This window comes from Geobacillus sp. LEMMY01 (assembly GCF_002042905.1).
GTDB lineage: Bacteria > Bacillota > Bacilli > Bacillales > Anoxybacillaceae > Geobacillus > Geobacillus proteiniphilus.
Map to the genome: position 1 here is coordinate 114,262 of NZ_MVKA01000002.1, position 92,531 is coordinate 206,792.

Here is a 92,531-nt window from a genome sequence, read left to right on the forward strand (position 1 = left end):
GTAGTACGGCGTTTCCGACGTGAATTCGGCTGCGCACGTATCGACCATTTTGTACACCGGCATGATGCCTTGTTGGCGGCGCAGCGCGTAAATGTCGCGCTCCGTTTGCCCCCATAGCGCCGCCACGGCCGCATCCGAGAACCCAAGCGCTTTCGCTTTCTTTAACACGTCAAGGTCGCCCGGGTGGTTTTTCAAGACCGTTTCCATCTCAATAATGTTTTGAATCTTATGCAGGAAAAAGCGGTCGATTTGGCTCCATTCATGCAGCGTCTCCACCGTCACCCCGCGGCGGAGCGCCTCGGCGATGTAAAAGAGCCGCTCATCGCCCGCCTTGCGGATCCGTTTTTCGATCACGTCGTCGGCGGCCGTTTTCGCCTCGTTCAATTCCAGATGATGCACTCCGATCTCGAGCGAACGAACGGCTTTTAACAGCGATTCTTCGAACGTCCGGCCGATCGCCATCACTTCGCCGGTCGCTTTCATTTGCGTGCCCAACCGGCGGTTCGCCGATTCAAATTTGTCAAACGGAAAGCGCGGAATTTTCGTCACCACATAGTCGAGCGCCGGCTCGAAGCAGGCGTACGTTTTCCCGGTGACCGGGTTGATCATTTCGTCAAGCGTCAGCCCGACGGCGATTTTCGCCGCCAGTTTCGCGATCGGATACCCCGTCGCTTTTGACGCCAGCGCCGACGAGCGGCTGACGCGCGGGTTCACTTCAATGACGTAATAGCGGAAGCTGTCCGGGTCGAGCGCCAGCTGGACGTTGCAGCCGCCTTCGATGCCAAGGGCGCGGATGATTTTCAGCGACGCGTTCCGCAACAGCTGGTATTCGCGGTCGCTTAACGTCTGGCTCGGGGCGACGACGATCGAGTCACCCGTATGAATGCCGACCGGGTCGATATTTTCCATGTTGCAGACGACGATGGCGTTGTCGTTGGCGTCGCGCATCACTTCGTATTCAATCTCCTTGTAGCCGGCGATGCTCCGTTCAAGCAGGCATTGGTGCACCGGGCTCATCTTCAAGCCGGTTGACACAATCTCGACGAGCTCTTCTTCGTTCGTGCAAATGCCGCCGCCCGTGCCGCCGAGCGTGAACGCCGGGCGGACGATGACCGGATAGCCGATTTGTTCGACAAAGGCGTATGCCTCTTCCAAGCTGTGAATAATCGCGCTTTCCGGCACCGGCTCGCCAAGCTCGTTCATAAGGGCGCGGAACTGTTCGCGGTCTTCCGCTTTTTCAATCGCCTCAAGCTTCGTGCCGAGAATTTCCACGCCGCACTCCTGAAGCACCCCGGCTTTTGCGAGCTCAACCGCCAAGTTGAGGCCGGTCTGGCCGCCAAGCGTCGGCAAAATCGCATCCGGCCGCTCTTTGCGGATGATGCGGGCGACAAAATCGAGCGTCAGCGGCTCCATATACACTTTATCAGCGATTTCCGTATCGGTCATGATCGTCGCTGGGTTTGAGTTCACCAGAATGACTTTGTATCCTTCTTCTTTTAGGGCTAAGCACGCTTGCGTCCCCGCGTAGTCGAACTCGGCCGCCTGGCCGATGACGATCGGCCCCGAGCCGATGACTAAAATTGTTTCAATGTCGCGGCGTTTAGGCATGGATGACTTCCCCTTTCTTGTTGAACTCGCGGATGAGCGCCAAAAACTCGTCAAACAGCGGATTCGCATCTTCCGGGCCCGGCGAGGCTTCCGGATGGTATTGCACCGTAAACGCCGGAACGTCCAAATGGCGGAGCCCTTCGACCGTGCCGTCATTTAAGGCGATATGCGTCACCTCAAGCCGGGTGCCAGAAAGCGACTCGTGCGTGACGGTATAGCCATGGTTTTGCGACGTGATGGCGACTTTGCCGGTGCGCAAGTCTTTCACCGGATGGTTCGAGCCGCGATGGCCGAATTTCATTTTCTCCGTGTTCGCGCCGCATGCCAACGCGAACAATTGATGGCCGAGGCAGATGCCAAAGAGCGGCACTTTGCCGAGAATCCCGCGAATCATCTCGATCGCTTCCGGCACGTCTTTCGGGTCGCCGGGGCCGTTTGAGAGCATCACCCCGTCCGGATGCCAGCTGAGCACCTCTTCAGCGGTGGCGTTGTACGGCAAGACGATCACATCGCAATTTCGCTTGTTCAGTTCGCGCAAAATGCCGTGTTTCATCCCGAAATCAATCAAGACGATGCGCTCACCGCGCCCCGGGCTCGGGTAGGCGCTTTTCGTTGAGACGCGCCGCACTTGGTCGCGCGGCCACTCCATCGCCCGCAGCTTGGCTGCTGCTTCCACCGGATCGACATCTAGCCCACAGATCATCCCTTTTAACGTTCCGTATTGGCGGATAAGGCGCGTCAGTTTGCGCGTGTCGATGCCGGAAAGGCCAGGGATGCCTTTTTCTTTCAAATACTCGTCCAACGTCAGCTCCCCGCGCCAGTTCGACGGGGTCGGGCACGCTTCTTTGACGATGAACCCGTGTACGTACGGGCGGATCGCTTCAAAGTCGTCGCGGTTGATGCCGTAGTTGCCGATCAATGGATATGTCATCGTCACGATTTGCCCGCAATACGATGGATCGGTCAAAATTTCTTGGTATCCGGTCATGCCGGTGTTAAAGACGACTTCCCCGGTCGTCTCTTTCAAGCTGCCAAACGCTTCGCCGACAAAAAACGAACCATCTTCTAAAATCAGCTGCCGTTTCATATTTACGCCCTTCCTTTCTCCCATACGAGTGTACCGCCGACAAACGTCATCACCGGCCAGCCTTGGCACACCCAGCCGGCAAACGGCGTATTTTTCCCTTTGGACGCAAACGTCTCGGGATCAATCGCTTCTTCTGTTTCCAAATCAATGACCGCAATATCCGCCGGCGCCCCGACGGCAAGCCGCCCGGCCTTGAGGCCGAAACATTGCGCCGGCTTGATCGTCAGCCAATCGACAAGCTGCTTTAATGTAAACACGCCTGTTTTGACGAAATGGGTATATAAGAGCGGAAACGCCGTTTCGAGCCCAACGATGCCAAACGGCGCCGCCTCGATTCCTTTCGCTTTTTCCGCAGCCGTATGCGGCGCGTGGTCCGTGGCGATAAAATCGATCGTGCCGTCGAGCAGCCCTTCCATGAGCGCTTCACGGTCCGCGCGGCTGCGCAGCGGTGGGTTCATTTTGTAGTTCGCATCAAGCCCTGGAATATCCTCATCGCACAAGAGCAGATGGTGCGGCGTCACTTCGGCGGTGACGCGGATGCCGGCCCGCTTGGCGTCGCGGACGACACGCACCGACTCTTTCGTGCTGATATGGCAGACGTGATAATGGCATCCGGCTGCCTCGGCAAGCAAGACGTCGCGGGCGATATGCACCGCCTCGCAGACGGACGGGATGCCGGCGAGCCCGTACCGGCGGGCGAAATCGCCGTCATGCACCGATCCGCCGTTTGTCAGCGTGTCGTCCTCGCAATGGGCGACGATCGCCATATCGAGCGCCGCCGCCTGTTTCATCGCTTCGAACATCATCCCAGCCGACTGGACGCCGACGCCGTCATCGGTAAAGGCGAATGCCCCCGCCGCTTTTAAGGCGGCAAAATCGGTCAGCTCTTCTCCCCTTTGCCCAATGGTAATCGCTGCATAAGGGAGCACATTGACATGCGCGGTTTCGTGGATGCGTCGCACGAGCCATTCCATCTGTTCTTTCCGATCCGGCACCGGGTTCGTGTTCGGCATGGCGGCAACCGTCGTAAATCCGCCTTTTGCCGCGGCGAGCGTGCCCGTTTCAATCGTTTCTTTCGCTTCGCCGCCCGGTTCGCGCAAATGAACGTGCAAGTCGATCAGGCCGGGAACGATGAGACGGCCGCCAACGTCGATAACGTCCTCCTCATTCGCTTCTAGCGGCTGTTCATAGAGGATCGCCGCAATGTTTCCGTGTTCGATTTTGATATGTGTCCGCACCAATTCCCCATCTTTATTGAACGACATGCCATTGCTCAGCCATACGCCCATGCTCCATTCTCCCTTCCATTGCCCGTTTTAAGACAGCCATCCGGACGTAGACGCCGTTTTCCATTTGTTTAAAAATGCGCGATGCCTTTGCTTCCACAAGTTCGCTTGCGATTTCGACTCCGCGGTTGACCGGCGCCGGGTGCAAGATGATGGCACCCACTTTCATCCGCCGCGCCCGCTCAAGCGTCAGCCCATACCGCACATGGTACTCTTCTTTTGTCAGCCCCATCGCCTCTGCATGGCGTTCATGTTGGATGCGCAAAAGCATCACAACATCGGCGCGGGCGATGGCTTCGTCGACTTCGACGTACGTCCCGTACGGATTCGTTTCATCTTTCCACTCTGCCGGTCCGGAAAACAGGACGTTTGCCCCCAACCTTGTCAACACTTCCGCATTGGAGCGGGCGACGCGGCTATGACGGATGTCGCCGATGATTGCCACCGTCAAACCGGTGAAGGAGCCAAACTCTTGGCGGATCGTCAATAAATCCAAGAGCGACTGGGTCGGATGGTGCCCGCAGCCGTCGCCGGCGTTGATGATCGGAATGCCGACCGCATGGCGGAGCGCTTCGAAATACGCATCTTCGTGATGGCGGATGACAACCGCATCGACGCCGATCGCCTCAAGCGTCCGTACGGTATCGTACAGCGTCTCCCCTTTTTGCACGCTCGAGCGTTCCGGGTCAAATGGAATGACATGAAGCCCAAGCTTCCGTTCCGCCATCTCGAAGCTGCATTTCGTGCGCGTGCTCGGTTCGAAAAACAAGTTGGCGACGTACATCGGCGCCGCCGGGCGCCAGATGCGCCCGCTGCGGAACGCTTCCGCTTCATCGAGCAAACGGTGGATTTCATCAAGCGGCAGTTCACTTAATGCGAAAAGATGGGTCATCGGTCTCGCTCCTTTTCGTTTTTTCGCGAAAAAAACACCTTGCCGGCCAGGCAAGGTGTGACGATCGGCGCATGGCAGAGCCGAAGAAGGTGCACTCCGGCCCTGGATGCGCCTGTTTTCACACCTTTTTAAGCCTCGCGGGACTTAATTAAAAGGTGCTTTCTCCTATTAGGCGACATGGTCGCTCTGGTTTTCTTCAAATAGGTTTTCCGCGGCTTGCGGACGCCCCGGCAAAATCAAGTTGAGGAGGACGCCGACAATGGCCGAGAGCGCCATCCCGGTAATTTGGAAGCTGTCGCTGATTTTCAGCACCGCTCCGCCGATGCCGATGACCAAGATGACCGAGGCGATGACTAAATTGCGCGTCTGGCCGAAATCGACGCGGCTGTCGATCAACATGCGCAGTCCGGACGAGGCGATGATGCCAAACAGCAAGATCGACACACCGCCCATGACCGGCGTCGGAATCGAGCTGATCAGCGCCGTGATTTTGCCGACGAAGCCGAAAGCGATCGCGATGACCGCCGCGCCGGCCAGCACGTAGACACTGTAGACGCGGGTGATCGCCAGCACACCGATGTTTTCCCCGTACGTCGTTTTCGGCGGACCGCCAAGCAAGGCGGAGATCATCGTCGCCGTTCCGTCCCCTAAAATCGAGCGGTGCAGCCCCGGTTTTTGAATGAGGTCGCGGCCGACGACTTTGCTTAAGACGAGCTGGTGGCCGATATGCTCGGACAAGGTGACGATCGCCACCGGCACCATGAGCATCACGATCTCCCATGTGACGCGCACCGGATAATCGGCAAACGGGATCAAGAAATCCGGCCATTCGAACCATTTCGCCGCCGCCACTTTCGACAAATCGACGAGCCCGACCGCCAACGCGTAGAGATAGCCGACGACAATGCCGACAAGCACCGGAATCAAGCTCAACATGCCGCGCGCGAGCACGGAGCAGACGATCGTGGCCGCGAGCGTCACGAGCGCCACCGAGAAATGGAGCAAGCTGTATTTGCCGTCCGGGCCGTTCATCGCCATCCCGACCGCCGTCCCGGCCAAGCCGAGGCCGATGACGATGATAACTGGGCCGACCACAACCGGCGGCAACAGTTTCATCACCCAGCGGTAGCCGGCTTTTTTAATGATGAGGGCGACAACCCCGTACACCAATCCGGCGAGGAAGCTGCCGATCATGGCCGCTCCCGGGCCGCCAGCCGTTTTCGCCGCGATGATCGGCGCAATGTAGGCGAACGACGAGCCAAGATACGCCGGCACTTGCCATTTCGTAATGAGCAAAAACGCCAATGTTCCGAGCCCGCTTGTCAGCAAGGCGATCGACGGATCTAAGCCGACTAAGTACGGCACTAAAATCGTCGCCCCGAACATGGCGAATAAATGCTGAAGGCTTAATGTGATCCATTGCCCAACGGTCGGGCGGTCTTGAATGTCCAACACCGGTTTGTTCATCTTTCGTCACTCCTTTGATCAAATGAGCGAGGCTTGCTTTCTAGTGTGCACAAAAAAACCCTCTTTGCCCGCGAAGGCGCAAAGAGGGTGCAGAAACAGCCGAAACGATTCCGCCCCTTTTGCAGCCTCACGGGACTGCGCTTAAAAGGGAGCTTCGCTATTTTTCATGAATGGAGACTTGATCGATGCCGTCCACCTCGGAAAGTTCAACGACAATCATTTCCGCACTGGATGTCGGGATGTTTTTGCCGACGAAATCGGCGCGGATCGGGAGTTCCCTGTGGCCGCGGTCAACAAGCACGGCGAGCTGGATGCGCGCCGGGCGGCCCAAATCCATGACCGCATCCATCGCCGCCCGCACCGTCCGGCCGGTGAAGAGCACGTCATCGACTAAAATGACATTCCGCTCGGTCACCGGAAACGGTACATTCGTTCCTTTCACAAGCGGTTCATGGTCGTCCGTCTTCACGGTCAAATCGTCGCGGTACAAGGTGATGTCAAGCTCGCCGACGGGAACGGACGCCCCTTCAATTTGCTCGATCCGCTCCGCCAAGCGGCGCGCCAAATAAATGCCGCGCGTTTTAATTCCGACAAGCACGCAGCCGTCAATGCCTTTGTTTCGTTCGATGATTTCGTGGGCGATGCGCGTCAAAGCGCGGCGAATCGCCTGTTCGTCCATCACGACCGCCTTTTGCATGCAAGCCACCTCCGTTGGCACAAAAAATCCCCCGCCTGTGAAGCGGGGGATGGCGCGCTTATCGCCAAACAAGATGGGCATACATCGCCCTTCTTTGTCATTCCGACCCCTTTTCAGCCTCACAGGACTGAACTTAAAGGTTCCTGTTCACCTGTTTTCATTGTAAAGGGGGCGTGTTCGTTTGTCAATCGTTTTTTCGCAGCCAGTCAAGCAATTCGGCAAACTCCGGCGGCAACGGCGCTTCGAATTCCAAATGCTCGCCGGTGCGCGGATGACGGAAGCCGAGCACCCCGGCGTGAAGCGCCTGGCCGTCGATTGCGAGCGTTTTTTTCGGCCCGTATTGCGGATCCCCGGCAAGCGGGTAGCCGATGTATTTCATATGGACGCGAATTTGGTGCGTCCGACCCGTTTCCAGCTGGCACTCCACATAAGTATAATGGCGAAACCGCTCGAGCACGCGGAAATGGGTGACGGCTTCCTTGCCGTTTTCCTCGGTGACGGCCATTTTCTTTCGATCGCGCTTGTCGCGGCCGATCGGGGCATCGATCGTGCCATAATCGTGTGGAATGACGCCGTGGACGATCGCCTTGTAGCGGCGCGTCACCGTTTTGTTCACAAGCTGCTCGACGAGCGAGCGGTGGGCGGCGTCGTTTTTCGCTACCATCAATAGTCCTGATGTGTCTTTGTCAATCCGATGGACGATGCCGGGGCGAAGCACGCCGTTGATCCCAGACAGGTCGCGGCAATGGGCGAGAAGCGCGTTGACAAGCGTGCCGCGCATATGCCCGGGCGCCGGATGGACGACCATGCCGCGCGGCTTGTTGACGACAAGGACATCCTCATCCTCATAATAAATGTCCAGCGGAATCGGCTCCGGCTCGACATGAAGCGGCTCCGGCTCCGGCGGTGAGACGGCGACCGAGTCGCCCGCCTCGCATTTGTAGTTCGCCTTCACCGCTTGGCCGTTCACGGTCACAAGCCCGTTTTTGATCCATTGCTGCACTTGCGAACGCGACCATTCCTCATTTAACGCCGCGATCACTTTATCAATTCGTTCGCCGTCATATTCGTCTTCGATGTGAAATGTGATCGTGTCCATCTACTCATTCCCTTTCTCTGGTGTCGCGAAAAAAAACATATGGACAAACAGCAAGATGACGCCGACCGTCAGCGCCGAGTCAGCCACGTTGAACACCGGAAAACTGTACGTGCCGATGTACGCGTGGATGAAATCGACCACTTCCTTGCGAAAGACGCGGTCGAGAAAATTGCCAATCGCCCCGCCGAGCATCAGCCCAAGCCCTACGCCTGCCAGGCGTTCGGAAGGCTTCAGGCGGCGAATGTAGATAACGATTCCGGCCGCGACGATGACCGTAATCAAATAAAAGAGCCAAAACTGCCCTTGCAGCATGCCCCACGCCGCGCCGCGATTGCGGTGCGACGTAATATAGAGCGCATTGTCAATGATCGGAATGCTTTCCCCAAGCCGCATATAGCGGACGACAAGCCATTTCGTCCATTGATCGAGGATGACGACCGCCGCCGCAATCCAATAGTATGCCACCGTGCCAAGTCCCCCTGTCCTTCTCATTCATCCTTTTTGCATTGTAGCATAATTCGCCATGGCAAACAAATGAAGCGGCAAGGCCGCGCCAAGGCAGCCTGCCGCTTTTCGTTATGCGGAATAATGTTCGCCCACAATGTGCGCGCAGCGCGGGCAAAGCGTCGGATGCGACGGATCGGCGCCGACTTCTTTCGTCACCGTCCAGCACCGCTCGCACGTCTCGCCTTCCGCCGGGCGGACGATGACGGCCACGTGGTCGAGCCGCTCGGCTTCGGCCGGCGCGGCGTCATACGGTTCATCCGCAACGGAAAACGCCGAAACGATCAGGAGCTGGCGCAAATCTTCGTCAAGCGACGCCAATAGCTTCCGCGCCTCGTCTTTCGGGTAGACGATGACGCTGGCCGTCAGCGATTTGCCGATCACTTTTTCATTGCGCGCGTTCTCGAGCGCTTTTAAAATGTCATCGCGCACGTCCATAAACGCATCCCATTTCGCCAGCAGCGCTTCTTCGCCGTCGATCGCGATCGGCTCCGGCATATCGGTGAGCTGGACGCTTTCGACGTTTTCTCTTCGATTCGGGATATGCTCCCACACTTCATCGGCGGTATGCGGCAAAATCGGCGCGATGAGCTTCGCCAACGCGACGACCGTTTCATACAGCACCGTCTGCACGGCGCGGCGGGCGCGGGAGTCAGCCGCTTCGATGTACAAAATGTCTTTCGCCATATCCAAGTAAAACGCGCTCAGCTCGACGGTGCAGAAATGGTTCATCTCATGGTAAACCGCGGCGAAATCATAGCTGTCGTACGCTTTTTTCACCTTGATGACAAGCTTGTTCAATTTCGCCAACATATAGCGGTCGACTTCGCCAAGCTCCCCAATCGGCACGGCGTTTTTGTTCGGGTCAAAATCGAACAAGTTGCCGAGCATAAACCGGAACGTGTTGCGGATTTTCCGGTACACTTCCGACACTTGTTTTAAAATATGGTCGGAGATGCGCACGTCCGCTTGATAGTCGACCGAAGCGACCCAAAGGCGCAAAATGTCGGCGCCGAACTGTTCCATCACTTTCGCCGGCACGACGACGTTGCCGAGCGACTTGCTCATTTTCCGCCCTTCGCCGTCCAAGACAAAGCCGTGGCTCAACACGCCTTTATACGGCGCTTTGCCGGTGACGGCAACGGCGGTGGACAGCGATGAGTTGAACCAGCCGCGATATTGGTCGGACCCTTCCAAGTACAAATCAGCCGGACGCACGAGATCGTCGCGTTCGACCAACACGGCTTGGTGCGACGAACCGGAGTCAAACCAAACGTCCATAATGTCCGTTTCTTTCGTAAAGATGCCGTTCGGGCTCGACGGATGGGTGAATCCTTCCGGCAGCAAGTCTTTCGCCTCGCGCTCAAACCAGACGTTCGACCCGTATTGGCGGAACAAGTTTGACACATGCTCGATCGTCTCATCGGTGATGATCGGTTCGCCGTTTTCGCCGTAAAAGACCGGAATCGGCACGCCCCAGGCGCGCTGTCGGGAAATGCACCAGTCGCCGCGGTCGCGCACCATGTTATGGATGCGGATTTCCCCCCACTCCGGAATCCATTTCGTTTCTTTGATGGCATCAAGCAACTGGCCGCGGATTTTATCGATCGACGCAAACCATTGCGTCGTCGCCCGGAAAATCGTCGGCTGCTTTGTCCGCCAGTCGTGCGGATACGAGTGGGTGATAAATCCGAGTTTCAACAAGGCGCCCACTTCCTCAAGCTTCTGTGTAATCGCCTTGTTGGCGTCTTCGTAAAACATCCCCTCAAATCCAGGCGCTTCGCTTGTCATATAGCCGCGTTCATCAACTGGGCAAAGGACCGGAAGCCCGTATTTTTGCCCGACGAGAAAGTCGTCTTCCCCGTGGCCCGGCGCCGTATGGACGCAGCCGGTGCCGGCATCGGTCGTGACGTGTTCGCCGCAGACGACAAGCGAGTCGCGCTCATAAAACGGATGTTTCGCCACCACATACTCGAGCGCTGTTCCTTTGATCGTTTTCACAATCGACCATGCGTCCCAGCCGACTTCGTTCGCCACCGACTCGACAAGGGCAGCGGCGACGACGTATTTTTGCCCGTTTGTTTCCACGACATGGTAGTCCAACTCCGGATGGACGGCGATCGCCAAATTCGCCGGAATCGTCCACGGCGTCGTCGTCCAAATGACGATTCGCTCATCGCCCTCAAGCACGCCTTTGCCGTCTTTCACCGGGAAGGCGACATAAATCGACGGCGAACGCTTGTCTTTATATTCGATTTCCGCTTCGGCGAGCGCCGATTCGCTTGACGGCGACCAATAGACCGGCTTCAACCCTTTGTAGATGAGCCCTTTTTTCGCCATTTCGCCAAACACTTTAATTTGCTGGGCTTCGTACTCCGGTTTGAGCGTAATGTACGGGTTGTCCCAGTCGCCGCGCACGCCGAGCCGCTTGAACTGCCGGCGTTGGTTGTCGATTTGTTCATACGCGTATTGCTCGCACAGCTTGCGGAACTCGGCGACGCTCATCGATTTGCGGTCGACGCCTTGCTTGGCAAGGGCCGTTTCGATCGGCAGGCCGTGCGTATCCCAGCCCGGCACGTACGGCGCGCAATAGCCGCTCATTGATTTGTAGCGGACGATGATATCTTTTAAAATTTTGTTCAGCGCATGCCCCATATGAATGTCGCCGTTGGCATACGGCGGGCCGTCATGCAGAACAAACAGCGGCCGTCCTTTCGTCCGCTCCTGCACTTTCCGGTAAATGTCCATTTCCTCCCATTTTTTTTGCATTTCCGGCTCCCGCTTCGGCAAATTGCCGCGCATCGGAAACTCGGTCTTCGGCATGAGCAGCGTTTCTTTGTAATCCATCTTTGCTCCCTCCTCTTCAAATAAAAAACCGTTCTCCCCCGGCAAGGGACGAGAACGGTCTCGCGGTACCACCCTTCTTGGCCATGCAAACGACGCACAGCCCACTTTTCATTCGTAACGGGAATGACGCGCCATGGCCTACTTGATGTTCGGCATGGAACTCCAGGGTGATGTTCACTCTTGCGCCGATGCCAGGCTTCCACCGCCCCTGGCTCGCTGCGACCGGTCGTACAAGAGCTACTGTCCCTTTCATCGTCGATGGCTATTTCGCTATTCATCCTGAAAAAAGCCAACCGCCTCCCACGGCGGCTGGTGCGGCGATTTTTGCCAATTATTATAACCGAAACGGCTTCGGTTCGTCAAGGCTGAGACAGCGGTTCTTTCGCCCCTTCTTCCAAATCCGGCGTCTCATACTCCATCAACTCGTCCCAATCGCGGCTGTTGATCATATCAAGCTGCGCCTCGACAAGCATGCGGAAACGGGCGCGGAACACTTTCGACTGCCGCTTCAGCTCCTCGATCTCGAGGGCGATTTTCCGCGATTTCGCCAATGCATCGCTGATGATGCGCTCGGCGTTTTTTTCCGCCTCTTTAATGATCAGCTTCGCCTCTTTTTGCGCATTCCGCTTCACTTCTTCCGCTGCTTCTTGAGCAACAAGAATCGACTTATTGAGCGTCTCTTCAATGTTCGCAAAGTAGTTCAGCTTTTCCGTCAGTTCCGCCACTTTTTCTTCCAGTTGCTTTTTTTCACGGATGAGCATTTCATAGTCTTTAATGACTTGATCGAGAAACTCGTTTACTTCGTCTTCATCATACCCGCGAAAGCCGCGGCTGAATTCCTTATTGTGAATATCTAATGGCGTCAACGGCACAACGGCCACCTCCGTCTCCATCATTCCTTTGCTTCACTTCATTCGACACGGTTTGCCGATTTCCTGCCGTCATTTGCTTATTTTTGTCGGCCGATCCGGACGAGCCAGCGCTCTTTTTTCGTCGGCCCTTCCACCGAAAACAGCTTGCAGCGGCCAAAGCCCCGCGCCGACAGCACATCACCCGGTCCACAGAGAAAATCAGGCTTGTCCACCACCTTCCAGTTGACTTTGACAAGCCCGCTTTCAACAAGCGCACGCGCTTTCTCGCGCGCAAGGCGAAACGCCTGAGCGAGCACAGCATCGAGCCTTAGAGAAGAAACCGTGACCGTTCCTTCCTCCCACGTTTCGGCAAGCGGCATGGCAGCCGACAACGGAAGCGGCTCAAGCGCAACCGGAGCTTTGCCGATCATTTCGACATGCAGGCGGACGTAGTCGGCGACTTCAGCGGCGGCGAAAAATTGAATCTCTTCATCTTGAACGAGAATATCGCCAAACTTGCCGCGCCGCAAGCCAAGCGACATCAGCGCCCCCAACACGTCGCGATGTTCAAGGGAAACGAATTTCGCCGGATAGCGGACGGCAAACAGTACAATGCCATAATCCTCTTCCTCAGGGTCGATATACGGCGGGGCGAGAAACACCCGCTTCCGCTCGACAAACGGGGCGCCGCCGAAAAAGAACGCGCGCACATCTTCCGCGCCGCCGACGATGCTTTGCACGATTTGCTGCTCACGCGGATCAAGAAAATCGGTCAGCTTCGGAGCGTACTGACGGCTCACCATCTCCTTCCACTCGAGCACTTGATCAATGAACGGATGTTCCTCTTTGCGAAAATGCTGATACAGCTCCACTTGACGTCACCTTGCTTTCATGGAAGAAAGGAACCCACAACGGATTCCTCCCTGCGAGTTCCGCCCATTGGCTTCTTGCCGTCCGACCATAGCGAACGCCGCCGGCGCACAAAACGGCAGCTAAAACTGCGACGCAAGAATGTCAAACAGGGCGTGAAGCCCTCTTGTCGCAAATTCAAGAACGATAAAAGCGACGATCGGGGAGACGTCAATGACGCCAAGCGGCGGAATGACGCGCCGAAACGGCTCCAAATACGGCTCGCAAATGGCGGCAAGCATTTGTCCGAACCGCGTTTCACGCGCATTGGGAAACCACGACATTAAAATATAAATGATCAGCGCATACGAGTACACTTGAATCAATGTCGTCAAAAACGTGAGTACATAATCCAACGGCTACCACCTCTTCATCGGTCTGTCATCCTCGCCGTCGAGCGAAATCGAGCCGCTGACGTCGACGTTTTCCGGGGTGCATAAAAAAATTTTCGTGCCGACTTGCTGAATGTCGCCGCCAATGGCGTACACCGTGCCGCTTAAAAAGTCGACGATCCGCTTCGCCTGCTCATGCTGGATGCGCTGCAAGTTGACGATGACCGCGCGCCGGCTTTTCAAATGGTCGGCGATCTCCTGCGCCTCCGCATACACCCGCGGCTCAGCAAGCACGACTTTCGCCGATTTTTGCACGCTTTGCAAGCTGACGACGTTCGCCTTGCCTGCCGTCTTCGGCGGCGCCTCCTCTTCCGGCTGCGGCGCTTCATATTCTTCTTCATAGTCTTCGTAATCTTCTTCTAAAAAATAATCGCGAAATTTTTTCATCAACCCCATCCGGTTTCACCTCCTACAATGATCCGACAAGCGCGCTGCCGATGCGCACAAACGTCGCTCCTTCCTCGATGGCGATCGTGTAGTCGTTTGACATGCCCATTGACAGTTCGGTGCATGGCGCATGGGCCATTCCCAACGCCTGAACGCGTTCCTTCAGCATCCGCAATTGGCGAAAGCAAGCGCGCAATATCGCTTCGTCGTCGGTGTGCGGCGCCATCGTCATCAATCCGACGACTTCGATGCGCGAAAAGGCGCGAAGTTGTTCAATAAACGGAATCGTTTCTTCGGGGGCGAGCCCGTGTTTGGTCGCCTCTCCTGAGACGTTCACCTGCACAAAACATTTCGCCGGCCTCGCCGCCCGCTTTTCAATTTCTTTCGCGAGCGACAAGCGGTCGAGCGAATGAATGTAATCGACTTTATCAATAATGTCTTTGACTTTGCGCGACTGAAGCGTCCCAATGAAATGCCACGTCGCTTGATTTCCGATCCGTTCATGCTTTTCAATCAATTGGTCAGAGCGGTTTTCGCCGAGATCGGCAATGCCGGCGTCAAGCACCTCGAGCGCCCGCTTTGCATCCACATATTTGGTGACCGCCACGATGCGCACGCCGGCCGGATCGCGGCCGACGCGAGCGCAGGCCGCCTCGATTTCTCGGCGAATGGCCGCCAAGTTGTCGCGCACCGTCATGTCGTTTCCTCCCTTCGGCCAATGAACGCCAACATCCTTCCGGTCGTTCCGCGGTCGCGGCGGTGGGAAAAAAACAACGCTTCCTCACAGCTTGTACAGCGTTCCGACACATAAATATGGCTGTTCGGAACGCCAGCCGCGAGCAACTGAAGCCGGTTGGCTTCCTTTAAGTCGAGCGCATATTGCCCTGGGCTCGTTTCCCGCCATGGCAACGGGCTTTCCGGAGGAAGCGTCGGGCGCAAACTGTCCACGACCCGGTCGTCAACCGTATAACAGCACGGACCGATGGCAGGTCCGATGGCAACATAGATGTCGCTCGGCGCGATGTGTTCGCGCGTTTGCCAAAGCCGCACCATGTGACCAGCGATGCCGCCGGCCGTTCCCCGCCATCCGGCATGAGCAAGGCCGACTAACCCAGCAGATGGCGCCACAAAATAAATGGGCACACAATCGGCAAAACAAAGCGCGAGCAACACCTCCGCTTCGTCTGTATACAACCCGTCGACTCCCGGAACCGCTGTGGCGAAGTCTTGCGCTCCATTCCCCCGTTCGTTTTTGGTCACTTTCCGAATGTCGGCACCGTGCACTTGCTCGCAACCCACCCATCGCTCAAGCGGGAATGCAAGCCATTCCGCCAAGCGCCGGCGGTTGTTGACGACATCCGTGCGATCATCGCCGACATGCAGTCCCATATTCAGCGAGGCGAACGGCCCTTTGCTCTCCCCGCCATGTTTCGTCGTCAATCCAGCGACGGCTCCAGCAAACGGAGGCGCCCCGCAGCGGAGCCAGCCGCGGGCTTCTTGTTGAAAAATGTCCGGCATTCGCGTCAACCTCACGCTGCTTTTTGTAGTTTTTTATCACTTTTTTTCCTATTTTATCATAGTTTGTTTGTCCATGATAACCTTTATTTGCGATTTTGTCGAAACATTGCTGTCAACCCTAGGCCATCCTCTGGATTCAATCCGTATCATGAAGGCGGACTAAAATAACATCGGCTCCGATTTTGACGATGTTCTGCCATGGAATGACGACCGCCTCTTCGCGGCCGAACAGCCCGAGCATCTTTCCGGCGCCTAAAATAATGAGCGAGCGGATTTTTCCAGTATCTAAATCAATATCAATGTCCCCAATATTGCCAAGCTTTTTCCCATTGGCTACATTGACGACATCTTTCGTCTGAAATTCGGAAATTCTCATCACGATTTCTTCCCCCGCCTTTCCTCTCCCTCTTTTTCATCTATATGACGCCGAATGGGCAGTTATGTGCCAAAGAAAAAGGCTGCAACCTGCAGCCTGTCACACTTGGATGTTTTTATTCATTTGCCGGATCGCCGCTTTTTCGAGCCTAGACACTTGCGCTTGGGAAATGCCGATTTCCTCGGCCACTTCCATTTGCGTCTTTCCTTGGAAAAAACGTTTGCGGATGATCATTTTTTCCCGCTCATTCAACCGCCGAAGCCCTTCCTTCAGGGCGATTTCTTCGATCCATTGGCTGTCGCGGTTGCGCTCATCACTCAGCTGGTCCATCACGTAAATCGGGTCGCCGCCGTCGTTGTAAATCGGCTCAAACAACGAAACAGGATCTTGAATGGCATCGAGGGCAAAAACCACTTCCTCATGGGCGACGCCGAGTTCTTTGGCAATTTCCTCGGTTGACGGTTCTTTCGCCGTCTCGCTCATGAGCCGCTCTCGCACTTGCAACGCTTTGTAGGCGATGTCGCGCAGCGAGCGCGAAACGCGGATCGGGTTGTTGTCGCGCAAATAGCGGCGGATTTCGCCGATGATCATCGGCACGGCGTAAGTGGAAAACTTCACGTTTTGATTGAGGTCAAAATTATCAATCGATTTCATAAGTCCGATGCAGCCGACTTGAAACAAATCATCGACAAATTCGCCTCGGTTGTTGAAGCGCTGAATGACACTCAACACGAGGCGCAAGTTGCCGTTTACTAATTTCTCTCTCGCCTCCAAATCCCCCTCATGCATCCGTCGAAACAGTTCACGCATTTCCTCATTTTTGAGGACGGGAAGCTTCGAAGTGTCTACGCCGCAAATCTCAACTTTGTTCCTCGTCAAGTTGTTCCCTCCCATCAGGAGATGCTAAGTCGTCAGTTTTCAGTATCTCCTTGGAAGGGAAAAATATGCACAGCCTGTCCGACGCGGAAAAAGCGGCGGAATTTCGCTCCCGCCGCCCGCTACATCATTTTATTGAATTCTTTGCGCAACCGTTTAATGATCCGCTTCTCGAGCCGCGATATGTACGATTGCGAAATGCCGAGCAAATCAGCGACGTCTTTTTGCGTCTTTTCTTCGCCGCCGGAAAGACCAAAACGCAATTCCATAATTTGCTTCTCGCGGTCACTCAGCTGGCGCAAGGCGTTTAAGAGCAAGCGCCGGTCGACATCCGCTTCCAAATCTTTCGTAATCACGTCGTCTTCCGTGCCCAACACGTCGGAAAGCAACAGCTCGTTGCCATCCCAGTCGATATTGAGCGGTTCATCAAACGACACTTCCGCCCGCACTTTGTTGTTGCGGCGCAAATACATTAAAATTTCGTTTTCAATGCAGCGCGACGCGTATGTCGCCAGCTTGATCTTCTTCTCCGGGTTGAACGTGTTGACCGCCTTAATGAGGCCGATCGTTCCAATGCTGATCAAATCTTCAATGTGAATGCCGGTGTTTTCAAACTTGCGCGCAATGTAGACGACAAGACGCAAATTGCGTTCGATCAAAAGCGATCTCGCCGTGTCATCGCCGGCGGCGAGCCTGGCGATCAGCTGCTCCTCTTCTTCTTTTGTCAGCGGCGGCGGGAGCGCTTCGCTGCCTCCGATATAATAAATTTCATCCGCCTTCAAGCCGAGCTTGGCCAAAAGCTTATACAGCCAGTACATGAAGCGAAGTTTCCACTTTTTCATGAAAATCCCCCTTCTAAACGGATCAAAAGCGAGTATGATATACTAAACAAAACCTACGAAGCGGTCAGCTTTCTTCCCGCCTGCACCATTTTCGGATGGACGATGCAGTCGTACTCCCCATCCGTCGACAGCGGATCAGCGCTTAGCGCCACAAGCCCTTGCGCTACTTCCAACCATTCGTTTTCATACCGAAGCATAATGCGGTCTGGCTTGACCGCCGCCATCATTTGCGGACCGCTGCCGACCGCGCGGTACGGAATGAGACGGAGGAGATGGACCCACCGCTCCGGCGGGGAAGCAAGCATCATGTGAGCGCTGAGGCAACCCAATAGCTCTTCAGGAAGCACGGCCTTCGCTTTTTCCTGTTCGACTACCATCACCGGCGTTTTTGTCAACGGATCGACGAGCTGGTTGCCGCTGTCAATCAAGCCGCGCAGCATAAGCGGCCGCCCGTCCCATACGATCTTGACCTCAATGATATGTTCAAACCGCAGTTTTTTTTCGCGAATCGCCTCCACCCTTCGGCGGGAAAAAAACCATAAAACCGGAAACCCGATGACAACAAACATCCAGCTGACCGGATCGCCCGCCCCGGGATGATGCATGAGAAGCATGCCTTGGCGTACGGACAGTTGGTGCGCGAAAAAATAATGAACCGCCAGCATGCCGCCGCCGACGGCGAACGTGGCAAAGTAAAACGCCAGCATATTCTCAAGCAAATAGCGCGGGCGCTTAAAGCCGAAGGCGGCCCACACGATCAACACTGAAACGGCTACTTTTATCAACGGGTGCTGGGCGATGGCGGAAAATGGGGTAAACAGCAATATGACAAGCAACGAACCGATCAACGCCCCGGCCAACAGGCGCCACCAGACGATCGGCCGCTTGAGCATGAGCGCCGTCAGCCAAAGAAGCAACGCGTCAAAACAGACGTTCAACAGCCAAATGACATCGAGATAGACGACCAACCGTCAAGCCCCTCCCCCGCCCACATCGGCTTTGTCTGAAACAAGTATATAGCATCTCTTCGCGGAAAGTCTGTCAATCGGTGGCGGTGAAAAAGGGGATGTTTTGTCAAAACAGGGGGAACCACGGCGGATCAAATCGGCCGGCACGAAAGCCTAGCCTGCCTTCTCTTTTTCGCCCTTGCGCTGCGAGAGAGCGGGAGGCCAACGCGAGAGATTTTTTGGTCCTAATATGAAAAGCGGGCATGAACGTTTTGTTCATGCCCGTTTCGCCATCTAGCGGCGGCGGTTGCGGTTGCGCAAGAAAGCGGGAATGTCAAGCGGGTCTTCTGCTTGCCCCGAGCGGAGCGCTGCATAGTCTTGTATCGGCTCTTCGCGCTTTTCCCGCTTTGGAGCCGGCGCCGCTTTCGGCACAGTGCCGATGCCAATGCGCGGCGGCCGCGGCTGCGAAGCGACGTTTTCGTTGAATCCGGTCGCAATGACCGTCACAATGATCTCGTCCTTTAAGTTCTCATTAATAACGGAGCCGAAGATCATGTTCACTTCTTGGTCGGCCGCCGAAGCGACGATGTCGGCAGCCTCCTGCACTTCGTACAAACTTAAGTTCATGCCGCCGGTGATGTTCATCAGCACCCCTTGAGCGCCGTCAATGGATGTTTCCAACAGCGGGCTGGAAATGGCTTTTTTTGCTGCCTCAGCCGCTCGGTTTTCGCCGCTGGCGATGCCAATACCCATCAATGCCGAACCTTTATTCGACATGATCGTCTTCACATCAGCGAAGTCAAGGTTGATCAACCCCGGCACGGCGATCAAATCGGAAATGCCTTGCACCCCTTGGCGCAGCACATTGTCCGCTTCACGGAACGCCTCAAGCATCGGCGTATTTTTGTCGACAATCTCAAGCAACCGGTCGTTCGGAATGACAATGAGCGTATCGACCGCCTCTTTCATGGCGGCGATACCGCTTGCGGCCTGCGTCGCCCGCTTCCGCCCCTCAAACGTAAACGGGCGCGTAACAACGCCGACCGTAAGCGCCCCTAATTCGCGCGCAATTTGGGCGATGACCGGCGCAGCGCCAGTTCCCGTGCCACCGCCCATGCCAGCGGTGACAAACACCATATCGGCGCCGCGAAGCGCTTCTTCAATTTGCTCTTTGCTCTCCTCAGCTGCTTTTTTTCCAACTTCCGGGTTTGCCCCCGCGCCCAAGCCGCGGGTCAGCTTCGCCCCGATTTGCAGCTTGATCGGCGCCTTCGACAAGTTGAGCGCCTGTGCATCCGTATTGACCGCAATAAACTCCACACCTTGCACCCCATACTCAATCATCCGATTGACAGCGTTGTTGCCGCCGCCCCCGACTCCAATCACCTTGATCGTTGCCAACTGATCGACTGTTGTCTCAAACTCCAACATGGCCAAATCCTCCTAAAATTTCAATCTCTATTCAAAGAAAGAACCGAAAAATTTCTTGACTTTCTTCCCAAAATGGTCTTCTTTCTTTTTAGGTTTCGGCTGCTGTTTTTGCGAGGGGCGCTCGACCGGCTCCACCGCAGCGGCAGCCGGGACCGTTTTCCCTTGCAGCTGCGCCTGCCGGTAGGCGAACTTGAGCAAGCCAACGCCGATCGTATACTGCGGGTCACGCACTCCGATATAATCCGGCATGGCAATGCGGACGCTCGTCCCTAAAACGACGTGGGCCAGCTCAAGCAACCCTGGCATATTGGCGACGCCGCCGGTCAGCACATAGCCGCCGGGAAGATCGCGAAACCCGAGACGGCGCACTTCCTGCTGAACCATTTGCAAAATTTCTTCCAGCCTCGCCTCAATAATATCGGCGATCTCCAGCTGGCTGAACTGCTGGTGTTGATCGGTGCCCATAATCGGCACGCTGAACACTTCTTCCTCCGAAGCGTAGTCGTAAAACGCATGTCCGTGCTTCAGTTTGATTTTTTCGGCATCGTCCGTTGTCGTCCGCAATCCAATGGCCAAGTCTTTCGTAATGTGCTCCCCGCCGACCGGCAGCGAAGAGACAGCTTGCAACGCCCCTTGCTCGAAGACAGCGATCGTTGTCGAGCCGCCTCCTAGGTCAACGAGCGCCGCCCCTAGATGCCGCTCGTCATCGGACAGCACGAGCGAACCGGCCGCCAGCGGCTGAAGACAAATGTCGCTGATTTCCAAGCCTGCCCGCTCCACACAGCGAAGGAGATTATGTAATACCGTCTTCGCACCGGTCACCATAGTGCCTTCCATTTCCAAGCGGACGCCAAGCATGCCGCGCGGATCATGAATGCCGTCCAATCCGTCGACGATGAACTGGCGCGGAACGACGCCGATGATTTCCCGATCGGGAGGAATGGAGACGACTTGCGCGGCATCGATGACGCGGGCGACATCTTCATCGCTGATTTCCCGGTTTTCGCTCGCGACGGCGACGATGCCGTGGCAGTCATGGAGCTGAATATGGCTGCCGGCCACCCCGACGATCACGCGGCGGATCGATAAGCCGACCATCCGCTCCGCTTGCTCGACGGCCCGTCTGATCGACTGCACCGTTTTATCTATATCAACAATCGCCCCTTTTTTGAGCCCTTCCGCTTTGACATTGCCCACCCCGATAATGTTGATGGAGCTGCCTAGCATTTCCCCGATGATGACTTTCACGCTCGATGTTCCGACATCCAGGCTAACGACGATCTCATTGCTGCTCATTTTTTGGCATCTGCCTACTAAAAACGCGCCGGTGCCGGCCGGCGTTTCAGTAAGCAGCGACACCTCCTTTTTTGGCTGAAATTTCCCATCTCTTTGTCTATTTGGTCTATGTCTAGTTTGCGAGTTTCGCAACAACACTATATTTTGTTTTACCCCATATAATTCAACACGCGAAAAGACTTTCCCTGTCTTTCGCCTAACTTTTTTCGCGATTTTGCCGCCGCTTGGCCCACTCGGCAAGCCAAAGGCGGCGGATGATGGCGATGTTTTGAAACAAGCGGACGCCGAAGGCGAACACAGCCGCTAAATACAAGTCTACACCAAGATGCACCCCAAGAAAAGTTAAAGTTGCGGCCAGAACAATGTTGAAAAAAAACCCGGTTATAAATACGGTTTCGTCGTACGTCCGCTGCAGGTGGGCGCGCCATCCTCCTATTAATGTATCAAAGGCGGCTAAAATGGCAATCGACAAATAATTGGAATATTCATCGGGAACTTCCCAGCCGGCGAGAACGCCGATGGCAAACCCAAGAAGCAATCCAAAAAGCGGGAGCCACATGCTATTTCTCCTCCTTGCCGCCGTTCGCTGTCTCCATGTATTTCACATCAGGGCGGCTAGCCGCGGGCGGAATGACAACGAGCGGTTGAGGCTTGGATATTGACAGCTCCAAGTTTTCCACGGCGAAATCATCGCGAATCGGCGAAACGGCGAGCCCACTGTATAGCTTGTCCGCATCATCGGCGATTGCTCTCACTTCGACTGGCAACCTCATTGAGCGGCTCCCGACTTTCGTTGCACCATTGACCTCGCGAATGGCCGTCCGATTCGTCAGCCGCTCACCGTCGATGGCGATTTCTTCCGCCCCGTATTTGTTCAACTCATTCACTAACCGTTGCAATAGCTCAGGCGATACGGTAGCAACGGCCGGACCGACGTAGCCGGCCGACGAAAGCGGAGCGATCGTCAACACGAGACCGCTTCCTCTCACTTCTGTCAGCCCGGCTTCTTCCCTCAGCTCCGCGACCGTCGCCTCAAGCTCCGTGGCGCCGCCCGCCTCGTATTCCTGCCGGTAGCGGCGCAATATTTCCTCGTAACTCTCTAGCTCCTCAAGCAGCCGCTGTTCAAGCTTCTGCTCTTTCGTCAAATCGGCGCGCAGCTCCCAAATGTCGCGCGTGTCGCGCCCTTCCGGGGATAGCGTCGTCCGCAGTCCGACGGCCAGCATCACGCCGAATATGGCAGCTACGCCGGCAAAATAGAATTGACTTCTCCGTTCCAATGCGCTTCACCGCCCTTTCCCGCCCGTTTTACGGCTGGGGCGCAAACACCGGATCCAACACGATAGCTCCTTGCTTTTCCACTTTTACGTCGATATGGTCTTCGACAAGTTCGTCGACGATGCCGCCGGGAAGCTCTAGAGCGGACATGAGCACGTCCGGATTGCCAATGGCCGAAATGACAAACGGGGCGGCATGCTGCGTCCCATCGACCTCAATGACTGGGCCGTTGCAGACGATATATGAACGGTGGGAAATGCGCTGTCCATTAATGGCGACCGCTTCGGCGCCGGAAATGAGCAGCTCGTGAACAACTTTCCATACGTGCTGTTCATGAACGATATAATCGGTAGCGCTCGCTTCAGAGGGGATATAAGAGGAATCGGAAAGGGTGACTGCTACACCTTTCCCTTTCACCCTCGCTTTTCCAACATGCATGCGCAGCTGTTCCGCTTCTTTTGCCAATCCGGCCTCGTTCGCCTGCTCCTCAGCCAGCTTCTTCTCCCATGCGGCCAGCTCCTCCTGCTTTTTGACAAGCTGCTGCTTGAGCGACCGGTTTTCTTTTTGCAAAGCAAGAAGCGCCGAGCGATATTCGTACTCTTTTTTCCACTCGCTGTCGCTCCATTCGCGGCGAGATGCTTCGTTTTTCGCATGTTGGTACGAAAACCCGAGCATGGCGCCGAAGATCAAGCAGATCAACGTCAGCAGGAGGCGGCTACGGGCTTGTCGTTTCATCGCCATCCTCCTTTTTCGGGGGGTTGTAAGGAACAAAATAGTTGCCGACTTCCAAATGAATGACTCCTTTGACGTTTCGGTCAAGCGCGGCGGCAATCGCCGGATAATGCGACAGCTTGTCCGCAAATTGCCGGATTGTCGCGCTTACTTCATAACCGTCATTCATGTAGACGATGACGCGGTCTTCATATTCCCTAGTCGGCTTGTAGTGAATTTCCGACATGGCGCCCAGCACCGCCGCTGGCAGTTCGGCGAGCTGCCCCGTCATTTCAGCAATGGCGTCGCCGTCTTTCCAGCCGACTAACACTGGCGCATCGCTCGGAGCCGTCTTCGTCCCTTCCTGCTTTAACAGCCGCCCATTTTCTAGCAGCGGAAAAAACGTTTGCCGGTCATACACATAAGCGATTCGCCGCCATTCGCGGACGTGGATGGCGATCGTGTTCGGCAGCTGTTTTTCCACTGTGGCCTCCTTAATTTCTGGATGGCGAGTGAGCTTTGCTTCCACGTTTTGTTCATTCACTTTCCAAAAGCTTGTCCGCTTTGTAATGCCGCTTAAACTGATGATGCGCTCCGCTGAGAGATGGCGGTTGCCGCTCACTTCCACATGCCTTACCGCACTGAGCGGCGATTGAAAGTAAAGGACGCACAAGATAAACAGAAAAAAGAAGAACAAGTACGCAATGAGCCGGCGGTTCGCTTTCTGGCGTCGCCGCTCCTTCAGTTTCGGCACGCGGTCCTCCAGGACGACGACTTTTCCTTTTTCCATCGCATTCCCCGCTTTCTTCTTCAACGCCCGCGCTGAAACGATCGGTATAAAAACAAACGGCATCCACTGCCGTTTCTTTGTTTTTTGCACTTGTTTTCATTATATCACAAATAGAATGCAAGAGAGAGCCTGTTTTTATCGCATTTGCCGGCACCGTTCGACGATGGGCTGCGTTCGAGAGACGCCAAGAAAAAATGGCGGACATCCGCCGCTTGCCTAATAGCGGGCATGCCTGCTGATGTTAAGCAGCACGCCGATGGCCATAAGCATCAATGTCAGCGACGATCCGCCGTAGCTTAAAAACGGGAGGGTGATGCCGGTGACGGGCATCAATCCCGTCACAACGCCGATATTGATCATCACTTGAATGGCGATCATCGAAATAATGCCAAGCGCCAAAAAGCTTCCGTACAAGTCAGGGGCGCCAAGGGCGATGCGCACGCCGCGCCAAAGAAGAAGGGCAAAGAGCAGGAGGACGAGCGAACCGCCGATAAAGCCGAGCTCCTCAGCTAAAATGGCGAAAATAAAGTCGGTTTGCGGCTCCGGCAAGTAAAAAAACTTTTGTCGGCTCTGCCCGAGCCCAAGGCCGAACAAGCCGCCCGGCCCAATGGCGTACAGCGACTGGATGATTTGAAATCCGCTTCCGAGCGGATCTTCCCACGGGTTTAAAAACGATGTAATCCGCTTGATTCGATATGGAGCCGACAGGATCAGGGCGGCAAGCCCAGCGAGCCCCAATACGCCAAGCCCGGCAAAATGGCTGAGACGGGCGCCGGCGACGAAAATCATCGTCACGCACGTACCGACCATGACGGTGCCCGTCCCTAAGTCCGGCTGCAGCATAATCATGCCGAACGCAGCAAACACAAGCGCCAGCGCCGGCAACAACCCTTGTTTAAACGACGTAATTTTTTTTTGGTTTTCCGATAAATATTTGGCCAAAAAAGCGATCATGGCCAGCTTCATAAACTCGGACGGCTGGATCGAAAACGCCCCGACGCCGATCCAGCTGCGTGACCCGTTGCGAACCATGCCGATGCCGGGGATGAGCACAAGAACGAGCAACACAAAACAGACGCCAAGCAGCACTTTCGACCAGTCGCGCCACACCCAATAATCGATATTCATGACAAAAAACATAGCGATAATGCCGACACCCGCAAACAATAGTTGGCGCTTGGCGAAGAAAAACGAATCATTGAATTTGTATTCCGCCCAAATGGCGCTCGCGCTGTACACCATAATGAGTCCGATGGCCAAGAGCGAAAACGTCAAAATAATGAGCAAAAAATCCGGCGCAGACTTTTTCCGCGGCAATGCCCAACACCTCTATTTTCGTAAACTAGAGGGAAAGGGCTGTCCCTTTCCCTCTATTTCAACTTATGCACGGCGTTGATAAAAATGTCCCCTCTCTCCTCGAAAGTTTTGTATTGATCCCAGCTGGCGCATGCTGGAGAGAGCAAAATGACGTCGCCCGGCTCGGAAAGCTCGAAAGCAACCGGGACGGCTTTTTCCACATTATCGACATATCGGATCGTTTCTATTCCCGCTTTTTGGGCGATGCGGCCGATTTTGTCCGCCGTCTGGCCGAACAGCACGACCGCCTTCACCTGTTGCAAATACGGGAGGAGATCATCAAACTCATTGCCGCGGTCAAGCCCGCCGGCCAACAAAATGACCGGCTCGCCGGCAAACGCCGAAAGCGCCTTTTGCGTCGCTAAGATGTTCGTCGCCTTCGAATCGTTGTAAAACCGCCGGCCGTCAATTTCCGCCACATACTGAAGCCGATGTTTCACGCCGGAAAACGTCGCCAGCACTTGGCGGATCGCCTCATCACTGGCGCCGGCCAGCTTGGCGGCCGCCACCGCCGCTAAAATGTTTTCCAAATTGTGCTGGCCAGGAAGAACGATGTCAGCGATTCTCATAACTAGATCACCGCTCCAATAGATGGCGCCGTCTTGAACGTACGCCCCTTCGCCGAGAGGCTTCGTCGCCGAAAACAGCACTTTTTGCGATCGAACCGATGAGGCAATGTCCATCACGAGCGGATCGTCGGCATTGACGACGGCATAATCGCGCTCCGTTTGGTTGCGGAAAATGTTCGCCTTTGCCGCTGCATACGCCTCTTTCGTTCCGTGGTAGTCCAAGTGGGCGTCGAAAATATTGAGCAAAACAGCAATGGCCGGGCGAAACTTGTCAATGCCGGCAAGCTGGAACGAAGACAGTTCCGTGACAAGCCATTGCCCCATCTTCGCTTCCCTCGCCACCTCGCAGGCGACAAGGCCGATGTTGCCGGCAAGCAGCGGATCTTGGCCGTCCGCTTTTAACATTTCATAAATGAGCGTCGTCGTCGTCGTTTTTCCGTTGGACCCGGTGATGCCGATAAACGGCCCTTCGGAAATGTGATAAGCAAGCTCCACTTCGGTCACGACCGGAAGCCCCTTCTCAAGCGCCTTTTTCACCATCGGGTTCGTGTACGGAATGCCCGGGTTTTTCACGACAAGGTCAAACGGCTCATCAAGCAGTTCAAGCGGATGGCCGCCGCAAACGACGCGAATGCCGAGCGGTTCAAGCTGCTTGGCCTCCATGTTTTCCGAAAGCGGCTTTTGATCATTGACGACGACCCTAGCGCCTAACTCCGCAAGAAGCCGAGCTGCCGCCGCTCCGCTTTTCGCCAATCCAATGACAAGCACACGACGATGTTGGTAAAAACGAGTCGGTTTCAATTACATCCACACCTCGATATAAATTCCTAGCATCGCAAATAAAAGGCCGACGGCCCAAAACGTCACAACGATCCGCCATTCCGACCAGCCGACAAGCTCATAATGATGATGAAGCGGACTCATGCGGAACACGCGCCGTCCTGTCGTTTTGAACGAAGCCACTTGAATGATGACCGACAGCGTCTCGATGACAAACACACCGCCGATGATGACAAGCAACAGCTCAAGCTTCGTCAGGACAGCGACAGCGGCGATCGCCCCGCCAAGCGCGAGCGAGCCGGTGTCGCCCATAAACACTTTCGCCGGGTGGGCGTTAAACACTAAAAAGCCAAGCACGGCGCCAACAACGGCGACGCAAAATACGGCGACATCGTACTGGCCTTGATTCCAAGCCAAGACGGCATAAGCGCCAAAGGCGATCGCTGCCGTTCCAGCAAGCAGCCCGTCAAGACCGTCGGTCAAGTTGACGGCGTTCGAGCCGCCGACAAGCATGAACAACAAGAGCACGCCGTACGCCCAACCGAGGTCGACCGACCAATCGGCGCCGGGAATATGTAACGCCGTCGAAAAGCCGCTTTGGCGGTAGACGGCAAAAAAGATGGCTGCGATAAGGAGCTGGCCGATAAATTTTTGCCGGCTTGTCAAGCCGAGATTTCGCTTCATCACGACTTTGATCATATCGTCGAGGAAGCCGAGCACCCCATAGCCGACGGTGACCAACAGCAGCAAATACGTCCTCGTCGACAAGTCGGCGATTTTCGGCGTGATCCATAAGGTCGTCGCCACAATCGCCAACAAAATCATGATGCCGCCCATCGTCGGCGTGCCTGATTTTTTTTGATGCGACTTCGGTCCTTCCTCGCGGATGCTTTGTCCGAATTTCAGCCGCCGCAAAAACGGGATGAACAGCGGGGACAACATGACGGTGATCAAAAAGGAAACCACCATCGCAATCACGATCACTCGTTCTGGCATGCATCATCACATCCTTTGGCCGGCCGGGCATCCATCCACCGATTCTTCAATTCGATGAGCCGGCGGCGCACGGCCGCATCAGCAAGGGAGCTGCCTTCGGGGAGCGCGAAGAAAAACTGCGCGTCCCCCTCGCCGCCTTGCTCTAAATACCGCTCAAGCAATGCCGCTGCCGCCTCGAGCGGCGACGGAACGAAAAAGATCGGAAATTGATTTGGAATGTAGCGCGGCAACGGCTCGCCCAGACGCCAAAATGAAGCGATCGCTCCGTGTTCAATCGCCGTTTTCAATGTTTCCGCCCCGTTTTCGAGCGGAACGAACAACCCTTTTTTCACTTGTTTGGCTGGGTTGACGAACACGGCGTGAAAGCGGATCGTTTCATCAACAATGCCGCGCACCTCCACCGCAATCGATTGCACCATCCTGTATGCGATCATCGTCATCCTCTCTCCTTCACCGCTCTCCGGGCGACGGCGCGATCATCAAAGTCGATCACGTCATCGCCGATGATTTGATACGTTTCATGCCCTTTGCCGGCAATCAACACAACATCGCCTTCCTGCGCCTGGCCAATGGCGTAGCGGATCGCCTCTTCACGGTCAGGAATCGTCACATGCATCCCTATCTCAGTTCTTACTCCCGCTTCCATGTCGCACAAAATTTGCTTCGGATCTTCCGAACGCGGATTGTCGGAGGTAAAAACGGCGACATCCGCATACCGCACCGCCACCTGCGCCATGAGCGGCCGTTTCGACCGGTCGCGGTCGCCGCCGCAGCCGATGACGACATACACGTTTCGCTTCGCCAATTGGCGCACCGTTTTTAAGGCGTTTTCTAAACTGTCCGGCGTGTGGGCGTAATCGACGATGATCGTAAAGTTTTGCCCTTCATCGACCGTTTCAAACCGCCCCGGCACCGGCTCGACATCCGCAAGCGCCGCGGCGATCATTTCAAGCGAAAAGCCAGAGGCAAGACAGGCCGCGACAGCAGCGAGAATGTTATAGACATTGAACGAGCCGACAAGTTTCGTTTCGACCGCCGCCGACCCGTGCGGCGTGCAAAGCCGAAACGCCATGCCGCCTGCGGTCATGCGGATCTGTTCCGCCATCACATCGCTTTTTTCCTTCATGCCGTATGTGACGATCGGCGCGGCCGTCATATGTTTATAATATTGCGAAACCGGATCGTCATGATTGAGAACGGCGAATTTCGGCCGCCGTTTGTCGTAGCGGTTGCCGAGCTGGGCAAACAAAAGCCCTTTGGCGTTCCGGTATTCTTCCATTGTCCCGTGATAATCCAAATGGTCTTGCGTTAAGTTCGTAAAGACGGCCACATCGTAATCGCAGCCATGCACCCGACCTTGGTGCAGCGCATGCGACGACACTTCCATGGCGACAAACTCCACTCCTTCATCGACCATCTGTTTAAACGTGCGCTGCAAAATGAGCGACTCCGGCGTCGTATTGGCCGCCGGATAGGAGCGGTCGCCGACCTTGATGTGAACCGTGCCAATGAGCCCTGTTTTCTTGCCGGCTTTTCTCGCGATTTGTTCAATGATCGACGTTGTCGTCGTCTTGCCGTTTGTGCCCGTTACTCCGATTAAATGAAGGCGGTGGGTCGGTTGCCCGTAAAACGCGTCCGCTAAAATCGCCATCGCCCGCCGGCTGTCCGGCACGAGAACGACTGGAACATCGACGGAAAGCGGACGCTCGGCCACGACTGCCGCCGCTCCGCGCGCCACCGCTTCCTCGGCAAAGTCGTGTCCGTCTACTGTAAACCCTTTAAGGCAAAAAAAGAGAGAACCGGGGGCAACGCGGCGCGAGTCCATTTCGAGCGCCACGATATCGGGATTGCCTCCATCGTGCACCCAAAAACCGGGCAAGTGTGACAGCAGCGTCAGCAGTTTCATGTTCGTTCATCCCTTTCGCTTCGAAATCGTCCGCTCCGTTAGGCAGACAGCGGAAAAAGGGGCACAACCAACCCGATGTGTCATCGCATCGGTCGCCCCTTGCACGTTCGTCTTACCGTTCTTCCGCCGCTTCGCGTTTCGCCAAATAAATGCGGACCGTTGAGCCTTCTTTCACTTTCGCCCCTGGCTTCGGGGATTGTTCAACAACGACATCTCCCTCGCCACTAACATCTAATTTTAAGTCAAAAAGCTGCTCTTGCAAATCATTTTTTGTCAATCCGATCAAGTTCGGCACCTCAATCACTTTCGGCTCATTCCAGTCACGCTCTTTCGCAAGCTGGTCTTGGCGCGGTTTCACGCCCATAATCCGCAAGCTGTCTTCCATAATTTTCCCAACGATCGGCGCAGCGACCGTGCCGCCGAACTGAACCGTTCCTTTCGGGTTGTCGACGGCGACGTACACGACAAGCTTCGGATCATCCGCCGGAGCGAAGCCGATGAACGAAACGATATGGTTGTTTTGCAAATAGCGGCCGCCTTGCGCCTTTTGCGCCGTTCCCGTTTTTCCGCCGACACGGTACCCTTCGACATACGCCTTTTTCCCTGTTCCTTGAGCGACGACGCTCTCAAGTGCGTAGCGGACTTGTTTCGATGTTTCCTCGGAAATGACGCGCCGTTTCGCCTTTGGCGTGTTGCGGCGGACGATCTCTCCTGTTTCCGGGTCGACCCACTGCTTGGCAATGTACGGAGTATACAAAATGCCGCCATTGATTGCCGCCGACACGGCAGCGACTTGCTGGATCGGCGTCACCGACACCCCTTGGCCAAACGCCGTCGTTGCCAGTTCCACCGGCCCGACCCGTTTCAAATCAAACAAAATGCCTGTTCCTTCGCCTTGCAAGTCGATGCCCGTTTTCTCACCAAAACCGAATTGCTTAATGTAACGAAACAACGTCTCCTTTCCAAGCCGCTCGCCAAGTTCGACAAACCCCGGGTTGCACGAGTTTTGCACGACTTCCAAAAACGTCTGATCGCCGTGGCCGCCTTTTTTCCAGCAGCGAAGCGTAGCGCCGGCTACTTTGGCGTAGCCCGGGTCAAAGAAATGGTCTTTCAGCAAATTCACCTTATGTTCCTCAAGCGCCGCGGCCAGCGTAATGATTTTAAACGTCGATCCCGGTTCGTACGTGCTCCAAATCGGCAAGTTGCGGTTGTAAATTTCCGGAGGAACGCTCCGGTAATCCGCTGGATTGAACGTCGGCCGGCTCGCCATCGCCAAAATTTCACCCGTGTTCGGGTCCATGGCGATAGCGATGATGCCGTCCGGATTGTATTTCGCCTCTGCGATGTCAAGTTCGCGCTCAATGATCGTCTGAATGCGCGAATCGATCGTCAACACCAAATTCAAGCCGTCAGTCGGCGGCGTATAGTCATCAGCTATATCGGGCATGCGCCGCCCTTTCGCATCGGAATAAAACTGCACGGAGCCGCGCTCGCCCCTCAGTTCCTTGTCATAATACAGCTCCAACCCGGTGAGCCCTTGGTTGTCAATGCCGGTGAAGCCGAGCACGTGCGACAAATAGCTGCCAAACGGATAGTAGCGCTTCGTATCTTCAGCGATATACACCCCATCCAAGTTGAGGGCGCGCACATTCACCGCTTTTTCATCGGAAATTTTCCGCCCTTCTTTCAGGCGGACGATCGACGTTTTTTGCGTGATTTGTTTATAGATGGATTCGACCGAACCGCCCAACACCCCGGCCAGCTTTTTCGCCGCCTCTGCCGGGTTTTTGACTTGCCGCGGAATGACATACACCGTCGGCGCGCTCATGTTCGTCGCCAGCGGGACGCCGTTGCGGTCCAAAATTTCGCCTCGCTTCGGCTCAAACGGAATGTTCCGGCCCCATAGCCCTTTCGCCCGTTCCGCTAACATATCGCCGAGCCAAAATTGGACGTAGCCGAGACGGAGATCGATAATGGCAAAGATCAAAATCCCGATCAAAAACACGATCGTCAACCGCTTGCGCACGGTAACGTACGATACGCGCATATGGCGGAACCTCCTTCATGGTGGGCTCGTTCCACTATATGCTTGTACGCCCCGTTATAGAACGGCAAAAATCATTCGTGCGGCTCGGCTTCTTTCCGCTCGGCCGCCTCTTTCTTCTTCTCCGCCGCCGCTTTCTCCCATTGGCGCGGCGGAGCCAATTCAACGATTAAATAATCGCCTTTGCGCACCTCCGCTCCCGGACGAATGTTTTGGCTGACGACATAGCCGCTCCCTTTCGTGCTCGGCCGCAAGCCGAGAACGTTGGCCACTTTCATAGCGTCGCGCAGCGAGAAGCCGCGCAAATCTGGCATCGTTGCCGCCCCGTCCGTTTTCAACACGACCCGTTCGCCCAAAAGAACGTGATCGCCGCCTTGCGGAAGCTGCTGCTCAACATACTTGCCGCGGCCGATCACGACCGGCACATATCCTTTTTCCTTCAGCTGCTCTGCTGCCGAAGCCGCCGGCTGGCCGATCCATGAATCAAGCGCCTGCGGTTCCGCAGTCTTTGCTTTCATTCGTTTTTCCCCGTTCGGTTCAATATGCAAATATTGCAAACTGCTTTTCATCACCGTCGTAAAAATTTGCGACACCGGCGCCGCTCCGGTTTCGGTCACATCGAGGTGCGGCTGTTGGACAGCGACATACATGAGAAGCTTCGGATCATCCGTCGGCGCCATGCCTAAAAACGAAAAAATGTAGTTTTCCCGTCCGGTCAAATAGCCCCCGGAAGCCGACGGAATTTGCGCCGTCCCCGTTTTGCCGGCGACGCGGTAGCCGTTGATTTGGTACGGACGGCCGGTGCCGTGCTCGGACGTGACGACCGTCTCTAAAATGGCGCGCACTTTGCGCGCGGTTTCCGCCGTAATCGGCTCGCCGACCACGGTCGGCTCATGATCGAGCACGACTTTGCCGCTGTCTGGGTCGACGACTTTCTCGATGACATACGGCTTCATCATTTTCCCATCGTTGGCGATCGCCGTCGCCGCTTGGATTTGCTGGATCGGCGTCACCGATGTCCCTTGGCCGAATCCGGTCGTAATCCGTTCAATCGGATAACGGTAGCGGATTTGCCCGACCGCTTCGTTCGGCAAATCGATGTCCGTTTTCCGGTCGAAATGGAAACGGTGCAAATATTGCAAAAACCGATCTTCGCCAAGCTTTTCTTTCACTAAAATCGAAAAGGCGACGTTTGAGGAGCGTTGCACCCCTTCATTAAACGTGATCGTCCCCCAGCCGACATCGTTATGGTCGCGAATCGTATTCGGCCCCACTTTGTAGGAACCAGAGCGATACGTTTCGTTGCCGTTATACACCCCTTCATTGATGGCCGCCGCGAGCGTGAACACTTTCATCGTCGATCCCGGCTCATACGGATAGGAAATAGCGTCATTTAAAAAGTTCGTAATATCGCGCTTGTTTGGGTCGAAGCTCGGACGCGTCGCCATCGCCAAAATCTTCCCTGTTTTTGGATCGGCGACGATGGCGATCATTTTTTTCGGCTTGTATTGCTTCTCGACACTGTTCATCGCATCTTCCAAAAATGATTGAATCTTTCCGTCAATCGTCAGATAGACGTTTGCCCCATTGTCCGGCTTAACAATGCGCTCCTTTCCCCCCGGAAGGCGGAAGCCGTTTATGTCGCCGGCAAACGACACATAGCCGTCTTCTTCGCGCAAATACCGGTCAAGCTCTTTTTCCACTCCCATTTTGCCGACCGTTTCGTTGGCTGCATCTTTTTGCGCATAGCCGATGACGTGCGACGCAAACATGCCGTTCGGATAAAACCGGCTCGTGTCGCGGATGAAGGCGATGCCTGGCAAATGGAGCGCTTCGATTTTTCGCTTCAGCTCAAAACTGATGTTGCGGCCGTAGGAACCGAACTCGACTTGCTTCGCTTTTTTGGTCAAAATGCGTTCCATCGCCTCGACGTCCATGCCAAGCAACGGGGCGAGTTGTTCCGCTGTTTTTTTCGGATCGACCACATGGCGCGGATGATCCGGATCGGTTGTCATCTTCGGATCCAAAATGGCCACAACCGTATAGGATGGCACATCTTCAGCCAAAATGGAGCCGTTGCGGTCGAAAATCGTTCCGCGCTTCGCCTCGATCGTTCGCGTTTGTTGATGCTGCCGCTCCGCGATCACAGCCAGTGTTTGGCCGTCCGCTTTGCCGGTCCATCCAAGCTGCACAAAGCGGACGAACAACAGAGAAAAGAGGAAGCCGAACAGGCAAAACAGGATGAACGCTCCCTGATGGGTGTTGCGATGCTTTCTTGCCTCCATCGCCGATCATTCCTGCACAACTTTCACATGGTTTTCGTTGAGCGACAAACCAAGCTCTTTCGCCTTTTGCAAAATGCGCTCGTACGCGCTCAGCCGTTGCACCTCGACATATAAGTCATTGTTCTCCTTTTTCTGCTCGTCAATCGACGCCTCGAGCTTTTGCACCCCTTTGTTCAGTTCGTAAATGCGCACTTGGTTCGAGACGATGTGAACCGCCGCATAGAAGACAAACAGGAAAAACAACATAAACAGCAGCTTTTCAGCCAGCGACGGGCGAAAGCGCTGCTTCCGCCGCGGCTTCGGGCTTGGCGGTGCCGCCGGATGTCGTTGTTCACGCGCGGCTTTGACTGCTGCATCATTCACAGCTTTCCCCTCCTGTTTCTCCATTCATTCGTTTTTCGCCGCAATGGGCGGCTCCTGCATGAAAATCGGTTGTGTTTCTCCGCTGTTTTTGTCGTTACTACAGCTTTTCAGCAATGCGGAGTTTGGCCGAACGGGCGCGATGGTTTCGTTCGAGCTCTTCCTCGGAAGGAACGATCGGTTTTTTTGTAATGATTTTCAGCACGGGGCGGTAGTCGTCGGGGAGAACCGGAAGCCCCGGAGGCCATGGCGGGCTTTCGCTCGCCTTTTTAAACATTTCTTTGCAAATGCGGTCTTCAAGCGAATGAAACGTAATGACGCTCACCCGTCCACCGGGTGCAAGCAGTTCGATCGCCTGCTCGAGCGCCTCGCGAAACGCCTCGAGCTCATCGTTGACCGCGATGCGGAGCGCCTGAAAAATGCGTTTGGCCGGGTGTCCGCCGCTGCGGCGCGCCGGTGCCGGGATCGCCTCTTTAATCACCTCAACGAGCTCCCCCGTCGTTTTAATCGACCTCGTGCGGCGCACTTCCTCGATTTTGCGCGCCACTTGCTTCGAAAACTTCTCTTCGCCGTAACGGAAAAAGATGCGGACGAGCTCCTCGTATGGCCAGCGGTTGACAATCTCCGCCGCCGTCAGCCGCTGCTTGCGGTCCATCCGCATATCAAGCGGCGCATCGTGCTGATAGCTGAAGCCGCGCTCGGGTTCGTCGAGCTGCGGCGAAGAAACACCCAAATCAAACAAGACGCCGTCGACGGACTTGACGCCAAGCGCTGAAAGCTCCTCTTGCAAAAACCGGAAGTTCCGGTGCACAAACTGCACTTGCCGGCCGTAGCGGGCGAGCCGTTCGCGCGCATGCATGATGGCGGCTTCGTCTTGGTCAAAGGCAAACAGCTTCCCATGTTCCGACAAACGGGAGAGCAAATATTCGCTATGGCCGCCGCCGCCCAGCGTACAATCGACGTAAATGCCGTCCGGGCGGATGTTCAGCCCATCGACTGCCTCTTTCAGCAACACTGTTGTATGTTGAAACACATGTCCACCACCTTCGTTGCGTAAAGCCACACTCACATCGGCCAGTGGCCGCCTCCTTATTATATCGCAAAGATGGACAAAATTTTAGCTTTTTTTGTAAAAAAACGTCCTTTTTTGTTTCTTTTTGTCGGACGGGCCAATCACGGCCATCCTGGCGGCTTCACCCCTTTACTTTTATTTCCATTTAATGAATGTTGTTTTTTACAATTCATTTCACAAAAAAGAAAATCCTGCTCAAAGCAGGATGTTTCTTTTCGACTTTTTCTTTGAAAAAGCCTCACATATATACAATTTTATGCATTCCATTGCCAGGACTAGGAATCGCCAAAAGTTTTTCTACAAAATCAAATCCGTAGCGGTTGATGTAATAAAACACGTTCCAAACCCGCTCCTGGAGCGCGCCGTTCGGCCGAAGCGACGTCTCTATGCGCCAAAATTTCCGCCACTCCGTCTCATGTTTGCGCAACAGCGCCCGCTCGAGCGCGTGCTGAAGAAACTCGATTTGCTCCTGAATGATGGCGGCATTTTTCGCCACCAATCCCTCCAATCCGCGGTCAATCGCCACTCCAAGCTCACGGAGCGGCCGGTGCGCCGCGTCAATGTCCGCCTTCGCTTGGGCAAACACCGAAGCAAGCGGCGCTTGAGCGGTCGCCTCCCGCCACTCCCGCTTTGCTTCATCGAGCCGCCCGGACAATACATCAGCCACCTCAAGGCCGATATCGGACAGGTCGGTTTGCAGCGAACGGCTGACGATCGTCGCCTGCAGACGCGGCACGACCGGAGGCATTTCTAGGTCGAAAAGCGGAAACGCCTCTTTCAATTCCGCCCAATAAGCGATCTCCCCCGGTCCGGCAACGAAAGCGAGCGTCGGCAGCAAATACTCTTGCATGAGCGGACGGGTGACGACATTGTTGCTTAAACGGGCCGGATTCGTTTCGGCCAGCTCAAGCAGCTCTTCTCTTGTCCAAACGAGAGTTCCCGCTTTATTGCGAAACAGGCCGCTCTCCTCGTCATACTGCAAAAGCGAACGTTCACGGCCGTCGTAATAAAACAAGTTGGCCGCGTCACGACCGATTTCAATCAGCGGCGCATATCCGAGCGCGCGCAGCGCCTCTTGCTGAGCAAGCACCGCGGCCGTCACGTCGCGATGGCGTTCAATGAGCGCAGCGAAAAAGCGGCGCTCAAGCGGCCGCACCGCCGCATCGCCAGCGTTAAAGACCACTAAGCCGTGATCAGCGAACAACCGGAGCACAATAACGGCAAAAAAGTCGACAAACGTGCGCGCCTCATCGAGACACGATGACAAAAAGGAGAGCAGCTCATTCGTCACGTCCGTTTCCCCATACGTTTTGACGACGCGCTCGACCCACTCTTTCGCAGCCATCCGGTCCAGCAGCACATCGGCAGCCATCCGCTTTTCGTTCGTTTTGTGCGGGTACGCCGCTTTTTTTACTTCTCCTTCTTCAACAACATAGACATGATCGATTTCCGCGATGTCATGGTCTTCGCCGGCGATCCAAAACAGCGGCACGACCGGCACGCCCAGTTTTCGTTCCTGCTCTTTGGCAAGCTGGATGATGGTGATGATCTTATAAATCGTATACAGCGGCCCAGTCAACAGCCCGGCTTGCTGCCCGCTGACAATGACGACGCTTCGCTCGTCGCGCAGTTTCTCAATTTTTGCCATCGTGGCCGCGCTCGCCGAGAAGCGCCGGTGATAAGCACGCAAATAGTCGGCAAGCCCTTCTCGGTCATAGGTTCTTCCTTGCAAATAGGCCAACCGCCGACAAAACGCTTCATCGTCCGCCTGGGCATAAGCGAAGCCGCTCTCTGCTGGAAACGCGCCGGTTATGTAATCAGCCGCCAATTTCGTCGCCGCTGGCAGCGGAATTTCGCGAACTTCCATGGCTAAAAACTCCCTTTCTTATGTATTCTTTCATGAGTATAGCACGTTTATTGCCAAGAGAAAAAAGGCTTGCTCGGCCGAGCTAAAGGCTCATAGCAACGCGCATGGCCATGCCGTATACAAGCAGCCCGGCGTAAAGGGAGGCAAAAATGAGAAAACTCGCCCGCCAAAAGACGCGGAACACCGTCCGCAAACGAAAGTCCGCCTTTTTCCGCCAATAGCCAAGCGCAATCACCGCGTGCAGACCAACCAAAAAGAGAAGCAGAGGAACGAAGTACGATTTCCCAAACAGCACTGCTAGCAAAAAATAGACAGCGGCGATGAAAAAAGCAGTCGCGGCGTTGACCGCGGCGTAAAACGCTGCCCGCTTCCGCCTGCCGACCAAGCGTGCTCCGAAGTAGACGAGCAAAAACAGCAGAAGCGGCGCGGTCACAAACGTCGCCAGCGTCGAAGCGAGCCAATCATCCATCCGCCTCTCCCCCTTCCTTCCCTTTCACCGCGCAAAAGATAAAGCGAACGACCGGCAGCGCAACGCCGCGCGCCTCCCCTTGTTTCAACACATAGCCCAAAATTGCGTCAATCTCCGTCCGACGCCCGGTCGCCAAGTCCATATACATCGACGAATAGTTGTCCGCCGTTTTTCGGCATATGCGGACGACGCGCTCCCATGCCCGATTGGCATCATCAAGCGGCAGCACTTTCTGCACCTCATCAAACAGCTGCCTCATCATATCGCGGTACGGAGCCGTTTCTAGCAGCGCCCCGTTTTTCACTTGCAATAGAGCGGTGAGCGGATTGATGACTGCGTTGACGACAAGCTTGTCCACAAGAATGCGCTCCCAATCGTCCGCCCATTCGATCGGAAAGCCGCACTCCCCTTCCCGAAGCTCCCGGGCGTCGCCAAGTGAACCGTAGCGGGAAGCGAGCGTCAGCTTTCCGGCGCCCGTATGCGCCACCGTCCGGTCATCTAGCTTCATTGCGCCATGCTCCACGACACCGACGAGAACATTTTTGTCGGCAAACATAGCCAATTGCTCGAGATGCCCCATGCCGTTTTGCAAAAAAACGAGCGTGCGAACGCGGCGAAACGCGTCGATTTGCGCACAGACGGAAGCGAGATCGTACTGTTTGACGGTCACAAACACGAGCGGCTCGTCCAGCTCCACCCCGGCAAACGGCTGCGCGCGCACCGCCACGACCGATGTCTCGCCATCTTTTTTCAGCGCCACACCATGCTCGGCAAGCTGCCTTGCTTGGGACGGACGCCTCGTATAGACCGTCACCCCATGGCGCCGCCCAAGGTAAGCGGCGAGCAGCAATCCGACTGCTCCGCCGCCGACAATCCCGATGTTCAACCCTTCTCCCCCGCTTTCTTGCAACATGGCGTTAGCCTTATTTTAGCAGAGATCTTCTTTTTCCGTTAAGAAAAAAGCCGGCGAAAAGCCAGCCTTTACCCTTCGCCGACGCCCTCAGCCGCTGCATTCGGCGCCGGTTTCCCGCTGTCTGCTACCATTTTGCGCGCCCGCTCCATAATGGAAAGTAGCGTTTTATACTCCTCCTGGATAGCGGCCAGTTGTTTTTGCAGCGCTTCTTTTTCCATTTGCAACTTCGTCACCATTTGCTGCAGCTGCTCCATATCGTTTTTGAGCGCGCGGTTTTCATCGGCCGTCCGTCGGGCGTCGCGCGCCTTTTGCTCCTCAGCTTGCAAAAAGGCCAGCACTTCCGCCCATGACAAATGGCTTTTGACTGCCGTTTCCACCTTCGCCTGCCCCTCGCTTTCCTTTGCCGATGCGGTTTCTTTTTTTCGCATCTTCCGTTCTTGCTTGGCTTGCTCGATCTCCTCCTTGTACTGCTTGCGAACGCACGAATTCCAGCGAAATCCGCACGCCGCGGCTGTCCGCGACAAGCGCCGCCCGACTTCGGCAAACGCCTCAAGCTGGGTGCCGCCTTCGCGAATATACTGAAGCACAACATTCGCTAACAGCTCATCCTCTTCTTTCGTCCATGCATCTTGGCGTACCCCCGTCATCCCCTTCCCCCCTTATCGCCGCTTTGTCATTATATGTATGCGGCTAGTAGAAACGGTAGAAGGAAAAAATTAATTCTTGCGCAAAAAAGGACGCAATGCCTGTTCATGTTCGTCCGACCCCCACAGCTCGGCGCAACGGGCGATCTCGGCGAAAAACTGCTCGCGAAACCAAGTTGTTCGCCATTTTTCGCCGGCGGCGGCTTTATACGCCTGCAAGACGGAAAGCGACCGCGCCGCATAAGGCGCCAGCCGTTCGCGCCATTGTTCATGCCAACGTTCGGCTGATAGGATGGCGTCAATCCAACCGCACGCTTCCATCGCCTCGGCCGTCATCGGCTCGGCGCGCAGCAGTAAGTCAAGCGCCCGCCCGTACGGAAGTTTGGCAAACAGCATCGACGCTCCTCCCCAGCCGGTCGTAATGCCAAGTCGACCTTGCACAAATCCGATCCGGCTTCCTTCTTTGGCAAAGCGAAAATCGCAAGCGGTCGCCAGCTCGCAGCCGCCCCCCATCGCTGTTCCGTTGACAAGGGCGACCGTCGGCTTCGGAAACGTCAGCAGCCTGTACAGCAGCTCTCCCATGCGCATGAGCATCTGTCTTGCCTCCGTGCCGCGCAAATGCCCAAACTCGCTCAAATCGCCGCCGGAACAAAACGCCTCGCTGCCGGCTCCAGTAATGGCGAACACTTTCACTTGCCTATCGGCCGCCGCCTGTTCCATCGCCTCCTCAAGCGCCTCCATCACGGCGAAATTGATCGCATTCCGTTTCTCTGGACGACAAATCGTAAACAGCGCAATACCGTCATGATGCTCCAACATTGCTTCCATCAGCGCGTCTCTCCTTTCTTCATCAATGAATTGGGCGCGTCCTCTTCGATTTCCTGCTTCCCGACGAAAAAAACCGCCGCCTGGACAAACGGCGTCGATTTTTTGCAGACAATCAAAAAGGCTGTCCTGTTTTCGGACAGCCTGTCGTTCGATGTCGGCCATTATTTGTTGACGACATCTCTTCCTTTGTATGTTCCGCATGCTTTGCAGACGCGGTGCGCCAATTTCCATTCGCCGCAGTTCGGGCATTGCACCATACCTGGCACTTGCAGTTTAAAGTGCGTGCGGCGCAGCCGTTTTCTCGTTTTCGATGTTCTTCTAAAAGGTACTGCCATCGTTCCCACCTCCTTGTCGGCGCATTGAGCATATCCATGCCGGCGGATCAGTCAGCCCCGAGGCCGCCGTTCGCCGGCACACAAGGCGGCTGCCGGACGGTGCGCAATATTCGGCGCCATCGGCCGGCAACGCCGACTCACGATCAGTCCTCTCGTGTTTCCTCGAAAAACTTGGCCAGTCCTGCAAGGCGAGGATCTACTTTCTTTTCCCGCTCTTGCATCGCTTTCTCCCATTCTTCTTCCGACAGAACGTCCCATCCTTCCCCGTGTTGCGGTGCTCCGTCAGCAACCGGTCCTTCGGCAATAAGCTGCAACGGGATTTCAAGCAAAATCAGCTCGCGGATGATGGGGTTCAAATCAATCGTGTCCCCCGCCACCATATGGGTGTCCTCATCGGTCTCCACGATGCCGCTGCCATCCGCAAAAAACGTCTCCGTCGTCTGAATGGAAAACGGATACGTCACATCGACAAGCGTCCGCGAACAAGGCAACACCATCGTCCCGGACAACGTCAAATGAAACGTGAATTTTGTCGACCCGACATCCGCTTTTCCTCGGACGTGCACCGGCGAAATATCGCGGATCAACGTGTCAATTTGTTTTAAATCGGACACATCGACCGTCTCATCAATCGCCATTTCCTTATGTTGAAAACGGCGAAGCTGTTGGACCGTCCATTTCATATCATCACCTCAAGGCAACGAATAAAATTATACGTTTCGTTTCTAGTTTTGTCAATGTTTTTTCTTTACAACTGCTCATTCCTTGGGAAAAGAACGGCATACTCCCATCATTTCCAAATGCCGCTCCGAACATGCACGGTCGGCGCGCGGACAGCGGAAAACGGACGGCCGCTTCGTTTCTTTTGATGTTCTCACCGCATGTCGCCGTTGATCTTCGCCGTCGTATATTCCATACTAAGTTCAGATAGAATAGACAGCCATTTCTTTGCGGCCAAGCCGCGCGAATCGCCATGAAAGGAGCGAAAAAAGGTGAAAGCCGTCGGCGTGATCGTGGAATACAACCCGTTTCACAACGGTCATTTCCACCATTTGAACGAAACGAGGCAAAAGACAGGAGCGGACTGTTTGATCGCCGTCATGAGCGGAAACTTCTTGCAGCGCGGTGAGCCGGCCATCGTCTCCAAATGGGCGCGGGCGAAAATGGCGCTAGCCGCCGGCGTAGATGTGGTCATCGAGCTGCCGTACGCCTTCGCTGTGCAAGCGGCTGAACAGTTCGCGCATGGGGCGGTGCAGCTGCTTGCGGCGATCGGCTGTCAAGAGCTTTGCTTTGGCAGCGAATCGGGGGAAATTTCCGCTTTTTTATCCGCGGCGGAAACATGGCTCGAACAGAAGGAAACGTTCGATTCCCTCATCCGCACCGGGCTGGCGCGCGGACAAAGCTTTCCGAAAGCCGCCGCTGAAGCGTGGCAAAAGCTCGGCGCCGCTCCGCTTGATTTGTCGCAGCCAAATAACGTGCTTGGTTTTGCGTATGTGAAAGCCATTCGGCAAAACAGGCTGGCGATTGCCCCGCACACGATTCCGCGGCTGGCCGCCGGCTATCATGACGAATCATTTTCCCACCCGTCGATCGCGAGCGCCACCAGCCTGCGGAAAGCATTGCGACAAACCGGGCAGCTCGAGTCGATCGCGGCGTACGTTCCGCCCGCTGCGCTCGAACAACTCCGCCAATACCGGGAGACATACGGGCGCTTTCACGATTGGGAATTGTATTTTCCGCTCCTAAAATACCGGCTGTTGACCGCCACAGAGGCCGACTTGCGCCGCATCGCCGGCGTGGAGGAAGGGATCGAACACCGGCTGAAGCAACACATCGCCCACGCCGAAACGTTCGCTGCCTTCATCGCCGCCGTCAAAACGAAGCGATACACCTGGACAAGACTGCAACGCCTATGCGCGCATGTGTTGACGAATTTCACAAAGGAAGAGCAAGCCAAAGCGGCCAACCCGACCTATATCCGGCTGCTCGGCATGAGTGAAACCGGCCGCCGCTATTTAAAGCAGGCGAAAAAAAGCGCCGCGCTCCCGCTCGTCGCCAAAGCGGCCAAACTCAACGGCGACCCTCTTTATGAGCAAGAAAAAAGAGCGGCAGCTGTGTACGCCGCCGCTTTTCCGGAGCCGCTCTACAGCGCCGCGCTGAAAGAAGAATACGCCACGGCGCCGATTTACGTTTCCGGCATAGAGCGCAAATAACGGACCGCCTCGTCGAACGTATCGACCGGGACGATTTTCATATGCGTCCCGATTTTTTTCGCCGTCCGCACCGCCTCGCGATAGTTCGACGTCGGCGCACCATGTTCGTTCGGCGCGAAAAACACCTCGGCTCCTTCGCGGTCAGCGGCCACGACTTTTTGCGAAACACCGCCGATCGGCCCGACGTTTCCGTCAAGATCAATCGTTCCGGTGCCGGCGATTTTATGACCTTTTGTAATATCTTCATCGACAAGTTGGTTGTAAATTTCAAGTGAAAACATGAGCCCAGCCGACGGTCCGCCGATTTGTTCCGACTCGACGTCAACCGGCGGGTCGGTGCGGACGTCATAATCGGTCATGAGTGTCACCCCAAGGCCGACTTGGTTCGGGTGCTGTCGAAACGGCTTCAGCTCGAGCTCTGTTTCCTGCCGCTTCCGGCCGCGAATGAATGCGACGCGGACGCGATCACCCGCTTGTTTTCCGCGAATGTAGTTGACCATCTGCTCCGATGTGCCGAGCGGCTTTCCGTCGATCGCGACGATGCGATCGCCGGTCTCTAGACGGCCGGCGGCCGGCATATCAGGGAGGACGCTCATGACATAAACGCCATGAGGTTCATACGACACCGGCTTTCCGGCGTGGCGATAAGCGACGACGATCGCCGCTTCCTTCGACTGTTCCATAAGCTCAAGCTGGCGCATCGTATATTCCTTGTCGCTCTCTCCTTCCTGCTTGATTTCCTCGACCGGATGAAGCTCATAAAACGGGCGGATATGGGCCAACAAATACGCCATCACATTCGCCCGCCCCATCCGCACCGTCGTAAGCATAAACGTTCCCTCATCGCGGTCTCCGCGCTCCACGTGAACGAGCGGCTTTAAACTTTGCGCACTTCCCGGCATCGTCACGTAATACGGCAGCTTCATAAAAATGAGCAAAAAGGTGAGGGCGGCGCCAAAGAAAAACAGCGCAATATACGTCCGTTTCTTCATTCGTGTGATGGCTCCTTCCACTGTTCAATCGCTTGACGGATCGCTCCCACTTGCTTCCGCGCTTCCTCTTCCCCACAAGCGATGATTTCCTCAATATCCGTGAACGCCCGCGAGCTATACTGTTCGACTCGCGGCCGGATCATAACGTCTGAGGCGAGCTGACGGTGAGCTACCAGTTCCGCTTGCAAAATATCGAGGCTCTGCCAAATGACATCGGCGATCGACGCAATTTCCGCCTTCGTGTTGAGCGGAGAGACATCGACGGCGATGACAATATCCGCTCCCATCGCCCGGACGACCGACACTGGCACCCGGTCGACGACGCCACCGTCGACAAGCAGCCTGCCATTCACTTCCGCCGGCACAAAAATGCCGGGAATCGAGATGCTCGCCCGCACCGCCTCGGCTGCTTCCCCTTGCCGAAACACGACTTTCTCCCCCGTCTGCAAATCAGCAGCGACAACGGCCACAGGCGGGGACATCTCCTCGATTCGTTTCCCTTTCGTCAACAAGCGAATGAACTGCGTGATGCGCTCGCCAGCGATCAGCCCCATTTTCGGCACCGTCCAGTCAAGAAAATCGTTGCGTCGAAACGATTGAGCCAACCGATAGAGACGATGGAGGCCATGGCCGCTTGCGTAAAGGACGGCGACGAGCGCGCCGATGCTGCTGCCGGCCAAATAGGAAATCGGAATATGCTCCTCCTCGAGCACTTTCAATACCCCAAGATGGGCGAACCCGCGCGCTCCTCCCGACCCGAGCGCCAATCCGACTTTTGGCGGCACGCCTCCTCCCCCCTTTGTCGCAGCGTTCTCCGCTTTCATCTTATGGTCTAAAACGCCCCCCTATGCTCGTATATTAGGTTATATGAGGTTGTACCACGCGAAGCCGCACGGCAAAAAAGGGGGGAAAAAAGTGAAACAAAATTGGGGAGCGAAATGGAAAACCGTATTGCTCGCTTCCGCCGCCACCTTGTTTGCGTTTTCGCTCATTTGCTATCCAAAACAGTCGCTTGAAGCGTCCATTCGCGGTTTAAATATGTGGTGGGAGGTCGTCTTTCCATCGCTTTTGCCGTTTTTCATCGTCTCGGAGCTGCTCATCAGCTTCGGCGTCGTCAGCTTCCTTGGCGTCTTGCTCGAGCCGCTCATGCGCCCGTTGTTTCGCGTCCCGGGCGTCGGCGGATTCGCCTGGGCCATGGGAATGGCGTCCGGCTACCCGTCTGGAGCCAAGCTGACCGCCCGCCTGTACCAGGAAAAACAGCTGACGACGATTGAAGCCGAACGGCTCTCGTCGTTCACCAATTCATCCAACCCACTTTTTATTTTTGGAGCTGTATCAGCGGGATTTTTCAACAACCCGCAACTCGGCCTTGTGCTGGCCGTTTCCCACTATTTAGGAAACATTAGCGTTGGGCTGATCATGCGCTTTCACGGCATCCGAAAAGAACAGAGGCAATCGAAGCGGCAGCCACGCTCATTTTCGCTCCCGTATGCGTTGCGCACACTGCACCGCACGCGACTGAAAAACGAACAGCCGCTTGGCAAACTTCTTGGCGACGCCGTGCGCTCTTCTGTCCAAACGCTGTTAATGATCGGCGGTTTTATTATTCTCTTTTCGGTCATGAATAAACTGCTGTATATGATGCATTTGACCGAACAGCTTGCCCCGTTGCTGCGCCATCTGCTCCGCCTTGCCCAGCTGCCGGAGCAGCTTGACATCCCAGTGTTTTCCGGCTTGTTTGAAATTACGCTCGGCAGCCAAATGATCAGCCAGACCGATGAGGCGATGCTGATGGAAAAAGCGGTGGCAACAAGCTTCGTCCTCGCTTTCGGCGGCTTTTCCGTCCAAGCGCAAGTCGCCAGCATTCTCGCCGAAGCGAACATCCGCTTTCAGCCGTTTTTCATCGCGCGCTTGCTGCACGGAGTGTTTGCCGCTTCCTTTACATACTTGCTTTGGAAACCGTTGTACATCAAAACAGCCGACGGGATGCCAACCAACATTCCGGCGTTTCTTCACGCCGCCCCGGGCAACGCTTGGAATGAAGGCTGGCGGCTGTTGCAGCAATACGGGCCGCTCCTGACACTGTTTTTCCTTTGCCTTTATATATGGCTCGTCATCAAGGCGGCCAGTGAATCGCGCGGGCGCTCATAAGCCGCTTGAGCGCCCAGCTTCTTGGCAGCATCCAGCCATCGGGGCGGTTTGCGTCGTCTCGGCCGTGAGCCGCCCTTGACGACAAAACCGGGCCGGCGCCGACTGCAGCGTTCGCTTAAGCTGCTTCGATAAGGAAGCGTCAATCAGCGGCTATGGACGCAAATTTCCGCCTGAGCGCCTGCTCAACGACCGGGGGCACGAGCTCGGAAATATCGCCGTTGTATTTCGCCACTTCTTTGACGATGCTCGAGCTTAAAAACGCATACTGGCTGTTCGTCATCATAAAAAACGTTTCAATGTTTTCATCGAGGACGCGGTTCATCGACGTAATTTGCATTTCGTATTCGAAATCGGACACAGCGCGCAAGCCGCGCAAAATGGCATTCGCTTTTTTGCTGCGGGCGTAATCAACAAGCAGGCCGTGAAACGCTTCGACATGGACGTTCTTAAGCGTCCGCGTTACCTCACGCAGCAGCTCGATCCGCTCCTCGACAGTAAACAGCGGCTTTTTCGACGAGTTGTTCAACACCGCCACATACACTTGGTCAAACACTTTCGCCCCCCGTTTAATAATATCCAAATGCCCGTACGTCACAGGGTCAAAGCTCCCCGGGCAAACCGCAATGCTCGCCATCGCTTCCATCCCCTTCCCATCTATAAATCGTCACACCGGTGATACCGTATGTTTCCCGCTTCCATCGTATCAGGCCGCCAACCTCCTCCGGCAGCTCCGCCTCCGCCGAGTGTTCAGCGACGACGACGCCGTCCGGTTCCAGCAACTGACGCTCGGCGATCGACGACAGCAACGTCGGCCACTGTTTCTCTTTGTACGGCGGATCGAGGAAAATAACCGCAAAGCGGAGGCCGCGCTTCGCTACCGCCTTCAGCGCCCGCTCGGCGTCGTTGCAGTAAATTTCCACCCGCTTTTCAAGCCCGCAGGCCGCCACGTTTTTTCGAACCGTCTGTACCGCTTTCCTGTCATGATCGACGAAAATGACGCGCTCAATTCCGCGGCTGAGCGCCTCGATGCCCAAGCCGCCGCTGCCAGCAAACAAATCAAGGCCGATGCCGCCTGAGAAATATGGCCCGATCATATTAAATATCGCTTCTTTGACTTTATCGGTCGTCGGCCGCGTCGACATCCCTGGAACCGCTTGCAGATGCCGTCCTTTGCATGTTCCGGAAATGACTCTCATCATCTTCACCCAATTCACCGTTTCAAGGTGGCCTTGTCAGCCATTTGATTCGTCGTTTTCATGGTAATCTTACCATAAAGTTGATGATCGTCAAACTAGGGAATTTTTTCGCCATTCATGTATAGAAATCGGCAAACGGTCCATAATGAGTAATGGCAACACGCTTGACGCGTTGTTGCCAGTGACGGAGAAGACTTACGTTTCCCCATAAGTTCTTCCTCCGGTTTCTCCTCTCCCTTTTCTTTATTCTTTCCGCTCCTTGTTCCGCCCTGCGCGGAGGCAAGGAACTGGAAAGGACCTTGCGGGTTCGTTTCCGCAAGGTTTTTTTTTGATTGCAATTCGCGAGGATGGCCGGTAAAGTTAAGGGTGGACGATGCTTGCAAGGGGGAGCTATTCATGATCCAACGGTTCATCGAACTTGGCGAAGGGTATTCCGATATATATGAGCTAATTGAATTGGCGAAGGCCAACCGCCACCGTTTGTCCGGCTTCTTTGCCTTCCATACGGTGAAAAAAGGCCAGGCGGTCGTCTCCTTGGCCGTTGTCCTTCATCCGACGGACCCCGGCGATTTCCAGCCGCTTTACATTTGCCGCGAAGGCATTCCCGATCCGTTCGTCAAGCCGAACAAACGGTACGAACTGTTTATGGAAACCGCAAAGGAGCTGGACATGGACGTCATTCACCTTGATGTCAAGCCATCAACGATGTTCGCCGAACTTGACTTATATTACCAGCATTTGATCGGCATTATGCGGATGAATCGCTTCATCCCGCCGCTTCAGTAAACAAAGAAACAGCGGGCCGAAAAGCCGGCGCCGGCTTTTTTCGACCCGCTGTTTTCTTTCATCCAAGCGGATACGGGGAGTCTTTTTCCTTCTCCCCTTTCGATTCAAATTCCAGTTTTAAAAATGGGCGGTACGACGGCTCGACCCGCTTGACGAATGGAAGCGAGGCGAGCTTTTTCATTACATGGTCGACTTGCTCCATATCACAATACAGAACAGCATACTTCAGCCGTTTGGAAATGTAATGAATGTTGCCGAACTTGCGCAACTGTTTCCCATATTTCAGCGAATGAAGCCAAACGATAATCCCTTGCCGTTTTGGAAACATAGTCCCTTCCCCTTTTTTTATGTGCGGCAGCCGCAGCTTCCGCCCGCCCCGCAGCCGCCGGAACAGCCCGCCGACAAAAAGTACGGATTTCCGGTCGGCACTTTCACATGTTCCGATACCGCTTTGCCGATCAGCACGCTGATCTCATCAAGCAGCTCTTGCATCGCCTTCTCCGCCTCCTTAAAGGCGGCGACCGTCTCATGCAAATCGAGCTCCCGCTTCGCTTCGCGCACTTCTTTCATCACGTCGCGGTAATCAGGATGGTATTTTCCGAAGCGCTGCACTTCTTCGTAGCGCTCCTTCAGCTTGACAAAGCGAGCGATCAGCTGCTGGGCGCAGCGGTCTTGCTTCAGCCGCCAAAAGGCGCGGCGGTATTCGTCCGCCACGTCCGACTCGACGATCATTTTGGCCAACGCTTCTGCTTTATCTAAAATCTCGATGCGCTCGAGAGTCGCAATCCTCACCAAATGGCACCTCCATTATCCATCATACCATGAACGAAAAGAAAATGGAAAGGAAAGAGATAGCAAAGAAGCAAACAAAAAAAGGCGATCCAGGCTGTGCTGAATCGCCCCCGTTCATCTTTTAAACGATCGTCGTCATCTCTATCGGATGGCGACGTCAAATTCGTGCGTCATGCCGGTTGCTTTCCCATCATTGTAGACGAGCTCAAGACGGATGGTATGCTTCCCACTCGGCAAGCCGCGCACGATAAAGGCGGCCGTGTATACTTCAGTCATTTTTTGCCCGTTGACATAGACATTAATGTGTCCGCCGCCGCTCCCTTTGCGGAACGGAAAGTGGACGGCAACACATTCAATGAATACGTCACTTCCTTTCACTTCATGCTTCACCTGCAGCGTGCCGCCCACCGCTTCGGCGTTAGCGGAGGACGACGGCGCCGGCTCAAAGAAGGCATACGCCGCAAGCAACATGACGCCCGCAAGCCATGCGAACCACTTTGGCAAAGACATCACTCCCTTTCAAAACTAGTCTTTGCCGTTGGCCGCCCGATTAGTCGCGCATGGCTTTAAACATTTGCCACATGAGCGACGCCATTTGCAACGATTGGGAGATTTTTTCCACTTTATCGGGGATCGTCAGCTCATAGTGGCGCAAGGCGGCCAATTGGAACGTCGACAGCTCATGCGGACGGCGGGCAAGAAGCCGGTACCAGCGCGGCTGTTCACGCAAAAACGCGCGTAGCATCGGTGTTCCTTGCACATATTGCCATACATCTTTCCTCATCGCCACCACCCTTTAATCTTTGCGGAACGAAAACGGATGCGCTTCTTTGTTTCTTTGTTCTTGATCGCCCCCTTGAAATTCGGAAAGAATGCTTTGGATCGCCGCGATCGCCTGCTGGACGTTCGCCAAATGTTTTTGCACCTCGGCTGCATCGATCTGTCCAAGCATAGCCGCGAGCTTATCGAGCCATTTGTTCGTTCCTTTTTCCTCCTCTTTTGTTGCGCCGTTTGCTTCCCGATACGGCTCCCATATGTCATCGTCTTCCCCGAACAAATACCAATCCTCATACACTTGTTTCCACGTCTTTTTGCCACTGCGCACCTCTTGAATGATTTTTGGATGTTTTTTGACAAACTGTTTAAACTGTTCAACGGAAGGATGCAGAGGCTTGGCCATGGCGGTTCTCATCCCTTTCATCCACTCATGCCTATCTGCCATATCATATCGCATCCAGCACGCAGAGGTGCGCCCAATTTTTAGAGCGGCGTAAAGAAGTTTTGCGTATAATAATCGGCGTAGACGCCAACGCCCAAGCGAGTGAACTCTTCGTTCAACATAATTTTCCGATGGTTTTGGCTGTTCAGCCATCCGATGGTCGCCTCGACGCCATCGACTTGATGGGCGGCGATATTTTCCCCGGCAAGCTGGAACGGAATGTGAAGCGCGCCAAGCCGCTTCGATAAATCGCCGTACTGCGGCGACTCGTGGGAGAAAAACCGGTGATCATGCATATCTCGGCTATGTTTGGCGGCAGCGGCGGCGGCCTTGTCATCCCACATGAGAGGAGAAAGTCCGTGGCGGCGGCGGATCAAATTCGTCCAGTCAAAAATTTGCTTCGCGTTGGCTGCATCAACAGTCTGTCGCTTTTCTTCCGACAGCGGCGCGGCCGCCGGCAGGCTGCCGCGGTAAACGAGCTCGTACGGCCGCAACTTGACGAACGTTTCCGCATCCATCAAGCGGACGGCCGCCACCTCACCGGTAAAGCGGTCAACGTACAGCTGGGCGTAGACGCTGCCGACTTTGACGACCGGCCTTGACGAGTAATCTTGTTCAGACAGCTCAAACCGGTATGTCCCGCTGCCTAGCTTAATCTCAATGTTCGATAGCACCGGCATCGTTTGAAAAATCGTCTGCAACCGCTGGCCGATCGCAAACGGCTCAACGTTCACCTTTTCTCCGCCAACAAGGGCGGTGACGACCCGGCCGCGCAAGACACCAATCTGCACGTACGACTCCGAGCGACGGCTGTACACCCACCAGTCATACCCGTAAGCTGACGGGTCGATCCGGTCTGGAGCGCCAAGCAGTTGTTTCGCCTCTTGCGCCGATTGCCCGAGCAACGCAACCATGCCGGCCGTCGCCTTCGGCTCTTTCAACATGTATCTATTCGTCTCTGGCTGCTCCGGGGGGCTCGGGGGTGGCGGGCTCGGCACAAAATAATACAATCCGATCAAGAAAAACAAAAAAAGGAAAAACCATTTCACACAGCAACTCCCGCTTTCTGCCCAATCTCCTTATTGTCATTATAGCTGTTTTTTAGAGGCAAAAAAAAGAGGACGCCCAAAAAGACAAACAATTCGTTGAAAAGCAAACCGTTTTCGTACTATTATAAATGAGGGGATGATTTCCTGTTTGGCGCTTTTACATACTGTGTTGTTAGGAGGAAGAAAGATGAAGTTTGAAAATACCGGACTGGAAAATCAGACGGTCGAACTGTCCCGCCTTGATGACATTATGGAGCGCCTCGGCTTTGTGCGCGCGGCGCAATGGGATTATGAACGGGTCACATACGACCGGAAATACGTCGTGAAAGAAGGCACCTACTATTTGCGCGTTCAAGGATACGCCATCGAGGGAGACGTCGATTCGCGCTATGCACTCATTAAGTTGCTCACGCCGATTTTAGGGAAACATTACTATCCACACGGCGTCGAATACGGCGATGATGAACATTTTCCGTCCTCTCTTGTCAGCCAATGCCAAAACGTGTTGGCGCAGGTCAAAAGCGAGCTTGAAAAAATCAAAGAATAATCAAAAAACGCATGAGAGCACGGTTCTCATGCGTTTTTTTCTGGCATGACAAGCCGTTTGACGACAATGTCGACCGCCTCGGCGACATATGGCGTCATCGCGGCGATCTCCTCGGCGATGTGCTGCTGCAGCTGGCGGCAAACCGCCATCACCGGCGCCCCATATCGAATGGACATCCTTACCGTGACGCGGCACCGCTCGCCTTGGGCAACGGTGATGAACACCTCACAATCGTCAAGGGCGACCGCCGCTTGGTCGCGCACACACATCATGACAATCGTCAACAGCGTCGCTTCCACGGCGCTCCGTTTCCGATAGCGGAACGTGTTCACCGCCTTCTCCCCCCGCTGCACAAAATCACGTCTATATAGATGCAACGAAAAAGTTTAACATATCCTTGATGAAAAAGTCGCTTGCCTATTTTTCGACTGTCGGAGGCAAGCCACAAGCTTGCCTTCGCCACGCCTTAGCGTGACGGAAGACCGAACAACTACCCGGAAGCGGCGTTGTTCGGTCGCCCGACAGTCGATCAAATCGCTCTGTAAAAGCTGCAAACGTTAAATCTTCAAATTGCATCTATATATTCTATGCTATGCAACCACCGCTTCCCTTGCTCCTTGCCCGCGGGTTAAAAACCGAGCACCGCCTTGATGAGCGACGTCGTTTGGCCCCCTGGATAGAGGACATAAAGCAGCCAATAGACGACCACCCCGGTTGAGGCGCTGCCAAACCAAATGATGCTTGTGATCGGCCCGAGCCGACGGTGGCGGGCCCGCTTGTCTTTTAATCCCGTCCAAATCGTGACAAGGCCAAACACTGCCCCGACCGTCGCTAAAATAATATGGAAAATGAGAAACAGCGTATAATACACTTTGACGTTCTCCGGTCCACCAAAGCTCGTATTGCCGATAAACAACGTCCGTGACATGTAAATGATGAAAAACAGCAACGCAAACGCCGCTGCCGTCAGCATCACCTTTTTATGCGCTTCGATCCGCCTGCGGCTGATCAAATACCACCCATAAGCAACAAGCAAAGCGCTGATCACGATGCAGCTCGTGCTGATTGTCGGTAAAACCGCCATCGCTTCTCTCCCTTTCTTCTTTGTTCATCGTTGGCGGCCAACCACGCTTTACAGTTTGGTCGGCCGCGGCTCCATATCCATGCTTGGCTCTTTCTCCCGCTCCTTCCGATACCATTCGGTGAAGATGAAGAACAGCATCGTCCCGTACACGATTTCCTGGATGATTTTCATCAACACTCCGCCGAGCTGCTGGTCATGGAGCGGCGACATCGATAAAAACATTTGCGGCCCGGTCAAATCAAGCGAAGCCAACGTTCCTTGAGGAACGCATAGAGCCAGCGCGGTCATCCATGCTTTCGGGTCAGTATACGTCGCATAAAGCGGCGTATCGGTAAAAATGATGAGCGCGCAAGCCGGGGTCAACAGCATGCCGTCAGCGAAAATGTAACCCATTTTTTTTAAGCCGGACAGCGTTTGCCAATCGGGCAGCTTATTGACAAGCGGCCACCACATGCAAAACGCGGCAACGAAAATGACCGAGGTAACAAACGCATGCAGCCACATATTCATTTTCACGGCGTCAAAAATGAATGGAACGTGATAAAGCGAAAACAAACCGTTAAACAGCAGCAACGCCACAATCGGCTTTGTCAACAGCCGAAACACGCGGCGCACCGCTGCGATGCGGAACGCACGCTCATAAAGCGGCGCCGGAATGCCTAAAATAAAACATTGCGGCACGATCAAATACAGCACTGCCATTTGCACCATATGGGCAGTGAACGTCAAATGGCCCATCAAATCCACCGGAGACCCTTTGCATATATAAAGAAGCACGATCCCTGTCAAAAAATACGCCTTCTGCTTCCCCGAAACCGCATCACCGAGGCCGAAACGCTGCCGCCATGGCCCAGTTATCCCAATGTACAGCAACGCAACCGCCGCTAACACAAGCAAAAAAAACGGACTCCAAAGGGCAACAGGGCCAAACATTTGCAGCGATTGAAACATACGAATCCCCTCCTGATTTGTCCTTTCCCATTATACTACACGACGCCGCGCCAGGGCTATTGAAAAAAGGGGAAACCGGCGCAAAACCGATTCCCCCTTTTGCCTACCACCAAACGACCGTCGTAAACGCCCAAACAAGTAGAAGCATGACCGCCACGCCGCCGTAAATAAACATCGCCGGAAATTCGTGGCCTTTATGGCTCATGTGCATGAAATAATAAAGCTGGAATGCGACCTGCACGGCGGCCAAAAGCAAAATAAACGGAACGACAAACCAATGGGAAAACTCTTCGTAACCAACGGCGGCGAAAGCGATGAGCGTCAGCAAAATCATCAAGACGAATGCAATCATTTGATGGCGCATCTCTTCCGCGTTTTTCCGCCGGCGATACGCCAAATCGACGCGTTCATTTCCAGAGTTCGTTTGGTTCGCCATACGTTCACCCCACCATTCCCATCAAGTATACAACCGTAAAAATGAACACCCAGACGACGTCGATGAAGTGCCAGTAAAGGCTCGCGACGTAAAATTTCGGGGCGTTGTATAAATTCAACCCACGCTTAGCGTTGCGGATCATGAGCGTCAGAATCCAAAGCAATCCGAACGCGACGTGGCTTCCGTGCGTGCCAACGAGCGTGTAAAACGCTGAAGAGAAAGCGCTGGTCGTAAACTTATGGCCTTCATGGACATACTCATAAAACTCGTAAATCTCAAGGGCCAAAAAGCCGGCGCCAAGCAAAACGGTAATGCCAAACCAGAGCTGCATCTTTTTAAAATCAAAGTTTTTCATATGATAAATGGCATACACGCTCGTCAAACTGCTTGTTAGCAGCAACATTGTCGCCATGAACACGATCGGCATTTGGAACAGCTCTTCGGCCGAAGGGCCGCCGTTCGTTTTATCTTTCAGCGCCAAATAGGTGGCGAAGAGAGAGGCGAACAGCACCGTCTCTCCGCCTAAAAAGAGCCAGAAGCCGAGAAACTTATTTTTCCCCTCAAGGGTGGCGCGTTCCGGCGCGGCCGGAAACGTCTCGGCCGTCAGTTTTTCCTCTGCATGCATCAGGCGTTCGCCCCCTTCTTCTCAAGTTCAAGCACTTCTTCTTTATGGATGTGGAAACCGTGATCATCGATCACTGAACGCAAGAACATCGAACCGAACGTAATGAGCAGCCCGAGAATGCCGACCGGCAAGCCCCATCCAGCATCGTTATGATACGTAAAGCCGAAGGCGGCGACAAACAGGCCGAACGAAATAATAAACGGCAGGAATGACGAGTTCGGCATATGAATGTCGCCAAGCGGCTCCGCCGGCGTCAATTCTTTTTTGCCTTCCATTTTTTCAAGCCAGAAGGCGTCCAAGCCGCGGACAAGCGGGGTTTGCGCAAAGTTGTACACCGGCGGCGGCGAAGCGATCGCCCATTCGAGCGTGCGGCCGTCGCCCCAGGCATCGCCTGGCACTTTTTCCCCTTTTACCGTCGTAATCACAATGTTAATGAGCAAAATGACCGTTGCGATGGCCATAAAGAACGCCCCGACCGTGCTGACGAAGTTCCCCGTCTCCCATCCTTGGTTCGGCAAGTACGTGAACACGCGGCGCGGCATCCCCGTCAAACCGAGGAAGTGCTGAATAAAGAACGTCAAATGGAAGCCGATAAAGAACAACCAGAATGTAATTTTGCCAAGCGTTTCGTTCAACATGCGGCCAAACATTTTCGGCCACCAGTAATGCGTGCCGGCAAGCAGAGCGAACACAACCCCGCCGACAATGACGTAATGGAAGTGAGCGACGACGAAATAGCTGTCATGGTATTGGTAATCCGCTGCAGCCGCCGACAGCATAACCCCGGTCACCCCGCCCATGACGAACGACGGAATGAAGGCGACCGCATAATACATCGGCGTCGTAAACTTGATGCTTCCGCCCCACATGGTAAACAACCAGTTGAAAATTTTGACTCCTGTCGGAACGGCGATCGCCATCGTCGCAACAGCAAAGATGGCGTTCGCAATCGGTCCCATACCAACCGTAAACATATGATGCGCCCATACCATGAACCCGAAAAAGGCAATAAGCACAGTTGCAAACACCATCGACGAATAGCCGAACAGCCGCTTGCGCGAGAACGTCGCAAAGATTTCCGAGAAAATACCGAACGATGGCAGGATTAAAATATATACTTCCGGATGACCAAACACCCAGAACAAGTGCTCCCAAATGATCGTGTTGCCGCCGGCAGCCGGATTAAAGAAGTTGCCGCCAAACAATCGATCCATCATCATGAAAATCAAGCCGACCGTCAACGGCGGAAACGCAAACAAGATGAGCGCCGATGTCACAAACGTCGCCCAAGTGAACATCGGCATGCGCATAAACGTCATGCCCGGAGCGCGCATGTTGATGATCGTCACAAGAAAGTTAATGGCACCCATGATCGTTCCGAAGCCGGAAATTTGCAAGCCAAGCGTATAGAAATCAATGCCATGATGGGCTTTTGAATCAAGCGCCAACGACGCATACGACGTCCACCCAGCATCAGGCGCGCCGCCTAAAAACCACGAACAGTTTAAAAACAGCCCGCCAAAGAAAAACATCCAAAACCCAAGCGCGTTCAAAAACGGGAACGCGACGTCGCGCGCGCCGATCTGCAGCGGCACGACCGCGTTCATAAACGCGAAAAGAAGCGGCATCGCAGCCAAGAAAATCATCGTCGTCCCGTGCATCGTCAGCACTTCATTGTACAGCCCGCCGACAAGAAAATCATTGTTTGGCTTCACGAGCTGAATGCGGATGAGCAACGCCTCGAGACCGCCGAGCAAGAAGAAAAACCCGCCAGCAATTAAGTACAAATGGGCGATTTTTTTATGGTCGACCGTCGTCAGGTAATCCCATAAAACGGCGCCAACACCCTTTTTGCGAGCGATCGTACTCACAGTGAAACCTCCCTTTTATGCCTTATTCCACTTTTAAGCTCATCAAATATTTCGCCAATGCATCAATTTGTTCTTCTGACAGTTTGCCATATGTACCTGTCATTTTATTTCCAGGTTTGACGCTTTCAGGATCTCTAAGCCATTTTTTCAAGTTTTCTTCATTATGCTCCAAAATGCCGGCAATCCGTTGGCGATCGCCAAAGTTCGCCAAGTTCGGCGCCGTACGCGCTTGCTCCGGACGCTTGTCGAGCGGTGTTACCGCATGGCAGCCAATACAGCTTTTGTTGAAAATGGCTTCCCCTTGTTTGGCGACCGGATCGGTGACAACCGGTTTTTTCGCGTTTTGCATCTTTTTCACCCACGCGTCAAACTGATCACGCGGCAGCGGCCGAACTTTAAAGTCCATCAATGCATGCGATGGACCGCAAAGCTCCGCACATTTGCCGTAAAAGACGCCGCCGGCTTTATCGGTCGCTTTTTGGTCAAAAACAAGCCAAAATTGGTTTTTGTTATCGGTGTTCGTATCCATTTTGCCGCCGACCGCCGGAATCCAGAACGAGTGTTTGACATCCGACGCGATCAAGTTGAAATACACTTTTTCATTCGTCGGCACAACCAAATCTTGACTTGTAATAATGCCGTAGTCCGGATATTCAAACTCCCACCAGTACAAGTTGGCGCGCACATTGACAACGACCGTGCCTTTTTTATCGCGGTCTTTGTCATTCATCGCCTTCACATCAGCCAGTTTAAACGTTGTCAATACCGTCGGAACGGCTAAAATGAGCAAGAGGATGATCGGAATGACAGTCCAGATAATTTCCAGCTTATGGCTCCCTTCCACTTGCTTCGGGATTTTATTTTCTTCCCCCTTGCGCCGCCGGAAGCGGATGACAACGTAAACAAAGATAATCGCTACGACGACAATGACGAGCACCATGATCGATGTGCTCAACAGCATGAGCGAATACTGCATGTCCGCTACTTCACCGGCTGGCTGGAGCGTCGATAAAAACGGCTTGCCGCAGCCGGCGAGCAGCAGCGCCATCATCCCGAACAGGGAAAATAAGCGCCAGTTACGCAGCCCTTTCTTCATAGCCTAATCAAACCCCTCTTTCTTTGATGGATAAATGTATATAAATTCTTTCACAAAGAAAGAATTTTACCTTAATTCACCAAAGCGTAGCGATGACCATCGCCACGAACAAAATCGTCAAGTAGTTGAGCGAATAGACGAACATCCACTTCGCCCATTTGATGTCATCTTTCATTTTCAAGCCCGCCAATCCCAACAGCAACCAGCCGACATTGAGCAGCGTGGCCACCGTTAAAAACGGCACGCCGAGCGAGAACAAGTAAAACGGCAACGGCAACAAACACGCCACCCAAACGATGATTTGCCGCTTCGTCATGGCAAACCCGTGGACGACCGGCAACATCGGAATGCCGGCAGCGCGGTATTCTTCGCATCGCTTCATCGCCAACGCCAAAAAGTGCGGCGGCTGCCATAAAAACATGATTAAAAACAGGATGAGCGGAACAATATGGAAATCCGGATCGACCGCCGTCCAGCCGATTACCGGCGGCACAGCGCCGGAAATGCTGCCGACAACGGTGTTGATCGTGTAATGGCGCTTCGTCCAAAGCGTGTATAAGAAGACGTATGTCACCACACCGATCAATCCAACGACCGCAGCCGTAACCGTTGTCATAAGCAGGCTCATCTCACCGATCACGACAAGCGCCGCCCCAAGCCAAAGCACCCGCCGTGGATCCATCGTCCCCGTGACGGTCGGGCGCGCTTTCGTCCGCTCCATATACCGGTCGATGTCACGGTCAATGAAGTTGTTGATGCTGCACGAACCGGCGATGACAAGCGCCGCTCCGAACAGCGTGAAAAAGACAAGATGCAAGTTCTCCAAAAAATGTTCCCCAGTAAAATAAAACGCCAGCCACATTCCGGCGAATGTTGTAATCAAATTGGAATTGACAATTCCGATTTTCACAACAGACGACCATTCTTTCCAAAGCGCCTTGACGCCAGCCTGCGGACGATGCCCCGCATCGGCCGCGGCTTGATGCACCGCTTTCAAATCAGCCATTTCTCCTGTTCCTCCTCGCTGCGCCGCCCCATCCTATAGACAGCGCCATCATAGTGCCTGAAATTCCTTCCAATGAGAAATAACAAAAATGGGCTGTTTTCTCTTTATATTAAATCACATTTTTTTCTCAGCATGTGAACTTTTTTTGAATAATTTGTGTCAAATTTTTGAATCCGCATGCCCAAAACGGCTCATTCGCTTGTCCCATTAATATTTCTAGCAAACTTAATCGACTTATTCAATATGCAAACGTCATTTTGTGTTTCCCGACGCCATCGTGTAAAATAGACTTGGCTTGGCAACACGGTTGGCTGCAATAAAATCCATCACTTTACTAATATGGACAAAATCACAATTTCTCAATACAAGAAGGTGAAGATTTTGCAACGTTCACTGAAATGGTTTGCCTCGGCAACCACGTTGGCGATGCTGTTTGTCCTGATCGGCGGGGCGCTCGTGACAAAAACCGGCTCCGGCATGGGGTGCGGCCGATCATGGCCGCTGTGCAACGGCCAATGGGTGCCGGATCACATTACGCCCGAGCTCATCATCGAGCTGAGCCATCGACTCGTTTCCGGCCTTGCCGGCATCATGGTGCTCATCCTTTCCATCTGGGCGTGGCGAGCCATTGGCCATGTGCGGGAGACGAAATTTTTAGCTGTCATATCGTTCGTCTTTCTCGTCTTGCAAGGGCTGATCGGCGCCGCCGCGGTCGTGTGGGGGCAGTCCGATTTCGTCCTCGCCTTGCATTTTGGCATTTCGCTCATTTCGTTTGCCGCTGTGCTGCTGTTGACGCTATTGATTTTTGAAATCGACAAAACGTTTTCCGCCGCTTCGCTTTCCCTTGACGGCAAAATGCAGTTTCATATTTACGGCATCACCATATACTCATACATCGTCGTCTACACCGGGGCGCTCGTGCGCCATACGAACGCCAGCCTCGCCTGTCCGAGCTGGCCGCTTTGCGCGAAAACGCGCCTCCTCCCGGTTCAGTTTCATGAATGGGTGCAGATGGGCCATCGATTGGCGGCTGCTGTCATCATCATTTGGATCGCCGCCGCCGCGATACATGCCGTCCGCCATTACCGCCGGCAGCCGGTCATCTACTACGGATGGCTCATCGCCCTTTTTCTCGTGCTCGCGCAAATGACGACTGGAGCGCTTGTCGTTTTTACGCAGCTGAATTTATACATTGCCTTGGCGCACGCCTTTTTCATTTCCTGCCTGTTCGGTGTGCTCAGCTATTTATTGCTTTTGGCGCTCCGCACCCGCCGCGCGCCGGTAAAAGCCGCCGGCCATTCAGCTGGGGAAGCGGCGCCGGCCACGTTGAAATGACGGCCATCCGTCCGCAAACAAACAGGGATGCCCGCAAACTTGGGCATCCCTTTTTTGTGCGGTATAGACCGTTTCATTTGGACAGCTCGATCAGCAGATCGCCCGCTTGAATGGCGTCGCCGCTTTTGACGTAAATGTCTTTGACAATGCCGGCAAACGGCGCCTGCACCGTTGTTTCCATCTTCATCGCTTCCGTAACCATCAAATGGTCGCCTTTGTCAACTTTTTCTCCTTTCTCCACGAGCACTTTCACCACCGTGCCCGGCATCGTCGCCGCAATGTGGTTCGGGTTCGTCCGGTCAGCCTTGATGCGCTCAGCGACAGCCGCTTTGATGCTTTCATCGCGGATGATGACTTCGCGCGGCTGGCCGTTCAGCTCAAAGTAGACGACGCGTGTACCGTCCGCCTGCGGCTGGCCGATCGACACAAGCTTGACGATGAGCGTTTTTCCGCGCTCGATCTCCACTTCGATCTCCTCGCCAAGGCGCATGCCATACAGGAACGTCGGTGTATCGAGCACCGAAATGTCGCCGTATTTTTCGACCGTTTCGGCATATTCCAAAAACACTTTCGGATAAAGCGCATAGGCAATGGCGTCAAAGTCGGTCACTTCGCGGCCAAGCTTGTCGTACAGCTCCCGCTTGATTTGCTCGAAATCGACCGGCTCGAGCAACTCGCCCGGACGAACGGTGATCGGTTCGCGCCCTTTCAAAATAATGCGCTGCAACTCTTTCGGGAACCCGCCATGCGGCTGGCCTAAATAGCCTTCGAAAAACTCCACGACCGAGTCCGGGAAATTGAGCGTTTCACCGCGTTCAAAAATGTCTTGCTCCGTCAAATTGTTTTGCACCATGTAAAGCGCCATGTCGCCGACAACTTTCGATGATGGCGTCACTTTGACGATGTCGCCGAACAAGTCGTTGACGCGGCGGTACATTTCTTTCACTTCATCCCACCGATCGCCGAGGCCGACCGCTTTTGCCTGCTGCTGCAGGTTGCTGTACTGGCCGCCTGGCATCTCATGCATGTATACTTCCGTATGCGGCGCGTTCATGCCGCTTTCAAACTCCTGATAAAATTTGCGCACATCTTCCCAATAGCGGGCCAACTGCTCAAGGCCGTAAATATCGACCTCCGGCGCTCGCTCCGTTCCTTCAAGTGCATAGTAGAGCGTATTGGCGCTTGGCTGCGACGTCAAGCCGGCCATCGAGCTGACGGCGACATCGACGATATCGACGCCGGCTTCGATCGCTTTGGCGTACGTGTAAATGCCGTTGCCGCTCGTATCGTGCGTATGCAAATGGATCGGAATGTCGACCGTTTCCTTGAGCGCGGAGATGAGCACGTACGCCGCCTGCGGCTTCAACAGACCAGCCATATCCTTAATGCCCAAAATGTGCGCTCCGGCTTGCTCGAGCTCTTTCGCCAAGGCTTTGTAATAATCCAAATTGTACTTCGGCCGGTTCGGGTCAAAAATATCGCCCGTATAGCAAATAGCCGCCTCGGCGATTTTGCCGCTTTGCCGGACGGCATCGATCGCTACCGTCATCCCTTTCACCCAGTTTAGGCTGTCGAAAATGCGGAAGACATCAATGCCGGCTTGCGCCGATTTTTCAACGAACTCGCGGATGACGTTGTCGGGATAGTTTTTATACCCCACGGCGTTGGCCGAGCGAAGAAGCATCTGGAACAGCACGTTCGGGATGCGCTCGCGCAGCTTCAACAGCCGGTCCCACGGATCTTCTTTCAAAAAGCGGTACGCCACGTCAAACGTCGCCCCGCCCCACATCTCAAGCGAGAACAAGTTGGGCAGCAAACGCGCCGTCGGCTCAGCGATCCGCAACAAGTCGATCGTGCGGACGCGCGTCGCCAACAACGACTGATGGGCGTCACGGAACGTCGTATCGGTCAAGAGCACGCGCGGCTGCTCTTGGATCCAGCGAACAAGCCCTTCAGGTCCGCGTTCATCCAAAATTTGCTTCGTTCCCGCTGGGATCGGTTCCGTTTGGCTCACCTTCGGCACGCGCGGTTTGTCAAACACTGGCTTTTTCTTTTTGCCGATGCCAGGGAAGCCGTTGACCGTCACGGTGCCGATGTACGTAAGCATTTTCGTCCCGCGGTCTTTTCGGCGCGGGAATACAAACAATTCCGGCGTCGTATCGATAAATGACGTATCGTATTCCCCCGACAAAAATTTCGGATGCTGAACGACGTTTTCCAAAAACGGAATGTTCGTTTTAATGCCGCGGATGCGGAATTCGCGCAAGTTGCGCAGCATTTTTCTTGCCGCCTGTTCAAACGTCAACGCCCATGTCGACACTTTCACGAGCAGCGAATCGTAATACGGCGTAATGACCGCCCCTTGGAAGCCATTGCCGGCGTCCAAGCGCACGCCAAAACCGCCGCCGGAACGGTACGCCATAATTTTTCCCGTATCCGGCATAAAGTTGTTGAGCGGGTCTTCCGTCGTCACCCGCGACTGAATGGCGTAGCCGTTGATGCGGATGTCCTCCTGCTTTGGAATGCCGACTTCCGGGCTGTGGAGCGAAAATCCGTCGGCGATTAAAATTTGCGACTGGACGATGTCAATCCCGGTGATCATTTCGGTGATCGTATGCTCAACTTGAATGCGCGGATTGACTTCGATGAAATAAAACTCATCCCCGGAGACGAGAAACTCAACCGTGCCAGCGTTGACGTAGCCGACGCTTCTCATGAGCCGGACCGCCGCCTCGCAAATGCGCTCGCGCAGCTCGTCCGACAACGAGACGCTCGGCGCGACTTCAACAACTTTTTGATGGCGGCGCTGCACCGAGCAATCTCGTTCATACAAATGGACGATGTTTCCTTCATGGTCGCCCAAAATTTGCACTTCGATATGCTTCGGCTTTTCGATCAGCTTTTCGACATAGACATCGTCGCTGCCAAACGCCGCTTTCGCTTCCGACTTGGCGCGCTCGAACGCTTCTTTCACTTCCGACTTCGAGCGGACGATGCGCATGCCGCGGCCGCCGCCGCCCAGCGCCGCCTTGATAATGATCGGATAACCGTGCGTTTCGGCAAAGCGGACGACCTCTTCAAGGCCGCTGACCGGACCGTCGCTGCCCGGAATGACGGGAATGCCCGCCTTCATGGCCGCATGGCGCGCTTTCACTTTATCGCCGAACATATCCAAATGGTCTTCGTTCGGACCGATGAAAATGATCCCCTCTTCGCGGCACCGTTTGGCAAATTGGATGTTTTCCGACAAAAACCCATATCCCGGGTGGATGGCATCGACATCGTGGGCTTTGGCGATCTCAATGATGCCTTCGATGTCCAAGTAGGCTTCGATCGGCTTTTTCCCCTCACCGACCAAATACGCCTCATCCGCTTTATAGCGGTGATACGAGCCGGCATCTTCCTTTGAGTAAATCGCCACCGTACGGATGTCAAGCTCTGTGCAGGCGCGGAAGACGCGAATGGCGATCTCCCCGCGGTTGGCTACTAGCACTTTGCGAATTCGTCTTGTCCTCATCATGTCCCTCCTCCTTTATTTAATAAAAGTATAAAAGTTTTGGCGATTTGTAAATACACTTTCTAAAAAGTCAGACCTCTTTTCTGCCCGCTGACCATCGTTTTTTCACCCTTTTTATACCGTTGCTCGTACTTTGCAAACATGGAAATGTTCACAAGCAGACCGAGCGAAGCCATGGTCAGGACAAGCGACGTTCCCCCATAGCTGACGAGCGGCAGCGGCACCCCTGTAATCGGAATAAGGCCAACGACCCCACCAACGTTAATGAACGTTTGAAAGCCGATCATGACGGAGATGCCGATCGCAAGCAGGCTCCCAAACGGATCGTGGGAGCGGCGGGCAATCCAAAGCCCGCGCAGCACAATAAACGAAAGCAACCCGAGCGTAAACGTCACGCCAAACAAACCGAGCTCCTCGGCGATGACCGCCATAATAAAATCGGTGTGCGACTCCGGCAGGTAGCCGTATTTTTGAATGCCTTTGCCAAGTCCCACACCTTTCAGCCCGCCAAGCCCGATCGCCAAATACGAATTAACGAGCTGGTAGCCATCGCCGTTTGCGTATTGAAATGGATCCAAAAAGCTGTAAAGGCGCGACATCCGCTCGGGAGAAAAGATGTGTTTGCCGATCAACGGAAGCCAAAGCGGCGACGACACCGCCCCAACGAGAATAAAAAAGCATAGCTGCTTTAAGAGTAACATGAGGCGCAACCCAGACGAGACAATGACGCATATGGCAATGGCAAAAACGATCGCTGCCGTGCCGAAGTCCGGCTGAATGGCGATCAAAAAGCAAATAAAAAGCGTATAATAAATGGGGAACAAATTGCTTTTCACCGGCTCGGCCAGCCGCTTCCGCTTGTTGGCGAACGCTGCGGCCAAGTATAAAATCAGGCCGAGCTTCGCGAGCTCCGCCGGTTGGATCGAAAGCGCCCCGACGCGAAACCAGCTTGTTGCGTTGTTGGCCGTATGGCCGAGAAAGGCGACGGCGATAAGCATCAATGGAGAAGCAAAAAAGACGAGTTTCACCCATCGCTCCGCCCGCCACACTTTATACGGAATCGCCATCATGATGGCGAACGCGATGAATCCGGCAATCAGCCACAGTTTTTGCCGCTCGTAAAAATAGTCGCTTGGCACTTCAAAGCGGATGACAGCGGTGACCATGCTCGAGCTGTACACCATAATCAATCCGAACAACGACAGCATGGCGACCGCGGCGATCAGCGGATAATCGTAGCACTTCAATACTTTTTTCCATAATTGTCGTTCCATCGTTCCTCTTCCCTGTGAACATGTATGTACTTAAAATCATTCGCAGCGGCGCGCCGTTTTCCTGCCGAAAAACAGAAAAACTCAAACGATGGTGTGCCAATCGTTTGAGTTGCCTTATATTCTTATCGTACGCGCTTTTTGGCCACGGCCTCGTGCAACGCGGAAAGTTCGCGCTCAAGCCGGTCAAGGAGCGCCTTTCCGTCTTTCGCCTCCACAAGCCCGAGGCGCACCGCAAAATCAATTTCCCGTGACAACCCGAACATTTGCGTGTCAAGCACTTCTTCATACACCGGACATTGCGGCATCGTCAAATGGTCCATTTGCACGCGGATGAGTTGGATGATTTTCTCTGCATCCGCTTGTAAAAGCGCGTACGCCTTCTCCCGATAGCTCATCGATTCGTCCGTCACATCGATCCCTCCGTTCTCTCCCCTATCCTTCTTTACATCTTAACGTGAAACAAGCCATTTTGCAAGTTGAATGTAAATTAGCACATTATTTCAGAATCCCTTTTTCAAATTATTTCAGGCGGATTCGGAAATAATGTGCAAAATTTTTGCGGATTGTTCCGGATTTTGCACATTCTTTCGGAACGTTTGCACGCTCTTTCAGATGAAGATTTCCAGCGCGCCTGATGGACCGATGGAAAAGARAAAGCACAAAAGAGGCCGATTCGGCCCCTTTCRTGCTAATACCCCATTTCCTCTGCGGCCATGCGCACCACTTCTTCGTCAATGGCGTCCTTTTTCAGCTGATACCCGTATAACAGGCACGTCGTGGCCAACGTGTTGATCACCCGAGGCCATCCCCGCGACTGCAGRGCAATCGCCTCTAACGCCGATGGAGTGAAGATCGGATGCTTCGCCCCGGCCTGTTTCATCCGATGCTCGATGTAGCCCGCCACCTCTTCCTTCTCCAGCGGCCCCATCCGGTATCGCATGATGATCCGCTGRTCGAGAGGGCGGTGCTGATTGAGCCGCAGCTTCCCCTGTAAATGGGGCAGCCCGGCCAAAATCAAGACAAATGGGTTGGTCGAATCCATCTCAAAGTTGAACAAGATGGCGATGTCCTGTAAAAATGCATCCTTTGCTAAATGCATCTCGTCCAAAATGAACACCGGCGTGATCCGTCGTTCATGATACAATCGCTCGATCGCCTGCTGGATTTGGCGGAAGAGRTCTACCTTGCGGTACTTCGGTTCCTCTCCTAATCCCAAGGCCAGTCCACGGTAAAAATCCATCACGCCTCCGGTGGATAACGGAAAGTAGACGACATGATACAATGATGGATTCAATGACTCTTTCAGCGCCCGAAGGGCGAACGTCTTGCCCGCCCCCGGCTCTCCGATCAACAGCCCGATCCCCCGGGTTCGTTTCACGTACTCCAGCGCCCGCAACGCTTCCTGAAATGGCGCCCCTTGATACGCCTCGGACGGGTCTGTTTCTTTCGCAAACGGCTCCCGCGAAAGGGAGTAAAACGATTTATACACCGTGTTCTCCCTCCTTCGCCGGAATCGCCGCAAACGGGGACCGATGGCGTTTTACATAGGCGTTGTCCTCCAAACGAACTCGAACGGCCTCCGCCACCTTCCTTCCATCTTCGTACACATAGACGCCCCGTTCATCATAGCGGAGTTCAATCGATTGCCCAATGAACTGGGGCGGCACTTCATACAGCTGCTTGTTCAAGGTGATCGTTCCATCGGCTTTGACCTTGCGGTGCTCCCGTTTCAGAAAAATCGCATCCAGCCAATCGCCATCTTCGATGAACGACACGAGATGCACTTGCGATTGAAACACCTCATGCGGCGTTTTTCCGTCCAGYGAGGCGTGCGGTTTTCGATGATACTCCTCTTCAAGCCACCTCCAAAARCGCTCGTTCAGCTCTTCGAGCGACTTCGGGGGATCCAACTCCAGCAGCGGATAAAACCGCGTCTGTACGGTGCGGAAGAACCGTTCGATTTTCCCTTTGCTTTGCGGATCATACGGCTGGGTGTGGATGAGCGTAATCCCCATCTCGGCGCACGCATACTGCAGCACCTCGGATCGWTAAATTTTCCCGTTGTCCGAGTAAATGCGCTTCGGCTTCCCGCAACGAAGCACCGCTTCCTTCGTGACGATCCGCAGCCCGTCAAACTTCTCCGAAGGGAAAAACTGCGCGTACGGCACCAACCGCGAGCAGTCATCGATATAGGCGATCAAAAACGTTTTCTGGGCTTTCCCATTGACTCGAATCGTTGGTCCATGGGATAAGTCCCCTTGCCAAAGCTCATTGATCTGGTCATACGCAAAGCGTTTTCGCTCCGGCATGGGCAAAATTTCTTTCCCGACAAGGTTGTGTTTTTTCAATAATCGGTATATAGTAAAGTAAGAGGTATGGTTTTCTGGGATTTCCCCCTGCTCGATTAGGTGTTCGTAGAACACCGTCACGGGCATGGTGGGATGTTCTTTTCTTAGGGCTAAAATATGATCCTCATCATCGGGCGACAGACGCCTTGAGTGGCCGCGGTCCGAACGGCGCTTCGGCTTTAAGGCGTCAAAGCCCCCTTTTTTGTATCGGGTGCACCAATCGAGGATCGTCTTGGCTGCGATTCGCTTGTCGCCCTGGTGGGGAACATGGTGCACTCGCTCGCTCACCTCTTTCAGATACGTCTTCGGTTCCACCTGCCCATTCACCAACGGAGCGATTAGCCCGTACCGAAACAGGGCAATGTCGTGTCTCATCGACTCATCCATTCGAATCTCCTCCTGGTCTCACTTGGAATCAGGACCGTTCCGGTCCTCCTGCCCTTATCGTACCGAATTGCTTTTTCTCCGTCGATAGGAAAGGTTTGTGGGAACCTCAATCATTTTCAATTTAGGATATGTATGTAAAATCAGGATCCTATTTAATTCGCAAAAGGGTGTCGGAATCCGTCCTCCCACATCTCTCTGATGACCGAATAGAGACCGTGTTCCTCCAACGTCCGGATCCACCAAGAAGCCCGTTCCTTTTCTTTTTTCACGATAGGGCCTATGATCCTCCACCGCCTCGCAAAAAAGCTATGAAGGTTTGATAGGTTTCGGTAGAACCGTCGGACATAAAAGATGATGCCGTCCTTTGTCGGGAGGAACGGAGCCTGGTTCGTCCCCTCGGTCAATCCCAACTGCTCTTTCACAACTTGCCATACGGCGGACAACGTATACTGAAAATACGGGAGGAGAAAGGAAGGCAGCACACTCACCGTCTTCAAGCATTCCCGACAGCGATACCGGACAATCCAAATGCGATCATCACCATGTGGGGTCAATGCGTTTCGCTCATAGTAACCGTGGCGGTGCAACGGGCGCTTGGCCCGGCAATGCGGACACTGTGTCAGAAGAGGGAAGTCGTTTTCTTTTCCACGCTCTGCATACGTTTGGACGTCAATGCCAAAGTCATGAAATTGAATCACGTCCTCCTCCCCTCCTCTGAACCGATGGATTTTCTCTTCCGAAATAATTCACAAAAAATTTAGCACATTCTTTCAGAAAAGGGGAGAGGGCTTTCTGAAAGAATGTGCAAAAAAATGGCTCTTTTGTTCCGAAATAAAGTGATAATTTACATTTGTGGAGAACTTTTTTTCGGTTCACTACGGGCGTTGTAAATGACCGGTTAGTGAACCATTTTCAGGAATTGATATCGTAAGCGCTTTCGAACTCTCACCCTCATCCTGAGGTGATGATATTGTATTCCATTTTTTTACACCCAACCAAAATCCCGAAGCGCCGACAACGCTTGATGGATCGGCGTCCCGGATGACTGCTGAAGATACGGGATGTTTTGTCGCATCACATCCGCCAACAACCGTCCTGCCTTCCGTTTGGCCTGTTCAACCCGCTTGGACTTCGTCGAGGCCGAGGCTGCCCTCCGGGGCTCTTCCTCCTCCAACCGCCCCTTTCTCCACAACATCCCGTCGATTCGGGCTACCATCGCCTTCAGAAACGCCCGAAGCCCTTGGTCTTTCCAGCTGCGGCGGGATTTCACCCGATGCGCAAACCGGCTCATCACACTCTCGGCGTGGCTCATCGGACGCATGCCGGTCGTCTCCACCCCTTGCTCCGACAGCCACTCTCGGTAGTCCCGGATGCATCCCGGCATCGACTCGATCCGGCGAATCAAGGCGGCCAGCTGTTGTTCTTTGCCTTCGTCCCCCAACGTGCCGACCGCGCTGTTCAGCTCCACCAAAAGCCCCGTTTCGTCTTGTTTCGCCAGCTTCTTCCGCACGTCCCGCCAACGCGGATGGCCCGAGAGGCATTGGCGCAGCTCCCGCGCCACATGAAATCGATCCAGCTGAAAGCAGGCCCGTTTTCCGAAATACTCCCGGCAGGCCGTGATCCACGACGCCGCGTCGCCGTTGATGATCAAAAGGTCCCGGCACGGATCATAGGCATATTCCTTCATCAGCCACTCTTCCAACCGTTCCCACACGTCTCCCGCCCCTTCATGGAGGTAGTGGCGCCGGTTCACGAGCTCGAGCTGCGACCCGTTTCGTTTCCATCCCTCGTGAACCGCCAAGATTTTCTCTTCTTTCGCTCGTTTCCCTTTCCCCTGGCGAGAAATGAACAGTCCATCCGCCTCGACAAACAGCACTCGGCCGTGCCGTTCCGAAACAGGGCGGTGCAGCGAGACATGGGCCTCCAGCACCAGTTGGCGAATCGCCTCATGGCTGAGGACCGCATACCCCACGATCGACTCCAACGTACGGGCCGCTTTGCGGTAGGAAGAGCACTCTACGGCCAACTCGACCGCCGTTTCCTCGAGGCAAGGGCTGATCGACTGCGCTCCATCAAAGCCCAGTTCGGCATCCAGCAAGAASGTATACGCCCCCGTCTGCCGATCATAGTAGTAGTTCCGTCGAAACGTCACTTCTCCAAACAGCGTTTGGATCGTAGTCGGCCGTTTGTCTTTCAGCTGATACCGGCGCTTGTCCCGCGCTTCCGCCAGTTGTTGATCRATCTCCTCCAAAAGGGCCGCCAACAAGACAGCGAACACCTTTTGAAGAGTTCTTACTAATTGCTCCTCCAGCTCTTTTAATAAAGGCCATTCTGTGGTAAGATGTTTCATGGACTCTCTCCCTCCTGTTTGGTTGATGGTGGTCATTATCATCATAGCAGGGAGAGAGTCCTTTTTGCATGAGATTGGCTTTTTTCTACCGCGCTTCGCTTGGTGGCCCCGACGAGCGTCGCGAACAAAAGTTCGCAACCCTCGTCGGGGAATCATTCCTGAATGTCACCCACAAATATTTTACTCACACTTCGAAAAATACAATCAAAAAACACGAGTGTTGATTATCCATTATTTTACTAAAAAACACAGAATCATATGGCTGAACACAAGCTTTTCTGTCTCTTCCCTCGAACAAGAACGCCGGCGGGCAAATTACATTTGCCCGCAAAGCGTTCATTGTTCGAGGAGGGCATGGTAATAATCCCAGTCGGCAAGCTAGCTTAGCCGACTACGGCAGAAAAGCTAGGAATAGAGCGATGTCAACTGGTTTTTAATGGTTAATCAACACGCTTGTTGGTTTGCTTGTTTACTCCAAAACGTCGCGGTATTGGTCATACACAAGTGAGGTCAAGCTAATCTTGTCTAAATAACGAACTGGGCACAAGAAGGTGACGGTGATGACCCCAGGATGTCGGCCAATTTCGATGGCGCCGGTAATCGTGGCACGGTTCATCACCTCAGGGACAGAGATGCCTAACGTTTTCGCTGCCCGTTGCAACCCGTTTTCTGTTGCCTCATTTAGGTTGGCACCTGTCCCGACAAAGGAAATCGGCAACGATTCTTCCAATTTGTTTACTCCCCATGATTGTGCCAAATCGAGGGCGATCTCTTTTTCTTTTTTTGTCAATGGCTTTGCCAAGTAGGGGAGGTCCTCAGCAACAGGAAGAAGAATCGGTCCGTCAATGGTCAACCCTTTGATCACTTTCACTTGAAGGGTGACGATGCCAGATACGTCGGTCGTATGCCCGGCGATTTCCCCGTCGCCCTGCATGGCATGCATATCACCGAGATAAACGCCTCCGCCCCGCACTTTCACAGGGCAGATCAACACGGCGCCTTCGCGTACACGGTTAATGTCCATATGTCCGTCCGTGCGATCTTCCAGCTGTTCTTTCGTAATCCCGTATTCATGTGGGGCGTTGATCAGAAATTGGCCAAAGTCGCCAGCGTTATGTGAATCCGGTAGCGGACGCGCCGGGGTGGTGCCGAGCTGTCCGAGGAACGGGCGGAGTCTGGCCACCGTTCCGACTAAGTCATGGGGCGCAAACGTGACGATCGGGTTTTGGACGGAGTTGTCGGGTGTCGCCATGTAGTACCGTCCTTGTCGAGCGATGTGTTCTGCCGCTTCTTTATGCACGGTCACGCCGATTTGTCGGTTTGGATCAAACGTCATCGTATAGCCGTTCGTAAATACAAATGGAGTCACGTCCGCGCCACAATTCGCGCACCGAATGGCTTCCGGGCCGATCCCTTCGATTTTCGTTTCCGGGTACATCGTTCCGCACTGTGGGCATTTGACAGCAACGAACGGATCGCCGACAAACCGTCCTTCCATTGGCTTATCATTTCCTGAGGATGTGGCTATAGATGTGACGCGAATCGATTTGATCTTAATCGCAATGGCGTCTCCTACTTCAGCGCCTTCGACAAAAACGGGCTTTGTCACTTCATGGCCACCGCGGATGCAAGGGGTGATCATCGGTCCCCAGCAGCCAGGAGTAGTATTGGCGACAATGTATCCCCCATCCTGCACGGGGCCAAGCATGTTTCCATGAGGGTCTAAGATGCCGTTAGTGAACTCATTGACAAACACGGTTTGTTTCGCTTCCATGGCGTTCCCTTCTTTATTTTAGATTTTGGGATTGGTTACATCTTGGATCGAGGGCAACGAATCAGCGAACAAGACAAGCGATTTTTCGATAGGTGATGCATAACTATATTTTAGAAAATTCAGGGGAGCGTTGTCAAATAAATGAATGTATATTTAGTCAATTATATCAAGTTATAATATTTTGAAATCTGATTCTTGTAATATATAATAAAAAAATAGAAGGGAGGAAACGAAATGAGCAGTAGCATAGAAAAGAAATTAAGAGAAAAAGGGATTAAGTGTTCGGAACAGGAATTGATGATGCTTGAGCATCAGTGGAAAGCCATTCAGCAACTAAAACAGGGAGTCGAAAAACTCGGTTTGAATGAGGCAGATATTGGCGTCGTCCACCAACCGGGAGGTGTGTATCGTGGAAAAACGGCTAAATACGAAAACAATCTCTGAACTTTCCCCTCTTCTAAAAAACAAAGAAGTTTCACCTGTTGAACTCGTTGACGATGTACTCGAACAAATCGAAACATTAAACGATAAGCTGAATGCCTATATAGAGGTGACAGCAGAGAAAGCACGCAAGCAAGCTGAGTTTGCGGAATCGGAAATCCTATCTGGAAATTACCGCGGCCCGCTACATGGCATTCCCATAGCAATCAAAGATATTCTTTACGTAGCTAATGAAACAACAACGATGGGGTCAAAAATTCACCGAAACTTCCGGCCAACTTACAGTGCGACGGTAATCGAGAAGTTGACGGAAGCGGGAGCAGTGTTTCCTGGAAAAACAAACTTGCATGAGTATGCTTGGGGAGCAACGAACAATAATCCTCATTTCGGACCTGCCCGAAATCCTTGGGATCCTGAACGCATTCCCGGAGGCTCAAGCGGAGGATCGGGGGTCGCAACGGCGGCGCATATGACGATTGCTTCCCTAGGAACAGATACCGGTGGTTCGATTCGAATTCCTTCTTCGTTTTGCGGCATTGTCGGTTTAAAGCCCACCTATGGACTAGTAAGCAAATATGGTTGTTTCCCGCTTGCATGGTCGTTGGACCATATCGGTCCGATGGCGAAAACGGCGAGGGACGCCGCCTATATTTTAGAAGCCATGGCAGGATACGACCCAAAAGATCCTACTTCCACCGATGCCCCTACAACGAGTTATTCCACACAATTCATGGAGTCTGTTAAAGGTGTAAAAATTGGCATAGAACCGTACTTCTTTGATCATGTGGATGAAGGAGTCGAAAGAGCAGTTAAACAGGCGATTGCTTCTTTGGAACGCGAAGGTGCTGTTGTAGAAACCGTGCGAATTCCAACATTGCAATATGCGCAGTATGCGGAAATGATCACGATTCTTTCAGAAGCCAGCGCTATTCATCACAATCATTTAGTAGAAAGGGAAGAAGATTTTGGCGATGATGTCCGTTTCCTTTTAAAGCTTGGAGAAATCCCTTCCGCTGTAGACTACTTGGAAGCGCAACAAATTCGTTTGCAATTGGATCGCGAGTTCATGGAAATATTCAATAGGGTAGATGTTTTGATCACTCCAACCATTCCGTTTCTCCCTCCAAAAATCGGGCAGGATACGGTATGGATCAATGGAGAGGAAGTGAACTTTCTTGACCATATCATCCGTTTTACAGGACCGTTTAACTTGACGGGCTTGCCTGCTGTAACGGTGCCGTGCGGTTTTGTTCAAGGCCTTCCCGTAGGGATGCAAATCATCGGCCCAGTCTTTGGGGAAGGAACGATATTAAATGTTGCTGATGTGTTTGAAACGTTGCATCCTGAGCTGAAATACCCGCCGGCCGTTCTAAGAAAGTAAAAGCAAACGCTAGTCGTGGCGTTGTACTTACTGAAGGGCGGTCTCAAAAGGTGATGATGACATAACTTTTTGAGGCAGCCTTTTTCAACTGAGTGTTTTTCACTCGCGTTCGCTGCCGTTTGTGTGACGGCGAGCGAGCAAGCACAAAACGGAGAGCTTTTTTTCTGGCTCACCATTTTTTTATGTCGTCCATGCAGGATTTTCACCTCGTGCTCACGAATGATAGTTGGTGAGCATCTTCATCATGAGGTGAGATGAAACAAGGAATGAAGCGGCTCGTCTGCAACATGGCGCGCAAAGGAATGACGGCGGAAGACATTGCTCGGTTGGTCGATCTTTCGGAAGAAGAAATTCGCGCCTTGCTTAAGGGCTAGATGAAAGGGAATAGGGGCACACGAGGGTCAAGTCCAAATTACGTTGCTAGGCAATGACAAGCAGCCAATCGTGCATTGTGCATGGTTGGTTGCTTTTGTTTTTTATTACCTGAATCCGTGACCAAACATCTTTACAATTCCCGCGAACCGTTGATAGGATAAGGACAAGCACGATCCATGATTCTTCACTAAGCAGGTGAAATCATGAAAGACTTCCCGATTCGTTTGGTATTGACGGATGAGCCTCTCACTCCCTATGCCGGTTTGCCTCTGGTCGGCTATTTGCTTCATCAAACGAAACTGAATCAACGGTTGAATCGCTTGCGGCTTTCTCATGGACGCCGTGATGTCCACATTTCCCACAGTGATGTGAATCGGGTTGCTGGCGAAGGGAAGCGCCGATTTCGATCCTATCGAAGCCCATTGAACCGATGATGATATCAAACCGTTCCAGTTTGAGGTGAACTTGAATCAGTGAGCATACAAAGTATGTCCGTTTGACATGTAAGGTGTCAAAACAAAGTTGATAGATAACGACAGAGTGCGAAGGATGGAATCGTCAAGTCGCCCTGTTGTTTCAAAAGCGGCATGCGCCGCTTTTTTGTTTGTGCCAAGGAAGGATGTTTCAACTGCGCATTGCCTTGCTTGTTCTCTTAGGGGAGAATGCATTTGCAAAGGATGGGACAAAGAGGGAGGATGGGTGGTGAAAACGTCGTCCGCTGCCAGACGGGGAAGAAGTTTTTATTATACTTAGGAATGGGATCCAATGTTTTATGCTGCTTTTCACGGAAGTTTTGCAATACGGTTAAAAATTTCTGCACTTTTTTCTCCGGAGTGGTGGCGAAATATTCAACTATTTTGTAGAATCAATATATAGGGCGATGCTCGTTGGCAATGTTGGTACAGTGAATGTGCAACCAATCATTTCATTATATTGATATATTTTTGGTTGTGATCAATAATAATGACATACTATTAATAAATTGTGTTATAATAAATCTTGTAATCGCCCTCAAAAAACCAACAGGGTAACGATGGGGTTGTTTCGAGCGGTCGCTCACCGCTCTTTTGCAACTATTCTGTGGATAGGGATGGTAAACATGGGGAACAAACAAACAACGGACGTTATTTTAATCGGTGCTGGCATTATGAGCGCGACGTTGGGGACGCTGCTCAAGGAATTGGCGCCAGAGTGGGACATTGTCGTCTTTGAAAGACTGGAAGAGGCAGGAGCGGAAAGCTCCAACGAGTGGAACAACGCCGGAACCGGGCATGCGGCGCTTTGCGAGCTGAACTACACCGTTGAGAAGCCCGATGGGTCAATCGACATCAGCAAAGCCATCAAAATCAATGAACAATTTTACGTTTCCTTGCAGTTTTGGGCTCATTTAGTGAACAGCGGGGTGCTCAAGAATCCAAAAGAGTTCATTCGACCGCTGCCGCATATGAGTTTGGTGCAAGGGGAAGACAATGTGGCGTTTTTGAAAAAGCGGCACGAAACGATGGCGGCCAATCCGCTGTTTAAAGGGATGGAATTTTCCGATGATCCGAAAAAGTTGGCCGAATGGGTGCCGCTCATCATGGAAGGTCGGGTTGTGAAGGAACCGATCGCGGCGACGCGGATTGAATCGGGAACGGACGTGAACTTCGGGGCGTTGACGCGCCAACTGTTTGAGCATTTAAAGCGGAAGGGCGTCGAGATCCACTACCGCCATCACGTCGAGGATATGAAACGGACAAGCGATGGTTCGTGGGAGCTGAACGTGCGGAATTTGGACACTGGCACCGTTGAGCGCCATGCGGCCAAGTTCGTCTTCATCGGCGCCGGGGGAGGCAGCCTCCACTTGTTGCAAAAATCCGGCATTCCAGAAGGGAAAGGGATTGGCGGTTTCCCGGTGAGCGGGTTGTTTATGGTGTGCAACAACCCGGAGGTTGTGGAAAAGCACCATGCGAAAGTGTACGGCAAAGCGAAAGTCGGCGCGCCGCCGATGTCGGTGCCGCACTTGGACACGCGGTTCATCGACAATCAAAAAATGCTGTTGTTTGGGCCGTTTGCTGGTTTTTCGCCGAAATTTTTGAAAAACGGATCGATGCTCGACCTGTTCACCTCGATCAAGCCGCATAACGTATTGACGATCTTGGCGGCGGGCGTGAAAAATATGGCCTTGACCAACTATTTGATCCAGCAAGTGCTGTTGTCCAAAGAACAGCGCATGCAAGAACTGCGTGAATTCGTCCCGACAGCGAAAAGTGAAGAGTGGGACATCATCGTCGCTGGTCAGCGCGTGCAAGTGATTAAAGACACCGAATCCGGCGGCAAGGGGACGCTGCAATTCGGCACGGAAGTCGTCCATGCGGCAGATGGCTCGATCGCGGCGTTGCTCGGCGCTTCGCCAGGCGCATCGACGGCGGTTCATGTGATGTTAGAAGTGATTGAGAAATGCTTCCCGGAACGGATGAAAGAATGGGAGCCGAAAGTGAAAGAAATGATTCCGTCCTACGGCGAATCACTGATGAAAAACGAACCGCTTTTGCGGCAAGTGCAAGCGTCCACAGCCGAAGCGCTCGGGTTGAATGGCCACTTTGCGCTGCAGTTGGCGTAGGCCCATGCCAATTGCGGCCTGCTGGGGATAGCTTGGCCGTCTGTGAGAAACAGCTGCCTGAAGACGAAGGGCAGCTGTTTTTATTTGGTGTCTTGTGTCTCCAAGTTTATATCCACAGACGAAATGATCTTCACTGTAAATTTCCTCTTAAAAAATTAGGAAACGTTAATGACTCAATTCAGGCGTGTTGATTATCCAATAAAATCCAAAGGGTATAGAAAAAAGAGCACCTTTCCTGTAGAATGTGAGTAACGACACAAACAAACCCAGGAGGTGCTCACTATGAACAAGCATACCACACTCCCGAATTTGATGCAAAAACTTGTTTCGGATGAAGAGATTCAACTGATTGCCGAAGCGGTTGGGTATCGTGATTCGTCTCGAACCTTTACGTTGCGCGAGTTGATTCACTTCTTCCTGCTGGCCGCCATGCATCAATGGAAAAGCTTTCGCCATGGAGCTGACGTGGGGCCTCTGTATGGATTGCCGCGATTCCATTATTCCACAGTATCCAAGAAAGCGAAAGAAGTTCCCTATGACATCATGAAACGCTTGTTGGCGTTGATCATTTCCAAGTGCAACCGCCAAACCCGCCGCTCGCTTCGGTTTCCCAAACCGCTTCGGGTGGTGGATTCGACGGCCGTCACGGTCGGGAAAAACCGCCTCCCATGGGCTCCGTATCACGGCGAACGCGCCGGAGTGAAGCTGCACGTCGCGTATTCGCCGGAATCCTCGCTGCCGGCAGACGTGGTGGAAACGACCGGACTGCGTCACGATGGCCCAGTGGGAGAACAGTTGACGAACGCTCAACAAGTGCTCGTGGAAGACCGGGCGTATTTCAAAATCGAACGCCTCGATCGATTTGTGGAGCAGCATCAGCTCTTTGTCATTCGAATGAAGGACAACATCGAACTTCATCAGAAAAAAAGCTTGAAACGCCTTTCCAGCACATCTTCATCGGTTCAAGCCGACTTCACGTGCCAGTTGGGGACGAAACAATGCCGATCGACCAAGCGTCACCGGGTAGTGATCTTTCGAGATGCAAATGGCCGCGACATTCGGGTCGTGACGAATCTCTTCCATGCGTCTGCGGAAACCATTGCCGACATGTACCAACAACGTTGGACCGTTGAAGTCTTTTTCCGCTGGGTAAAGCAATATCTGAATGTCCCAACCTTGTTTGGCACGACGGAAAATGCGGTATACAATCAGCTGTTTGGGGCGTTCATTGCGTATGTGTTGCTGCGATGGCTGTATGATCAAACCAAAAAACGGACGAACGTCTCTCTTTCCTTCATTTCGTTTGTTCGCCGTTTTTTCTCTGGGCAGCTTCCTCTCGATTGGAAATCCGGGATGGCCGCTGCTTTGTTTGAGTATGCCCAAATTTATGGAAGACGTATGTCTAATTTTGGATAATCAACACTCGTGTTTAGCGGGATATCTTGCATGCTTTGTCGTATAATCAATGGCGAATTCTCTGTCGCAAAAGCAGAGGCGGACAGACAGAGGAAGATACGTTCAAATGAGCATGAAAACAGGAAACAAAAAAGCAGACTTGTCAGCAACAAGGATGCCGCTAGTCTTTCAACGGCATCCTTTTCCGACTCAACGCAAAATTCGCCATTGATTTTGTCCTGCTTTTCTTGTATAATCGGAAATGTCTCACCATCCATTTCGGGATGTAGCTCAGCTTGGTAGAGCACACGCATGGGGTGCGTGGGGTCGCAGGTTCAAATCCTGTCATCCCGATCGAAGGAAACCAGCCGAAAAAACGTCCGGCTGGTTTTTTGTTTTTCTTCTCCCGCGTTCCATCAGTTCCATCATTATGATGCTGTTTCCTCCTACGAAATCAGTCCAATCCGCTTCCCGGCCAAAGCGATGCAGTCAACGGCCATATCAATGTCTTCTTCCGTCATCGCGGCGGTAATGGAAAAGCGAATGCGCGCTGTCCCCTCAGGGACGGTCGGCGGCCGGATGGCGACGGCCGCGATGCCAGCTTCTTGCAGCTGCTCGCTCATGGCCACGGCTCGGTCGTTCGGGCCAACGATCACGGGAACGATCGGCGTCTCGCTGCCGCCTGTGTCAAACCCAAGCCGCTTCAGCTTAGTGCGGAATCTTTCGCTTAGGGCGTGCAGCCGCTCGCGCCGCTTTGGCTCAGCTTGGACAATATGAATGGCGGCTTCATTGGCGGCAAGGACCGATGGCGGCAAGGCGGTTGTAAAAATCAAGCTGCGGGCGCTGTTGATTAAATAGTCGACCAGCCACGGCTCTCCCGTTACATACGCTCCGAAGCTGCCAAGCGCTTTGCTGAAGGTGCCGATGGCGATCACATCCTCTTCCTTCTCAAGCCCGAAATGGTGAAGCAGCCCTTCACCGTTCGGTCCGAACACGCCGCCGCTGTGCGCTTCGTCAACGAGCAAAACGGCACGGTAACGCCGCTTCAACTCAACCAGCTCCTTCAATGGCGCCATATCGCCGTCCATGCTGAAGACGGCATCGGTGACGATCCATTTCCGCTTCGCGGGCGGAGATTGCTTTAACAATGATTCCAGCTGATCGATGTCATTATGTCGATAGCGGAAACAGGCGGCTTTGCTCAAGCGGATGCCATCAATTAAACTTGCATGGTTCAACTCATCGCTAAAGACAAGATCATCTCGGCCGATTAACGCCGTCAGCACGCCAATGTTGGCCGTATAGCCGCTGTTGAAAATAAGAGCCGCCTCTGCTTTTTTCCACTGTTTCAACGCGGCTTCCGCCCGCTCATAGAGCGGATGGTTGCCGACGACGAGCCGTGACGCACCCGCTCCTGCCCCATATGCTCTCATCGCCTCGCAGCCCGCTTCGATGAGCCGTTGGTCATCCGCCAACCCTAAATAATTATTGGACGCTAAATTCAACATCGGCTTTCCGTTCAGGATGACCGTAGCGCCTGAAGCCTCTGCCCGGCGCAGCTGGCGTTTTTGCGCTTTTTGTTCCCATTCGTGCAGTTGGGCGGTCAGTTCGGTTTTCATCCCCATCCCCCTTTAAATATGTAAACATAATTTTATTAATAGTTTACATTAAAACCGTTCGATCGGCTAGCATAGTTTGAATGATTATTTAGCACAATGTTTCAGAAATAAATTTTCATCCTTTGTCCCTTTAAAAAACAGGTCAGACGTTCATCGCGCGACCATCGAAGGAATGTTTTGCTCACCGATGCGTATGGAAAAAAGCATAGTTCGACCGCAAGAATGGCATACTATCCATGTTACCTGCAAAAAGGAGGTGTTGGAAATGGATGTCCGTCGGGCGCAAGAAATCGCGTCGTCGCCGGTGATGGCAAACGTCACGTACAACGGCCAGCGCATTTACATTGAGCATGTTGACCAACAAAAAGGCGTAGCAACGATTCACCCGCTTGACAACCCGAATCAAAAGCAAAGCGTGCCGGTCGCAAGCTTAGAAGAGCATGCTTGACCGCAAAAAAGCGAGAGAAAGGACGCGTCCTTTCTCCCGCTTTTGGATTTATTTGCACATGGTCAAGTCGTTTTACACGAATCATCGTTTCTCTCCTCCCTGTTCGAATGCCGGTTTCATGCGGCGAATGAACGAAACAGCGGCGACCGCCCAAATGAGCAGCACCGCTTCGACCGCCCAAACGTTCGTGACCACTTTCGCTTGGTAAAGCGCCGGCATCACGTCCATCGCCGCATGGATCAAAATGGCGTACAGGACATAGCGGAATTGCCTCTCCCGCACCCCAAACAAAATGAGGAGCGACAGCGCCACGTGCACTGTAAGCGCAAACAGCCGTTCCAAGCCGCCTAACACGTACATCGCAAACGGCGTGTGCAACACTTGCTCCTTGATCAGCTCCGCCTGTCCTGCCGGAAGCGATGGGGCGATCGTTTTGTCGAATGATCCGGATTGAATCAGGCTCGCAAGCACGATGACGTTGACCGCGCCAACCACCCCGAGCAATACCGCTTCCGTCCCGCCGTGCCCAAGCCCGAATGATAAACCATCGCCATATCCGCGATGTTGCTTTAGCAGCCAACGGAACCCGACATAGCGGCCAATTTCTTCAAACACGCCAGCGGCAAGCGCCGCGTACAGGACAAAGAGCCAAACGCTGTCTGTTCCTTTTAACGCCGGCCGGCCCGGTTCGAGCACAGCGATGTGCAGCGCTTTTTCCAATACTTGTGAGAAAACGAGAAACACAACAGCCCCGACGCCGAGCGCTTTCCATGAAAGCCATCCTTTTTTTCTTCCGTACCATACGAGACCGACTGGAACAAACAGTGAAATGGCGAGTTGCACCGCCGCACCGATCATTCCCACGTCCTCTCCCCCTCTCGCTTATTTATGAACGTTTGCGCTGTTCTTGCTGTTCATAGAGAAATGATTGAACAATGATATATAAGTTGCCAAAAATGATGATGACGATCAACAAGACAAACTGCATCTCCCCGCGCCAAAATGCGGTCAACATCGACAACATTCCCATTGCGATAAACACTTTGCCGCCAAGGCGGTGCGTTTTGTTCCAAACGGCCTCGCTTTCCAACGTCCACGGTGTGCGGATGCCGATAAAATAATTAGGTTTGATTTTTGGCATGTAGTTTCCAAGCACAATCAACAGCGCCCCAACACCAATCGGCACAAGCAGCCCAACATCGACTGGAAAGCCGAGATTGTACGCCAACGTTACAATATGCAGGAGCAAGAAAAAGCAGGCAAGCGCCGCGTTGACAATACGATAGCTTTTTTGAAAGCGGCTGTAGTTGGCTTTTTTCGGATCAAACTTCGGCAATGCGCTCATGAAAATAAGGAGACCTGTCATCAATAGAGGCGGCAAAAACGCGCCAACCCATTTGTTGCTGAAGCCATCAGCTTCACCCGCTGCGTTCCAGTGAATCGCCACTTGATCCGGCAAATAAGGAATGGCAGCCAGACTGATGACATAAGCGAAAACTGTAAGCACGATCGCAAGCCTATTACTCTTCACCATGTTTCTCCCCCTTTTCGACAAAATCGTAAAACCAGCGGAGCAAATCTTGGAAAACCGTCGTGTTGAGCGAGTAATAGATATGCTGGCCTTCCCGACGGTCCTGCACCAAATCAGCCTGTTTCAAAATTTTCAAGTGGTGCGATACGCTCGGTTTTTGCATATCGAAATGCGAAGCGATTTCCCCTGCCGTCAAATCCCCTGTTCGCAACAAAGATAAAATTTTCCGGCGCGTCGGGTCGGCGATCGCTTTAAACGCTTCGTTGAATGACAAGGGTGATCCCACCTTGTGAACGATTTTTGGATGCGTCTTAAGGGGGTTGGGAGGCCACCGGGAGAGCTTTCATTTGTCGTTGCTTCTTATGCGCCAATGTGAACAGGTTTTCATACATGTATATAGTTAGATATTTAGAAAAACATCTAAATGTTGAATAAACGATTCGATATTAATTAAAGAATATTCCATTTCCATTCGACTGTCAATGTCTTTTCTGGCTTTCCCACGTAGATATCAGTGGAAAGGAGGGCGCACAACTAGGCGCAACCCCCCGAGTCCATGGTAACGTGGGGCATGGCTTCCCACTGACTTCCGTTAAAACCCCGTCGGCCAAGCGGCGAGCAAGCGCTCGCTTTTTTCGCGCTTGGATGTAAGCAAATATTCAAGTGTCTGGCAAAGGAATTTTCTCGTCTCCGCCGGATGGATGACATCGTCGATCAAATGCTTTTCGCATATCATAGACGCGGCTACGTTTGTCCGGCAAAATTGAAAACACTTCCTCAACCATCCGGTATGGGTCATCGTCCGTCTTCCGCATCGGCGGCCGCTCGTTCGCGTTTTGCGGCATGTATGAAAAAAACCTTTTTAGTTGCTCGATGCATTCTGCCTCTGTCTCGCCATCGGCGTCAATCTGTCCGGTATATTGATGGTGGATGTCGACGCCGCCGAGCTCATCCGGCGCGACGCGCTGCCCATTCGCCAATTCGAGCATGCGCGGCCCAGCGATCGCCATGCATGTCCCCTTCAGTTGCGTGACAAAATCGCAGCTGACCGCCGTCCATGTCGGCCCACCGTAGCTGTCCCCCAAAATCGCCGCCATCGTCGGCACTTGCCGGTGGTGGGTGAGCAGCTCGCGTGGGAACAATTTGTCGCTGATCCCGTCCGACCCCATCCCGTCCGGCATGCGCAACCCGCCGCCTTCATGGAGGAAAAACATCGGCAAGCCATTGCGCACAGCCAACGCATGCATTTGCCGCGACTTGCGCAAATGAACGCTCCCCTCCGTTCCAGCGAGCACCGTTTTATCCCCGGCGATGATGACCGCCGGGCGGCCATTCACTTTGCCGATGCCGGCGACAAGCCCGTCTCCATACGTTGTTTCTTCCAAGCCGGGCTGGTCGGACGCGTTCAGCTGTCCGAACTCGATAAAGGTTCCTGCATCCACAAGCAGGTCGATCCGCTCTCTGGCCGTTAGCAGCCCTTTCTCGTGCTGCTTGGCGATTTTCTCTTCGCCGCCGCCCAACGCAGCGAGCGCTTTTTTCGCCATCAGTTCGTCTGTTAATTGCCGCAAATTCTCCACCATGATCCCCCTTTTTTCGATAGAATACTGAACGGTCAGCATTTTTTGCTTAGAAAACGCTTTCATCCAATTGTTCATGTCCTCTGCTTCATCCATATGAATAGAATTTCGCTGTCATTCGTCGATTTCCTTTTTTCGAACAACCAATCAGCTTCGCCTGGGATATGGCGATGAGTGCCTTCGGGACGCGGCAAACGCTGTATGAGCGGTTTTTCTTCGGCGATCCGGCTCGGTTTGCAACGACTTTCTACCACCGATACGATCGAGAGGCATGCGCGCAGATCGTACGTCAGTTTTTGGACAGCGAACAGCAATGACAGCGATGCCCCCCTTGCCGCGCGGGGGAGGCATCCGTATCAGCCACTTGGCAGGTTACCTCGCCTGCTGCCGGTCAGGAAACAACAGGCTAAACAGCACGCCGGCGATTAAGGCAATGGCAAACGTCGTAAACCGTGAGCTAATGATGGCTTCAAGCGGCGAGGAAATCCAAATGACCGTGCTGACAAAACCGGCAACGATCGTCGCGATGGCGCCGATGCCGGAATACCGCTTCCAGAAAAAGGAGAGTAAAATCACCGGTGACAGCGTGCAGCCGATTCCCGCCCACGCCCAGCTGACAATGAAATACACAAGCGTTTCCGATGTCATCGCCAGCACCAAGCCAAGCAGCCCGGCGATGACCACCACCGCGCGGGAAAGGGCGACAAGCTGCCTTTCCGACAGGCAGAGGCGCAGCGAGCGGCGGACAATATCTTCGCTAATGGAGCTGGTGATCACAAGCTGCTGCGAATCAGCTGTTGTCACGATGGCGGCCAAAATGCCCGACAAAAGCACCCCCGCCAGCCACGGCGGCAGCAAATCCAACGCCATATGCGGCAACACCGTTTCAACATCGGCGAAAGATTGATTTTGGTAAAGCGCGAGCGCAGCAAGGCCGATCAAAAACGCTCCGCCATACGCCAGCAGCGTCCAAATGATGGCCACTGTTTTCGCCGTTTTCGCCTCGCGGGTGTCTTTTAGTGCCATGAAGCGAACGCTCAACTGTGGCTGGCCGCCAAGATAGCCGAAAAACCAGGCAAAATTGTTAAACAACAATAGCCCGAGCGCAAAACCGGCTGCCCCGCCCGTCCATGAGTCGAGGCCCGGTTTGGCCTGATGAAGCGCCGCGCTGATCGACAGCCCGCCGCTGTAAATTTCCACGAGCGCCACAATGGGCAAAATGACGAGCGTGGCCAGCATAAGCACACTTTGAATCATATCCGTCCAAACGACGCTGACAAAGCCGCCGGTATACGACAAAATGATGACAATCGCCACACTGATGACCATGCCAAGCTTCGGATCGATATGAAACACGGCAAACAACGTCTTGCCCGCACCGGCGATTTGCGCGCTAAAGTAAAACATCATAAAACTGAAAATAAGGACCGTCGAAAGCCACAAAATCGTTCGCCCGTGGGCGCCGAACCGCTTGGCTAAATAGCCCGGCAAAGTCAGCGCTCCATGTCGCTCTGCCTCTTGGCGGAAACGGTCCGCCAAAAAGAGCCAGGCGCACACAATGCCGATGACAATGCCGACGGCCACCCAAATGGCAGAAAGCCCGCTCGCAAACACAAACCCGGTGTAGCCAAGCAGCAGCCATGCCGATTCGCCTGTCGCCCGCTCGGAAAACGCGAGCGCCCAACCGGGAAGTTTTTTTCCGCCAAGCAAAAAATCGGAGTGGCTCATCTCTCTTCTTCCGTACCGATATCCAAGCGCCGCAATGACCAAACAGTAAAGGACGAGCTCCGCCAAAATGATGCCATTCATCGTTTCTCCTCCCCGTTGTATCATTCGCTTGGCCGCCATCGCTCCGTGCTCTCCTTCTCTTCCAGCCATCCCCCCTTTCGTAGAAAAAGCCGGCATTGCCATCGTGCGGAGACGACAATGCCGGCGCTGCTGTCCAATCGTTTTCCCTTCCTGCTGTCTTCTCTTTTATTATTACTTTTATGATCATGGTATGTCGTTTATTCCAGCGGCCGGGCTGTATGAAAGTTGCCAAAGGGAACAACATTGTATTAAAGTGGACTTGACACCAAAAAAAGGAGTGACCGAAGTGGATCGTTGGGAAAACGAATTAAACAAATATGCCGAGCTGGCGGTGAAGGTGGGCGTGAACATTCAGCCCGGGCAAACGCTGTTCGTCAACGCCCCGCTCGAGGCGGCGCCGCTCGTCCGCAAAATCGCCAAAACCGCGTACGAAACCGGGGCGAAGCACGTGTATGTCGAGTGGAACGACGAGGCGCTTACATACATCAAATTTCAACACGCCCCTGAGGAAGCGTTTTCCGAGTATCCGATGTGGCGGGCGAGAGCGATGGAAGAACTCGCCGAACAAGGCGCTGCCTTTTTATCCATTTACGCCCCGAATCCTGACTTGTTAAAAGACGTCGATCCAAAGCGGATCGCGACCGCCAATAAAACAGCGGCTCAAGCGCTCGCCAACTACCGAAGCGCCATTATGGCCGATCGGAACTGCTGGTCGCTCATTTCCGTCCCCACGCCGGCTTGGGCGCAAAAAGTATTTGGCGATCTGCGTGATGAAGAAGCCATCGACAAATTATGGGAAGCGATTTTCCGCATCACCCGCATCGATCATGACGATCCGATCGCTGCCTGGCGCGAACATAACGATCGGCTCGCCCGCATCGTCGATTACTTAAACAACAAGCAATACAAACAGCTCGTTTACGAAGCGCCCGGCACCAATCTCACGGTCGAGCTCGTCGACGGCCACGTCTGGCACGGCGGCGCGGCGACCAGCCAAAGCGGCGTGCGCTTCAATCCAAACATTCCGACCGAAGAAGTGTTTACGATGCCGCATAAAGACGGCGTCAACGGCACGGTGCGCAACACGAAGCCGCTCAATTACAACGGCAACGTGATCGATGGGTTTACGCTCACTTTCAAAGACGGTCAAGTCGTCGACTTCAGCGCCGAACAAGGATATGAGACGCTTAAGCATTTGCTTGACACCGATGACGGGGCGCGCCGCCTCGGGGAAGTCGCCCTCGTGCCGCACCAATCGCCGGTGTCGCTGTCCAATCTCATTTTTTACAACACGCTGTTTGACGAAAACGCCGCTTGCCATTTGGCGCTCGGCAAGGCGTATCCGACCAATATCGAAAACGGCGCGTCGTTGTCCAAAGACGAACTCGACCGTCGCGGCGTCAACGACAGCCTCGTCCACGTCGACTTTATGATCGGCTCAGCTGAGCTGAACATTGACGGCGTGACGAAAGACGGGAAGCGCGAGCCGATTTTCCGCAATGGCAACTGGGCATTCGAACTGTCGTAATCGGTTTTGCCAGCTCTAAACAATAAGGCTGCGCCAAACGAGCGGCCAGACCCGACCGTTGACGCAGCCTTATTCCGTTCAAGCACGGTTCCGCACGGAACCATTAGACCGAACTGATTGGTTTGTTTTCGTCCTGCAGCAAGTGCACAGCGGCAGATGCCGCCTGCGCCAGCTGCTCGCATTGCCGCAAACGAATGCCAAAGAGCACGAGCGGGTCGCGGTACGCCTCAGGGTTTTTGCGCATATGTTTGAGCTCGCCTTCCTGGGCAGCGATCTCCAGCTCCAGCCGTTTCAACGTTTCATCGAGCGCCGTTAATGGCGAATGGAAAAATTGGGTAACGTCGCGTTCAAGCGATTTGGCAAACCATTCAAACGGCAGTAGCAACTGCTGGATGATCGCCTCCACCACCTCAGCGTAATCTTGCGCCTGGATGAACTGCTTATACTTTTGCGCCAGCATCGCCTTGTTTTGCGCAAAGGCACCGAGCAGTTTGCCCGCCCCTTTCAACAGCAGCTGGCTTGGCGTTCTCCGCAAGAAAAAGTTCACCTTGCCCACTTGCACCCCGCTGATCAACCGATCCGTATCGCGCCGCCAATCGGCGAGAATGCGAAAGTCGCATTCGAGCTTGAGCCGTTCCTCGCCGAACATGGCGTTAAACCCTTCGCCCATTTCATGCAAAAACACCTGGCATTCGTTGAATTCGTCTTCCGTCGCTGCAATCCACTGTTCCATGGCGCGGCGCAGCTTTGGCAGCGCCTCTTCATCGAGATAAGCGCGAAGCCGTTCGTTCGCTTTGTCGTTCAGTTCAAGATGCAAGCGGGAAAAATCGCTGTCTTCGCTCACAAGATCCGCCATGTTGCGCAACAGATCGGGAATCGCCGCTGACAGCTCGCCCCGCATTTCCGCCAAGACGGTGCGGAACGACTTTGCCGTTTTGGCCGTTTTCTCCTCTTGCAGGTCGCCAAGCTGATGAATGGCGCCGCTGAGTTTGGCCGCCATTTCTTTTTTCCATACGACCAGCTCCGCCAGTCGGCTTTCCGCCTCGGCCCGCTGCCGGAACAAATGAGCGATGAACTGGCGGATCGTCGTTAAAATCGCTTCCTCGCGGCGGACAGGGGACACGCAGCGGCGCATCTCCTCAAGCCAGCCGACGAGGGCTTGTTGCTGCTTGCGGCTTGGCGCATGCGGCGAATAGACCATGACATTGGCTTCCGGAACGATCGTACGAACGTGCGCTTCCACTTCCTCAACGATTCTCGCCGTCTCCTCTTCATCCACCATCCCGTCGCCCGGAGGAAGCAAAACGTACATCGGCGCAGACGGCGCCCGCTCGCGAAGCTGCAGCATCAACTGTTCATCGGCGCTAGAAAACGGATCCTCGCCGTTGAGAAGAAAAAGAATGCTATCAGCAAGCGAAAACGACACAAGCGCTTCATGGTCGGATGAAGCGCGCCCGCCGAGCGGGCCGATATCCAACAAGACAATCCCTTGCGGCACGAGTGAAAACGGTGCTCTGCACTCGATAACGACATCATCGGGAAACCGGCTTCCGCGGCCGCCCGTTGCCTGTTGAAATTCGTCAATGCTCGAAAAAACGGTAAACTGGTCGTCGCTGATTTTCGCGACTTCCATCTCCCCGCCGTTTCTCCACGCAAGCACCGGCGCAGACGGCGCCGCCAACGCTGCCTCCCCGACCAACGTCCGCAAAAACGCCAACCGCTCATGGCGTGACGCCCCAGCGACCAAAATGAAATGCGTCCGCGAATCGGACAGCTGCCGCACGAACCAGAGGAAGCGGAAATGCGAGCCCGCCCGCTGCTCTTCCGCCCAATCGGCAATTTCTTCAAATAGCGACACACCCGCTTCCCCAGCTTGCCGTTTCGCATGGACGAGCCGCTTAGCGGCGTCGTTGACCGTATCTTCTTCAAACGCCTCAGGAAATTTCTCACTCCACGCCAACACGGCAGCCGCGGCCACCGCTGTCTCCGGACCGTCGGCTAAACTCGCCCAGCTTTTGACAAGCGGTGGAACAACTTCCACCAACTCTTTCAATCGGTACGGCCCTTTCATCAATCCCGCATAGGCTTCCCCTAAAAGGTCGGGAATTCGCTTCCAGTCGTAGTCGCGGCCGATCGCCAACTCGTCATAGAGGCGGTTCCACTCCGCGAGCCACGAAAAATAGAGGTCTCCATCCCGATAACCGTTCCATAGCGCCTGCACAAGCCGTTCAAACTTCACGCGATCCGTTTCGTACAACAGCGCCAGGCAGCGTGAAAACCGCGCAGGCGCCATCGTTCGCGCATGTCCTTGTTCCACATAACCGGTCAAGATGTCCGCCCAGCGGCGCGCCGACGTCCGCACCGCCTCTCCTAAAGCAAGCTCGACGGCGCTTTCCCAATCACCTTGCTCCTCGAAAAAGGCGCGCGCCCATTCGGTCATGTTCGGATAATCCGGATACAACGTCACGCCGCGCTTAATCATATCATCCGCTTTCGCTTTTTCCCCCAACTCACGGTAGAGCGAAAACAGACGCAAAATGATTTCCGCATGCAACGTTTCGCTTGCCGTCTCAATCGAACGGTACAGCTCCTCGGCCAGCTCGAGCCGCCCAAGCTCATAGTAGCTGTCGGCGATGTTTTTTTGCGCCCACGGGCGCAAATCGTCGTGATGGACTTGTTCCCATTTAAAGATCGCCGCCTCATAATCGCGGCGGTGGAAATACACTTCCCCTTGGGCAAAGCGAATCGACGACAAATCAGCGCCATCCCGATGCGCCGTGAAAAAAATATCGCCAAGCGCGCTGACAACGTCGCGTTCTCCCGCCTCGATCAACGTCTCGTAAAATGTTTTATGAACAAGTTGCTGTTCAAACCCCATGTCGATCACCTGACTCGTATATTTGCCATGCATGTTCATTGTATGGCACGTTTTATGATTTTATTTCTATTCTATATATTTTAACAAACTTTCGCGGAAAGGAACGTTTCAATTTGTTTTCATTTGCAAGACAAAACACAGCTGTTCCATTAACGAAAAAATGCTTCTGCGATCGCAGTAAGCGTGCGATGCCAAAAGAGAGAAAGGTCGGCAAGCCCGGCCCAGACAAATAGAGGTTCTATTGCCTACGGAAGAAAAAAATCTCCCATCACAATTCAGCTAAACCGCGATAGGAGATTTATTTCCGTGCGATTTCGCCGTATATGTTTAATCAAAAACGAAAGTCTCCTATCACAGCGCCCTCTGATCCGGCGCTCGCAATAGGAGACTTTTTTCACGCTACTTCGTGCGTTCCTTTCGTATGTAAATGGCGTCCCCCCAGAAGGGATAACAAGCACATCACAAAATTATTGATATTTCAAGGATGAATGGACCTGCCTGAAAAACGAAATAAAAAATCCTTTCTTTCTACCCTGTCAGGGTGCGAAATGTGAGATGTAAACCAAAAGGAGGCTTTTATTTTTATGGCTTGATACATTAAATACTCTCCCTGTCAATAAAGAGATTGCTTCGGAGAGATGTACCGTATATCATAACGATTTTAGATACCGAAACTTATATCATATGTAGAAACGTTTTAAAGGCTCTATATCCAAAGCTTATACCAAATCCAATCAAAGAAATCCCTGCAGCAACAGATAACCATTTTAGCCACTTTTGACTTATCATTTTTCTTCCCAAATGTACAGAGAGTGCTACTGTAAAATCCCATAATGCGATCCCCAGAAATATCGCACTACTTTTAGCAAGTGCATGATACCTTTCAATAGAATTCAATTCCATCGCTAATACAGATCCATAGATGCTAACCCAAAAAACAATATTAAGTGGATTCGATATAGCTATAAAGAAGCCAGAAAGATATGATTTGAATAAACCTTCTTTGTTAACCTCTCCGGTTATTTCAACCTTTTTAAATGCCTCCTTTATGCTATCATAACCCAAATAACACAAAATTAAGAAACCAGAAAACCACATGATGAGCTGTACAACAGATTTTGTTAAAAAAACGGATAAGCCAAAAAAGATGGCAAACATTAGTACAATATCCGCTGACATTCCTCCCAATCCGACAACCCATGAATGAAAAAATCCGTACTTTATTCCCCGCTTCACCATTTCTATGTTAATAGGACCAATCGGAATTGATAAAGATAAGCCAAGAAGAACCGAAGCAAAAAAACTACTTAGCATATATTAATCTCTCCTTTTTTAATGGACACCTCATCACACTTTCTTCATTTGTATCAGGATAATATATACTGTTTCCATTCTCTTTTGTCAGGGTCTCCATAATCGCCTATATCTGGATGAGGAGGATTTCCTTCAATACAAATAATAACACTAATCATTTTTTATTCAATATTTGTAATTATAATACAAATATAATTAACATTCTCTTCATAATATCTTAATGTAAATTAGCACATTATTTCAGAATCCCTTTTTCAAATTATTTCAGGAGGATTCGGAAATCATGTGCAAAATTTTTACGGATTATTCTGGATTTTGCACATTCTTTCGGAACGTTTGCACGCTCTTTCAGATGAAGATTTCTACTCTCACATCATAGACGAGAAGGAACAAAAAGAATCGCGGCAGGTAGATCAAACCATGGTGGAACTCTATAATGCCTTGTGATCACGGTGCAAAATTCGTGCAAAATTTTTTCGGATCCTATCGTTTTTTTTCGGGATTCCCAAAAAATGAAAAACGACCGCAAACGCGGTCGTATCAAGGGTTTTGAGGATTTTAACCCGAACGAATCGTATGTAAGTGGCGTCCCAGGAGAGACTCGAACTCCCGACCGACGGCTTAGGGCCGATGCCCCTTCCTCTACAAGCTTACTCGAGAAGATGGATGCGTCGGGGCAACTCGTAGCGGGTTCATAGAAGTCATTGCTCGTTGCTCTATCCTGCTGAGCTACTGGGACATCATCGACAGAACACTCCAATATTCCCACTGTCGGCTCTTATAACCAAATAAAAAATTCCCCTCTCGCACATGGAATCAATCTTCTTTCCTGGCGATCGGAGAACTTCGTTCCAGCGCCTTTTGCGCGTTCTTTTCGTATGGAAATGGCGTCCCAGGAGAGACTCGAACTCCCGACCGACGGCTTAGAAGGCCGCTGCTCTATCCAACTGAGCTACTGGGACATAATCAACAGGACACCCCAATATTCCCGCTGTCCCTTCCTCTACAAGCCTACTCAAGGAAGCTTGGTGCGTCGGGACAACTCGTAGCCATTTCGAAGATGACTTTGCTCGTTGCTCTATCCAGCTGAGCTACTGGGACATGATACGGATCACACTCTAATATCCCCGCTTTAAAACGGGGATCTCTCCGATTACACAATAAAAATAAAAGGAAAGCGGGTGATGGGAATCGAACCCACGACTTCAGCTTGGGAAGCTGAGGTTTTACCATTAAACTACACCCGCATGATCAATATCATTAGGACTTGTCTTAGAAACGACTGCAATAAAAATATAATCGCTAATTGTTTTTTTGTCAATACCTTTTTTGAAGTTAGTTAATAAACGCGCTCGAGAGGATTCGAACCCCTAACCTTCTGATCCGTAGTCAGATGCTCTATCCAATTGAGCTACGAGCGCATGATGGAAAAGCGGAAGACGGGACTCGAACCCGCGACCCCCACCTTGGCAAGGTGGTGTTCTACCACTGAACTACTTCCGCATCATGAGAAAAATTCATTCCTTCAAAACTAGATAACCGTTGGAAGAAGCCGCTCGCCTGCGCTTTTCTTTGTCCAGTTCCAGCGCCTAGCTCTCTTCTGCCAAATAACCTTCCCCCTCGGGGTGCAAGCACCCCTGCGGGTGAAGAACATTTGGCTTCGAGAGCTAATCGCGGCGCTTCCACTTTTCGTACTGTCTAGTTCCAGCCGCCATCGGCTCGCGACGCTTCGGTCCTGCTGCGGCGGCGACACATTGCTTACGCTCCTGTGATACCACCCACGCAGAACCAAGCTTTGCTTGGTTCGAGCCTCCTCGCAGGCCCTCCAGCGCACCTCGCCGATAAGCGGGCGGCCTCCACTTTTCTTGCTAGGTTAAGCCCTCGATCGATTAGTATCCGTCAGCTCCACGTGTCGCCACGCTTCCACCTCGGACCTATCGACCTCGTCATCTTCGAGGGATCTTACCCGCTTCACGCGGTGGGAAATCTCATCTTGAGGGGGGCTTCACGCTTAGATGCTTTCAGCGCTTATCCCGTCCGCACATAGCTACCCAGCGGTGCCCCTGGCGGGACAACTGGTACACCAGCGGTGCGTCCATCCCGGTCCTCTCGTACTAAGGACAGC

At 53.6% G+C, this 92,531-nt stretch carries 86 protein-coding genes, 5 tRNA genes, 1 rRNA gene, 4 pseudogenes and 1 other annotated feature (1 of these 97 running past the window's edge); of the genes and pseudogenes, 15 read left to right on the forward strand and 81 right to left on the reverse strand.

Annotation, left to right across the window (positions count from 1 at the left end; all coding sequences use genetic code 11):
- From carB to B1A75_RS02390, 41 genes are all read right to left on the reverse strand, one after another.
- A protein-coding gene (gene carB, locus B1A75_RS02185) for a carbamoyl-phosphate synthase large subunit (protein ID WP_079935666.1) crosses the window boundary here: on the reverse strand, nt 1–1,608 show its 5' portion. The gene continues 1,590 nt to the left of window position 1, outside the view; 1,608 of the gene's 3,198 nt are visible here — the first part of the coding sequence; the start codon lies at nt 1,606–1,608; its stop codon lies off the left edge, out of view.
- A complete protein-coding gene (locus tag B1A75_RS02190; RefSeq protein WP_079935667.1) occupies nt 1,601–2,695 on the reverse strand; it encodes a carbamoyl phosphate synthase small subunit in 1,095 nt (364 codons plus the stop codon). Before B1A75_RS02190 ends, carB begins: the two co-directional genes overlap by 8 nt.
- A gap of 2 nt (nt 2,696–2,697) precedes the next feature.
- Nucleotides 2,698–3,984: a dihydroorotase gene (locus B1A75_RS02195; protein WP_074044468.1), complete on the reverse strand. Its 1,287-nt coding sequence runs from the start codon at nt 3,982–3,984 to the stop codon at nt 2,698–2,700.
- Complete coding sequence (locus B1A75_RS02200) at nt 3,947–4,873, reverse strand: aspartate carbamoyltransferase catalytic subunit (protein WP_079935668.1); 927 nt, start codon at nt 4,871–4,873, stop codon at nt 3,947–3,949. The genes B1A75_RS02195 and B1A75_RS02200 overlap by 38 nt, the downstream gene beginning before the upstream one ends.
- A gap of 168 nt (nt 4,874–5,041) precedes the next feature.
- Nucleotides 5,042–6,340, reverse strand: a complete 1,299-nt coding sequence (locus B1A75_RS02205) for a solute carrier family 23 protein (RefSeq protein WP_011230648.1) — start codon at nt 6,338–6,340, stop codon at nt 5,042–5,044.
- A 157-nt stretch (nt 6,341–6,497) separates the two neighbouring features.
- Entirely contained in the window at nt 6,498–7,037 is a 540-nt protein-coding gene (gene pyrR, locus B1A75_RS02210; RefSeq protein WP_074044474.1) for a bifunctional pyr operon transcriptional regulator/uracil phosphoribosyltransferase PyrR, read from the reverse strand.
- A 184-nt stretch (nt 7,038–7,221) separates the two neighbouring features.
- Nucleotides 7,222–8,136 (reverse strand): RluA family pseudouridine synthase, encoded by a 915-nt coding sequence (locus B1A75_RS02215; RefSeq protein WP_079935669.1) that lies wholly within the window; start codon nt 8,134–8,136, stop codon nt 7,222–7,224.
- Nucleotides 8,137–8,628 carry a signal peptidase II gene (gene lspA / locus B1A75_RS02220; RefSeq protein WP_079935670.1) on the reverse strand — a complete coding sequence of 164 codons (492 nt, stop codon included), beginning with the start codon at nt 8,626–8,628 and terminating at the stop codon, nt 8,137–8,139. It lies immediately after the preceding gene.
- A gap of 84 nt (nt 8,629–8,712) precedes the next feature.
- Entirely contained in the window at nt 8,713–11,487 is a 2,775-nt protein-coding gene (gene ileS, locus B1A75_RS02225; RefSeq protein WP_079935671.1) for an isoleucine--tRNA ligase, read from the reverse strand.
- Nucleotides 11,488–11,528: 41 nt separating this feature from the next.
- Nucleotides 11,529–11,749 (reverse strand) — a binding site (T-box leader).
- Between the two features lie 97 nt (nt 11,750–11,846).
- Complete coding sequence (locus B1A75_RS02230) at nt 11,847–12,359, reverse strand: DivIVA domain-containing protein (protein ID WP_025949776.1); 513 nt, start codon at nt 12,357–12,359, stop codon at nt 11,847–11,849.
- A gap of 77 nt (nt 12,360–12,436) precedes the next feature.
- Nucleotides 12,437–13,210 carry a YlmH family RNA-binding protein gene (locus tag B1A75_RS02235; protein WP_042380000.1) on the reverse strand — a complete coding sequence of 258 codons (774 nt, stop codon included), beginning with the start codon at nt 13,208–13,210 and terminating at the stop codon, nt 12,437–12,439.
- Nucleotides 13,211–13,330: 120 nt separating this feature from the next.
- On the reverse strand, nt 13,331–13,603 hold the full coding sequence (locus B1A75_RS02240) for a YggT family protein (RefSeq protein WP_042380003.1): 273 nt from the start codon (nt 13,601–13,603) through the stop codon (nt 13,331–13,333).
- Nucleotides 13,604–13,606: 3 nt separating this feature from the next.
- On the reverse strand, nt 13,607–14,035 hold the full coding sequence (locus B1A75_RS02245; protein ID WP_044731803.1) for a cell division protein SepF: 429 nt from the start codon (nt 14,033–14,035) through the stop codon (nt 13,607–13,609).
- Between the two features lie 13 nt (nt 14,036–14,048).
- Nucleotides 14,049–14,723: a YggS family pyridoxal phosphate-dependent enzyme gene (locus B1A75_RS02250; protein WP_074043655.1), complete on the reverse strand. Its 675-nt coding sequence runs from the start codon at nt 14,721–14,723 to the stop codon at nt 14,049–14,051.
- The gene (gene pgeF / locus B1A75_RS02255; protein WP_042380213.1) at nt 14,720–15,544 is read right to left on the reverse strand and encodes a peptidoglycan editing factor PgeF; all 825 of its coding nucleotides are present in this window, start codon (nt 15,542–15,544) and stop codon (nt 14,720–14,722) included. The genes B1A75_RS02250 and pgeF overlap by 4 nt, the downstream gene beginning before the upstream one ends.
- A gap of 136 nt (nt 15,545–15,680) precedes the next feature.
- Complete coding sequence (locus tag B1A75_RS02260; RefSeq protein ID WP_013145837.1) at nt 15,681–15,923, reverse strand: YlmC/YmxH family sporulation protein; 243 nt, start codon at nt 15,921–15,923, stop codon at nt 15,681–15,683.
- 96 nt (nt 15,924–16,019) lie between these two features.
- The gene (gene sigG / locus B1A75_RS02265; protein ID WP_011230628.1) at nt 16,020–16,799 is read right to left on the reverse strand and encodes an RNA polymerase sporulation sigma factor SigG; all 780 of its coding nucleotides are present in this window, start codon (nt 16,797–16,799) and stop codon (nt 16,020–16,022) included.
- A gap of 119 nt (nt 16,800–16,918) precedes the next feature.
- The gene (sigE, locus tag B1A75_RS02270) at nt 16,919–17,638 is read right to left on the reverse strand and encodes an RNA polymerase sporulation sigma factor SigE (RefSeq protein ID WP_025949771.1); all 720 of its coding nucleotides are present in this window, start codon (nt 17,636–17,638) and stop codon (nt 16,919–16,921) included.
- 53 nt (nt 17,639–17,691) lie between these two features.
- Complete coding sequence (gene spoIIGA, locus B1A75_RS02275; RefSeq protein WP_042380020.1) at nt 17,692–18,606, reverse strand: sigma-E processing peptidase SpoIIGA; 915 nt, start codon at nt 18,604–18,606, stop codon at nt 17,692–17,694.
- 273 nt (nt 18,607–18,879) lie between these two features.
- A complete protein-coding gene (gene ftsZ / locus B1A75_RS02280) occupies nt 18,880–20,013 on the reverse strand; it encodes a cell division protein FtsZ (protein ID WP_079935672.1) in 1,134 nt (377 codons plus the stop codon).
- A gap of 27 nt (nt 20,014–20,040) precedes the next feature.
- Complete coding sequence (ftsA, locus tag B1A75_RS02285; RefSeq protein ID WP_042380216.1) at nt 20,041–21,309, reverse strand: cell division protein FtsA; 1,269 nt, start codon at nt 21,307–21,309, stop codon at nt 20,041–20,043.
- Between the two features lie 196 nt (nt 21,310–21,505).
- Entirely contained in the window at nt 21,506–21,868 is a 363-nt protein-coding gene (locus tag B1A75_RS02290; RefSeq protein WP_042380027.1) for a small basic family protein, read from the reverse strand.
- A gap of 1 nt (nt 21,869) precedes the next feature.
- Nucleotides 21,870–22,586 carry a DUF881 domain-containing protein gene (locus B1A75_RS02295; RefSeq protein ID WP_079935673.1) on the reverse strand — a complete coding sequence of 239 codons (717 nt, stop codon included), beginning with the start codon at nt 22,584–22,586 and terminating at the stop codon, nt 21,870–21,872.
- 28 nt (nt 22,587–22,614) lie between these two features.
- Complete coding sequence (locus B1A75_RS02300) at nt 22,615–23,319, reverse strand: DUF881 domain-containing protein (RefSeq protein ID WP_042380033.1); 705 nt, start codon at nt 23,317–23,319, stop codon at nt 22,615–22,617.
- Nucleotides 23,300–24,085, reverse strand: coding sequence for a cell division protein DivIB (gene divIB, locus B1A75_RS02305; protein ID WP_174435182.1), 786 nt, complete (start codon nt 24,083–24,085; stop codon nt 23,300–23,302). The genes B1A75_RS02300 and divIB overlap by 20 nt, the downstream gene beginning before the upstream one ends.
- A 216-nt stretch (nt 24,086–24,301) precedes the next feature.
- Nucleotides 24,302–25,402 (reverse strand): stage V sporulation protein E, encoded by a 1,101-nt coding sequence (spoVE, locus tag B1A75_RS02315; RefSeq protein WP_042380039.1) that lies wholly within the window; start codon nt 25,400–25,402, stop codon nt 24,302–24,304.
- A 53-nt stretch (nt 25,403–25,455) separates the two neighbouring features.
- The gene (gene murD / locus B1A75_RS02320) at nt 25,456–26,811 is read right to left on the reverse strand and encodes a UDP-N-acetylmuramoyl-L-alanine--D-glutamate ligase (protein WP_042380041.1); all 1,356 of its coding nucleotides are present in this window, start codon (nt 26,809–26,811) and stop codon (nt 25,456–25,458) included.
- Nucleotides 26,812–27,786 (reverse strand): phospho-N-acetylmuramoyl-pentapeptide-transferase, encoded by a 975-nt coding sequence (gene mraY / locus B1A75_RS02325; protein ID WP_042380044.1) that lies wholly within the window; start codon nt 27,784–27,786, stop codon nt 26,812–26,814.
- The gene (locus B1A75_RS02330) at nt 27,771–28,226 is read right to left on the reverse strand and encodes a hypothetical protein (protein WP_042380048.1); all 456 of its coding nucleotides are present in this window, start codon (nt 28,224–28,226) and stop codon (nt 27,771–27,773) included. Before B1A75_RS02330 ends, mraY begins: the two co-directional genes overlap by 16 nt.
- A complete protein-coding gene (locus B1A75_RS02335; protein WP_042380050.1) occupies nt 28,223–29,692 on the reverse strand; it encodes a UDP-N-acetylmuramoyl-L-alanyl-D-glutamate--2,6-diaminopimelate ligase in 1,470 nt (489 codons plus the stop codon). Before B1A75_RS02335 ends, B1A75_RS02330 begins: the two co-directional genes overlap by 4 nt.
- Before the next feature lie 112 nt (nt 29,693–29,804).
- Nucleotides 29,805–31,739 (reverse strand): stage V sporulation protein D, encoded by a 1,935-nt coding sequence (locus B1A75_RS02340; protein ID WP_042380052.1) that lies wholly within the window; start codon nt 31,737–31,739, stop codon nt 29,805–29,807.
- Between the two features lie 71 nt (nt 31,740–31,810).
- Entirely contained in the window at nt 31,811–34,021 is a 2,211-nt protein-coding gene (locus tag B1A75_RS02345; protein ID WP_074043659.1) for a penicillin-binding protein, read from the reverse strand.
- 6 nt (nt 34,022–34,027) lie between these two features.
- The gene (ftsL, locus tag B1A75_RS02350; RefSeq protein ID WP_042380219.1) at nt 34,028–34,384 is read right to left on the reverse strand and encodes a cell division protein FtsL; all 357 of its coding nucleotides are present in this window, start codon (nt 34,382–34,384) and stop codon (nt 34,028–34,030) included.
- 97 nt (nt 34,385–34,481) lie between these two features.
- Entirely contained in the window at nt 34,482–35,414 is a 933-nt protein-coding gene (gene rsmH / locus B1A75_RS02355) for a 16S rRNA (cytosine(1402)-N(4))-methyltransferase RsmH (protein WP_042380056.1), read from the reverse strand.
- 277 nt (nt 35,415–35,691) lie between these two features.
- Nucleotides 35,692–37,320, reverse strand: coding sequence for a bacillithiol biosynthesis cysteine-adding enzyme BshC (bshC, locus tag B1A75_RS02360; protein ID WP_042380058.1), 1,629 nt, complete (start codon nt 37,318–37,320; stop codon nt 35,692–35,694).
- An 82-nt stretch (nt 37,321–37,402) separates the two neighbouring features.
- The gene (locus tag B1A75_RS02365; RefSeq protein ID WP_042380060.1) at nt 37,403–37,789 is read right to left on the reverse strand and encodes a DUF3397 domain-containing protein; all 387 of its coding nucleotides are present in this window, start codon (nt 37,787–37,789) and stop codon (nt 37,403–37,405) included.
- On the reverse strand, nt 37,782–38,702 hold the full coding sequence (locus B1A75_RS02370; protein WP_042380061.1) for a 2-dehydropantoate 2-reductase: 921 nt from the start codon (nt 38,700–38,702) through the stop codon (nt 37,782–37,784). Before B1A75_RS02370 ends, B1A75_RS02365 begins: the two co-directional genes overlap by 8 nt.
- Nucleotides 38,703–38,770: 68 nt before the next feature.
- The gene (locus B1A75_RS02375; protein ID WP_042380063.1) at nt 38,771–39,349 is read right to left on the reverse strand and encodes an RsfA family transcriptional regulator; all 579 of its coding nucleotides are present in this window, start codon (nt 39,347–39,349) and stop codon (nt 38,771–38,773) included.
- A 69-nt stretch (nt 39,350–39,418) separates the two neighbouring features.
- Nucleotides 39,419–40,174: an enoyl-CoA hydratase/isomerase family protein gene (locus tag B1A75_RS02380; RefSeq protein ID WP_042380065.1), complete on the reverse strand. Its 756-nt coding sequence runs from the start codon at nt 40,172–40,174 to the stop codon at nt 39,419–39,421.
- Nucleotides 40,175–40,335: 161 nt separating this feature from the next.
- Nucleotides 40,336–40,509, reverse strand: coding sequence for a 50S ribosomal protein L32 (rpmF, locus tag B1A75_RS02385; protein WP_011230605.1), 174 nt, complete (start codon nt 40,507–40,509; stop codon nt 40,336–40,338).
- A 143-nt stretch (nt 40,510–40,652) separates the two neighbouring features.
- A complete protein-coding gene (locus tag B1A75_RS02390; RefSeq protein ID WP_042380067.1) occupies nt 40,653–41,192 on the reverse strand; it encodes a YceD family protein in 540 nt (179 codons plus the stop codon).
- A 309-nt stretch (nt 41,193–41,501) separates the two neighbouring features.
- Here B1A75_RS02390 and B1A75_RS02395 point away from each other — a divergent pair, with 309 nt between their 5' ends.
- Nucleotides 41,502–42,722, forward strand: a complete 1,221-nt coding sequence (locus B1A75_RS02395) for a nucleotidyltransferase (protein WP_042380069.1) — start codon at nt 41,502–41,504, stop codon at nt 42,720–42,722.
- Here B1A75_RS02395 and B1A75_RS02400 read toward each other — a convergent pair.
- Both B1A75_RS02400 and B1A75_RS02405 read right to left on the reverse strand, forming a co-directional pair.
- Entirely contained in the window at nt 42,695–43,714 is a 1,020-nt protein-coding gene (locus tag B1A75_RS02400) for a SepM family pheromone-processing serine protease (RefSeq protein WP_074043660.1), read from the reverse strand. The genes B1A75_RS02395 and B1A75_RS02400 overlap by 28 nt on opposite strands.
- Nucleotides 43,711–44,499: a patatin-like phospholipase family protein gene (locus B1A75_RS02405; RefSeq protein ID WP_079935674.1), complete on the reverse strand. Its 789-nt coding sequence runs from the start codon at nt 44,497–44,499 to the stop codon at nt 43,711–43,713. The genes B1A75_RS02400 and B1A75_RS02405 overlap by 4 nt, the downstream gene beginning before the upstream one ends.
- Before the next feature lie 130 nt (nt 44,500–44,629).
- Here B1A75_RS02405 and ylbJ point away from each other — a divergent pair, with 130 nt between their 5' ends.
- Nucleotides 44,630–45,865 (forward strand): sporulation integral membrane protein YlbJ, encoded by a 1,236-nt coding sequence (gene ylbJ, locus B1A75_RS02410; protein WP_042380076.1) that lies wholly within the window; start codon nt 44,630–44,632, stop codon nt 45,863–45,865.
- Nucleotides 45,866–46,004: 139 nt separating this feature from the next.
- Here ylbJ and coaD read toward each other — a convergent pair whose 3' ends face one another.
- Together coaD and rsmD are read right to left on the reverse strand one after the other, a co-directional pair.
- Nucleotides 46,005–46,499: a pantetheine-phosphate adenylyltransferase gene (coaD, locus tag B1A75_RS02415; RefSeq protein ID WP_042380080.1), complete on the reverse strand. Its 495-nt coding sequence runs from the start codon at nt 46,497–46,499 to the stop codon at nt 46,005–46,007.
- On the reverse strand, nt 46,465–47,061 hold the full coding sequence (gene rsmD, locus B1A75_RS02420; RefSeq protein ID WP_042380222.1) for a 16S rRNA (guanine(966)-N(2))-methyltransferase RsmD: 597 nt from the start codon (nt 47,059–47,061) through the stop codon (nt 46,465–46,467). Before rsmD ends, coaD begins: the two co-directional genes overlap by 35 nt.
- Before the next feature lie 396 nt (nt 47,062–47,457).
- Between rsmD and B1A75_RS02425 the strand changes: the two genes are divergently transcribed.
- Complete coding sequence (locus B1A75_RS02425) at nt 47,458–47,847, forward strand: DUF7147 family protein (RefSeq protein ID WP_042380083.1); 390 nt, start codon at nt 47,458–47,460, stop codon at nt 47,845–47,847.
- A 58-nt stretch (nt 47,848–47,905) separates the two neighbouring features.
- On the opposite strand, the gene B1A75_RS02430 is transcribed toward B1A75_RS02425, so the two are convergent.
- The 6 genes from B1A75_RS02430 to B1A75_RS02455 all read right to left on the reverse strand — a co-directional run bounded on the left by B1A75_RS02430 (nt 47,906) and on the right by B1A75_RS02455 (nt 50,907).
- Complete coding sequence (locus tag B1A75_RS02430) at nt 47,906–48,175, reverse strand: YlbG family protein (RefSeq protein ID WP_011230596.1); 270 nt, start codon at nt 48,173–48,175, stop codon at nt 47,906–47,908.
- 17 nt (nt 48,176–48,192) lie between these two features.
- Nucleotides 48,193–48,639 carry a YlbF/YmcA family competence regulator gene (locus B1A75_RS02435; protein ID WP_042380225.1) on the reverse strand — a complete coding sequence of 149 codons (447 nt, stop codon included), beginning with the start codon at nt 48,637–48,639 and terminating at the stop codon, nt 48,193–48,195.
- Between the two features lie 141 nt (nt 48,640–48,780).
- Complete coding sequence (locus B1A75_RS02440; protein WP_042380087.1) at nt 48,781–49,149, reverse strand: hypothetical protein; 369 nt, start codon at nt 49,147–49,149, stop codon at nt 48,781–48,783.
- Nucleotides 49,150–49,189: 40 nt separating this feature from the next.
- Entirely contained in the window at nt 49,190–49,423 is a 234-nt protein-coding gene (locus B1A75_RS02445; protein WP_013145870.1) for a YlbE-like family protein, read from the reverse strand.
- Between the two features lie 12 nt (nt 49,424–49,435).
- A complete protein-coding gene (locus B1A75_RS02450) occupies nt 49,436–49,819 on the reverse strand; it encodes a YlbD family protein (RefSeq protein WP_074043662.1) in 384 nt (127 codons plus the stop codon).
- Between the two features lie 80 nt (nt 49,820–49,899).
- Complete coding sequence (locus B1A75_RS02455) at nt 49,900–50,907, reverse strand: CAP domain-containing protein (RefSeq protein ID WP_074043663.1); 1,008 nt, start codon at nt 50,905–50,907, stop codon at nt 49,900–49,902.
- Between the two features lie 187 nt (nt 50,908–51,094).
- Here B1A75_RS02455 and B1A75_RS02460 point away from each other — a divergent pair, with 187 nt between their 5' ends.
- On the forward strand, nt 51,095–51,454 hold the full coding sequence (locus tag B1A75_RS02460; RefSeq protein ID WP_013523323.1) for a YugN family protein: 360 nt from the start codon (nt 51,095–51,097) through the stop codon (nt 51,452–51,454).
- 26 nt (nt 51,455–51,480) lie between these two features.
- Here B1A75_RS02460 and B1A75_RS02465 read toward each other — a convergent pair whose 3' ends face one another.
- The 8 genes from B1A75_RS02465 to cyoE form a co-directional block, all read right to left on the reverse strand.
- A complete protein-coding gene (locus B1A75_RS02465) occupies nt 51,481–51,786 on the reverse strand; it encodes an Asp23/Gls24 family envelope stress response protein (protein WP_074043664.1) in 306 nt (101 codons plus the stop codon).
- 296 nt (nt 51,787–52,082) lie between these two features.
- A complete protein-coding gene (locus B1A75_RS02470; RefSeq protein ID WP_074043665.1) occupies nt 52,083–52,538 on the reverse strand; it encodes a DUF420 domain-containing protein in 456 nt (151 codons plus the stop codon).
- A gap of 48 nt (nt 52,539–52,586) precedes the next feature.
- Entirely contained in the window at nt 52,587–53,489 is a 903-nt protein-coding gene (gene ctaG / locus B1A75_RS02475) for a cytochrome c oxidase assembly factor CtaG (protein ID WP_074043666.1), read from the reverse strand.
- Nucleotides 53,490–53,592: 103 nt separating this feature from the next.
- The gene (gene ctaF / locus B1A75_RS02480) at nt 53,593–53,925 is read right to left on the reverse strand and encodes a cytochrome c oxidase subunit IVB (protein ID WP_042380111.1); all 333 of its coding nucleotides are present in this window, start codon (nt 53,923–53,925) and stop codon (nt 53,593–53,595) included.
- Between the two features lie 4 nt (nt 53,926–53,929).
- Nucleotides 53,930–54,550 (reverse strand): cytochrome c oxidase subunit III, encoded by a 621-nt coding sequence (gene ctaE, locus B1A75_RS02485; protein WP_074043667.1) that lies wholly within the window; start codon nt 54,548–54,550, stop codon nt 53,930–53,932.
- Entirely contained in the window at nt 54,550–56,421 is a 1,872-nt protein-coding gene (ctaD, locus tag B1A75_RS02490) for a cytochrome c oxidase subunit I (protein WP_042380117.1), read from the reverse strand. Before ctaD ends, ctaE begins: the two co-directional genes overlap by 1 nt.
- Before the next feature lie 22 nt (nt 56,422–56,443).
- Nucleotides 56,444–57,517, reverse strand: a complete 1,074-nt coding sequence (gene coxB / locus B1A75_RS02495; RefSeq protein WP_042380122.1) for a cytochrome c oxidase subunit II — start codon at nt 57,515–57,517, stop codon at nt 56,444–56,446.
- Between the two features lie 76 nt (nt 57,518–57,593).
- Nucleotides 57,594–58,523: a heme o synthase gene (gene cyoE / locus B1A75_RS02500; RefSeq protein WP_042380125.1), complete on the reverse strand. Its 930-nt coding sequence runs from the start codon at nt 58,521–58,523 to the stop codon at nt 57,594–57,596.
- 381 nt (nt 58,524–58,904) lie between these two features.
- Between cyoE and B1A75_RS02505 the strand changes: the two genes are divergently transcribed.
- A complete protein-coding gene (locus tag B1A75_RS02505) occupies nt 58,905–59,858 on the forward strand; it encodes a COX15/CtaA family protein (protein ID WP_137088723.1) in 954 nt (317 codons plus the stop codon).
- Between the two features lie 73 nt (nt 59,859–59,931).
- On the opposite strand, the gene pyc is transcribed toward B1A75_RS02505, so the two are convergent.
- From pyc to B1A75_RS02550, 8 genes are all read right to left on the reverse strand, one after another.
- The gene (gene pyc, locus B1A75_RS02510; RefSeq protein ID WP_074043670.1) at nt 59,932–63,375 is read right to left on the reverse strand and encodes a pyruvate carboxylase; all 3,444 of its coding nucleotides are present in this window, start codon (nt 63,373–63,375) and stop codon (nt 59,932–59,934) included.
- 62 nt (nt 63,376–63,437) lie between these two features.
- Nucleotides 63,438–64,649 carry a putative lipid II flippase FtsW gene (ftsW, locus tag B1A75_RS02515; RefSeq protein WP_074043668.1) on the reverse strand — a complete coding sequence of 404 codons (1,212 nt, stop codon included), beginning with the start codon at nt 64,647–64,649 and terminating at the stop codon, nt 63,438–63,440.
- 122 nt (nt 64,650–64,771) lie between these two features.
- The gene (locus tag B1A75_RS02520; protein ID WP_013145884.1) at nt 64,772–65,059 is read right to left on the reverse strand and encodes an Fpa/YlaN family protein; all 288 of its coding nucleotides are present in this window, start codon (nt 65,057–65,059) and stop codon (nt 64,772–64,774) included.
- A 278-nt stretch (nt 65,060–65,337) separates the two neighbouring features.
- Nucleotides 65,338–66,138: an ExeA family protein gene (locus B1A75_RS02530; RefSeq protein WP_015864165.1), complete on the reverse strand. Its 801-nt coding sequence runs from the start codon at nt 66,136–66,138 to the stop codon at nt 65,338–65,340.
- On the reverse strand, nt 66,131–67,384 hold the full coding sequence (locus tag B1A75_RS02535; protein WP_079935675.1) for an IS481 family transposase: 1,254 nt from the start codon (nt 67,382–67,384) through the stop codon (nt 66,131–66,133). Before B1A75_RS02535 ends, B1A75_RS02530 begins: the two co-directional genes overlap by 8 nt.
- 152 nt (nt 67,385–67,536) lie before the next feature.
- On the reverse strand, nt 67,537–68,082 hold the full coding sequence (locus B1A75_RS20175; RefSeq protein ID WP_079935676.1) for a DUF6431 domain-containing protein: 546 nt from the start codon (nt 68,080–68,082) through the stop codon (nt 67,537–67,539).
- 287 nt (nt 68,083–68,369) lie between these two features.
- A complete protein-coding gene (locus B1A75_RS02545) occupies nt 68,370–69,734 on the reverse strand; it encodes an ISLre2 family transposase (RefSeq protein ID WP_254866590.1) in 1,365 nt (454 codons plus the stop codon).
- A gap of 469 nt (nt 69,735–70,203) precedes the next feature.
- On the reverse strand, nt 70,204–71,508 hold the full coding sequence (locus B1A75_RS02550; protein ID WP_079935677.1) for an acetamidase/formamidase family protein: 1,305 nt from the start codon (nt 71,506–71,508) through the stop codon (nt 70,204–70,206).
- Nucleotides 71,509–71,742: 234 nt separating this feature from the next.
- Between B1A75_RS02550 and B1A75_RS02555 the strand changes: the two genes are divergently transcribed.
- From B1A75_RS02555 to B1A75_RS02595, 7 genes and pseudogenes are all read left to right on the forward strand, one after another.
- Complete coding sequence (locus B1A75_RS02555; protein WP_079935678.1) at nt 71,743–71,952, forward strand: hypothetical protein; 210 nt, start codon at nt 71,743–71,745, stop codon at nt 71,950–71,952.
- Entirely contained in the window at nt 71,918–73,330 is a 1,413-nt protein-coding gene (locus B1A75_RS02560; RefSeq protein WP_079935679.1) for an amidase, read from the forward strand. Before B1A75_RS02555 ends, B1A75_RS02560 begins: the two co-directional genes overlap by 35 nt.
- 254 nt (nt 73,331–73,584) lie before the next feature.
- Nucleotides 73,585–73,704 (forward strand): annotated as a pseudogene (locus tag B1A75_RS02565) (DUF4351 domain-containing protein); the annotation flags it as partial.
- 204 nt (nt 73,705–73,908) lie between these two features.
- Nucleotides 73,909–74,128: pseudogene (locus tag B1A75_RS02570) on the forward strand (IS1380 family transposase); the annotation flags it as partial.
- A gap of 667 nt (nt 74,129–74,795) precedes the next feature.
- On the forward strand, nt 74,796–76,307 hold the full coding sequence (locus tag B1A75_RS02575; RefSeq protein ID WP_079935680.1) for a malate:quinone oxidoreductase: 1,512 nt from the start codon (nt 74,796–74,798) through the stop codon (nt 76,305–76,307).
- A gap of 282 nt (nt 76,308–76,589) precedes the next feature.
- Nucleotides 76,590–77,723: an IS4 family transposase gene (locus B1A75_RS02585; RefSeq protein ID WP_079935682.1), complete on the forward strand. Its 1,134-nt coding sequence runs from the start codon at nt 76,590–76,592 to the stop codon at nt 77,721–77,723.
- A 259-nt stretch (nt 77,724–77,982) separates the two neighbouring features.
- Nucleotides 77,983–78,056, forward strand: a tRNA-Pro gene (locus tag B1A75_RS02595).
- Between the two features lie 92 nt (nt 78,057–78,148).
- On the opposite strand, the gene bioF is transcribed toward B1A75_RS02595, so the two are convergent.
- Nucleotides 78,149–79,321, reverse strand: a complete 1,173-nt coding sequence (gene bioF, locus B1A75_RS02600) for an 8-amino-7-oxononanoate synthase (protein ID WP_079935684.1) — start codon at nt 79,319–79,321, stop codon at nt 78,149–78,151.
- A 265-nt stretch (nt 79,322–79,586) separates the two neighbouring features.
- Between bioF and B1A75_RS02605 the strand changes: the two genes are divergently transcribed.
- Nucleotides 79,587–79,769: a small acid-soluble spore protein H gene (locus tag B1A75_RS02605; RefSeq protein WP_044743730.1), complete on the forward strand. Its 183-nt coding sequence runs from the start codon at nt 79,587–79,589 to the stop codon at nt 79,767–79,769.
- Between the two features lie 81 nt (nt 79,770–79,850).
- Here B1A75_RS02605 and B1A75_RS02610 read toward each other — a convergent pair whose 3' ends face one another.
- The 4 genes and pseudogenes from B1A75_RS02610 to B1A75_RS02625 form a co-directional block, all read right to left on the reverse strand.
- The gene (locus B1A75_RS02610; RefSeq protein ID WP_074043689.1) at nt 79,851–80,633 is read right to left on the reverse strand and encodes a YhfC family intramembrane metalloprotease; all 783 of its coding nucleotides are present in this window, start codon (nt 80,631–80,633) and stop codon (nt 79,851–79,853) included.
- Nucleotides 80,634–80,655: 22 nt separating this feature from the next.
- Nucleotides 80,656–81,303 carry an SdpI family protein gene (locus B1A75_RS02615; protein ID WP_074043690.1) on the reverse strand — a complete coding sequence of 216 codons (648 nt, stop codon included), beginning with the start codon at nt 81,301–81,303 and terminating at the stop codon, nt 80,656–80,658.
- On the reverse strand, nt 81,290–81,574 hold the full coding sequence (locus B1A75_RS02620) for an autorepressor SdpR family transcription factor (RefSeq protein WP_013524078.1): 285 nt from the start codon (nt 81,572–81,574) through the stop codon (nt 81,290–81,292). Before B1A75_RS02620 ends, B1A75_RS02615 begins: the two co-directional genes overlap by 14 nt.
- A gap of 439 nt (nt 81,575–82,013) precedes the next feature.
- Nucleotides 82,014–82,877, reverse strand: a pseudogene (locus tag B1A75_RS02625) (carboxyl transferase domain-containing protein); the annotation flags it as partial.
- A 152-nt stretch (nt 82,878–83,029) separates the two neighbouring features.
- Here B1A75_RS02625 and B1A75_RS02630 point away from each other — a divergent pair.
- Nucleotides 83,030–83,194, forward strand: a pseudogene (locus B1A75_RS02630) (4-hydroxyphenylacetate 3-hydroxylase C-terminal domain-containing protein); the annotation flags it as partial.
- Between the two features lie 55 nt (nt 83,195–83,249).
- Here the strand turns inward: B1A75_RS02630 and B1A75_RS02635 are convergent.
- Nucleotides 83,250–84,686, reverse strand: a complete 1,437-nt coding sequence (locus tag B1A75_RS02635; RefSeq protein ID WP_079935693.1) for a sodium/proline symporter — start codon at nt 84,684–84,686, stop codon at nt 83,250–83,252.
- 286 nt (nt 84,687–84,972) lie between these two features.
- Between B1A75_RS02635 and B1A75_RS02640 the strand changes: the two genes are divergently transcribed.
- Nucleotides 84,973–86,214, forward strand: coding sequence for an aminopeptidase (locus B1A75_RS02640; protein ID WP_079935685.1), 1,242 nt, complete (start codon nt 84,973–84,975; stop codon nt 86,212–86,214).
- Nucleotides 86,215–86,317: 103 nt separating this feature from the next.
- Here the strand turns inward: B1A75_RS02640 and B1A75_RS02645 are convergent, their stop codons facing one another.
- From B1A75_RS02645 to B1A75_RS02680, 8 genes are all read right to left on the reverse strand, one after another.
- Entirely contained in the window at nt 86,318–89,131 is a 2,814-nt protein-coding gene (locus tag B1A75_RS02645) for a tetratricopeptide repeat protein (RefSeq protein ID WP_079935686.1), read from the reverse strand.
- A gap of 636 nt (nt 89,132–89,767) precedes the next feature.
- Nucleotides 89,768–90,406 carry a LysE family translocator gene (locus tag B1A75_RS02650; protein ID WP_074043695.1) on the reverse strand — a complete coding sequence of 213 codons (639 nt, stop codon included), beginning with the start codon at nt 90,404–90,406 and terminating at the stop codon, nt 89,768–89,770.
- 53 nt (nt 90,407–90,459) lie between these two features.
- Nucleotides 90,460–90,564: a YqcI/YcgG family protein gene (locus B1A75_RS20605; protein WP_074043696.1), complete on the reverse strand. Its 105-nt coding sequence runs from the start codon at nt 90,562–90,564 to the stop codon at nt 90,460–90,462.
- Between the two features lie 727 nt (nt 90,565–91,291).
- Nucleotides 91,292–91,368, reverse strand: a tRNA-Arg gene (locus B1A75_RS02660).
- Between the two features lie 214 nt (nt 91,369–91,582).
- Nucleotides 91,583–91,653 (reverse strand) — tRNA-Gly (locus B1A75_RS02665).
- Between the two features lie 100 nt (nt 91,654–91,753).
- Nucleotides 91,754–91,827 (reverse strand) — tRNA-Arg (locus B1A75_RS02670).
- Between the two features lie 10 nt (nt 91,828–91,837).
- Nucleotides 91,838–91,909: transfer RNA gene (locus B1A75_RS02675), tRNA-Gly, on the reverse strand.
- A 366-nt stretch (nt 91,910–92,275) separates the two neighbouring features.
- A 23S ribosomal RNA gene (locus B1A75_RS02680) occupies nt 92,276–92,531 on the reverse strand; the annotation flags it as partial.

What these genes read in the sequence shown, in the direction of transcription:
- B1A75_RS02650 (WP_074043695.1), bottom strand. Translation starts at nt 90,406, where the DNA reads ATGCTAAGTAGTTTTTTTGCTTCGGTTCTTCTTGGCTTATCTTTATCA.
- bioF (WP_079935684.1), bottom strand. Translation starts at nt 79,321, where the DNA reads ATGAAAACCGAACTGACCGCCCAACTGCACGAATGGGAACAAAAAGCG.
- B1A75_RS02340 (WP_042380052.1), bottom strand. Translation starts at nt 31,739, where the DNA reads ATGCGCGTATCGTACGTTACCGTGCGCAAGCGGTTGACGATCGTGTTT.
- coaD (WP_042380080.1), bottom strand. Translation starts at nt 46,499, where the DNA reads ATGGCGAGCATTGCGGTTTGCCCGGGGAGCTTTGACCCTGTGACGTAC.
- coxB (WP_042380122.1), bottom strand. Translation starts at nt 57,517, where the DNA reads ATGAAGAAAGGGCTGCGTAACTGGCGCTTATTTTCCCTGTTCGGGATG.
- mraY (WP_042380044.1), bottom strand. Translation starts at nt 27,786, where the DNA reads ATGCCAGAACGAGTGATCGTGATTGCGATGGTGGTTTCCTTTTTGATC.
- ctaE (WP_074043667.1), bottom strand. Translation starts at nt 54,550, where the DNA reads ATGCATGCAGAGGAAAAACTGACGGCCGAGACGTTTCCGGCCGCGCCG.
- pyc (WP_074043670.1), bottom strand. Translation starts at nt 63,375, where the DNA reads ATGAGGACAAGACGAATTCGCAAAGTGCTAGTAGCCAACCGCGGGGAG.
- B1A75_RS02300 (WP_042380033.1), bottom strand. Translation starts at nt 23,319, where the DNA reads ATGAAACGACAAGCCCGTAGCCGCCTCCTGCTGACGTTGATCTGCTTG.
- B1A75_RS02550 (WP_079935677.1), bottom strand. Translation starts at nt 71,508, where the DNA reads ATGGAAGCGAAACAAACCGTGTTTGTCAATGAGTTCACTAACGGCATC.
- ftsZ (WP_079935672.1), bottom strand. Translation starts at nt 20,013, where the DNA reads ATGTTGGAGTTTGAGACAACAGTCGATCAGTTGGCAACGATCAAGGTG.
- B1A75_RS02245 (WP_044731803.1), bottom strand. Translation starts at nt 14,035, where the DNA reads ATGGGGTTGATGAAAAAATTTCGCGATTATTTTTTAGAAGAAGATTAC.
- bshC (WP_042380058.1), bottom strand. Translation starts at nt 37,320, where the DNA reads ATGGAAGTTCGCGAAATTCCGCTGCCAGCGGCGACGAAATTGGCGGCT.
- sigE (WP_025949771.1), bottom strand. Translation starts at nt 17,638, where the DNA reads ATGAAAAAGTGGAAACTTCGCTTCATGTACTGGCTGTATAAGCTTTTG.
- B1A75_RS02370 (WP_042380061.1), bottom strand. Translation starts at nt 38,702, where the DNA reads ATGTTGCAAGAAAGCGGGGGAGAAGGGTTGAACATCGGGATTGTCGGC.
- B1A75_RS02250 (WP_074043655.1), bottom strand. Translation starts at nt 14,723, where the DNA reads ATGACGGTGCGCGACAACTTGGCGGCCATTCGCCGAGAAATCGAGGCG.
- rsmD (WP_042380222.1), bottom strand. Translation starts at nt 47,061, where the DNA reads ATGAGAGTCATTTCCGGAACATGCAAAGGACGGCATCTGCAAGCGGTT.
- ctaF (WP_042380111.1), bottom strand. Translation starts at nt 53,925, where the DNA reads ATGGCGAACCAAACGAACTCTGGAAATGAACGCGTCGATTTGGCGTAT.
- ctaG (WP_074043666.1), bottom strand. Translation starts at nt 53,489, where the DNA reads ATGTTTCAATCGCTGCAAATGTTTGGCCCTGTTGCCCTTTGGAGTCCG.
- B1A75_RS02615 (WP_074043690.1), bottom strand. Translation starts at nt 81,303, where the DNA reads ATGGTGAAGAGTAATAGGCTTGCGATCGTGCTTACAGTTTTCGCTTAT.
- B1A75_RS02450 (WP_074043662.1), bottom strand. Translation starts at nt 49,819, where the DNA reads ATGGCCAAGCCTCTGCATCCTTCCGTTGAACAGTTTAAACAGTTTGTC.
- B1A75_RS02290 (WP_042380027.1), bottom strand. Translation starts at nt 21,868, where the DNA reads ATGTGGCTCCCGCTTTTTGGATTGCTTCTTGGGTTTGCCATCGGCGTT.
- ftsW (WP_074043668.1), bottom strand. Translation starts at nt 64,649, where the DNA reads ATGGAACGACAATTATGGAAAAAAGTATTGAAGTGCTACGATTATCCG.
- B1A75_RS02200 (WP_079935668.1), bottom strand. Translation starts at nt 4,873, where the DNA reads ATGACCCATCTTTTCGCATTAAGTGAACTGCCGCTTGATGAAATCCAC.
- B1A75_RS02555 (WP_079935678.1), top strand. Translation starts at nt 71,743, where the DNA reads ATGAGCAGTAGCATAGAAAAGAAATTAAGAGAAAAAGGGATTAAGTGT.
- cyoE (WP_042380125.1), bottom strand. Translation starts at nt 58,523, where the DNA reads ATGGCTGATTTGAAAGCGGTGCATCAAGCCGCGGCCGATGCGGGGCAT.
- B1A75_RS02215 (WP_079935669.1), bottom strand. Translation starts at nt 8,136, where the DNA reads ATGGACACGATCACATTTCACATCGAAGACGAATATGACGGCGAACGA.
- lspA (WP_079935670.1), bottom strand. Translation starts at nt 8,628, where the DNA reads ATGAGAAGGACAGGGGGACTTGGCACGGTGGCATACTATTGGATTGCG.
- B1A75_RS02605 (WP_044743730.1), top strand. Translation starts at nt 79,587, where the DNA reads ATGGATGTCCGTCGGGCGCAAGAAATCGCGTCGTCGCCGGTGATGGCA.
- B1A75_RS02335 (WP_042380050.1), bottom strand. Translation starts at nt 29,692, where the DNA reads ATGAAACTGCTGACGCTGCTGTCACACTTGCCCGGTTTTTGGGTGCAC.
- B1A75_RS02470 (WP_074043665.1), bottom strand. Translation starts at nt 52,538, where the DNA reads ATGGCGGTTTTACCGACAATCAGCACGAGCTGCATCGTGATCAGCGCT.
- B1A75_RS02205 (WP_011230648.1), bottom strand. Translation starts at nt 6,340, where the DNA reads ATGAACAAACCGGTGTTGGACATTCAAGACCGCCCGACCGTTGGGCAA.
- ftsA (WP_042380216.1), bottom strand. Translation starts at nt 21,309, where the DNA reads ATGAGCAGCAATGAGATCGTCGTTAGCCTGGATGTCGGAACATCGAGC.
- divIB (WP_174435182.1), bottom strand. Translation starts at nt 24,085, where the DNA reads ATGGAAAAAGGAAAAGTCGTCGTCCTGGAGGACCGCGTGCCGAAACTG.
- B1A75_RS02345 (WP_074043659.1), bottom strand. Translation starts at nt 34,021, where the DNA reads ATGGAGGCAAGAAAGCATCGCAACACCCATCAGGGAGCGTTCATCCTG.
- B1A75_RS02635 (WP_079935693.1), bottom strand. Translation starts at nt 84,686, where the DNA reads ATGAATGGCATCATTTTGGCGGAGCTCGTCCTTTACTGTTTGGTCATT.
- B1A75_RS02330 (WP_042380048.1), bottom strand. Translation starts at nt 28,226, where the DNA reads ATGACGATGATCGCATACAGGATGGTGCAATCGATTGCGGTGGAGGTG.
- rpmF (WP_011230605.1), bottom strand. Translation starts at nt 40,509, where the DNA reads ATGGCAGTACCTTTTAGAAGAACATCGAAAACGAGAAAACGGCTGCGC.
- B1A75_RS02645 (WP_079935686.1), bottom strand. Translation starts at nt 89,131, where the DNA reads ATGAACATGCATGGCAAATATACGAGTCAGGTGATCGACATGGGGTTT.
- pyrR (WP_074044474.1), bottom strand. Translation starts at nt 7,037, where the DNA reads ATGCAAAAGGCGGTCGTGATGGACGAACAGGCGATTCGCCGCGCTTTG.
- B1A75_RS02380 (WP_042380065.1), bottom strand. Translation starts at nt 40,174, where the DNA reads ATGGAAGCAATGTTGGAGCATCATGACGGTATTGCGCTGTTTACGATT.
- pgeF (WP_042380213.1), bottom strand. Translation starts at nt 15,544, where the DNA reads ATGCCGGACATTTTTCAACAAGAAGCCCGCGGCTGGCTCCGCTGCGGG.
- B1A75_RS20605 (WP_074043696.1), bottom strand. Translation starts at nt 90,564, where the DNA reads ATGATTAGTGTTATTATTTGTATTGAAGGAAATCCTCCTCATCCAGAT.
- B1A75_RS02365 (WP_042380060.1), bottom strand. Translation starts at nt 37,789, where the DNA reads ATGGATGATTGGCTCGCTTCGACGCTGGCGACGTTTGTGACCGCGCCG.
- B1A75_RS02195 (WP_074044468.1), bottom strand. Translation starts at nt 3,984, where the DNA reads ATGGGCGTATGGCTGAGCAATGGCATGTCGTTCAATAAAGATGGGGAA.
- B1A75_RS02460 (WP_013523323.1), top strand. Translation starts at nt 51,095, where the DNA reads ATGAAGTTTGAAAATACCGGACTGGAAAATCAGACGGTCGAACTGTCC.
- B1A75_RS02375 (WP_042380063.1), bottom strand. Translation starts at nt 39,349, where the DNA reads ATGACGGGGGTACGCCAAGATGCATGGACGAAAGAAGAGGATGAGCTG.
- B1A75_RS02390 (WP_042380067.1), bottom strand. Translation starts at nt 41,192, where the DNA reads ATGAAATGGACGGTCCAACAGCTTCGCCGTTTTCAACATAAGGAAATG.
- B1A75_RS02440 (WP_042380087.1), bottom strand. Translation starts at nt 49,149, where the DNA reads ATGTCTTTGCCAAAGTGGTTCGCATGGCTTGCGGGCGTCATGTTGCTT.
- B1A75_RS02430 (WP_011230596.1), bottom strand. Translation starts at nt 48,175, where the DNA reads ATGTTTCCAAAACGGCAAGGGATTATCGTTTGGCTTCATTCGCTGAAA.
- B1A75_RS02425 (WP_042380083.1), top strand. Translation starts at nt 47,458, where the DNA reads ATGATCCAACGGTTCATCGAACTTGGCGAAGGGTATTCCGATATATAT.
- ileS (WP_079935671.1), bottom strand. Translation starts at nt 11,487, where the DNA reads ATGGATTACAAAGAAACGCTGCTCATGCCGAAGACCGAGTTTCCGATG.
- B1A75_RS02575 (WP_079935680.1), top strand. Translation starts at nt 74,796, where the DNA reads ATGGTAAACATGGGGAACAAACAAACAACGGACGTTATTTTAATCGGT.
- B1A75_RS02445 (WP_013145870.1), bottom strand. Translation starts at nt 49,423, where the DNA reads ATGAGGAAAGATGTATGGCAATATGTGCAAGGAACACCGATGCTACGC.
- B1A75_RS02190 (WP_079935667.1), bottom strand. Translation starts at nt 2,695, where the DNA reads ATGAAACGGCAGCTGATTTTAGAAGATGGTTCGTTTTTTGTCGGCGAA.
- B1A75_RS02585 (WP_079935682.1), top strand. Translation starts at nt 76,590, where the DNA reads ATGAACAAGCATACCACACTCCCGAATTTGATGCAAAAACTTGTTTCG.
- B1A75_RS02400 (WP_074043660.1), bottom strand. Translation starts at nt 43,714, where the DNA reads ATGAAGAAACGGACGTATATTGCGCTGTTTTTCTTTGGCGCCGCCCTC.